This is a genomic window from uncultured Parasphingopyxis sp., assembly GCF_937129435.1.
Classification (GTDB): domain Bacteria; phylum Pseudomonadota; class Alphaproteobacteria; order Sphingomonadales; family Sphingomonadaceae; genus Parasphingopyxis.
Genome location: NZ_CAKZNF010000037.1, coordinates 1 through 87,255 on the forward strand (window position 1 = coordinate 1; position 87,255 = coordinate 87,255).

85 protein-coding genes and 1 other RNA gene are annotated in these 87,255 nt (G+C 65.1%); 35 read left to right on the forward strand and 51 right to left on the reverse strand.

Features of this window, described 5'->3' with window-relative positions:
• Positions 1-1,623 (reverse strand): TonB-dependent siderophore receptor (locus Q0139_RS07260; RefSeq protein ID WP_298019601.1); only part of this gene is annotated, 1,623 nt, incomplete at its 3' end.
• Positions 1,624-1,878: 255 nt separating this feature from the next.
• Between Q0139_RS07260 and Q0139_RS07265 the strand changes: the two genes are divergently transcribed.
• On the forward strand, positions 1,879-2,412 hold the full coding sequence (locus Q0139_RS07265) for a hypothetical protein (RefSeq protein ID WP_298019603.1): 534 nt from the start codon (positions 1,879-1,881) through the stop codon (positions 2,410-2,412).
• Positions 2,413-2,595: 183 nt separating this feature from the next.
• Here Q0139_RS07265 and Q0139_RS07270 read toward each other — a convergent pair whose 3' ends face one another.
• Genes Q0139_RS07270 through xseA form a run of 3 tightly spaced genes read right to left on the reverse strand, consistent with a single transcriptional unit; the run spans position 2,596 to position 5,115 of the window.
• Positions 2,596-3,489, reverse strand: coding sequence for a M23 family metallopeptidase (locus Q0139_RS07270; protein WP_298019605.1), 894 nt, complete (start codon positions 3,487-3,489; stop codon positions 2,596-2,598).
• The gene (locus Q0139_RS07275) at positions 3,486-3,686 is read right to left on the reverse strand and encodes a DUF2093 domain-containing protein (protein ID WP_298019607.1); all 201 of its coding nucleotides are present in this window, start codon (positions 3,684-3,686) and stop codon (positions 3,486-3,488) included. Before Q0139_RS07275 ends, Q0139_RS07270 begins: the two co-directional genes overlap by 4 nt.
• Before the next feature lie 13 nt (positions 3,687-3,699).
• Positions 3,700-5,115: an exodeoxyribonuclease VII large subunit gene (gene xseA / locus Q0139_RS07280; protein WP_298019609.1), complete on the reverse strand. Its 1,416-nt coding sequence runs from the start codon at positions 5,113-5,115 to the stop codon at positions 3,700-3,702.
• Between xseA and purD the strand changes: the two genes are divergently transcribed.
• The 6 genes from purD to Q0139_RS07310 all read left to right on the forward strand — a co-directional run bounded on the left by purD (position 5,114) and on the right by Q0139_RS07310 (position 11,356).
• Entirely contained in the window at positions 5,114-6,385 is a 1,272-nt protein-coding gene (gene purD / locus Q0139_RS07285; RefSeq protein ID WP_298019611.1) for a phosphoribosylamine--glycine ligase, read from the forward strand. The two genes, xseA and purD, sit on opposite strands and share 2 nt — an antisense overlap.
• Positions 6,386-6,453: 68 nt before the next feature.
• Positions 6,454-7,158, forward strand: a complete 705-nt coding sequence (locus Q0139_RS07290) for an OmpA family protein (protein WP_298019613.1) — start codon at positions 6,454-6,456, stop codon at positions 7,156-7,158.
• Positions 7,159-7,256: 98 nt separating this feature from the next.
• Positions 7,257-7,835 (forward strand): hypothetical protein, encoded by a 579-nt coding sequence (locus tag Q0139_RS07295; protein WP_298019615.1) that lies wholly within the window; start codon positions 7,257-7,259, stop codon positions 7,833-7,835.
• Between the two features lie 112 nt (positions 7,836-7,947).
• The gene (locus Q0139_RS07300) at positions 7,948-9,726 is read left to right on the forward strand and encodes a VWA domain-containing protein (protein WP_298019617.1); all 1,779 of its coding nucleotides are present in this window, start codon (positions 7,948-7,950) and stop codon (positions 9,724-9,726) included.
• Between the two features lie 225 nt (positions 9,727-9,951).
• Positions 9,952-10,518 (forward strand): hypothetical protein, encoded by a 567-nt coding sequence (locus Q0139_RS07305; protein WP_298019618.1) that lies wholly within the window; start codon positions 9,952-9,954, stop codon positions 10,516-10,518.
• Between the two features lie 4 nt (positions 10,519-10,522).
• Positions 10,523-11,356 carry a class I SAM-dependent methyltransferase gene (locus Q0139_RS07310; protein WP_298019620.1) on the forward strand — a complete coding sequence of 278 codons (834 nt, stop codon included), beginning with the start codon at positions 10,523-10,525 and terminating at the stop codon, positions 11,354-11,356.
• Between the two features lie 3 nt (positions 11,357-11,359).
• On the opposite strand, the gene Q0139_RS07315 is transcribed toward Q0139_RS07310, so the two are convergent.
• From Q0139_RS07315 to Q0139_RS07335, 5 genes are all read right to left on the reverse strand, one after another.
• On the reverse strand, positions 11,360-11,779 hold the full coding sequence (locus Q0139_RS07315; protein ID WP_298019622.1) for a secondary thiamine-phosphate synthase enzyme YjbQ: 420 nt from the start codon (positions 11,777-11,779) through the stop codon (positions 11,360-11,362).
• Positions 11,779-14,262: a DNA topoisomerase (ATP-hydrolyzing) subunit B gene (gene gyrB, locus Q0139_RS07320; protein ID WP_298019625.1), complete on the reverse strand. Its 2,484-nt coding sequence runs from the start codon at positions 14,260-14,262 to the stop codon at positions 11,779-11,781. The genes Q0139_RS07315 and gyrB overlap by 1 nt, the downstream gene beginning before the upstream one ends.
• A 180-nt stretch (positions 14,263-14,442) precedes the next feature.
• Positions 14,443-15,618, reverse strand: coding sequence for a DNA replication/repair protein RecF (recF, locus tag Q0139_RS07325; RefSeq protein WP_298019627.1), 1,176 nt, complete (start codon positions 15,616-15,618; stop codon positions 14,443-14,445).
• Positions 15,619-15,648: 30 nt separating this feature from the next.
• Positions 15,649-16,761, reverse strand: coding sequence for a DNA polymerase III subunit beta (dnaN, locus tag Q0139_RS07330; protein ID WP_298019629.1), 1,113 nt, complete (start codon positions 16,759-16,761; stop codon positions 15,649-15,651).
• Between the two features lie 130 nt (positions 16,762-16,891).
• Positions 16,892-17,560 (reverse strand): outer membrane beta-barrel protein, encoded by a 669-nt coding sequence (locus Q0139_RS07335; protein ID WP_298019631.1) that lies wholly within the window; start codon positions 17,558-17,560, stop codon positions 16,892-16,894.
• Between the two features lie 164 nt (positions 17,561-17,724).
• Here Q0139_RS07335 and Q0139_RS07340 point away from each other — a divergent pair, with 164 nt between their 5' ends.
• A complete protein-coding gene (locus Q0139_RS07340) occupies positions 17,725-18,357 on the forward strand; it encodes a histidine phosphatase family protein (protein ID WP_298019633.1) in 633 nt (210 codons plus the stop codon).
• On the forward strand, positions 18,354-18,830 hold the full coding sequence (locus Q0139_RS07345; protein ID WP_298019636.1) for a hypothetical protein: 477 nt from the start codon (positions 18,354-18,356) through the stop codon (positions 18,828-18,830). Before Q0139_RS07340 ends, Q0139_RS07345 begins: the two co-directional genes overlap by 4 nt.
• Before the next feature lie 224 nt (positions 18,831-19,054).
• Here Q0139_RS07345 and ssrA read toward each other — a convergent pair.
• The 4 genes from ssrA to mscL form a co-directional block, all read right to left on the reverse strand.
• Positions 19,055-19,422, reverse strand: a transfer-messenger RNA (tmRNA) gene (gene ssrA / locus Q0139_RS07350).
• 42 nt (positions 19,423-19,464) lie between these two features.
• Entirely contained in the window at positions 19,465-19,755 is a 291-nt protein-coding gene (locus tag Q0139_RS07355) for a hypothetical protein (RefSeq protein WP_298019638.1), read from the reverse strand.
• 191 nt (positions 19,756-19,946) lie between these two features.
• Positions 19,947-20,231 (reverse strand): hypothetical protein, encoded by a 285-nt coding sequence (locus tag Q0139_RS07360; RefSeq protein ID WP_298019639.1) that lies wholly within the window; start codon positions 20,229-20,231, stop codon positions 19,947-19,949.
• Between the two features lie 113 nt (positions 20,232-20,344).
• Positions 20,345-20,767 (reverse strand): large conductance mechanosensitive channel protein MscL, encoded by a 423-nt coding sequence (gene mscL / locus Q0139_RS07365; protein ID WP_298019642.1) that lies wholly within the window; start codon positions 20,765-20,767, stop codon positions 20,345-20,347.
• Positions 20,768-20,884: 117 nt separating this feature from the next.
• Here mscL and Q0139_RS07370 point away from each other — a divergent pair, with 117 nt between their 5' ends.
• On the forward strand, positions 20,885-21,415 hold the full coding sequence (locus Q0139_RS07370) for an NUDIX hydrolase (RefSeq protein ID WP_298019644.1): 531 nt from the start codon (positions 20,885-20,887) through the stop codon (positions 21,413-21,415).
• A gap of 3 nt (positions 21,416-21,418) precedes the next feature.
• Here Q0139_RS07370 and Q0139_RS07375 read toward each other — a convergent pair whose 3' ends face one another.
• On the reverse strand, positions 21,419-22,372 hold the full coding sequence (locus tag Q0139_RS07375) for a LysR family transcriptional regulator (RefSeq protein ID WP_298019646.1): 954 nt from the start codon (positions 22,370-22,372) through the stop codon (positions 21,419-21,421).
• Positions 22,373-22,455: 83 nt separating this feature from the next.
• Here Q0139_RS07375 and Q0139_RS07380 point away from each other — a divergent pair, with 83 nt between their 5' ends.
• On the forward strand, positions 22,456-22,755 hold the full coding sequence (locus tag Q0139_RS07380; RefSeq protein WP_298019648.1) for a UrcA family protein: 300 nt from the start codon (positions 22,456-22,458) through the stop codon (positions 22,753-22,755).
• 84 nt (positions 22,756-22,839) lie between these two features.
• Here the strand turns inward: Q0139_RS07380 and Q0139_RS07385 are convergent, their stop codons facing one another.
• From Q0139_RS07385 to Q0139_RS07395, 3 genes are all read right to left on the reverse strand, one after another.
• Positions 22,840-23,118 (reverse strand): ETC complex I subunit, encoded by a 279-nt coding sequence (locus tag Q0139_RS07385; protein ID WP_298019650.1) that lies wholly within the window; start codon positions 23,116-23,118, stop codon positions 22,840-22,842.
• Between the two features lie 201 nt (positions 23,119-23,319).
• Positions 23,320-24,702, reverse strand: a complete 1,383-nt coding sequence (locus Q0139_RS07390) for an MATE family efflux transporter (protein ID WP_298019652.1) — start codon at positions 24,700-24,702, stop codon at positions 23,320-23,322.
• A 203-nt stretch (positions 24,703-24,905) separates the two neighbouring features.
• Positions 24,906-25,919, reverse strand: coding sequence for a polyprenyl synthetase family protein (locus Q0139_RS07395; RefSeq protein WP_298019654.1), 1,014 nt, complete (start codon positions 25,917-25,919; stop codon positions 24,906-24,908).
• 101 nt (positions 25,920-26,020) lie between these two features.
• Here Q0139_RS07395 and Q0139_RS07400 point away from each other — a divergent pair, with 101 nt between their 5' ends.
• The 5 genes from Q0139_RS07400 to Q0139_RS07420 are packed head-to-tail and all read left to right on the forward strand — an operon-like array spanning position 26,021 to position 29,958.
• Positions 26,021-26,341: a chorismate mutase gene (locus tag Q0139_RS07400; RefSeq protein WP_298019656.1), complete on the forward strand. Its 321-nt coding sequence runs from the start codon at positions 26,021-26,023 to the stop codon at positions 26,339-26,341.
• 51 nt (positions 26,342-26,392) lie between these two features.
• Positions 26,393-27,034 carry a glutathione S-transferase family protein gene (locus tag Q0139_RS07405; RefSeq protein ID WP_298019658.1) on the forward strand — a complete coding sequence of 214 codons (642 nt, stop codon included), beginning with the start codon at positions 26,393-26,395 and terminating at the stop codon, positions 27,032-27,034.
• Positions 27,031-27,834: an SDR family NAD(P)-dependent oxidoreductase gene (locus Q0139_RS07410; protein ID WP_298019660.1), complete on the forward strand. Its 804-nt coding sequence runs from the start codon at positions 27,031-27,033 to the stop codon at positions 27,832-27,834. Before Q0139_RS07405 ends, Q0139_RS07410 begins: the two co-directional genes overlap by 4 nt.
• Positions 27,827-28,297 carry a thiol-disulfide oxidoreductase DCC family protein gene (locus Q0139_RS07415; protein WP_298019662.1) on the forward strand — a complete coding sequence of 157 codons (471 nt, stop codon included), beginning with the start codon at positions 27,827-27,829 and terminating at the stop codon, positions 28,295-28,297. Before Q0139_RS07410 ends, Q0139_RS07415 begins: the two co-directional genes overlap by 8 nt.
• A complete protein-coding gene (locus Q0139_RS07420) occupies positions 28,294-29,958 on the forward strand; it encodes an SDR family oxidoreductase (RefSeq protein WP_298019664.1) in 1,665 nt (554 codons plus the stop codon). The genes Q0139_RS07415 and Q0139_RS07420 overlap by 4 nt, the downstream gene beginning before the upstream one ends.
• Before the next feature lie 23 nt (positions 29,959-29,981).
• On the opposite strand, the gene Q0139_RS07425 is transcribed toward Q0139_RS07420, so the two are convergent.
• The 5 genes from Q0139_RS07425 to Q0139_RS07445 form a co-directional block, all read right to left on the reverse strand.
• Positions 29,982-31,355 carry an ATP-binding protein gene (locus Q0139_RS07425; protein ID WP_298019763.1) on the reverse strand — a complete coding sequence of 458 codons (1,374 nt, stop codon included), beginning with the start codon at positions 31,353-31,355 and terminating at the stop codon, positions 29,982-29,984.
• Positions 31,356-31,471: 116 nt separating this feature from the next.
• Complete coding sequence (locus Q0139_RS07430; RefSeq protein WP_298019666.1) at positions 31,472-32,149, reverse strand: response regulator transcription factor; 678 nt, start codon at positions 32,147-32,149, stop codon at positions 31,472-31,474.
• A gap of 6 nt (positions 32,150-32,155) precedes the next feature.
• On the reverse strand, positions 32,156-32,524 hold the full coding sequence (locus tag Q0139_RS07435; protein WP_298019668.1) for a hypothetical protein: 369 nt from the start codon (positions 32,522-32,524) through the stop codon (positions 32,156-32,158).
• A 75-nt stretch (positions 32,525-32,599) separates the two neighbouring features.
• The gene (locus Q0139_RS07440; RefSeq protein ID WP_298019670.1) at positions 32,600-33,577 is read right to left on the reverse strand and encodes a DUF6607 family protein; all 978 of its coding nucleotides are present in this window, start codon (positions 33,575-33,577) and stop codon (positions 32,600-32,602) included.
• Positions 33,578-33,600: 23 nt separating this feature from the next.
• Positions 33,601-35,790, reverse strand: coding sequence for a TonB-dependent hemoglobin/transferrin/lactoferrin family receptor (locus Q0139_RS07445; RefSeq protein WP_298019672.1), 2,190 nt, complete (start codon positions 35,788-35,790; stop codon positions 33,601-33,603).
• A gap of 134 nt (positions 35,791-35,924) precedes the next feature.
• Between Q0139_RS07445 and Q0139_RS07450 the strand changes: the two genes are divergently transcribed.
• Positions 35,925-37,724, forward strand: coding sequence for an ABC-F family ATP-binding cassette domain-containing protein (locus Q0139_RS07450; protein ID WP_298019674.1), 1,800 nt, complete (start codon positions 35,925-35,927; stop codon positions 37,722-37,724).
• Between the two features lie 21 nt (positions 37,725-37,745).
• Here Q0139_RS07450 and Q0139_RS07455 read toward each other — a convergent pair whose 3' ends face one another.
• The 8 genes from Q0139_RS07455 to Q0139_RS07490 all read right to left on the reverse strand — a co-directional run bounded on the left by Q0139_RS07455 (position 37,746) and on the right by Q0139_RS07490 (position 48,124).
• On the reverse strand, positions 37,746-38,327 hold the full coding sequence (locus Q0139_RS07455; protein ID WP_298019676.1) for a glutathione binding-like protein: 582 nt from the start codon (positions 38,325-38,327) through the stop codon (positions 37,746-37,748).
• Between the two features lie 21 nt (positions 38,328-38,348).
• Positions 38,349-39,170, reverse strand: a complete 822-nt coding sequence (locus Q0139_RS07460; protein ID WP_298019678.1) for an ATP-binding protein — start codon at positions 39,168-39,170, stop codon at positions 38,349-38,351.
• Between the two features lie 178 nt (positions 39,171-39,348).
• The gene (locus Q0139_RS07465) at positions 39,349-41,424 is read right to left on the reverse strand and encodes a tetratricopeptide repeat protein (protein ID WP_298019680.1); all 2,076 of its coding nucleotides are present in this window, start codon (positions 41,422-41,424) and stop codon (positions 39,349-39,351) included.
• A complete protein-coding gene (gene prsR / locus Q0139_RS07470; RefSeq protein WP_298019682.1) occupies positions 41,424-42,782 on the reverse strand; it encodes a PEP-CTERM-box response regulator transcription factor in 1,359 nt (452 codons plus the stop codon). The genes Q0139_RS07465 and prsR overlap by 1 nt, the downstream gene beginning before the upstream one ends.
• Positions 42,782-44,866: an XrtA/PEP-CTERM system histidine kinase PrsK gene (gene prsK / locus Q0139_RS07475; RefSeq protein WP_298019684.1), complete on the reverse strand. Its 2,085-nt coding sequence runs from the start codon at positions 44,864-44,866 to the stop codon at positions 42,782-42,784. The genes prsR and prsK overlap by 1 nt, the downstream gene beginning before the upstream one ends.
• Complete coding sequence (locus Q0139_RS07480; RefSeq protein ID WP_298019686.1) at positions 44,863-46,251, reverse strand: TIGR03013 family XrtA/PEP-CTERM system glycosyltransferase; 1,389 nt, start codon at positions 46,249-46,251, stop codon at positions 44,863-44,865. The genes prsK and Q0139_RS07480 overlap by 4 nt, the downstream gene beginning before the upstream one ends.
• Before the next feature lie 241 nt (positions 46,252-46,492).
• Entirely contained in the window at positions 46,493-47,443 is a 951-nt protein-coding gene (locus Q0139_RS07485) for a cation diffusion facilitator family transporter (protein WP_298019688.1), read from the reverse strand.
• A 261-nt stretch (positions 47,444-47,704) separates the two neighbouring features.
• Positions 47,705-48,124 carry a DUF1801 domain-containing protein gene (locus tag Q0139_RS07490; protein ID WP_298019690.1) on the reverse strand — a complete coding sequence of 140 codons (420 nt, stop codon included), beginning with the start codon at positions 48,122-48,124 and terminating at the stop codon, positions 47,705-47,707.
• Between the two features lie 73 nt (positions 48,125-48,197).
• Here Q0139_RS07490 and Q0139_RS07495 point away from each other — a divergent pair, with 73 nt between their 5' ends.
• The 6 genes from Q0139_RS07495 (at position 48,198) to Q0139_RS07520 (ending at position 52,897) form a co-directional block, all read left to right on the forward strand.
• Positions 48,198-49,433 (forward strand): argininosuccinate synthase, encoded by a 1,236-nt coding sequence (locus Q0139_RS07495; RefSeq protein ID WP_298019692.1) that lies wholly within the window; start codon positions 48,198-48,200, stop codon positions 49,431-49,433.
• Positions 49,434-49,593: 160 nt separating this feature from the next.
• Positions 49,594-49,935 carry a helix-turn-helix transcriptional regulator gene (locus Q0139_RS07500; protein WP_298019693.1) on the forward strand — a complete coding sequence of 114 codons (342 nt, stop codon included), beginning with the start codon at positions 49,594-49,596 and terminating at the stop codon, positions 49,933-49,935.
• Positions 49,932-50,393, forward strand: a complete 462-nt coding sequence (locus Q0139_RS07505; RefSeq protein WP_298019695.1) for a VOC family protein — start codon at positions 49,932-49,934, stop codon at positions 50,391-50,393. Before Q0139_RS07500 ends, Q0139_RS07505 begins: the two co-directional genes overlap by 4 nt.
• A gap of 3 nt (positions 50,394-50,396) precedes the next feature.
• The gene (locus Q0139_RS07510; protein WP_298019765.1) at positions 50,397-50,903 is read left to right on the forward strand and encodes an arsenate reductase ArsC; all 507 of its coding nucleotides are present in this window, start codon (positions 50,397-50,399) and stop codon (positions 50,901-50,903) included.
• Complete coding sequence (locus tag Q0139_RS07515) at positions 50,900-51,610, forward strand: MIP/aquaporin family protein (protein ID WP_298019697.1); 711 nt, start codon at positions 50,900-50,902, stop codon at positions 51,608-51,610. Before Q0139_RS07510 ends, Q0139_RS07515 begins: the two co-directional genes overlap by 4 nt.
• 210 nt (positions 51,611-51,820) lie before the next feature.
• Positions 51,821-52,897 carry a phosphatase PAP2 family protein gene (locus tag Q0139_RS07520; RefSeq protein WP_298019699.1) on the forward strand — a complete coding sequence of 359 codons (1,077 nt, stop codon included), beginning with the start codon at positions 51,821-51,823 and terminating at the stop codon, positions 52,895-52,897.
• A 44-nt stretch (positions 52,898-52,941) separates the two neighbouring features.
• On the opposite strand, the gene Q0139_RS07525 is transcribed toward Q0139_RS07520, so the two are convergent.
• The gene (locus tag Q0139_RS07525; RefSeq protein WP_298019701.1) at positions 52,942-53,337 is read right to left on the reverse strand and encodes a GtrA family protein; all 396 of its coding nucleotides are present in this window, start codon (positions 53,335-53,337) and stop codon (positions 52,942-52,944) included.
• A 65-nt stretch (positions 53,338-53,402) separates the two neighbouring features.
• On the opposite strand from Q0139_RS07525, the gene Q0139_RS07530 reads away from it, so the two are divergent.
• The gene (locus Q0139_RS07530; protein WP_298019703.1) at positions 53,403-55,205 is read left to right on the forward strand and encodes an AcrB/AcrD/AcrF family protein; all 1,803 of its coding nucleotides are present in this window, start codon (positions 53,403-53,405) and stop codon (positions 55,203-55,205) included.
• A 16-nt stretch (positions 55,206-55,221) separates the two neighbouring features.
• Here the strand turns inward: Q0139_RS07530 and Q0139_RS07535 are convergent, their stop codons facing one another.
• The 10 genes from Q0139_RS07535 to Q0139_RS07580 all read right to left on the reverse strand — a co-directional run bounded on the left by Q0139_RS07535 (position 55,222) and on the right by Q0139_RS07580 (position 63,169).
• Positions 55,222-55,851 (reverse strand): MarC family protein, encoded by a 630-nt coding sequence (locus Q0139_RS07535; RefSeq protein ID WP_298019704.1) that lies wholly within the window; start codon positions 55,849-55,851, stop codon positions 55,222-55,224.
• Positions 55,848-56,477 (reverse strand): hypothetical protein, encoded by a 630-nt coding sequence (locus Q0139_RS07540; protein WP_298019706.1) that lies wholly within the window; start codon positions 56,475-56,477, stop codon positions 55,848-55,850. Before Q0139_RS07540 ends, Q0139_RS07535 begins: the two co-directional genes overlap by 4 nt.
• On the reverse strand, positions 56,474-57,367 hold the full coding sequence (gene folD, locus Q0139_RS07545; RefSeq protein WP_298019708.1) for a bifunctional methylenetetrahydrofolate dehydrogenase/methenyltetrahydrofolate cyclohydrolase FolD: 894 nt from the start codon (positions 57,365-57,367) through the stop codon (positions 56,474-56,476). Before folD ends, Q0139_RS07540 begins: the two co-directional genes overlap by 4 nt.
• A gap of 4 nt (positions 57,368-57,371) precedes the next feature.
• A complete protein-coding gene (locus tag Q0139_RS07550) occupies positions 57,372-57,668 on the reverse strand; it encodes a YggT family protein (protein WP_298019710.1) in 297 nt (98 codons plus the stop codon).
• Positions 57,669-57,769: 101 nt separating this feature from the next.
• A complete protein-coding gene (argB, locus tag Q0139_RS07555; protein WP_298019712.1) occupies positions 57,770-58,675 on the reverse strand; it encodes an acetylglutamate kinase in 906 nt (301 codons plus the stop codon).
• Between the two features lie 58 nt (positions 58,676-58,733).
• Entirely contained in the window at positions 58,734-59,363 is a 630-nt protein-coding gene (locus Q0139_RS07560) for an exopolysaccharide biosynthesis protein (protein WP_298019714.1), read from the reverse strand.
• A gap of 73 nt (positions 59,364-59,436) precedes the next feature.
• Complete coding sequence (locus tag Q0139_RS07565; RefSeq protein ID WP_298019716.1) at positions 59,437-60,600, reverse strand: epoxide hydrolase family protein; 1,164 nt, start codon at positions 60,598-60,600, stop codon at positions 59,437-59,439.
• A gap of 94 nt (positions 60,601-60,694) precedes the next feature.
• The gene (locus tag Q0139_RS07570) at positions 60,695-61,648 is read right to left on the reverse strand and encodes a carboxymuconolactone decarboxylase family protein (RefSeq protein ID WP_298019718.1); all 954 of its coding nucleotides are present in this window, start codon (positions 61,646-61,648) and stop codon (positions 60,695-60,697) included.
• A 34-nt stretch (positions 61,649-61,682) separates the two neighbouring features.
• Positions 61,683-62,303 (reverse strand): class I SAM-dependent methyltransferase, encoded by a 621-nt coding sequence (locus Q0139_RS07575; protein WP_298019720.1) that lies wholly within the window; start codon positions 62,301-62,303, stop codon positions 61,683-61,685.
• Positions 62,300-63,169, reverse strand: a complete 870-nt coding sequence (locus Q0139_RS07580; protein ID WP_298019721.1) for a 3-hydroxyacyl-CoA dehydrogenase NAD-binding domain-containing protein — start codon at positions 63,167-63,169, stop codon at positions 62,300-62,302. The genes Q0139_RS07575 and Q0139_RS07580 overlap by 4 nt, the downstream gene beginning before the upstream one ends.
• Positions 63,170-63,236: 67 nt before the next feature.
• Between Q0139_RS07580 and Q0139_RS07585 the strand changes: the two genes are divergently transcribed.
• Positions 63,237-64,274: a DUF1176 domain-containing protein gene (locus Q0139_RS07585; protein ID WP_298019723.1), complete on the forward strand. Its 1,038-nt coding sequence runs from the start codon at positions 63,237-63,239 to the stop codon at positions 64,272-64,274.
• 113 nt (positions 64,275-64,387) lie between these two features.
• Here Q0139_RS07585 and Q0139_RS07590 read toward each other — a convergent pair whose 3' ends face one another.
• The 9 genes from Q0139_RS07590 to hemC form a co-directional block, all read right to left on the reverse strand.
• Positions 64,388-65,908, reverse strand: coding sequence for a lipopolysaccharide biosynthesis protein (locus Q0139_RS07590; protein ID WP_298019725.1), 1,521 nt, complete (start codon positions 65,906-65,908; stop codon positions 64,388-64,390).
• Between the two features lies 1 nt (position 65,909).
• On the reverse strand, positions 65,910-67,175 hold the full coding sequence (locus Q0139_RS07595; RefSeq protein WP_298019726.1) for a cation:proton antiporter: 1,266 nt from the start codon (positions 67,173-67,175) through the stop codon (positions 65,910-65,912).
• On the reverse strand, positions 67,172-69,946 hold the full coding sequence (polA, locus tag Q0139_RS07600) for a DNA polymerase I (protein WP_298019728.1): 2,775 nt from the start codon (positions 69,944-69,946) through the stop codon (positions 67,172-67,174). Before polA ends, Q0139_RS07595 begins: the two co-directional genes overlap by 4 nt.
• Positions 69,947-70,046: 100 nt before the next feature.
• Complete coding sequence (locus tag Q0139_RS07605) at positions 70,047-71,219, reverse strand: MFS transporter (protein WP_298019730.1); 1,173 nt, start codon at positions 71,217-71,219, stop codon at positions 70,047-70,049.
• Positions 71,220-71,275: 56 nt separating this feature from the next.
• Positions 71,276-72,865, reverse strand: a complete 1,590-nt coding sequence (nadB, locus tag Q0139_RS07610) for an L-aspartate oxidase (RefSeq protein ID WP_298019732.1) — start codon at positions 72,863-72,865, stop codon at positions 71,276-71,278.
• An 8-nt stretch (positions 72,866-72,873) separates the two neighbouring features.
• Complete coding sequence (locus Q0139_RS07615; RefSeq protein WP_298019733.1) at positions 72,874-73,293, reverse strand: endonuclease domain-containing protein; 420 nt, start codon at positions 73,291-73,293, stop codon at positions 72,874-72,876.
• 52 nt (positions 73,294-73,345) lie between these two features.
• Positions 73,346-74,266: an ABC transporter ATP-binding protein gene (locus Q0139_RS07620; protein WP_298019735.1), complete on the reverse strand. Its 921-nt coding sequence runs from the start codon at positions 74,264-74,266 to the stop codon at positions 73,346-73,348.
• A 65-nt stretch (positions 74,267-74,331) separates the two neighbouring features.
• Entirely contained in the window at positions 74,332-75,006 is a 675-nt protein-coding gene (locus Q0139_RS07625) for a uroporphyrinogen-III synthase (protein ID WP_298019737.1), read from the reverse strand.
• A complete protein-coding gene (hemC, locus tag Q0139_RS07630; RefSeq protein WP_298019739.1) occupies positions 75,003-75,932 on the reverse strand; it encodes a hydroxymethylbilane synthase in 930 nt (309 codons plus the stop codon). Before hemC ends, Q0139_RS07625 begins: the two co-directional genes overlap by 4 nt.
• Positions 75,933-76,007: 75 nt before the next feature.
• Between hemC and tsaD the strand changes: the two genes are divergently transcribed.
• Both tsaD and Q0139_RS07640 read left to right on the forward strand, forming a co-directional pair.
• Positions 76,008-77,042 (forward strand): tRNA (adenosine(37)-N6)-threonylcarbamoyltransferase complex transferase subunit TsaD, encoded by a 1,035-nt coding sequence (gene tsaD / locus Q0139_RS07635; RefSeq protein WP_298019741.1) that lies wholly within the window; start codon positions 76,008-76,010, stop codon positions 77,040-77,042.
• A 22-nt stretch (positions 77,043-77,064) separates the two neighbouring features.
• Positions 77,065-78,057 carry an NAD(P)H-dependent glycerol-3-phosphate dehydrogenase gene (locus Q0139_RS07640; RefSeq protein ID WP_298019743.1) on the forward strand — a complete coding sequence of 331 codons (993 nt, stop codon included), beginning with the start codon at positions 77,065-77,067 and terminating at the stop codon, positions 78,055-78,057.
• Positions 78,058-78,200: 143 nt separating this feature from the next.
• On the opposite strand, the gene Q0139_RS07645 is transcribed toward Q0139_RS07640, so the two are convergent.
• Positions 78,201-78,371 (reverse strand): DUF1674 domain-containing protein, encoded by a 171-nt coding sequence (locus Q0139_RS07645; protein WP_298019745.1) that lies wholly within the window; start codon positions 78,369-78,371, stop codon positions 78,201-78,203.
• Positions 78,372-78,440: 69 nt separating this feature from the next.
• Between Q0139_RS07645 and htpX the strand changes: the two genes are divergently transcribed.
• From htpX to Q0139_RS07685, 8 genes are all read left to right on the forward strand, one after another.
• Complete coding sequence (htpX, locus tag Q0139_RS07650) at positions 78,441-79,349, forward strand: zinc metalloprotease HtpX (RefSeq protein ID WP_298019747.1); 909 nt, start codon at positions 78,441-78,443, stop codon at positions 79,347-79,349.
• A 159-nt stretch (positions 79,350-79,508) separates the two neighbouring features.
• Positions 79,509-80,786: an RsmB/NOP family class I SAM-dependent RNA methyltransferase gene (locus tag Q0139_RS07655; protein WP_298019749.1), complete on the forward strand. Its 1,278-nt coding sequence runs from the start codon at positions 79,509-79,511 to the stop codon at positions 80,784-80,786.
• 106 nt (positions 80,787-80,892) lie between these two features.
• Entirely contained in the window at positions 80,893-81,555 is a 663-nt protein-coding gene (gene rpe / locus Q0139_RS07660) for a ribulose-phosphate 3-epimerase (protein ID WP_298019751.1), read from the forward strand.
• Positions 81,552-83,276 (forward strand): heparinase II/III family protein, encoded by a 1,725-nt coding sequence (locus tag Q0139_RS07665; RefSeq protein WP_298019753.1) that lies wholly within the window; start codon positions 81,552-81,554, stop codon positions 83,274-83,276. Before rpe ends, Q0139_RS07665 begins: the two co-directional genes overlap by 4 nt.
• Positions 83,277-83,457: 181 nt before the next feature.
• Positions 83,458-85,062: a bifunctional phosphoribosylaminoimidazolecarboxamide formyltransferase/IMP cyclohydrolase gene (gene purH, locus Q0139_RS07670; protein WP_298019755.1), complete on the forward strand. Its 1,605-nt coding sequence runs from the start codon at positions 83,458-83,460 to the stop codon at positions 85,060-85,062.
• Between the two features lie 105 nt (positions 85,063-85,167).
• Complete coding sequence (locus Q0139_RS07675) at positions 85,168-86,046, forward strand: hypothetical protein (protein WP_298019757.1); 879 nt, start codon at positions 85,168-85,170, stop codon at positions 86,044-86,046.
• Between the two features lie 2 nt (positions 86,047-86,048).
• On the forward strand, positions 86,049-86,666 hold the full coding sequence (locus Q0139_RS07680; RefSeq protein ID WP_298019759.1) for an alpha-ketoglutarate-dependent dioxygenase AlkB: 618 nt from the start codon (positions 86,049-86,051) through the stop codon (positions 86,664-86,666).
• 191 nt (positions 86,667-86,857) lie between these two features.
• Positions 86,858-87,064 carry a cold-shock protein gene (locus Q0139_RS07685; RefSeq protein ID WP_298019761.1) on the forward strand — a complete coding sequence of 69 codons (207 nt, stop codon included), beginning with the start codon at positions 86,858-86,860 and terminating at the stop codon, positions 87,062-87,064.
• The last annotated feature ends 191 nt before the right edge of the window (positions 87,065-87,255 follow it).

Sequence of the window (87,255 nt, forward strand, 5' to 3'; positions counted from 1 at the left end):
GTTGTCCATGTTGCCCGAGACATAGCCCGAAGCGACATAGGTTTCGAGATTGGCGTCCTGCAGACCCGGAACCGTGATGAAGTCGAACTGCTGACGCGTCACGCCACCGACCTGGAAGACGTTGAGCGGGATACAGCCATTGGCCGGGTTGCGGCACTGCGGCCCGTTCGGACCCTGGACAACGTCGAGCGCCTGATCGATCCGCGACGTCGAGAGATCGTTCAGATACTGCTGATTGAAGATCGTCTCGCCACGCAGCAAATGAACGTCATAGCTCCAGTCGCTGCTGATCGAGCCACGCGCACCGACAACGGCACGGAAGGAGGTGTGCCGCAGATCGCTCTGACGCGGAAGACCTTCGACCATACGCTTACCGATATAGACATAGTCGGTCTGCTGGGCGAGTTCGGCCGCCGAGAGCATGCCGTTGCTATCGCGATCGCAACCGAAGGCAGCAGCCTGCTGGAAGCTGAACAGCGGGTTGCTACAATTCAGGAACGGATTGTTCGCGAAGAACGTACCCGAGAAGGCGATCTGCGCAACCGAGCGGTCATCCATGAACTGGAACTCGGCATAAGGAACGATCGACTCGCTGATTTCGTACTCGGCGAAGAAGCCGGCCGTGTAGCGCTTGTCGGGACGCTGGAAGTAGTTGGTTGGCGCATAGTTGTACGCATCGGCTCCGGTGAACGGACGGAACGCACCAGGCGTACCATCGACATTGGTGAAGTCACCACCGCCCAAGCCATCGCCGTCGGAATCAAACAGCAGGAAGCGACCGGCCGGCGTCGTCGACGAACCCGTGCAGTTGTAACCCGAGGGCTGCGTTGCCGAGAAGTCGAGGGCGCAAGCGCTGTAGTCGCGATTGGCCTGGAGGATCGGGTCGATCTGACGATAGCCGAGATAGGCGGTGACGTGGCCGCGGCCATCGTCGAAGCCGGCGCCCATGGCGAGGTTCACGTCATAGGTGAAACCATCGACGGGGTTGCCGCCCGGCGAGGCGAAACCACGGCTGTCGAGCAGATCCTGGATCGGCTCGTTGTCGTTGTTGTGCTGATAGAAGGCGACCTGAGCATCCATCTGGATGCCTTCGAAGTCGCGATTCATGATGAAGTTGACAACACCGGCGACAGCGTCGGCACCATAGGTCGACGATGCACCACCGGTGATGACTTCGATACGCTCGACGAGAGCGGCCGGGATCTGGTTGATGTCCGGCGCCGTCGCGAACGGGTCACCGCCGGGAAGGCGACGACCGTCGATCAGGACGAGGGTGCGGACCGAGCCGAGACCGCGAAGGTTGATCGTTGCCGTGCCCGATGCGCCGTTCGAGATGAACGCCGTCTGGCCGGCCACAACCTGCGGCAGCGAGTTGATGAGGTCTTCCGCGCGGGTCGTACCCGTGGCGGCGATTTCCTCGGCACCGACAACGGTCAGCGGCGAAACGCTCTCGAGGTCGGGACGCGAAATACGCGTACCGGTCACGACGATCGGGGCCGAGCCCTGCGTTGCGCCTTCCTGGGCAAGGGCGGTCGAAGGCGTCGCGAGCATGGCGACACCGAGCGCGATCGGCGCCGCGCCGGCGGCAAACTTCGCGCGATTTGAAGTGGTTTGGTTGGTCACTGTGTAAGTCCCTCTTTGTGGGTTGGCGCACGGCAAGCCGCGAACCGGATCTCATCTGCCTGTCGACAAGGCCCCTAATAAAAAGCCCATTCTCCCTTCAGGCCTAGGCTGCTACTGCCCCAAGCCGCTGCGAACTGTAAAGCGAAGGTTCAGGCCGCGAAGGCTGTTCGTTCCTAGCTGTCGCACAAATGCAACAGTGCCGCTATGAGCCGTTTCCGGCTCATCGTCCGGCCGGAAACACGATGGAGTTGATACATGCGCATCGCCGCCCTTCTGCCGATTCCCCTTGCCGCCGCCCTCTGGGCCGGGCCCGGCCTGGCCCAGGATGACGACGAGGAGTTCTCTCTCCCGCAGGTCTATACCGATATGGTGGCCTGCCGCGAGATCGCGGACGACGCACAACGCCTGGCTTGTTACGACCAGCAGGTTGCTGCACTGCAGCAGGCCGAAGCCAACGAATCGATCGTCGTCGTCGACCGCGAGGAAGTTCGCCAGGCCGAGCGCGGCCTGTTCGGCCTGCGATTGCCGAGCATCAGGCTTTTCGGCGGCAGCGACGAGAATCGCGTCAACGAGATCGAATCGACGATCGCCGCCGTCGATGGAAGCCGTTCGGTTGGCTGGCGTTTCCGGCTCGCGGACGAATCGGTCTGGATTCAGACGGATATGAGCGACCAGCTTTCGCGCAGCCCGCGCGCAGGAATGCCGATCATCATCCGCCGCGCCGCGCTCGGCAGCTTCCGGGCGGAAGTCGATGGAATGCGGCTGATCCGTGTCCGGCGGGTGGAGTAAGGCAGGAACGTTCCTTTGTCAGACTCGACCTTTCGGTCGAGCGCGGCACCGGCCCGCGCTTTGGCGCTAGCCAAAGTCTGACAAAAGAACCCCGGTGCGGCGATTTTCCGCCAGGAAAATTCTGATAAAATAATCCGGTACCGCGCGCGAGCTTCGGGCCAAAGCCCGACAATCAAATCGCCGCTACATTTCCCCCGCAAGCATTTGCGGATCGATGCGGGCGTCCATCCACTTCATGCCCCAATGGAGATGCGGTCCCGAAGCGCGGCCGCTCGAGCCGATGGCGCCGATCGTCTGGCCCTGCCGCACCCGGTCGCCCTCCGCCACGTCGATCCGTGACAGGTGCAGGAAGGCGCTGTTCAGCCCCATGCCATGATCGAGCATCAGCAGATGCCCTTCCAGCGTGAACGGCGCTTGCGCGGCGAGGATTACCGTGCCGTCCGCCGGCGCGACGATCGGCGTGCCCGTCGGCTGCGCGATATCGACGCCAGTATGATAGGAGCCCGGCTCGCCGCGATAGATGCGCTGCGATCCGAAAACGCCGCTGATCCTGCCGGTGACCGGCCAGCGGAAATCCTGCCGCCAGCCTACGCTGCCTGTCCGCATTGCGCGGGCGGCATAGATGCGCTCGAGTTCCGGCGCACGGCGACGGCGGAACGATTCCGAGGAGACTCCGCCCGTCGGCGAAGCATTGACGTGCTCGAGCCGCCAGGAATGCGGAGCGACCGCAATGTTCTCCGTCACCGACTGTCCGTTCGCCAGCGTGGCCGACAGAATCGCCGATCCATCGTGATCGCGATCGAAGGCGATCAGGAACGACCCGTCCGGCGCGACCTCGACGGGCGCGCCGTCAAACGTCAATTGTACCGTATTGCTCGGCGCGAGCCCGCGGACGACGGCGCCCTGTTCGTAGCTACCATCAAGCCGGAAGCCGGTGCGGGCGGGCGGAGCCGGAGGAGCGGGCGGCGGTGCGGGAACGGCAGCCGGCACCGGCTGCGGCGGCAGCTCGGCCGCCTCTTCGGCCGAACATCCGGCCATGGCGAGCGCCCCAACCGCGCAAAGTGCGATCCGTTTCACGCCGACAGCTCCGCCTGGACCGCAATCTCGGCCGTGGCATAGGGCTCCTGCCGCTCGACGCTCCAATAACGCAATTCGTCGAGCGGGATCGCCGTGCCGGTCACGGCGCAAAACACGTGGTCGCCGGGCGACAGCATCCGGAAATTGTTGGCCATATAATGGAGCCGGGCGGTCTTGCCGCCGGGGGAAGTGAGCATCGGTCTTTCGTCCTCAATCGAACAGGTTGCGCTGGCCGGCGGGGGGACGCGCCGGCTTTTTCGCTTTGCGCGCAGGATAGGGTTTGGCGCCGCCTTCCTCAACCCGCGCATCGACCGTCCCGTCGGCGAAACGCAGCGTCAGCGCGCTGGCCGCCCTGGCGGCATCCGCACTGACCAAAGTTTTTGCCTCGCGGTCTGTTACCCGCGCATAGCCCTTTTCGAGCGGCCGGTCCGGATGCAGCTGGCCCAGCAGGCGGGCAAGGCCGGCGAGACGCTGTGCCGCCGATGCCGAACGCTGCTCGAGCATCCGGGGATGCAGCCGGTCGCGCTGGCGTTCGAAAGCATGCCCGGCCCGCTGCAGCCGATTGTCGAGCGCGCGCGTTCCGCGATCGGCGAGATCGTCGAGCCGCTGACCATGCGGCGCGAAAAGATTGTCGAGCCGCGGCATCAGGCGCGCCAGCGACTGCAGCCGGTCCGCCGCCCGTTCGCGCCAGCGGTGGATCGCCCGATCGGCCCGCATGCCGATCTGCGCGATCGTCGCCAGCAGATCGGCGCGGACCGGCACCGCCATCTCGGCAGCGGCCGTCGGCGTCGGTGCGCGGCGGTCGGCCACGAAGTCGCAGAGCGTCGTGTCGGTCTCGTGCCCGACGGCGGAGATGACGGGAATCGAACAATCGGCGATCGCCCGAACCACGGCCTCTTCGTTGAACGCCCACAGATCTTCGATCGACCCGCCGCCCCGCGCCACGATCAGCAGGTCGGGCCGCACGACCGGACCGCCTTGCTCCATCGCATCGAAGCCGCGCACCGCTGCGGCGACCTGCTCGGCCGCGCCCTCGCCCTGCACGATGACCGGCCACAGCACGACGTGCGTCGGCATCCGGTCTTCGAGCCGGTGCAGGATATCGCGGATCACCGCCCCGGTCGGCGAAGTCACGACACCGATCGTCCGGGGTAGATGGGGCAACCGCTTCTTTCGCTCTTCGGCGAACAGTCCCTCGGCAGCGAGGGCCTGGCGCCGCTTTTCGAGCAGCTGCATCAGGGCGCCCTGCCCGGCCAGCTCGAGATGCTCGATCACGATCTGATATTTGGACCGCCCCGGATAGGTGGTGAGCCGCCCGGTCGCGACGACATCGAGCCCGTCTTCCGCCTGAAACGCGATGCGCCCGCCCTGGCCGCGCCAGATCACGCCGTCGATCACGGCACGATCGTCTTTCAGCGTCAGATAGCAATGCCCCGACGCGGCGCGTTTGAAGCCCGATATCTCGCCCCGGATCCGGACATGGCCGAACCTGCCTTCCACCTCGCGCTTCAGCGCGGCCGAGATTTCGGAGACGGTGAGCGGCGCTGCATTGTCGCCGGGCGGGCTGTCGGCTAACAGTTCGTCCGGGGAGGCGGAAGCGTCTCGATCTGAAGGGGAATCCGGCATGAATGTCCTGTTGCTTGGCGCGGGCGGGCGCGAACATGCGCTGGCGTGGAAGCTGGCGCAATCCCCCCGCCTGACCAAGCTGTACGCATCGCCCGGCAATCCCGGCATCGCAAAGCATGCCGAGCTGGTCGAGATCAAGGATGGCGATCATCGCGGCACCATCGACTTCTGTCTTAAAAACTCGATCGAGCTGGTGGTCATCGGCCCCGAAGCACCGCTGGTCGACGGGCTGGCCGACAATCTCCGCACAATGGGTTTCCTCGTCTTCGGTCCCGACAAGGAGCCGGCGCGGCTCGAAGGGTCGAAGGGTTTCACCAAGGATCTGTGCACCGAGGCAAAGATCCCGACCGCAGCCTATTCCCGCTTCACCTCCGCCGACGCCGCGCATTACGCGCTGAAGGAATTCGGACTGCCCGTCGTCATCAAGGCAGACGGGCTGGCGGCGGGCAAGGGCGTGATCATCGCCGAAACAGAAGAAGAGGCGAAAGCGGCGGTCGACGGCATGTTCGCCGGCGATTTCGGCAAGGCCGGCGCGGAAATTGTGATCGAGGAATTTCTCGAAGGCGAGGAAGCGAGCTTCTTTGCCCTGGTCGACGGCAAGACCGCCCTTCCCTTCGGCACGGCGCAGGACCACAAGCGCGTCGGCGAGGGCGATACCGGCCCCAATACCGGCGGCATGGGCGCCTACAGCCCCGCCCCGATCCTCAAGGGCAAGATGGCCAAGCGCGTGATGAAGGAGATCGTCGAGCCGACGATCAAGACGCTCGCCAAGCGCGGCACGCCGTTCAGCGGCGTTCTCTATGCGGGCCTGATGCTGACCAATGACGGGCCGAAGCTGATCGAGTATAATGTCCGTTTCGGCGATCCCGAATGCCAGGTGCTGATGATGCGCCTCGAATCGGACCTGCTCGAGCTGATGACCGCGGTCGCCGAGGGCAAGCTCAAAAAGGCGAAAAAGCCGGAATTCGCCAAGGACAGCGCGATGACCGTCGTGATGGCGGCAGAAGGCTATCCGGGCGAGGCGAAAAAAGGCGGCCGGATCGAAGGCATCGACAAGGCCGCCGGCAAGAATGTCGAGGTCTTCCAGGCCGGTACGGCGGAGGAGAAGGGCACGCTGATCGCATCGGGCGGCCGCGTCCTCAACGTGACGGCCAGGGGCAAGACGCTGAAGGCGGCGCGCAAGGCGGCCTATGACGCGGTCGGGAAGATCGACTTTCCCGACGGCTTCTACCGCGAGGATATCGGCTGGCGCGAACTCGAACGCGCATAGAAAAAGCCGAATATTTGCAAAAATCCCCGTTCCGGCACAAAATGCCGCCAGGGGAGGACATCGCGACCATGTCACCGGCGATCAAATTGCTGGTCGGTATCGCTGCCACGGGTATCGTCACCTGGGCCAGCCTGATGCCGTTCGGCGGCGCGCGGGCGATTGCGGACGATCTGGAAACGCGCACGGCGAACGCACTGGAAAGCGAAGGCGCAGTCGGCATCGATGTCCGCGTGCCGCGCAGCCCGGTGCGGCGGACCATCCATCTTTCCGGCGACGTCCCGGACGACCTGAAATTGCGGATGCGGCAGATCGCCCTCGATCAATCGGGTGTGAGCGGAGCGGTGTGGGATAGCGAATCGGAGGCCGACCCCGAAACCGTGCTGGCCGAGGCGGCGAACCGCTGTCAGGCCGAGCTCGAAGCGCTGATGGCCGAGCAGCAGATCACCTTCCGCAGTGGATCGCCCTATATCAATCCCGAATCGGCCCGGCTGCTCGACCGGATCGCCGAGACGGCGCGCGGCTGCGAAGGACTGCAGATCGAGATCGCCGGCCATAGCGACGCCAGCGGCAACGACAATGTGAACCGCGAAATGTCGGCCTATCGCGCCACGGCCGTGCGCGATTCGCTCGTCGAACGCGGGTTGCCGCAAGCCATGCTCACGACCATTGGCAAGGGGTCGGACGAACCTCTGGACGGCGTGAGCCCGGGCGATCCGGCGAATCGCCGCATCGAGTTCACGGTGCGTCCGGCCAGCGGAGGCGAACCGTCATGATCGACCTGTGGATCGAAGCGCTGCTGCTCTATCTCGTCGTCTTCCTGATCGGCATCGGCATCGCCTGGCTCGTCTGGGGCCGGCGGAGCGTCTGAACCATGGGCTATGTCATCGCGCAACTATGGCCGTGGATGCTTTTTTCGGGCGCGATCGGGATCGCCACGGGATGGTGGATGTGGCGTTCGCCCGCCAAGGCGGACGAACCGATCGCCGCGCCCTATATCCCGCCGGCGCCACCGCAAGATGAGCCTTTGCCCGAAATCGATCCGGTGCCCGATGCGGCTCCCGTGCCCGAGCCGGCCGCTGCATTCGACCGGCTGGCCGGCGTGGCGGAAGAAGCGGAAACGGAAGAAATCGAAAATGCGGGCCCTGTCGTCGAAGAAGAGGCGCCGACCCCCTCCCCCTTCCTCGACGCGCCCGATGGCGAGCCCGACGATCTAACCCGGATCAAGGGTATCGGCCCCAAGCTGAACGACGTGCTGCACGCCATGGGCGTCTATCACTTCGACCAGATCGCGCGTTGGTCGGCATCCGATATCGCCGAGGTCGATGCGCGACTCGACACCTTCCAGGGCCGCATCGAGCGTGATCGCTGGGTCGAGCAGGCCGGCTATCTGTCTTCGAACGACATGGTCTCCTTCCGGCGCGAATTCGGCAAGCCGCGCGGCGAACTGTGACCTGCCGCACAGCATAAGCCGCTCTACCGGCTAGGCTTTTGCAACATTAAGCGAGGGTTCAGACGCCGATGTGATTATGTCACATCGGGTCGAGGATTACGGGAGGTTCTCAATGCGTTTTTCCGCCATGCCGCCGGTTGCGGCTATCGTCCTGTCCGGCCTGATCTACGTCGCACAGCCCAGCCAGGCACAGGAGCGGGCGATGACGCCCGAAACCGCCGACGAAATCTGCGCGCCGTTCCTCGTCGACAGCGACGACGAATATGAGCGACGCCGCTATCGGCCGACGGCCAACAGCCCGATCCTGGCGCCGCAGCCCATGGCGCCGCCCCCGCCTCCGCCGCCACCCCCTCCTCCGCCTTACCCCGTCGCAGCCGAACAGGCTTCCGACGCAGCAACTGTCGGGCGCGGGCGGGTCGCGGGCGGCGTTACATCGGGATATGTGCAGCCCCGCCCCGAACCCAATCGCGAACAGTATGCGGGCGAAGAAGTCGCCTCCATCCTCGCCGTCGCCGACGAGCCGGTCTCGACCTTCTCGGTCGATGTCGACACGGGGAGCTATTCCAATGTCCGCCGTTTCCTGAGCGAAGGGCGTTTCCCGCCCGAAGCCGCCGTGCGGACCGAGGAGATGATCAACTATTTCCGCTACGACTATGATCGTCCGCGCGATCGATCGCAGCCCTTCTCGGTCAACACCGACATGTCGACGACGCCGTGGAACCCGAACACCCGCCTGCTGCGGATCGGCCTTCGCGGTTATGACGTCGAACGCTCCGAGCGGCCGGCGGCAAATATCGTCTTCCTCGTCGACGTTTCGGGATCGATGCACAGCCGCAACAAGCTGCCGCTGGTCCAGTGTTCGATGGCGATGATGGCGGAACAGATGCGGTCCGACGACCGGATCTCGATCGTGACCTATGCCGGATCGACAAAGACGATCATCTCCGGATCGAACAATCGCCGCGAGATCATCGAAGCGCTGGGCCGGCTCGAATCGGGCGGATCGACCGCGGGCGCCGCGGGCATCCAGCTCGCCTATGACGCCGCGCGCGAGAACTTCATCGACGGCGGCATCAACCGGATCATGCTGGCGACCGATGGCGACTTCAACGTCGGCACGACCAATCGCGAGCAGCTGATCGAGATGGTCGAACGGCAGCGCCGCGACGGCATTGCAATGACGACGCTCGGCTATGGCACCGGCAATTTCAACGAAGCGATGATGGAGCAGATCGCCGACCATGGTAACGGCAACTATGCCTATATCGACAGCGCAATGGAGGCGCATCGCGCGCTCGTCACCGAGCTTTCGTCGACATTGTTTACGATCGCATCCGACGTGAAGATCCAGGTCGAGTTCAACCCGGCCTATGTCCGCGAATACCGGCTGATCGGTTACGAGAATCGGGCGCTGGCGGAAGAAGACTTCAACAACGATGCCGTCGATGCCGGGGAGATTGGCGCCGGGCACCAGGTCACGGCGATCTACGAGATCGTGCCGACCGGCGCGTCCGGCTGGCTGCCCGAACGTCATTTCTCCGCCAACCGTAACGAAGCGGCGGGCGAACAGAATGGCGAGATCGCGCATCTTCGACTGCGCTACAAGCTACCGGGCGAAGACAGCTCGCGGCTGATCGAGCGGCCCGTCTCGCGCGCAATGATGGCGAGTGCCGGCGCACCACGCGGCGACATGGCCTTCGCCACGGCAATCGCGGCCTTCGGGCAGCGGCTGCGCGGCGACACCTATCTCGGCGAATTCGACTTTGCCGATATCCGCAACCTGGCCCGGTCGAGCGGCCGGACCGGAGACTTCTGGCGGCAGCAGTTCGTCGAACTGACCGAGCAGGCCGAACGCCAGATGCCGGATCGGCGGGCCGAAGCCAGGCGTTAGGATGAACCGTTAGTCGTGAGCCTGTCGAAGGACGTTTCCCGGTTCGAGAAGCGGACTTCGACAAGCTCAGTCCCAACGGCCTGGAATGTACTCGGTCCGAAATTCTCGGCCCGCCCGCTCCCACCGGAGCGGGCGGGCCGATGGCGTCGAAACCCTCCAACGGGTTGCGCAAAACCCGTCCGACCGGCATAGGCAGCCCCGACCATTTTCGATGCCGGAGCCACCATGCCAGACGCGTTGCTTTACGTTCTTATCGCCATTGCCGTACTGATCGTATTGATCGTCGTTCTGCGTACGATCAGCGGGCGCAGCAGCGGGACGGTCGCCGATGACACGCCGCCCGTCGAGACGGCGCCCGAACCCGTCGCCGTTCCGGCGGCACCGGATGAAGGCGATAACGTCACAGACGGCTTTGCCGCTGCCGTGGAAGATGTCGCTGGCGAGTTCATCGGCGTCGAAGCCCATCCCGATACGCCGGGCGACGACGAAGTCCGCCGCGCCGACGATGACGGATCCGGCGCGAAGGCGAGCACCTCTGCCGGGGGGCATGGCGACACGCTCGTCCAGATCAAGGGGCTCGGCCCCAAGGCCGCCAAGGGCCTCAAGGAAATGGGCATCGTCCGCTTCGAGCAGATCGCGGGCTGGACCGAAGGCGATATCGAGACGGTAGGCGAAAAACTGGGCGGGACCTTCGCCCAGCGCATCGAACGCGACCGCTGGGTCGAGCAGGCCGGCCTGCTGGCGCGCGGCGAGACCGAGGAATTCGAGAAGGAATTCGGCAAGCTGGGATAAGGCGATGGGCGAAACGCAGGGCCAGCCCTATGACTGGAACGGCGCGACGGGCGAGACCTGGGTCGAGAACCAGGCGCTGCTCGACGCCATGTTCGCGCCGGTGCGAGACCGGCTGATCGCCTGCGTGCCCGAGGGGGCCGACGAGGCGGTGCTCGATATCGGCTGCGGCACCGGGGCGACGAGCCTCGCGCTGGCCGAGCGGATGGGCGATGGCGGCCATGTGACCGGGCTCGACATTTCCGAACCGATGATCGCCCGTGCCCGGGAACGGGCCGAGGGGCGGGCGAACCTCACCTTCCTCGCCGACGATGCTGCGACGCATGATTTCGGTGACGCGCGATTCGATCGGCTCGTCTCGCGCTTCGGCGTCATGTTCTTCGACGATCCCGTCGCCGCCTTCGCGCATCTTCGCGACTCGACCAAGCCCGGCGGCACGATGCATTTCATCACCTGGCGCGAGCCGAAGGACAATCCGTTCATGACCGCCTCGGGCCGCGCGGCGCGCGAATTCTTTCCCGATATGCCCGGCTATGACCCCGACGCGCCCGGCCAGTTCGGCCTTGCCGATCCGGCACGGATCGAGCCGGTGTTCGCCAATGCCGGCTGGCAGGGCGTGACGGTCACCCCGCTCGACATCGCATGCGCCTTCCCGCGCGCCGATCTCGACATCTTCATCCGCCGCGTCGGCCCCGTCGCGCGGCTGATGGGCGACATGGAAGACGCCCAGCGCGAACAGATTGTCGAATCGATCCGCCCGGCTTTTGATCCGTTCATCGACGGCGATGAAGTGCGCTATATGGCGGGCTGTTGGATGATCGAGGGGCGAAACTCGGGCTAGCGGCTATGCCCCCGCCAAGTGCATCGCGACTTCGCGGTGATGCGGCCGCCGTCGATGCTCGAAGAGGTAAATGCCCTGCCAGGTGCCCAGCGCAAGCTGGCCCTCGATCACGGGAATGGCGAGATGCGTCTGCGTCATCGCGGCCTTGAGGTGCGCGGGCATGTCGTCCGGCCCCTCGCTGTCATGGGCATAATGCGGCCCCTCGGGAGCGAGCCTGTCGAAATGGTCGAGCAAATCGTCCTGCACTTCGGGCGCGGCATTTTCCTGAATCAGCAGCGAGGCCGAGGTGTGGCGGATGAAGAGGGTCAGCAGCCCCGTCGAAACCCCGCTATCGGCAACCCAAGCGACGGCCTTGCCGGTAAACTCGTTAAGCGAAGGGCCTTGCGTCTCGATCCGAAGAATCGTCGTGCGATGCGTGGACATCAAACGTCGAGATTGGCCACGTTCAGCGCGTTGTCCTGGATGAATTCCTTACGCGGCTGGACGATGTCGCCCATCAATTGTGTGAAGATCTCGTCGGCGACGTCGGCCTGTTCGACTTCGACGCGCAAGAGCGAGCGGACGTCGGGGTCGAGCGTCGTTTCCCAGAGCTGTTCGGCGTTCATCTCGCCCAGCCCCTTGTAGCGCTGCACCGACAGGCCCTTGCGCCCGGCGGCGAGGATTGCGTCCAAAAGCTCGGACGGGCGGGTGATGGCGGTGCCCTGCGGCGAGACGTCTTCCTCTTCCTCGTCGTCGGCGTTCTCCGCCTTTTCCGCCGCCTTGATCGAAACGAGCTTCGACTGGACGGCATAATGTTCGGCCTGTTCGGCGGCGAGCGCTTGCAGCTTGCGCGCCTCGGCCGAGCGGACGAAGCCGCGATCGATGCGGTAGACGTCGGTCACGCCGCGCCAGGCCCGGTACAGCTCGAAATCGCCCTGCTCGCCAACCGCGCCCGTCCAGCGTGCCTCGGGATCGTGGCCCGAGAGCCAGTCGGCGACAAGGCCGACCGCCTGTTCGCGCTGCTCGTCGGTCAGCGTCTCGTCGAGCGCGCCCATCAGCGCGAACGGTTCGATGATCGCCGGGTCGTAGCGCTTGGGCACATAGTTCATCAGCGCCCGCATCCGCCGCGCATGATTGACGAGGACGCGCAGATCCTCGCCCATCCGCACCGACCCGTCGCCCATTTCGAGCCGCATCGATTCGAGCCCGCCATCGATCAGATAGGCGTCGAGCGCTGCCTCGTTCTTGAGATACACTTCGGACCGGTTCTTCGCGACCTTGTAGAGCGGCGGCTGGGCGATGAAGAGATGCCCGCGCTCGATGATCTCGGGCATCTGGCGGTAGAAGAAGGTCAGCAGCAGCGTCCGGATATGCGCGCCGTCGACATCGGCGTCGGTCATGATGACGATCTTGTGATAGCGCAGCTTCTCGATGTTGAAATCGTCGCGGCCGATGCCCGTACCCATCGCCTGGATAAGCGTACCGACCTCCTTCGAGGACAGCATCCGATCGAAGCGCGCGCGCTCGACATTGAGGATCTTGCCCTTGAGCGGCAGGATCGCCTGATAGTGGCGATCACGGCCCTGTTTAGCCGAGCCGCCGGCGCTGTCGCCCTCGACCAGAAACAGCTCGGACTTGGTCGGATCCTTTTCCTGGCAATCGGCGAGCTTGCCGGGGAGCGACGCGACCGACATCGCGCCCTTGCGCGTCATCTCGCGCGCTTTCTTCGCGGCCTCGCGCGCGGCGGCGGCATCGATCACCTTCTGGATCACCGAGCCGGCATGGCCCGGATTTTCCTCGAGCCATTCGGCGAGCTTGTCGGCGATCAGGCTTTCGAGCGGCTGGCGGACCTCGGACGAGACCAGCTTGTCCTTGGTCTGCGAGGAGAATTTCGGATCGGGCAGCTTGACCGAAACGATCGCGGTCAGCCCTTCGCGCATATCGTCGCCGGTCAGCTTGACCTTGCTTCGCTTCAGCGCGCCCGAGCTTTCGGCATAGTTGTTGAGCGTCCGTGTCAGCGCCGATCGGAAGGCGGCGATATGCGTGCCGCCGTCGCGCTGCGGTATGTTGTTGGTGAAGGCGAGGACATTCTCGTGATAGCTGTCGTTCCACTGCAGCGCGACATCGATGCCGATATCGTCGCGCTCGCCCGTGATCGCGACGGGGGTATCGATCAGGGCCGCCTTGTGCCGGTCGAGATAGTTGACGAACGCAGCGGTGCCGCCCTCGTAATAGAGCTCGACCTCTTTCTCGTCGGCATGACGCGCATCGCGGATCACCAGGCGGACGCCCGAATTGAGGAAGGCGAGTTCGCGATAGCGATGCTCAAGCTTGTCGAAATCGAATTCGGTGATCTTGAACGTCTCGGCGGACGGCATGAAGGTGACCTGCGTCCCCTTTCGGCCTTCCGCATCGCCGAGCACTTCGAGCGGCTTTACCGTCTCGCCGCGCTCGAAGCGGACGAAATGCTCCTTGCCGTCGCGCCAGACGCGCAGTTCGAGCCAGTCGCTGAGCGCGTTGACGACGCTGACGCCGACGCCATGAAGGCCGCCCGATACCTTATAGGCATTGTCGTCCGACGTGTTCTCGAACTTCCCGCCGGCGTGGAGCTGGGTCATGATGACCTCGGCCGCCGAAACGCCTTCTTCCTTGTGGATATCCACAGGGATACCCCGGCCGTTATCCTCAACCGTCACCGATCCATCCGCGTTGAGCTGGATCAGGATAAGATCGCAATGCCCGGCGAGCGATTCATCGATCGCATTGTCCGACACTTCGAACACCATGTGGTGGAGGCCCGATCCGTCATCGGTATCGCCGATATACATGCCGGGCCGCTTGCGCACCGCATCGAGGCCCTTGAGGACCTTGATCGAATCCGCGCCATATTCGCCCTTGCGAGGCTGGTTTTCAGGGGTTTCTGCCATCTAGAGAATATAGGCGCTCGGGCGCCGAAAACCAAATGAATCGGGCCGATTTCTGGGGATGCGCGGGGCTAGACCTGCCGTTGTCAGCGGCCGTCCCGGGAGAGCTGCGATACAATTGCTTTACACCGTCGCACTGGCCATCATATTCAGCTTCATCACTAATTTCCTGAACAAGGCAGCCTAGCGCTGCATGACGGCCCCGTCGGCGACATCGAAGCGCGTCGCCGCCCCGGCCTCCTCGAAAAGCGCGATTTCGGTCCCCGTCATCCAGACCTGACCACCGCCTTCATGCAGCCGCTCGAACAGCGCGGCACGGCGGACGGGATCGAGATGCGCGGCAACCTCGTCGAGGAGCAGGATCGGCCGCCGTCCCGTGCGTGCGGCGACGAGATCGGCATGGGCGAGCACGATGGAGAGGAGCAGCGCCTTCTGCTCACCGGTCGAACAGGACGCCGCCGGCCGGCCTTTTTCAGCATGGGTGACGAGCAGGTCGCTGCGGTGCGGCCCCGCCAGCGAGCGCCCCGCAGCGCGGTCGCGCGGGCGCGATTTGGCGAGTTCGGAAGCAAGATCGCCGCCGCTCCAGCCATCGAGCGCAAGACGCGGCCGGGCGAATGTCCCGTCGGTCACCGAGGATGCTGCCTCGTTCAGCGCATCGATCGTCTCGGCCCGCGCGATGGCGAGCGGCAGGCCGTGTTCGGCCATCTGTGCTTCGAGCGCCGCGCACCAGCGCTCGTCGAGCGGTCGTTCGTCGGCGAGCAGGCGATTGCGCGCGCGCATCGCCGCCTCGTAGCGCGCGGCATGGCGTGCATGGCCGGGATGCAGCGCCAGCACCAGCCGGTCGAGAAAGCGGCGTCGTGCGCCCGGCGTATCGGCGAAGAGCCGGTCCATCGCCGGGGTCAGCCAGAGCACCGAGAGCCATTCTGACAGCGCCGTCGCCGAAGCATTGGCACCGTTGATCCGCACCTGCCGCCGTTCGGGCGCCGCCGAGGTGGTGCCGGTGCCGATCGACACCTCCCCCTCCTCTTCAGGGGAGGGGTTAGGGGTGGTGGAGTCTCGTTCCTCGCCTACGCTCGCATCCGCTCGCTCTGGCACCACCCCAACCCCTCCTCTGAAGAGGAGGGGCTTTTCACGCAGCCGCGCCGCAACGGCCCATCCGCCGCCGCCATTGTCGCGCGCCATTTCGGACAGCTTCGCCCCGCGCAGCCCGCGCCCCGGCGTCAGCATCGATATCGCTTCGAGGATGTTCGTCTTACCCGCGCCGTTCGGCCCGGTCAGCACGATCAGGCCCACACCCGGCGCGATCGTCGCCTGGGAATAGGATCGGAAATCGGTCAGCGAGAGGCGGGCGATCGTCATCGCCTACGCCCTAACAGCGAAACGCTCGCCTCATACCCGCATCGGCATCAGCACATAGAGCGCCGGCGATTTGTCGCTCTCGCGGATCAGCGTCGGCGCGGCTGCATCGGCGAGGTGGACCTCGATCATGTCGCCGCCGACCTCGCCCAGGATATCGAGCAGATAGCGGGCGTTGAAGCCGATCTCGAATCCGTCCGAGCTATAGTCGCCCGGCACCTCTTCCGCCGCCGTGCCGTTTTCGGGCGAGGTGACCGACAGCGTGATCTTGTCGTGATCGAGCGTCATCTTCACGGCGCGTGTCTTTTCGGTCGCGATCGTCGCGACGCGGTCGACGCCCTCTTCCAGGCTGCGCGGATCGATCTTGAGCAGCTTGTCGTTCCCGGTCGGGATGACGCGATTGTAATCGGGGAAGGTGCCGTCGATCAGCTTCGAGGTCATCACCGCATTGCCGAGGCCGAAGCGGATCTTGCTGTCGGACAGCGACAGCTCGACCGACCCGTCGAGCTCGTCGAGCATCTTGCGAAGCTCGGCGACGCATTTGCGCGGGATGATGACGTCGGGCATTCCCTCGGCCCCGTCGGGCCGCGGCAGCGTGTAGCGCGCGAGCCGATGGCCGTCGGTCGCCGCCGCCTTCAGGAGCGGCTGATCGTCGTCGGTGACGTGGAGGAAGATGCCGTTGAGATAATAGCGCGTTTCCTCGGTCGAGATGGCGAAGCGCGTCTTGTCGATGATCTCGCGCAGCTTGGCCGCCTCGATATCGAACCGCGTAGGCAGGTCGCCCTCGGCGATCACGGGAAAGTCGTCGCGCGGCAGCGTCTGCAGGCTGAAACGCGCGCGGCCGGCATTGACCGCCATCTTGCCCTCGGCCGCCTCAAGCGAAACCTGGCTCCCCTCGGGCAGCTTGCGGACGATGTCGAACAGCGTGTGCGCGGGGATCGTCGTCGCGCCGGGCGTTTCCACCTGCGCCTCGACGCTCTCGTCGATCTGCAGGTCGAGATCGGTCGCCATCAGGCGGATGCCGCCGCCCTCGCGCGCCTCGATCAGGACGTTGGAGAGGATCGGGATGGTGTTCCGGCGCTCGACCACCGATTGCACATGGCCCAGGCTCTTCAGCAACACCGCCCGCTCGATTGTGGCCTTCATGATATTCCCCGTGTGCAGTGTTTGGTCAGGCGGCAATGTCCTGCCGTTTCTGTCCGCTTACCGCAAATGAAAAGGGGGCGAAAGGCAAGCCCTCGCCCCCTTGTCAGGGAATTATCTGTGGATAGCGAAATCAGAAGCGGATACCGACGCCCGCAACGACCTGATGGCGGTCGGTATTGACGTCGAAATCGTCAAAATTGATGTTCGTATCGGCGACGTCCACCTCGAGATCGCTATAGTTGGAATAGCGATATTCGACCTTGCCGTAGACATTGTCGCTCAGCAGATATTCGAAGCCCGCGCCGACACGGAAGCCATCGAGCGTTGCGTCGTAACTGTCGCTAAAGCCTGCGCCGTCATCGGCATCGAGACCGAAACGGGCGTTGGTGTAGCCGCCCTTCGCATAGAGCAGCCCGCGCGGGCTCACGAGAACGCCGGCACGGGCGCCGACATAGATGTCGCGCTCGGCCTCGAACGCGGCACGGCTGCCGGGCCCGAAGGCTCCGTCATTGTCTTCGCCGGCCGTCGAATCGGTCAGTTCGCCTTCGACACCGATGACGAAATTGTCCATCTGATAGTCGTAGCCGGCACCGACGCCGTAGAGCACGCCATCGAGGCCCTGGCCGCTGCCATCGTCGAACATGTCCTGCGTGCCGGGCGAGAAATCGCCATCGGCATCGGCCGTGGTGTTATCATAACCGGCAATCGCTTCGAGGCGGAAGCCGGAAAAATTGCCGTCCTGCGCCATGGCCGGGGCGGCGACGCTGGTGGCGAGAAGAATGAAAAGGGGGGTACGCATATGGTAAACTCCTACTCTGAACTCGGTGTCCCCGGACGCGGAAACGCCGCGCCCGATGACGGGACACGGGCACAAGCGTGCTGCGACGCAAAAGGTTGCATGAACGCCAGATAAACGGCGGAAAACTGTTGCTTTGGGGGCACGGATTGGCGATCAGCCGTGCCATGACTTCGACCGGCCGTCTCTATCTCGCCCGTCATGGCGAAACCGTGTTCAATGCCGCCGCTCGGCTGCAGGGCGACCATGCCCATACACCGCTGACCCGCGCCGGGTTCGAGCAGGCCGACGAGATGGGCGCGGTGCTGGCGCATCGGCTGGGCAAGAAGCCCGACCTCGACCTCTGGGCGTCGGACACCGGACGGGCGCTGCAGACGCTGGCGGTGATCGCCGAACATCTGGAACTCGACTGGCACGAGGCCCAGCGCGACGCGCGGCTGACCGAAATCGGCATGGGAAGCTGGGGCGGGCGATATTACGCGGACGTGACCGACGAATTCGGGCCGATCGTCGATCTGGAGACGCGGTTGCTCAAGCCTGCGCCCGATGGCGAACTCTATCCGGCGATCGCCGAGCGCGTGAAGGCCTGGTATGACGAGCATGCGAGCGACGGACGCGACAAGCTCGTTATCGCCCATGGCATTTCGAGCCGCGTGCTGCGCGGCGTATTGCTGGAGCTGGATCCGGTGCCCGGCTATGACGCGCCGGTCGCGCCGGGCCTGCCGCAGGGGTCGATCGTGATGATTCAAGACGGCAAGGAAGAACTTGTGGTGGAAGGAACGGGCGGAGAGCGGGCGTGAGGCGCACCGCCATCCTGCTCGCCACGTGCCTGCTAGCGATGCCCGCAGCCGCCCGCGATTCGCTCGGCGTCTACGAGCGCTGGGGCGCCTTTCGCGATCCCGATACGCCGCGCTGCTATGCCATTGCCCGGCCCGAACGTGCGGGGCGCGGCGAATGGCAGCCCTTTGCCTCGATCGGCAGCTGGCCGCGCCGCGGCGTCTTCAACCAGGTCCATATCCGGCTGCGGCGGCCGATGCGCGATGGCGAGGGCGCGACCCTCATCGTCGGAGATCGCGAATTCGAACTGGTCGGCCGCGGCCCCGACGCCTGGGCCCGCGATCGCACGGAAGACGCCGCGATCGTCGCCGCAATCCGGGCAGGACAGGCCATGCGCGTGCAGGCGCTGACGAGCGCGGGCAGACTGACCGACCGGTACGATCTCGACGGTGCGGCCAGCGCCATCGACGCCGCCGCGCTGGGATGTGCGCGTTAAATTGTCAGAATTTCTCTAACAGGAAATCGCCGCAATTTGTTTTTCAGACTCGACCTGACGGCCGAGCGCCGCACCGGCCCTCTCCCCCACCCGGCCTCCCATTCAGGATACACTCGTTGGGAGGCCGGGTGGGGGAGAGGGCCGGTGCGGCGCCTGAGGCGAAGCCGAAGGTCTGACAAAAAATGAAAGTGGGGGCTTCTGTTGCTCGGGGCCCCCGGCCCGCCGGTTTCCGCTTCTGTTGCCCGGGGCGGTCCGCCCGCGCTTTTGTCTTAGTAACTTAGTCCGTGAGGACGTCTGTTACGCAGCAATCGCAAGTGCTTCGTTATCGTTGGCACTTATGAGTTTTGAACGGTTTTACGGCGCATTCAGGCCGGGCGAAAGTATCCGCTTTTCAGCACACGTCGATCCTGGTTCGGCCCCGTCAGATGGGGCGGACGGGCGCGAAAACCGCCCTTTCTGTCCGCCTGATCTGGTGGAGCCGCCGGGTACTGCCCCCGGGTCCGCTGCACCTATTGCACGGCACAATTTATCGCCATAGCCGGACAAGTCCGGCACGCTCCTATATAGGGGTTCGAGGCTTAATGGGAAGTGAGCGCGCGGCGACGCGCTCGAACGCGCCCTGCCGGCGCGATGATCAGCCTTCGCCGCCCTGGGGTTCCTCGACCGGCGGTGTCATCGGTTCCACGCCGTCGATATCGTCCATCGCGCCTTCCGTATCTTCGGCCGGTTCCTGCCCCATCATCGTCTCGGCGGACATGCCGTCCTCTTCCATCGCATCTTCCGAAAGCGGGTCTTCGGCCATGATGTCTTCGGTCACGACCTCGCCTTCTTCGGGCATATCCCCGGTATCGGTCTCGGCGCCGCCGCACGCGGCCAGCGAGAGGAAGCCTGCGGCGAGCGCGGTGCTGGCGAAAATCTTCTTCATCGTCATTCTCCCGTCTTGTTGGTGGTGCGCGGCCGATGGTGGCCCTGATTATCCCAACCAATGGCCGGAAACTGTGATTGTTCCGGCCCTATCGGATCGCAAGAGCGCTGGCACGAAAAAACGGCGCCCCGGCCGAAGCCGGAACGCCGTCTTATGCCATGGGGCATTTCGTTCAAATCGGCAGGGCCAAATTACATACCCGTACCCTGGGTATCGCCAACGCCGGTTTCGCTCGGGGCGATCTCGCCATCGTCATCCATGGCGTTGGCGGCTTCCTCGCCCTGCTCCTCGACCATATCGGCCTGCATTTCGAGCTCGTCTTCGACCGCTTCATTGGTGGCTTCATCAGCCATTTCGTCGATCGCTTCGGCCTGCTCTTCGGCCGCATCTTCGACGGCATCGGCTTCCTCGCTCTGGCAGGCGGCGAGGGTCAGCGCAGCGGCAGCGGCCGTCGAGGCGAAAATAAGCTTTTTCATCAATTCAGTCCCTGTGTTGCGCGGCACAAACGGGGCCGCATTCCAACGCCGTCAATGGGCGGCCCCGTATTTTGTTCCGGAAAATACGACGAAGCGAGAAAGTTATTCTCAAATCACCGTTTTTTGAGCTCGTCCCGGATTTCGGCGAGCAGATCGACCTCGCTCGGGCCCGCCGGCGCCTCCTCTTCCTTGAGCATCAGCTTGTTCGCCTGACGCACCATGATGAAGATGATGAAGGCGAGGATGAGGAAGTTGATCAGCACGGTGATGAACTGGCCGAGCCCGATCATTGCCACGCCTGCCTCTTTCAGTTCGGCATAGTTGGTGAGCGATCCTTCATAACCGGGCGGCACATCGCCGAGCATGACGAAGTAGCTCGAAAAATCGACCCCGCCGAACAGCCAGCCGACGACCGGCATGATGACATCGTCGGTCAGCGAGGTGGTAATGGTGGCGAAAGCGGCGCCGATGATCACGGCGACGGCAAGATCGATGACGTTGCCGCGTGCGATGAACGCCTTGAATTCGGAAATCATCTACAGACCCTCCTGTTGTGCGTTGCGTTAGTGGGCAACGGTCCGGAATTACGCAAGCCCCGGAACTGTTCACGCGCGCGTGCCGGCGTGCAACAAGCGGTGCGAAAGGAGGGTCGATTGACCGAACAACGCGAGACGCACTGGAGCGGGCGGTTCATTGCCGTGCACCAGCAAGGGCGCTGGGAATATGTCAGCCGCGTGCGGGGAATCGGCGCTGCGGTGATCCTGGCCATCGAGGATGCGCCAGACGGAAGGCATGTCATCCTTGTCGAGCAGTATCGGGTTCCGCTGGGCGCGAACAGCCTCGAACTTCCGGCCGGGCTCGTCGGCGATTTGCAAGAGGGGGAAACGCCCGAGCAAGCGGCGGCAAAGGAACTGGAGGAGGAAACCGGCTACCGTGCGGACACACTCCGCGATTGCGGGCGGTTCTGCTCGTCGCCCGGCCTGACCAGCGAAACCTTCACGCTCTTTCGCGCCACCGGCCTCAAAAAAATGGGCGCGGGGGGCGGGACTGAGCATGAAAACATCTCCGTGCACCGCGTCGCGCTCGACAAGATCGAGGATTTCGTCGAGGCCAAGCGCAGCGAGAACTGCATCATCGACGTACGCATCCTGATCCTGCTCGCCGCCGGATTGCTGAAGCGATAGATTCTACGCTGAGCCAGCCTCGCGCACCACTCGATCGGCCCGGACCATGCCCGTGATCTGATCGGCGAAAAAATCCATGACCGCGCGAACGCGCGGCGTGTGGCGGAGCCGTTCATGCGTCACGATCCAGAGGCCGGTCGTATCGCTCGGACGCGGCGGCAGGCAGCGGACCAGGCCCGGTTCGCGATCCGCGACGAAACTCGGCAGGACGGCAATTCCCAGGCCCGCGCGCACGGCGGCCAGCAGTCCGGTCTCCGAACTGTGGTGCATCGCAACGGCCGATTCGAGATCATATTCCTGCAGCCATTCGCGATAGCCGGGCCATAGCCGGCTGCCGCCGCCGCCGATGAACACATGATCGAGCAGCTCGCGCCGCGAATGCGGGATGCCATGCTCGCTTGCATATTCGCGGCTGGCATACAGCGTCCAGAAATCGTCGGCGAGACGGCGTGCGACGAGGCCGCTGCCCTCGATCCGCTTGGCGCTGCGCAGCGCCACATCGGCCTCGCCTGCGGAGAGGTCGCGCAATTCCTGCGTCGTATCGATCTCGATGCGGAGATCGGGATAGGCGGTGTGGAAGGCGCGGAAGACCGGCGCCAGAACCGTGCTTGCATAGATATCGGCCGCCGACAGGCAAACCTCGCCCGTGAGTTCGCGCGATTGCGAGGCAGCGGCATCGCCGAAGCCCTCGACCGCGCTTTCGACCGCCTGTCCTTGCTGCAGGAGCGCCTCGCCGGCGGGCGTCATGACATAGCCGTCCTGCCGCCGCTCGAAGAGAACCAGGCCGAGCGACTCTTCGAGCGCCGTGATCCGTCGTGCCACCGTGGTCTGGCTGGTGCCGAGCGCCTTGGCCGCAGCCAGCGTGCTCCCCTTGGTCGCGACGGCGACGAAATATTTGAGGTCGTTCCAGCTGAACATGGCGCCATTCTGCAATTTTGCAGAATGGCTGTGCAACATCGTTTATCGTTGCACCGCACAATCTTTGCTATCCGACCATCAGCGCCGGCGCTCTCTCCTCCCCGGATGAAAAGGACAGAGCCATGAAGACCTTTATTGCCATCGCCATCGCGACGCTCGCGATGGTGCCCGCCCTCTCGCAACCCGTTGCCGCCGAACAGCGCAGCGTTTCGGTCGGCTATGCCGATCTCGACCTGTCGCAGCGGGCGGACAGGGCCGCGCTGGACCAGCGGATCGCGCGTGCTGCCAATAGCGTGTGCGGCGACGTGTCCGCATTCGATCTGGCCGGCGGCAATGCCGTGCGCCGGTGCCGTGTCGACGCGATCGCAGCTGCCAGAGAGCAGATTCCCGAAGCCGTGCAAAGCTTCGCCGCTACCGAATAGACGCCGCCTCTCCAGGGTGTCGCTTGCGGCGGTCGTCGGTCCAACCGCCGGCCGCCGCCTTTTTATGGCGCCGCGGTGCTGAGCTTATTTGAAATTGTCGGCATAGGCCTGGATCTTGAGTGTACGCTCATGCCCCGGCGTCACGCGGAAGGCGATCCCCTGCTTCTCGGCATAGGCCTTGGCCGCGTCGAGATCGGGAAAGCTGAGCCGCACCTGCCGTTTCGTGTCGCCCGAACCGGCCCAGCCCATCAACGGATCGGCGCGCTGCGCCTCGGTCGGCTCGAACTCCAGCGTCCACTGGCCGACGCGGTGGCGGCCGGACTGCATGGCGTTTTTGGGGCGTTGATAGATGCGCGCGGTCATGGGCGAGGCTTTTGCGCAAAGCGGGCGGCGGGGTCAATATTTGTCAGACTCGCCCTATCGGTCGAGCGCCGCACCGGCCCTCTCCCCCACCCGGCCTCCCACGAGTGTATCCTGAATGGGAGGCCGGGTGGGGGAGAGGGCCGGTGCGGCGCTTAGCGCTGGCCAAAGTCTGACAAACAATCATCCGACGAAACAAACACTTCACACCAACCCGATCCGCTCGCGCAGCAGCCAGCGTCCGGTGAGCAGCACCGCCGCCACGCCCAGGCCCGCAGCCAGTCCGATCCAGATGCCAATGCCCTCCCATCCCGCATAGAAACCGAGGCCGATCGCAATGCCGAAACCGACGATCCAATAGCCGAATGCGGCGAAGATCATCGGCACGCGCGTGTCCTGCACGCCGCGCAGTACCCCGGCGCCCACGGCCTGGGTGCCGTCGACCAGCTGGAACATCGCGGCGATGAACAGGAAGGAGACGGCGAGATCGAAGACGCGGTCGCCCCGGCCGACCCCTTCTTCCATGAACAGCCCGACGAGCTGCGCCGGGAAGACGACCATCGTCGTCGCCAGCAAGAGCGCCGCGCCGACGCCGAGACCATAGGCCACCTGCCCGGCCAGCCGGATGCCGTCGCGATCTTCTCGCCCATAGTAAAAGCCGACACGCACGGTGGCGGCCTGGCTGATGCCGAGCGGGATCATGAAGGCCACCGCGGCGACCTGCAGCGCCACGGCATGGGCGGCGACCGAATCCTGGTCGATCAGACCCATCAGGAAAATCGCCGCGCTGAAGATCGTCACCTCGAGCACCAGCATCACCGCGATTGGCAGGCCGAGCCGCGCGATATGGGCGAAACGCTGCCAGTCGGGCCGCCAGAAATTGGCGAACAGCCGATAGCGGCGGAACGGCTTGAGGCCGGTGGTGACAAGGATCATGCCGAGCATCAACAAGATGTTCGACAGCAGGCTGGCGATCGCCGCGCCTTCGAGGCCGAGTTCGGGAAACGGTCCGACACCGAAGATCAGCAGCCAATCGACGATCGCGTTGAAGCCGACACCGATCACGGTGACGATCACGCCCCAGATCGGCCGCTCGAGCGCGGACACGTACAGCCGCAGCACGACGAACAGTAAGTAAGGGAGCAGGCCCCACATCGCGATCCGGTTGTAGATCGCCGCATCGCGTCCGAGCGCCGCCGGCTGGCGAAGCAGGTCCAGCACCGGTTCGGTGTTCCACAGGATCGCCCAGATCGGCACGCAGACCAGCGCCGACAGCCAGATCGCCTGCCGCACCGTTCGCCGCGAATCGCGCACCGGATGCGGCCGCTTTCCCCGCGCCGCCGCGATCAGCGGCGAAGCAGCCATCACGAGCCCGATCGCGAACATGGCCAGCGCGAAATACAGGTTCACCGCAAGTGCCGACGCCGCGAGTGCATCGACATCGTAACGGCCGAGCATGATGACGTCGGTCGTGTTGATCGCGTTGGACGCGAAATTTCCGAGTATTAAAGGAAGGGCGAGCGCAAAGGTGGCGCGAATCTCCGAGCGCAGCGGCGTCGTGCCTTCGGGGGCGTGGATGCGTGGCATCGGCCCGGCACGGCTAGAGGCGAATCGCTTTGGTCATGGCCAAGCGCTATGCGCCCCTCGCCGCGCGACCGGAAGGGTCGTGGTAAAGATGTCGCGGCTGTGGCCGATGGGTTACATTCGATTGTCAGAATCTCGCTATCGCGAGGTCGCCGCACCAGCCCGCATTTATGGTCAGAATTTTCCCGAAGGAAAATTCTGACAAACTAATACGCCCGCGCCACCGCAAAGCGGACCGCTTCCACCAGCGCGCTCTTCGCCTGGCCGGCAGGGAAGCCGCCGATCGCGTCGATGGCGCGCTGGCCGTAATGGCGCGCGCGGGCCATGGTGTCGGACACGGCCTCGTGATGGATGAGGAGGTCCTTCGCATGCGCAAGATCGGCGTCGGAAACGCGTCGCCCCTCCATTGCGTCGCGCCAGAAGGTCTTCTCTTCCGCCGTTCCGCGGGCATAAGCGAGGATGACCGGCAGCGTCACCTTGCCATCGCGGAAATCGTCGCCGCTATTCTTGCCCATCGTCTCCTCGTCGGAAACATAATCGATCGCGTCGTCAACGAGCTGGAAGGCGATGCCGAGATTGCGGCCATAGGCGTCGAGCGCCTCCTCGACCTCCTCGTCGCGTTCGGCGACGACGGCGGCGATCCGGCAGGCCGCGGCGAAGAGCGCGGCCGTCTTGGCGCCGATGATCTCGAGATAATGATCCTCGCTCGTGTCGACCCGGCGCTGGGCGGTCAGCTGGCTGACCTCGCCCTCGGCGATCACCGCGCTGGCGTTCGAGAGGATCTTGAGCACTTTGAGGCTGCCGTCCTCGACCATCAGCTCGAACGAGCGGCTGAAGAGGAAATCGCCGACGAGCACGCTCGCCGGATTGCCCCAGATCACGTTCGCCGTCTTCTTGCCCCGCCGCTGGTCGGACACGTCAACGACATCGTCATGCAGCAACGTCGCGGTATGGATGAACTCGACACAGGCGGCGAGCTTGCACTGCCGGTCGCCCGGATAATCGAGCAGCTTGGCGCAGGCCAGCGTCAGCATCGGCCGCATCCGCTTGCCGCCGCCCGCGATTAGATGGCCCGCCAGTTCCGGGATCAACGGCACCTGGCTCTGCATCCGGCCGAGGATCACCGAATTGACCTTGTTCATGTCGGCGGCGACGAGCGCGATCATCGGATCGAGCGAGGGCGGCGCATCGCCGCGGATCGGGGTGACGGTGGCGCTCATGGTCGCCGCGCGATGTGGGCGGATTCGCCGCGAAAGGCAAGCGCCGAGCGCCGCCTTCGCAATGCTTGCATAATGCGGTTGCGACGGCGAAAAGGCGCCTGATGACAGACGAGCCGGACCCCGAAGACGCGCTTGCCCGATGGCGCGACGAGATCGACACGATTGACGCGCAGATGATCCGGCTGCTCGCCGAACGCTTCAAGATCACGACCAAGGTCGGCTACTGGAAGGCGGCGAACGACGTACCGCCCGTCGACCCCGGCCGCGAGCGGCGCCAGGTCGAGCGGCTGGAGGCACTCGCCGAGGAAACGGGTCTCAGCCATGAATTCCTCACGCGCTTTCTTCGCATCATCATCGACGAGGTCGTGCGCCATCACCGGATTGTCCGCGGCGAGGAATTCGACGCCCCCGACCCGCTATGACCGCCGGGCCGAAGAATCCCGCCCGCGCCCCCGATTAAGGAGAGAAACGCCATGAAGCTCTACCAGTCCGTCGGACCCAATCCTCGCGTCGTGCTGATGTATATCGCCGAAAAGGGACTCACCATCGATCGGGAATGGATCGACCTGATGGGCGGGGCGAACCGGCGCGCGCCCTATACCGACATCGCCCCCTTCGGACAGCTGCCGCTGCTCGAAACCGATGACGGGACGCACATCTTCGAAAGCGTCGCCATCTGCGAATATCTGGAGGAGCTGGAAGGCGAACCGCCGCTCATCGGAACGACACCGGAAGAACGCGCCGAGACGCGCATGCTCATCCGGCGGCTCGATTTCGATATCATCATGCCGATGACGACCGCCTTCCGCGCGGCGGAGGGAAAGGCGCTTTTCGAATCGCGCATGCGCCTCGTGCCGGAAGGCGCCGACGGGCTGAAAGCCTGCGCGCGGGATGGCCTCGAAAGCTTCGACGCGTGGATGGCCGATCGCGAATGGCTGGCCGGTGACCGCTTCACCCTCGCCGATATCGTGCTGTTCTGCTTCGTCGAATTCGGAGCCATGGTTGGCCAGCCGCTGCCCGACGGGCTGGCGAACCTCGCCGCCTGGAAGGACCGCATCGCGACACGGCCCAGCGCCGCGGCCAGCGCGGACGACAAGGTCGGCGTTGCGACATGACGGCACCCTCCGATTCTCTGCCCCCCTACCGGCCGCTCAGCCGATCGATCGCGGGCAAGACCGCCATCGTCACCGGTGCGGCGAGCGGCATGGGCCGCGCCACCGCGCATCTCTTCGCCAGCGAGGGCGCCCATGTCGCCGTCACCGATCTGGAGCAGGACGCGTCCGACGCGGTCGCCGCCGAAATTGCCGATGATGACTATGCGGGATCGGCCAGGGCGTGGGCACTCGATGTTTCGGACAAGGACGCGATCATCCGCGTCACCGGCGAGGTGGCGGAGGCGTTCGGCGGCATCGACATCCTCGTCAACAATGCGGGCTTCGCGATCCCTGGCGATTGGGACGGCGACTACGACGCCGCCTGGGAGCCGACGCTCGCCGTCATGCTGACCGCGCACCAGCGTATGGTCCGCGCCGCCCTGCCATGGCTGCGCAAGGCCGAACATCCGCGTATCGTCAACATCGCGTCGACCGAAGGGCTGGGCGCGACGCCGGGCAACAGCCCCTATGTCGCGGCCAAGCACGGCGTGATCGGATTGACGCGGGGCATGGCGGTGGATCTGGGGCGCGAAGGCATCACGGTAAATTGCATCTGCCCGGGCCCCATCGACACGCCGCTCGTCGCGGCGATCCCGGACGAGCACAAGGAAATCTACGCCAAGCGCCGCGTGCCGCTCCGCCGCTACGCCATCCCCGAAGAGGTCGCGCATATGACATTGTCGTGCGTGCTTCCTGCGGCGAGCTTCCTGACCGGCGCGGCAATCCCCGTCGATGGCGGGCTGACGATCAAGAATGCGTGATCGGGCGGGCGCCACGGTGCGGGAACAGCCCGGCTATCGCGACGACCCATCCGTTCCCGATTTCGACGACAGCCAGCCGGTGATCATCTTCGACGGCGATTGCGTGCTGTGCTCGCGTTCGATGCGTCTGATCGCGCGGCTGGACACCGGCGGGCGCTTCCGCATGACGCCGGCCCAGGGCGAGATCGGCCAGGCGCTCTACCGCCATCTCGGCCTGCCGACCGACCGGTTCGATACCTATCTGCTCGTCGCCGACGGCCGGATCGCGCAGCGATCGACCGCGGTCATCGGCATCGCGCGGCGGCTTCGCTGGCCATGGAAGCTCGGCGCGGCGCTGTGGATCGTGCCGCGACCGTTGCGCGACGCGCTCTATAATTTCATCGCGCGGCGCCGCTATCGCTGGTTCGGCCATCAAACGGCCTGCGTGATAGGCCAGCCGGGTCTTCGCGACCGGCTGCTGTGAAGCGCGTGATCGTTGTCGGCGGCTATGGCGGTTTCGGCGCGCGCATTTCCGAATTGCTCTCCGAACGCGGTTTTGCCGTCGTCGTCGCAGGCCGCAGCGAGGAACGCGCCGCCGCCTTCTGCCGGGCGAGAGAGGGCGAGCTGACGCCCGCGGCGATCGACCGGAGCGAAGTGGACGCGGACGCGCTGCAGTCGTTCGGCGCCTGGGCGCTGGTCGATGCGGCGGGACCGTTTCAGGGCAATGATTATCGGTTGCCCCGCGCATGTATCGCCGCCGGGCTGCACTATTGCGACATCGCCGATGCGCGCGAATTCGTCGCCGGGATCGGTGCGCTCGACGCCGAGGCGCGCAAGGCGGGGCTGGCCGTCGTTTCCGGTGCGAGCACATGCCCGGCGCTGACCGCCGCCGTCTGCGATCGCCTCGCCGCCGGGCTCGATCGGGTCGCGACGATCGACATCGTCCTCAGCGCCAGCAACCGCGCCGCCGCCTCGCCTGCGATCACCCGGGCCGTGCTCTCTTATGCCGGCAAGCCGATGCCGCTATGGCGCAGCGGGATGTGGGAGACGGCGACCGGCGGCAGCGAATGGCGGCGCGTCACTTTCGACAGCGACGGCAGGCCCTATCGGCGGCTGGCGGGGCTGTGCGACATACCCGATCATGTGCTGCTCCCCGGACGCTATCCGGGGGCACCGGCTATCGGTTTCCGTGCGGGCACCGAGATCGGCCTGCAGAACCGCGCCGTGCAGTGGACAGCCTGGCTCGTCCGGCGAGGGATCATCGCGGATGGCAGGCGGCTGACCGTCCCCGCCCATCTGGTCCAGCGGCTGATGCGCGGCATTGGCGGCGAGCGATCGGCGATGCGGGTCGAGCTTACCGGATGGCTTGGCGGCTCGGCGGTCCGCCGCAAATGGGAGCTGCTTGCCCGAAACGGCGACGGCCCCTGGGTACCGTGCCTTGCGGTTCCCGCGTTGCTCGCGCGGCTGCGCGACGGCGAAATTGGGCCGGGCGCGCGGCCTGCCGCCGGGCTGATCGATCTCGCCGATTATGAGCTGGGCTTTGCCCCGCTGGCGATCCGCACCACGCAGACCGAAATGCCTTGTGTTCCGCTCTACCGCCGCGTGATGGGTGAAGATTTCGACCGGCTTCCGGCGGCAATTCGGGCGATGCACGAGGTGGCCGGCGAACTGAACGCGACGGGCGAGGCGCGGATCGCACGCGGGCGAAATCCGATCGGTCGTTTGATCGCTTGGCTGTTCCGCTTTCCGCCAGCCGGTACGCGAATCCCGTTGCATGTCCGGATGAGCGAACGTGACGGCGTCGAGACCTGGACGCGCACCTTCGACGGACATCGCATGCGCAGCGAACTTTCGGCGCGCGGCGACCGGCTCGTCGAACGCTTCGGGCCGTTTCGCTTCGGCTTCGCCTTGCGCGCCGCGCCGGATAGCCTGGAGATGGATCTCGATCGCTGGTGGTGCGGCCCTCTGCCGCTGCCGCGCGCGCTGGCGCCGAAAAGCCCGGCACGCGAATATGTGGAGGGAAAGCGATTCCATTTCGACGTGCCGATCGCGCTGCCGCTGATCGGGACGGTGGTTCGCTATCGCGGTTGGCTCGATCCCGTCACGAACGAGAAGGCCGATGCAGCGCCGCCCGGCCTGGCATGATCCCATGCGGCAGGCCGTGATGATCAGGCGGCCGCCGGTAGCCTCAATCGCACGAGCAGACCGCCCAGATCCTCGCTTTCGAGCAGCGCGACATCGCCACCGTAAATGTCGGCCACGTCCCGCACGATCGCGAGGCCGAGGCCGGTACCGGGCTTGTTGGTGTCAAGCCGCGCCCCGCGTTCGAAGATCGTCTCGCGCTCGGCTTCGGGGATGCCGGGCCCGTCATCCTCGATCGCGATCTCGACGAAAACGCCGACCGTCTCGACCGTCACGAACACGCGCCCGCCGCCATATTTGGCCGCATTCTCGATCAGATTGCCGAGCAGTTCGTCGAGATCCTGGCGTTCGACATGGACGGCGGCGTCCTTCTGCCCGGCGATATCGATGGTGACGCTGTCGTAGAGCCGGGACACCGCCCGCTCGACCGAGACCAGCGACGGCCACACATCGGCGCGCGACTGGCCGGCGCCGCGGCGGCCGATGGCACGCGCCCGGGCGAGATGATGATCGACCTGCCGCCGCATGGCACGCACCTCGCGCGTCACGGTCGCCGGTAGCGTCTCCGCCTCTACCGCCGCCTCGTTCTGCAGCACGGTCAACGGCGTCTTCAGCGCATGGGCCAGATTGCCGGCATGGCGCCGCGCCTCCTCGGCCTGCGTCTCGTTATGGTCGAGCAGGTCGTTCAGTTCGTCGACCAGTGGCTCGATTTCGCGCGGCAACGTCTCGTCGACGCGCGATTTTCGTCCCGAACGGATATCGGAAATCGACTCGCGGACGCGCCGCAGGGGCCAGAGCCCGAAATAGGCCTGCAGCGCCGCCATCACGACAAGGCCGATGCCGAGCAACGCGAAGGACCGCACCATCGTCTGCCGCAACACCCGAATCTGCGCGTCGAGCGCCTCCCGCGACGAGGCGACCTGGAAGCGGAAGGTCTGGTCGCTTTCGGGCAGCCGCGCATCGCGCTCGAGAATCCGCAGAGGCTCCCCGGCAAAGGCAGTGCTGTCATAGCTGTGGATGACATTATCGTCATGCTCCTCGCCGAGCGGCAACGCCCGGTCCCAGAGCGAGCGCGAGCGGAACTGTTCCTGGCCCGGGGCCGAAACCTGCCAGTAAAAGCCGGAATAGGGTTCGAGGAAACGCTGGTCGCCGAGCGGCCGGATGAAGCGGACCTCGCCATCGGGGCCGAGTTCGGACGAAGCGATCATGGCCGTGAGCGCATATTCGAGCTGGGCATCGAAATTGCGGGTGATCGCCTGGGTGAGTACCCGATCGAGCGCCAGCCCGCCCGTCACCAGCAGCACGCCGATCCAGATCGCGGCAACACCGATCATGCGCCGCGTCAGCGACATCCGGCCGCGGCGGCGCTGGAGTTGCGTCAGTTGCTCTTCGGGCTTCATCTCGACCGGTTGGTCCATGGATTCACCTTAGACCCTATCGTTGCAGCGACAAAGCCGGGCGCGACGGTGATGATTGTCGGGCTCCCCCCATCGGTCGAGCTGACAAAACCCTTCCGCTATTCCGCCCGTCGCTCGTTCGGGTCTTCGAGCGCATAGCCGAGACCGCGGATCGTCGTGATCACATCGGCGCCCAGCTTCTTGCGGATGCGCGTGACGAACACTTCGATCGTGTTCGAATCGCGGTCGAAATCCTGGTCGTAAATATGCTCGATCAGCTCGGTCCGGCTGACGACCTTGCCCTTGTGATGCATGAGATAGCTGAGCAGCTTGTATTCCTGCGCCGTCAGCTTTACCGGCTCGCCATCAAGGCTGACCTTGCCCGAGCGCGTGTCGAGCCGTACCGGCCCGGCCACGAGCTCGCTCGACGCATTACCACTGGCGCGGCGGATCAGCGCGCGCAGCCGGGCGATCAGTTCTTCGGTCTGGAAGGGCTTGGCGAGATAATCGTCGGCCCCGGCATCGAGGCCCGCCACCTTGTCCGACCAGCTGTCGCGCGCGGTGAGCACGAGCACCGGCACCGTGATGTCTTCCTTGCGCCACCGGTCGAGCACCGTCAGCCCGTCGACCTCCGGCAGGCCGAGATCGAGGACGATCGCGTCATAGCTTTCGGTCTGGCCGAGAAAATGCCCGTCTTCGCCATCGGTGGCGAGATCGACGGCATAGCCCGCGCCCTCCAGCGTCGCCTGGAGCTGGCGGCCGAGCGTCGGTTCGTCTTCGACTATCAATACGCGCATATGGGTCTACCTGTCGCTGCGGTCCCGGATGCGGCCCGAAGAGGCGTCGACTTCGACACGGATCACCTCGCCGTCCCGCATGAACGTCATGCGATAGGTGTTGCTGCGCTCAAAATAAATAGGGTTGCCGAGATAGTCGGCGCCGCGCATCTGCTGCACGACGCGCCGCTCGATCATGCGCAGCGACATCGCCCGCCCCTGAACCCGATTGTCGAGCACCGCGTCCTGCTCGCTGCGCAGCTGCGCAGGCGCAGGCGTCATCGCGATTCCGGCGATGGCGAAGGCTAGGGCAAGGCGTGCGACCATGGTCATGACGGCTGGCATAGCCATGCCGCATTGAACAAGTGGTGAATGTGTCGGCACGGCTTTGTTCAAGCGACACTGTTGCAGCAATGCCGCGACTCATGCGCCACGGGCGGTCGCGCGGCCATGCCGAAACATTCCGCCGGATCAGCCTCCGGTCCCCGTGCGGATCGCTTCGCGCGCTTCGGCAATGGCCGATTCGACGTCGCGTTCACCCGCCGCGATTGCCGAGCCGAGGCCGTAGAGCGTCGCCGAGATCGTGTTGCCCATATTGGGTTCCTCGGTCAGCGTGACGCCGCCATCGGCTTCGATCGCCTCGTCCCAGGCCTCGCGCACGGCGGCCCAATAACCTTGCGTCGCGGCCCAATATTCCTCTGCCGGTGCCGGATCATACTCGTCCGACTGGGCATAGGTGTTGAGGACGATTTCCTGGACGAAGGGTTCGACCTCGCCCTCGACGAGCCCCATTTTGAGATTGTCCTGCCAGTGGATCCAGCCTGTCGGCGAGGGCGAATGGCGGTTGATCGCGAGATAGCGGTCGTAGCGCGGATTGCGCGTCGCATCGCGGCGGGCGAGCGGACGCCAGGTCCAGCTCGACCGCCAGCGGTGCACGCCGCCCTGATCGGTCCAGTTGCCATAGGCACCGTAACGCGGCGAATCATCGACCTGCCACACCGTCTGCGACCAGGCGCCCTCGCGCCGGTCCTCGGGAACCTCCTCCACGTCCCAGCGCCCCTCGCCAACATAGGCGAGATAGGTTTCCGGCTCATAGACCCAGTCCTGCCGCCAGTGCTTGACGACATGCGGATCTTCCTCGGTACCGACGACGAGGAGATGCTGGAGCACGATCCGTTCGCCCGTATCCTCGATCACCCGCACGCTTTCGAAACCGCCCGACATCTTCGGTTCGAGCGGCGTGTAATCTTCGCGCCAGCTCGTCGTCTCGCGCATGTCGAAGGTGACCCGATAGTCGCCGGCCATGGCGAGGATGGCGGCGCGGTCCGCCTCGAAGGCGGCCTGTTCTTCGGCGGCGCTGCGTTCGGGCACCGGATCGGTGGCGAAACCCGTCGTCGCCGGCGCCAGCAGCGCTGCAGCCAATGCCCACTTAATGCAATTGCGAGTCATTATATTTCTCCCTGAAAATCGGATCAGAACCGGGCAGACAGCGAAACACGGAAATTGCGTCCCGGCTGCGTATAGGCGTCGGTATCGGGGGCGCTGGCGGGCAGGCCGTTGACGTCGGCCCACCAGGCGTATTTTTCGTCGAAGACGTTGAACAGGCCCGCGCGCAGCGTGAAATTCTCGTTGAAGCGGACGAAACCCGTCAGGTCGAACACGGTAAAACTGTCGGGCCGGAAGCATTCGCCCGTGCAAAGCCCGGTGGTATCCTCGAAATCCTTGCGCGCCGCGCTCGTCATGAACGCGCGGATCCCGAACCGGTCGCGCGGGGCCGTCCAGCCGGCGCCGAGCACGATCTCCAGCGGATTGATCGTCGACAGCGGCGATTCCATACCGTTGACGCCGATCACCTCGCCGGTCGCCCAGGCGATGCTGCCGTCGATCGAGAAGCCGCCGGGAAAGTCGAACCCGACACGGCCCTCGATCCCCTCGATCTCCACCTCGTCGAGATTGATGAACTGGAACAGCAGCGGATCGCCCGGTGCGCCGGTGCCGCCGACGACCTGCTGACTGATGAAATCGTCATAACGGCCGATAAAGCCGGTTAACGAGGCCGAGAAGATCTCGCCGCCGTGCCGCACGCCAGCTTCGTATGTCTCGCTGGTTTCCGGGCCGAGATCGGGATTGGGCAGCGAGGTATAGCCGAAGATTAAGTTCTCGAAGAACTGGTTCACCTGGGTCGGCGACGGCGCCTTGAAGCCCTGCGCGTAATTTCCGTAGACGCTGAAGCCGCTGCCGAGATCGAGCACGGCGCCGAAGCGCGGCGTGACGCGCGACCCGTCCAGCCCCGTGGGGTTGAAGTTGGGCAGCAGGGGATCGGCCTTGGGGTCGAGATCGAAAAAGTCGAAGCGCAGCGCCGGATACAGCGACATAGCACCAATCTCGATCACGTCGCCGACGACCAGTCCGCCGAGCGTAAAATCGGTGGTGGGGAAGGCGCGCGCCGGAAACGGCTCGCCCGTCGGCGGGACGGTGCCGTCGCGCAACCCTTCCTGCCGCGTCCATGAAATGTCGCCGCCGATCACCAGATTGTGGCGGAAGCTTTCGGGGCCGAAGCTGGTACGGACCTCGCCGCTCGCGCCGAAGACGCGGTTCTCGAAGGTGTTGAGGCGGGTGCGGTCGGGCTGCGGCGTGCGCAGTTCCTCGGCGAACTGGCGGTTCTCGCCATCCTGCCAATAGACACCGAGCGAGGCATAATCGATCGCGCCCGTTCCCTCGTAACGCCAGTCGAAACTGACGCGCGCACGTTCGGTGCTGTCGTCCGCGATCAGGCTGTCGGTCGTCGCGCCGGTAAAGGCGGACGTGACCTGCCCGCTCAGCACATCGGTGTAGACATTGCTGTCGAGATATTCGCCGGTAAGGCGGAAACGATGCTGCGCGTTCGGCGCGAAGACGATCTTGCCGAGAAACGCGTTCGACTCGGTGTCCTGCGGATTGGGCAGCGTCCGCGTCTGACCGGTGCCGCCGACATCGCCTTCATTGTCGAGTTCCTGGCCGTCGCGGCGCGTATAGGCGGCGAGCGCCGACCAGCGGCCCGCCCGGCCCGCGACGATCGCGGTTTCGGAGAATTCGTCGCTCGCCGAATCGAAGCTGACGCGCGCCAGCGCGGTAAAGTCGCCGCCCTCGCCGAGCAGGTCTTCCGGATCGGAGGTGGTGAAGCTGACCGCGCCGGAAAGTCCGTCCGAACCGTAGAGCGCCGATGCCGGACCGCGCAGGAATTCGACCGATTTGACGAGGCCGATATCGACATAGTCGCCGCGCCCCGCCGCCTGCGCGCCGAAGGTGAAGCCGTCGGGCTGCCGGATGCCATCGACCTGGATCAGCACGCGGTTGCCGCCGATGCCGCGAATGTTGAAATCGGCATTGCCGTCCCGCCCGGTGGTTCCGAGCGCGGCGCCGAAGCGGGCGGGCGCGCGACGGACGGTGATTCCCGCCTCGAAACGAACCAGATCGCGCACATCGGTAGCGAGCTGGTCGGCAATGTCTTCCTCGGTCAGCACGGTGACGGTCGCCGGTACTTCGTCGGTCAGCTGCGGCAGCCGCGTCGCGGTCACCGTGATCTGCGGATTGCCGGCGCCGTCGACGGCCATCTCGGCCCAGGCGGGCTGGCTGGAAAAGGCCATCAGGGCGATGGCCGCGCTATATGTCCTGCTATGCATATTGCCCCCATATATCGCATGCTACTGCGACTCACTCGCATTATCAGTCTTGAGGCCCTCTACGCATCCTGGCTTGGGCGGTCAAGCGGGCATGCTTGCGGGTCGTCGCTGCGCGGCCTAAGTCGCCGCTCATCATGGCCGCACCGATCCTCACGCTCGAAGACCTGGGCCTCAACATGGGCACCCATTGGCTGTTCCGCGGCCTCGACCTGCATGTCGGCGCGCGCGACCGGCTGGCGCTGATCGGCCGCAACGGGGCGGGCAAGACGACGCTGTTCCGGCTGCTGATGGATGAGATCGAACCCGATGAGGGGCGGCGGACGATCCAGCCGGGAAAGAAAGTCGTGCTGCTGGAGCAGGATCCGGACATGGGCGGCCATGCGAGCCTGCTCGACTGGGCGACATCGGGCGAGGACGGGCCGCCGCATTTCGCTGTCGAAGCCATTGCCGATCAGCTCGACATCGATCTGGGTCGCGAGGCGAAGACGGCATCGGGGGGCGAGCGGCGCCGCGCCGCGATCTGCCGCGCGCTGGCGCAGGAGCCCGACCTGTTGCTGCTCGACGAGCCAACCAACCATCTCGATCTCGGCGCGATCGAATGGCTCGAGGACTGGCTCGGCCGATATAACGGCGCCTTCGTCGTCATCAGCCACGACCGGACGTTTCTGAAGCGCCTGACGCGGTCGACGCTGTGGCTGGATCGGGGAAAGCTCCGCCGCAACGAGGTCGGCTTCGGCGGCTACGATGCCTGGGTCGAGAAGGTGTACGAGGAAGAGGCCAAGGCGGCCGACCGGCTCGACGCCAAGCTCAAGATCGAGATGCACTGGCTGCATCGCGGCGTCACCGCGCGGCGCAAGCGCAATATGGGGCGGCTGGAAAAGCTGAACCAGATGCGCGCGCAGAGAGCGGCGATGCTCGGCCCTGCGGGAACGGCGAAGCTCGGGCTGGAAAGCGACGAGGTGAAGACGAAGAGCGTCATCACCGCCGAAAATGTTTCCAAAGGGTATGACGGCCGCACCATCATCCGCGATTTCTCGCTACGCATCCAGCGCGGCGACCGGATCGGCATCGTCGGCGCCAATGGGGCGGGCAAGACGACGCTGCTCAAGCTGCTGACCGGCGAGATCGAGCCCGACGAGGGCAAGGTGGTGCGCGCCAAGACGCTGTCGGGCGTCGTGATCGACCAGCAGCGCAAATTGCTGCGGCCCGAAAAGCGGGTGCGCGATATCCTCGCCGAAGGCGGCGACTGGATCGATGTGCGCGGAACCCGGAAGCGCATCGAGGGCTATCTCAAGGACTTCCTGTTCGATCCGACGCTGGCGGACGCGAAGATCGGCACGCTGTCGGGCGGCGAGCGGTCGCGCATCCTGCTGGCGCGAGAATTCGCGCGGACATCGAACCTGCTTGTGCTCGACGAGCCGACCAACGATCTCGACATGGAAACGCTCGACCTGCTGCAGGAGGTGATCGCCGATTATGAGGGCACGGTGCTGCTCGTCAGCCATGACCGCGATTTTCTCGACCGGACGGTGACGCTGACGCTGGGCCTCGATGGCTCGGGCCATGTCGATATCGTCGCCGGCGGCTATGAGGATTGGGAGAAGAAGCGACGGCCGCGCCGGGATACTCCCAAATCGCCGGGCGGTTCAGGCTCGAAGGATGAGGCCCCGTCGCTCCCGCCGCAAACCAAGGCTGCCAAGCTCAGTTACAAGGACCAGCGCGATCTCGACCGGCTGCCGGGCGAGATCGAGAAAATCGAAGCGGCGATCGCGAAGGCGGAAGAAGAATTGTCCGACGCCGATCTCTACGCCCGGGACCCGGAACGCTTCCACGCGCTGACCAAAGAGATCGAGGACGCCCGTGCGACCCGCGAGGCGCATGAGGAGCGCTGGCTCGAAGTAGCAGAAATGGCGGAGGAGTTGGAAAAGAGCTGAGGCCGCTTGCTCGAAGGCTGGCTAGCGCAATCCCTCGGCCGCCATCGCACGCCGCACGCTTTCACGCTCGAGGTTGCGGGCGCGATAGGATTTCACGGCTTCGGGCAGATCGACCTTCATCTTGCCGGCCCAGAGCGTGGTCACGAAAAGATAATTGTCGGCCACCGTCGGGCCATCGCCGACCAGCCAGTCGCCACCTTCGTGCAGCTGCGTCGCCAGCTCGTATTTCTTGGTCAGCTTCTCTCGCGCTGCGTCCTTTTCCGCATCGCTCGCATCGCCGAATAGCGGGTGATAAGCCCCGTGAATCTCGGATCCGACGAAGCCGATCCATTCGAGCATCTTGTAATAATCCGCGCCCTTCGGAGACATGTCGAACCGGTCGGAGATATAGGTGAGCACGGCCGGGATTTCGGTCAGCAGCCCGGTTTCTTCGGTGTCGATGGCAGGCACGTATCCGCGCGGGCTGATGGCGTAGAAATCCTCGCCATCTTCGGTCTCGTGTTTCGACAGGTCGACCTTGATGGCATCGAAATCCGCGCCGGCCTCTTCGAGCGCAATGTGGCTGGCGAGGCTGCAGGCACCGGGCGAATAGTAGAATTTCATTTTCAGGCTCCTCGAGAGATATCAGTCCTCCAGTGAACGGCCCGCCCGGCCCGCCAGTTCCACGGCATATTGCCAGGCGACCCGACCCGACCGCGCGCCGCGCTTCGTCGCCCATTGCACGGCGTCCGCGGCGTCGAAATCGAGAGCGAAATGATCGGCATAGGCGCGGACCATGGCGAGATAGTCGTCCTGGCTTGCGGCGTGGAATCCGATGCTGAGACCGAAGCGATCGGCGAGCGCGAGACTGTCGTCGCGCGCGTCGCGCGGATTGATGGGATCGTCCTGCTCGGCCATGCCGCGCGGCACGATATGGCGCCGGTTGGACGTCACGGTAAGGCGGACATTTGCGGGCCGCGCCTCGGCCCCGCCCTCGAGCAGCGAGCGCAGGATCCGCACCGCGGACGAATGTTCGTCGAAGCCGATATCGTCGATAAAGAGGAGGAAAGCGCGCGGCACGCCGGCCAAAGCTTCGAACAGCGCCGGCAGCGTTTCGAGCCGGTCCGGGGCGACCTCGACGAGCGCGATATTCTCGCCCGCGCCCTGCAGGTCGGCAACGACGCTTTTCGCCAGCATCGATTTGCCCGTTCCGCGCGCACCCCAGAGCAGCACGTCATGCGCCGCCGCACCCTGCGCCAAGCGGCGGCTGTTCTCGCGCACCGTCTCTTTCTGCCGTTCGATCCCCGTGAGGAGCGCGAGCGGCAGTGGCGCAAAGTCACGCGCCACGGCAAGCGCCGTTCCACGCCAGATATAGGCCGGATGCGCCATCGGGTCGGCAGCCTCGGCGGGCGGCGGCGATAGCCGTTCGAGCGCGGCGGCGATACGGGCGAGGGCGTCCTCGGTCATGCGCCCGCTGTAGCGGGAATGGAGGGTTGCGGGGAAGAGGGCGCAATTCCTTCCCGCCACGGGGAGGTGGCAGCCTGAAAGGCTGACGGAGGGGGCTCAACTCCCTGGCGCAGTGCTTGTGGATAGCCCCTTCCACCGGCTTCGCCGGTCCCCCTCCCCGTGCCGGGGAGGAATGGGGTTACAAAGACCCGGCCAGCGCCCGCGCCTCCTCACGCTGGCGAAAGTTCGGATCGGCGAGCGCGATCCGCGCGGCGCGGCCAGCAGCCGCCCTCCGCCCCGTCGCCGCATAGGCGCGGGCGAGGCGCCATTGCGTGGCGCTATTGTTCGGCATCATGTCGCGCGCCTTTTCCATCATTTCGATGCCGCGCGCCTGATCGATATCGCCATCGAACAGCGTCCAGCCATATACTTCCGACACTGCTGGGTTCATCGGCACCAGCAGATAGGCGCGGCGGGCGAGCGCGGCGGCGCGGCCCTCATTGCCGCTTTCGTGCCAGGCGAGCGCCAGCCCGGCGAGCACCGAGGCGTCGCGATCGCCGATCATCGCACGGACGAGTTGATATTGCGCGATCGCTGCGCGCCAGCGGCCGAGCGACAGGTTGATATCGCCGGCGAACCGCGCCGCCGCAATGCTGCGCGGATTCTGCTGGCGGTAGAGCGACAGCGCGTCGAGCGCGCCTTGCGGCTGTCCCGCGCGCATCAGCGCCTCGACCATGCGCAAGGCCGTCGGTTCGTCGAAACGAATATTGGCGGCATCGGCATAGGCGGCGGCCGCAGCCGTAAAGTCTCCCGCCGCCGCCAGCGTGTCGCCCAGGACGATATGGGCGTCGGGCGCCTGCGGGTTGGCATTTCGCAAGGCTTCGGCGCGGCCCAGCGCATCGCCGATCCGGCCGGTCACGAGATAGCCGCGGATAAGCGCGATCTGTTCGCCCGCGCCTCCCTCGGCCGCCGCTTGCTCAAGCGCGCCGAGATTGACGCCGTCCGGACCCGTCCCGACCGGCGCGACGGCGCCGCGCGCGGCCATGGCGGCGCGCTGAAGATAGGGCAGTGCGGCCGTCCGATCGCCCCGCCCTTCCAGCGCCCGGCCGATCAACGTCAGCACATAGCTGTCGGCATCGGCGCGGCGGGCGAGCGGCGCCAGCGTGTCGATCGCGGCGTCCATATCGCCCGAGCGGAAGAAGGTCGCGCCGAGCAGCCGCTGCGCGGTCCGGTTGCCGGGCTGTTCCTCGATCAGCGTTTCGAGGCGCCGGATCGCGGACTCGTAATTCTGCTGGCGATAATCGATCGACGCCTGCAGCAGCTGCATCGCCGGCATGCCGTCCAAGCGCTCGTTCGTCAGTTCCACGAGCCGCTGCGCCAGAGTGAAGTTGCGCGCGCGGGCGGCGAGCACGGCCTGAAGATACAGCGCCTGCGGATTGCCGGCATCGCGGCCCAGTATCTCGCGCGTCGCGGCGAGCATCTCGGTATAGCGCCCCGCCTCGCCCAGCGTCTTGGCGCGTTCGATCATCGCGGGCAGATAATCGTCGTCGACCGCCAGGGCGCGATCGAACCAGCCCAGGCTTTCGACCAGGCCATATTGCGTGCGCGCAAGCACGCCCTTGAGCACCAATGCTTCGGCATTTTCCGGTGCCAGCTCGATCGCACGGTCGGCAGCCTCAATGGCGCCCGAAAGCTCGCCGGTGTCGATGCGGAAGCGCGCAATGTCGATCCAGAGCGCCGGGTCTTCCGGCGCGGTTTCGATCGCGAAGTTGAACGCATCGGCCGCTGCACCGATCTCGCCGGCCTGGGCGAATGCGCGGCCACGCACACGGGCGGTGGCGGCATGGAATTCGGGATCGATATCGCCGGTCTCGGTCTCGGCCAGCGCGGCCGCCTCATCGCCATTGAGCAGCAACGCTTCGGCCATCAGGTGACGGGTTCGGCCTGCCGGAACGCCTGCCGCCCGGGCGCGCTCGACGGTTCCTGTCGCCGACTGCCCGTCGCCCAGCGACAATTGCGTCCGCGCGAGCAGCCGCCAGGCCGCCTCATTGCCCGGCTCCTGCTCGACCGCATTCATCGCTTCGACGCGCGCGGCGCCGAGATCGCCGGCCTCGGCGAATTGCTGCGCGCGCTCGAAAGCATTGGCTGACGCGCCCATGCGCGAAACGGCCAGCATTGCCAGCAGCATCAGCGCGAGCCCCGCCGCGGCGATCGCCGCGACGCGCAGCGGCACGCGGCGCTGCGGCCGGGCCTTGCTGCGGCGACGGCGGCTCATCAGGCGCTCATCTCATATTGCTTGAGCAGGTCGTAAAGCGTCGGGCGGCTGATGCCGAGCAGCTTGGCGCCCTGCGAGATATTGCCCTGCGAGCGGGCGAGCGCGCTCGTAATCGCCTTGCGGTCGGCGATCTCGCGGGCGGCCTTCAGGTTGATCGGCTGGGAGTCCTCGTCCGCCACGTCGAAATCGAGATCGGCGGCGGTGACGAGCTTGGCGTCGGCCATGATCGCGGCGCGCTTCACCCGGTTTTCCAGTTCGCGGACATTGCCCGGCCAGTTCCAGCTGTCGATCGCCGCCAGCGCATCGGGCGCGAAGCCGGTCACCGCTGTCTTCATCTCCGCGGCATATTTGCGCAGGAAATGCTTGGCGAGCAGGACGGCATCGCCCGGCCGTTCGGCGAGCGAGGGGATGGTCACGACGATCTCCGCAAGGCGGTAATACAGGTCGTCGCGGAAGCTCTTTTCCGCGATCATCGCGTCGAGGTCCTGGTGCGTGGCGCACACGATCCGGACATCGACCGGGATCGGCTTGCGTCCACCGATCCGTTCGACGACGCGCTCCTGCAGGAAGCGCAGCAGTTTGACCTGCAGCGGCAAGGGAATGTCGCCGACCTCGTCGAGGAACAGCGTCCCGCCCTCGGCCAGTTCGATCTTGCCCTCGGTCGTCTTGGCGGCACCGGTAAACGCGCCCTTTTCGTAGCCGAACAGCTCGGCCTCCAGCAGGTTTTCGGGAATCGCCGCGCAGTTGATCGCGACGAAGGGCTTGTCGCGGCGCGGGCTTTCGTCATGGACGCCGCGCGCGAGCAGTTCCTTGCCCGTGCCGCTGGCACCGAGCAGCATGACCGAGACATCGGCGGCGGCGACCCGCTCGATCGTGCGCGCCACTTTCAGCATTTCGGGCGACCCCGTGATCATTCCGCCGAGCACGGTATGGTCGTCGTTCGCCGCGGCGAGGCGGGCATTCTCCCGCTCGATATCATGGAGCTGGAAGGCGCGGCTGACGATCAGGCCGAGCGCGTCGATATCGACCGGCTTCTGGTAGAAATCATAGGCGCCGCTGGCGATGGCGCGGAGCGCGCTCTCCCGCGCGCCATGGCCCGAGGCGACGACGATCTTGGTGTCGGGCTTGAGACTCAGCATCTCTTCCAGCGTCGCGAAGCCTTCGGTCACGCCATCGGGATCGGGCGGCAGGCCGAGATCGAGCGTCACGACATCGGGCTCATGCTGGCGCAGCATGTCGATCGCCGTCTCGCGGTCGCCGGCGACGACCACCTCGTAATCCTCATAGGCCCAGCGCAACTGCCGCTGCAGACCCTCGTCGTCCTCGACGATCAGCAAGGTCTTCTTTTGCTCGGCCATCAGGCAATCATCCGTTCGGTTTCCGGCGCTGCATCGGTGGGCGCGTCGGGCAATGTGATGGAGAAGCGGCTGCCCTTCCCGGGCGCGCTTTCGACCGTGAGCGTCCCGCCCATTTCCGCGACCAGCGACCGCGCCTCATAGGCGCCGATGCCGAAGCCGTCGGGCTTGGAGGAGGAGAAGGGGCGGAACAGCCTGTCGCGCACGAACGCCTCGTCCATCCCCGCGCCGCCGTCGATCACGGAGATGCGCCCCGCTTGGTCGCCGTCGACCAGAATCCGCACCGGCACATTGGCCGGACTCGCATCGATGGCGTTCTGGACGAGATGGAGCAGCGCGGTTTCAAGCCGGGCCGGCGCGGCGAGCACATGCCGGTCGCCCTCACCTTCGACCGCAATCGGGTGGGCGGCCTCCTTTTGCGCGGCGACGCTCCGCGCCAGTTGCAGCAGACAGACGGACCGCAATGCTTCCGCCTTGCCGCGCTCCTGCGGCGCGAGGCGGGCGAGCATGTCGTTCATCTTGCCGACCGAATCCTGGATCGTCGCGATCATGTCGGCGCGGAATTCGGGATTGTCGGCATGGCGCTCGGCATTGCGAGCGACCAAGCTCAGCTGGCTGACGAGATTTTTGAGGTCGTGCATGATGAAGGCGAAACGGCGGTTGAATTCGTCGAAGCGCCGCGCCTCGGCGAGCTGCTCCTGCCCGCGCGCCTCGGCGAGATAGCTGGCCGCCTGCCGCCCGGCGATGCGGAGCAGGTCGAGATCCTCCCAGTCGAGCTCACGGTCGACGCGCGGCCGTTCCAGCAGCACGGCCCCCGTCAACGCGCCGCGATGGATCAGCGGGACCAGTGCCCAGCTTTTCGGCGCTTCGACGATCCAGTCGGGCAGCAGCGTCGCGACGCGCGCGGCGCCGGTATCTCCCTCGCGGCGCAGCGCGTCGATCTCTACGATATGCGCGCTCGCCCGCATCCAATCGGACAGGGGTAGGGGCGCCGGCTCATGCGCTGTTTCAAGCGAATGCCAGTTCCATTGCGCGCCGGCGAGGAGCCGACCATCGCCATCGGGCTCGAACAGCAGGCCGCCCGGCGAATCGGTAATTTCCGCCAGAGCGCGGACCACACGAATATCCAACGGATCGGAATTCTCGCCCGGGCGGGCCAAGGTCTCGTTGAACCGGATCCATTCGGCGCGATAATCGTAGCGATGCTCGAACAGATGCTTGGCCAGCTTCACCTTGAACCAGGAGCGCACCCGGGCCGAAGGAATGAGGATGACCGCCGCGGCCGACATCAGCAGCACGATCCCGATCTGCACGGAAATGGCGTGCCGCCCGGCAAACATGTCGATCGCCTGGGTGGCGAAGTACATGGCGAGGAAATAGCCTCCGATGGCGAGCATCGAGAGCGACCGGAATGTCACTTTGCGCGACAGATGCACCTTCCATTCGGACCCGCGCCGCATCGACAGCACGAAATAGGGAATCAGGGCAGCCATCAGCACGCCGCGCACGGCGAGCAGCTCGAACGGCGTCCGCTCCGTCAGCCAGGCGATGGTGTAGAGGTTGAGGTCGTACGCCCACATCGCGGCCAGCGCGGCCATGGTGAGCCGGAGGCCCCAGCGCGTTTCGGGCGCCGAGGAGGTGTAGATCGCCTGCGCGACGACGAGCGCGCCGATCGCGAACAGCAGGTGAAAGATCGACGTGGATCCATACGTCACACCGGCGAGCAGGTCTCGCTCGAGCTCGACGATGAAGAAGATGTCGGTCGTCAGCTGCATCAGTGCGACGGCGAACAGCGCAACATTGAGGAGGCCGAGGAACGGCCGCTGCTCCCTGTCGAGCCCGCGCTGCATCAGAAACCAGAAGAATCCGAGATAGCTGATATTGCGGACCGTTTCGCCGGCTCGCGCCAGCGGCGCCTGCGGTCCGTAGATCGCGGCCAGCGCCGCCCAGGCGGCGGTCAGCAGGAAGGCCAAGGCGAGCACGCGCATCGCCTTGCGGCGCTCGGGCAAGGAGAATTGCCACAGGCCGAGCAGCGCAAACAGGATCGCCGCGGCGGCGTGGCCGTAGGTGGCGACACCCTCGATCATCGTGCGCCCTCGGGCCAGATGATGACGCGAACCGTCTGCAGCAGGATCAGCAGGTCGAGAAAAGGCGTGTAGTTCTTGGCGTAGTAAAGATCGTATTCGAGCTTGTGCCGCGCATCCTCAAGGCTCGCGCCATAGGGGTAATTGACCTGCGCCCAGCCGGTGATGCCCGGCTTCACCATATGGCGTTCCGAATAATAGCGCATCTTCTGCGCCAGATCGTCGACGAACTGCTTGCGCTCGGGCCGCGGCCCGACAAAGCTCATCTCGCCCTTCAGCACCGTCCAGGCCTGGGGCAGCTCGTCGATGCGCAACTTTCGGATGACCTTGCCGACGCGGGTGACGCGCGGGTCGTTCTCCTGCGCCCATTGCGCCTCCCCGTCCTTTTCGGCGTCGGTCCGCATCGAGCGTAGCTTGATCATCTCGAATTCCTGGCCGTACAGGCCGACGCGCTTCTGGCGGAAAAAGGCAGGGCCCTTGCTGTCGAGCTTCACCAGGATCGCGGCGATCGCGATCAGCGGCAACGTCAGGACGAGCAGCACGGCGCTGGCAAGGATATCGAACAGCCGCTTGAGCGCGCTCGAAATGCGGCGGCTGGCAGAGAATCCGTCGGAGAAGATCAGCCAGCTCGGATTGACGCTGTCGAGATCGACGCGCCCCGTCTCGCGCTCGATGAAGCTCGACAGGTCGTTGACATGGACGCCCGTCGTCTTGATCCGCAGCAGGTCTTCGAGCGGCAGTGCGTTGCGCCGTTCCTCGAGCGCCAGCACCACCTCGCTCGCATTGAGCAGCACGACATGATCGGCTAGATTGTAAATCGCGTCGCGATTGATCGCCTCGGGAATTTCCTGCGGCCCGTCGTTCATCGCGATATAGCCGACGACGACGAAACCCGATCCGGGCTGTTTCGACAGGTCCTTGATCCGCTGCGCGCGCGGACCGGCGCCCAGCACGACGAGGCGCCGTTTGAACGCCGCGCCGCCCAGCGTCTTGCCGAGCAGGATCCGCAAGGAAAATAACAAGCCCAGCGAGATGAACATCGAATAGAAGAGGTTCGAGCGCCACAGCGACAGATCGGGCACGAGGAAGAAGATCGACGACAGGGCGAGGATGCCGAGCGACACGGCAACCAGCAGCCGCGCAAAGGCGAAGCGCAGCGAGGTCAGCGCCTCGGCGCCGTAGACGCCGACCGCAACCATCGAAATTTCGATGGCGGCGGCAAAGGCAAGCAACTGCGGGATCCGCGTCGTGATCGGTTCGGGAATCGAACCGATCTCGCTCAATCGGTAAATCCATCCCAGCTCCGCCGCCGCCATCAGCAGCAGGAAGTCGATGATCCCGAGCAGCAGCACCGCGTGCGGCACATAATGTTTGAACAGCCTGATCAACGCATTTCGTCCATAGTCCCTTGTTCACCGGGCCTTAGGACATAATCGTAAAGAAATCCGACACATTTCCCTCGTCGGGAAATTTTACGGGCTGGATGTCAGACCTCGCCTTCGGCTCGGCGCCGTACCAGCCCTCACCCCCACCCGACCTCCCACTCAGTGTATGCAAATGGGAGGTCGGGTGGGGGTGAGGGCTGGTGCGGCGATTTTCCGCTAGGAAAATTCTGACAATCAAGAACCCCTAACCACACTCCCCGTCATCACACCCGCCACCATCTCCGCGCTCGATCTGGATCGTCGAATGGCCGATCTGGTATTTCTCCTCCAGCCGGTGCTGGGCGGCGTGGAGGAAATCGTCGCCCGGATGGCCGGCGGGCATGACGAGGTGGACGGTCATCGCCGTCTCGGTCGTGCTCATGTTCCAGATATGGAGATGATGGACGTGCGCGACGCCATCGAGCGCGGCGAGATCGGCCTCGACCTCGTCGGTGTCGATATGTTCGGGCACGGCGGCGAGCGACATTTTCACCGCGCCGATCAAGAGCTCCCAGGTCGACAGCAGGATGACGAGGCCGATGACGAGACTCGTCACCGGATCGATCCATGTCGCGCCCGTCCACAGGATCAACGCCCCGGCGATGACCACGCCTGCCGAAACCGCCGCGTCCGCCGCCATGTGGAGATAGGCGCCGCGAATATTGATGTCGCCCTTTCGCCCGCGCGCGAACAGCATCGCGGTGGCGCCGTTGACGACGATGCCGATGGCGGCGACGATGATGATCGTCCCGCCCGCCACCGGCGCGGGATAGAAGATCCGCTGGATCGCCTCCGACGCGATCAGCCCGACCGCGACGAGCAGCAGGATCGCATTGGCGAGCGCGGCGAGGATCGAGGAACCGCGCAGCCCGAAGGTGAACCGCTTGGACGGCGCGCGCTTCGCCAGCGTCGCCCCCGTCCAGGCGATGATCAGCCCGAGAATGTCCGAAAGATTGTGCCCCGCATCGGCGAGCAGCGCCATCGAACCGATGGCAAGCCCGTAGCCCGCTTCGACGATGACATAGACGGTGTTGAGCGCGATCCCGATCGCAAAGGCGCGGCCGAAGCTCGTCGGAGCATGGTGGTGATGGCCGTGGTCGTGCGAATGACCGTGTCCGTGACCATGGTGGTGATCGTGCGAATGTCCGCCAGCCATGGATCAGCGCATAAGCGCAAAGCCGCCGGTAATACTAGGACATATGGGCGAAAATGGCCGAACCGTCCGCTAGGCGATCATCGGCGCGGCGAGCACCGAAACGGTGGCGAGGAAAGATGCGAGGCCGATAATGATCGAGCGGTCCATATCAAAACTCCTGCGAGGCGTTTGGGGGATCGGACGCCTCTTGATCTTGGGACCAATTTAGGGACGGCGCTCTTTCGCGCTGTTGAATGGATCACACCTTTCGTCGACGGAATCTCACGTCGTGTCGTAGTTTGCCCGCATATAGGCGATATCGGCGGCGATCAGCTGTTCGAGCACGTCCATTTCGATATCGGCGAGCTTGTTGACGTAGAGGCACGACGCACCCGTCTTGTGCTTGCCGAGCTTCTTCATCAGTTCCGGATCGGCCCGCCCCGCACCCACATAGAGCGCCAGGTTCGATTTGCGCGGGCTGAATCCGGTCAGCAGCATGTCGCCCTCGCGCCCGCTCTCATATTTGTAGTGATAGCTGCCGAAGCCGATCATCGACGGGCCCCACATTTTCGGTTCCCGTCCCGACAGGCGGCGGAACAGTGGGATCAGCGTTTCGGCATCCTTGCGCCGCTGGTCGTTTTCGACCGAGGCGATGAAATCCGCAACGCTCGCTTCGGTTTCCTTCGTCTTGTTTTCCGCCATCGCCCTGCCCTTTCCTGTTGCGCCGCTTCGCATCCCGCCTTAGCCCGCCCGTTCGATCTAGCGGAGCACCGGCATGAGCGACAAGAGCATCAAAAAGGTCGTCCTCGCCTATTCGGGCGGGCTCGACACCAGCGTCATCCTGAAATGGCTGCAGAATGAATATGCGTGCGAAGTCGTGACCTTCACCGCCGATCTCGGCCAGGGCGAGGAGCTCGAACCCGTGCGCGGCAAGGCGCAGGCGGCGGGCGTCAGGGACGAGCATATCTTTATCGACGACCTGCGCGAAGAATTCGTTCGCGACTACGTCTTTCCGATGTTCCGCGCCAATGCCGTCTATGAAGGCCAGTATCTGCTCGGAACCTCGATCGCGCGGCCGCTCATTTCCAAGCGTCAGATCGAGATCGCACACGAGGTTGGGGCCGATGCCGTGGCGCACGGCGCGACGGGCAAGGGCAACGACCAGGTCCGCTTCGAGCTCGGCTATTATGCGCTCGACCCCGACATCAAGGTGATCGCCCCGTGGCGCGAATGGGACCTGACGAGCCGCACCAGGCTGATCGAATTCGCCGAGGCGCACCAGATCTCGGTGCCCAGGGACAAGCGCGGCGAGGCGCCCTTCTCGACCGATGCGAACCTCCTCCACACGTCGAGCGAGGGCAAGGTGCTGGAGGATCCGTGGGAAGAGACGCCCGATTACGTCTATTCGCGCACCGACCATCCCGAGGACGCGCCCGACACGCCCGAATATATCGAGATCGATTTCGAACGCGGCGACGCGGTCGCGATCGACGGCGAGGCAATGAGCCCCGCAACGCTGCTCGCGGCGCTCAACGACTATGGCAAGCGGCACGGCATCGGCCGGCTCGACCTCGTCGAGAATCGCTTCGTCGGCATGAAATCGCGCGGCATGTACGAAACGCCGGGCGGCACCATCCTGCTGACCGCGCATCGCGGCATCGAACAGATCACGCTCGACCGCGGCGCGATGCACCTAAAGGACGAGCTGATGCCGAAATATGCCGAGCTCATCTATAACGGTCTCTGGTTCAGCCCCGAGCGCGAGATGCTGCAGGCGGCGATCGACCACAGCCAGCAGCAGGTGACCGGCACGGTACGGCTGAAGCTCTACAAGGGCGGCGTGCATCTGGTCGGGCGCAAGGCCGACGTCCGCTTCAACCTCTACAGCCAGGACGTCGTCACCTTCGAGGACGATGCCGGCAAATACGATCAGCGCGATGCCGAGGGCTTCATCAAGCTGAACGCGCTACGGCTGAGGCTGCTGGGGCAGCGGCTCCGGCTGAAGAAATAAGCGCAAACAGCGTCGTTCCGGCGCAGGCCGGAATCTGATCCAGCCTGCGAGGCCGCGCTCCGGTTGGAATTCGGAAAACCCCTGCCTTCTCCGGGCGAGGGAGGGTTGACTTCGATTCTTTATTTCGATATTTCTGGAATTATCGAATCGGAGATCGCAATTGGCCGACCTATCATCCACCCAAGCAATCGAAGCGCTCGGATCACTGGCGCAGGAACACCGGCTCGCCATCTTCCGGCTGCTCGTGCAGGCGGGGAGCGGGGGTCTTGCCGCCGGCGATATCGCCGAACGGCTCGCCATGCCCAAATCCTCTCTCTCCTTCCATCTCGCCCATCTCGAACGCGCCGGGCTCATCGTCCGCCGCCGCGACGGGCGCTCGCTGATCTACAGCGCCGATTATGCGGCGATGAACCGGCTCGTCGCCTACCTTATGGAAAATTGCTGCGGCGGAGCGGGATGCGTCGACGCCCTTTCCGGCAGCCTCGAAAGGATTGCCTCATGAAACGCCTGCATGTCAGCCTCGCCGTCAGCGATATCGAACGCTCGCGCGCCTTCTACAGCGCGTTGTTCGGCAGCGAACCGACCTTCGAGCGTGGGCGCTATGTCCAGTGGCTGCTCGACGATCCGCGCGTCAATTTCGTGATCGAACAGGGCGCCGGAACCGCCGGCCTGTCGCATCTCGGCGTGCAGGTCGCCGAAGAGGACGAGCTCGAAGCGCAATTCGGCCGGGTCGCGGAAGCGGGCGGCGCCGTATTCGACGAGGGCGAGACGACCTGCTGCCATGCCCGATCGACGAAGAACTGGACCGCCGATCCGGACGGTGTGCGCTGGGAGACGTTCCTGACCCACGAACGCACCGGCGAATATGGCACGCCCGCGGCCTTTGTGATGGACAATGCGAATGAAGATGAAGATCTCCGGCCGGCCGAAAAGGCGTCCGGAGCGCGCTGCTGCGGATAGCGAATCATGACCGATCGAACCTATAATGTGCTGTTCCTGTGCACCGGGAATTCGGCGCGCTCGATCCTTGCCGAGGCACTGCTCAACCGCGAAGGCCAAGGGCGTTACCAGGCCTTTTCCGCAGGCAGCCAGCCACGCGGTGAAGTGCATCCGATGGCGCTCGACCTGCTCGCGCGAAATGGCTTCAAGACCGATGACCTGCGTTCGAAGAGCTGGGACGAATTTGCCGAACCGGGTGCACCGCAGCTCGATTTCGTCTTCACCGTTTGCGACAATGCGGCGGGCGAAACCTGCCCCGTCTGGCCCGGCCAGCCGATGAGCGCGCATTGGGGGATCGAGGATCCGGCCACGGTCGAAGGTGAGGGACAGCGCGCGGCGTTCGAGCGTGCGATGATGTTTCTGCGCAATCGCATCTCGCTGTTCACCGCGCTGCCGCTCGACGCGATCGATGCGATGAGCCTGAAGGACGAGCTCGACACCATCGGGCGGAGCGAAGGCGCGACCCGATGACCGAGGAAATGATCCGCGACGAGGTGCCGCGCACGGCGCCGCATCCGGGGCTGGCGCGACGGCTGGGCGCCGAAGCGATCGGCAGCTTCTTCCTGTTCTGCGTCGTGATCGGATCGGGGATCATGGGCGAGACGCTGTCGGGCGGGAATGTCGCCATCGCGCTGCTCGGCAACACGCTGGCGACCGGGGCGATCCTGTTCGTACTGATCGCGATGCTGGCGCCGATCTCGGGCGCGCATTTCAACCCGGCCGTGACGCTCGTGGCCGCGATCCGGCGCGAGATCGGAATGGGCGAGGGATTGCTTTATCTCGGGGCACAGCTCGCCGGCGGCATCCTCGGCGTCTGGGCCGCGCATTACATGTTCGACCTCGACATCCTGCAATGGTCGGAGAAGACGCGCACCGGCGGCGGGCAATGGCTTGGCGAGGGAATCGCGACATTCGGCCTGATCTTCACCATCCTCGGCGCCGTCCGCTACCGCCCCGAATGGGTGGCCCCAGCCGTCGCGCTGTTCATCACCGCCGGCTACTGGTTCACCAGCTCGACGAGCTTCGCCAACCCGGCGATCGCGATTGCGCGCTCGCTGTCGGATACGTTCGCCGGGATCGCACCCGCCGATGTGCCGGGCTTCGTATTGGCTCAGATTGCAGGTGCGCTTTTTGCGGCGGCGTTGGGCGGGTGGCTGTTCGCGAAAGAACTTCCCTAGAAAGCGAGTTCCTCGTCATTGCGAGGAGCCGAAGGCGACGAAGCAATCCAGGGCCACGAGCGCTGCGGTTTGTTGCCCTGGATTGCTTCGCTTCGCTCGCAATGACGTAAGGCCGGGTTCAAGGGTCACCCTTCAACCCTTCCTTAACCAAAATTTCAGCCCTTTTCGCGATAAGCGACCGCAATTCAGGCGGCCAGCAAAGGCGGGGCGATGACCGATTTTCGCGAAGCGCGCGCGGCGCTCTGGGGCTTTCTGGTCCTCGGCTTCTTTTTCTGCGCCGTACTCGGATCGGGCTATGTGAACCCGTCCGATTTCTGGCTGCTCTTCCGCACCTATCTCGGCATGGGCTTCGCGCTCTGGTTCGCCGTGGGCATCTTCGCGACGGCCGGCATGCTCTGGAAGAACCGTCCGGCAAAAGACGGCACGGCGCCCTCGCCCTTCGTCCTGATCCGCGGCTGGTTCGAAACGCAATGGGACGAGAACCGTCTTGCGCGCACCCTATGGCCGCCGATTCTCTTCGCGATGCTGCTGACGAGCTTCAACGCATTCAAGCAGAAGATCCTCGCAACGCAGGGTTTCGCCTTTGACCCGGTTTTCGCCGAGGCCGACCGCTGGCTGTTCTTCGGCCAGGACGGCTGGCGTTTCTTCCACGATTGGTTCGGATCGCCGACGGCGACCGGCCTGATCGATGCATCCTATCACGCCTGGTTCGTGCCGATGTCGGTCGGCGTCATGGTCTGCGCCTTTCTCGGCGCCTCGCATTACCGGCTGCGCACGCAATATCTGCTGACCTATCTGTTCGTCTGGATCGGTCTCGGCAGCGTGATGGCCTTCCTGATGCCGTCGGCGGGGCCGTGCTTCTACAACCTGCTCGTCGCCCCGCAGCAAAGCTATGCCGAGATGATGGCGGTGCTGAACGCGCACAATGCCGCGCTCGAGGCAAGCGGCGGCCATGTCCAGGCGTTGTCGAACATGCAGGGCCTGCTGAACGCCCGCGAAGCCGACGGGCTCGTCATCGGCGGCGGCATTTCCGCCATGCCGAGCGTCCATAACGGCCTGTCGGTGCTCTTCGCCATCGCCGCCTTCCGCTTCAGCCGAGTCGCCGGCTATGCGCTCAGCGCCTATGCCGTGCTGATCTGGGTCGGCTCGGTCTATCTCGGCTGGCACTACGGGCTGGACGGAATCGTCTCGGCGGTGCTGGTGATCGGGTTTTGGAAGCTGTCGGGAAGATTGGCGGACGCCATCGCGAGACCGGTGCATCCTTGGAGCAAGCTGGCGGCGGCTTGATTTGTCAGAACCTCGCTAACGCGAGGTCGCCGCTCTACGTCTGACTATCGAAACGTCCAACGCCGGTTCAGGTAGAAACTCAGCCACGGCGTCACGAGGACGATCGGCACGAGCGGCCAACTCGGCGACGCGCCCATTCGCACCGCAATCAACCACACCCAAAAGCTGTTGAGCGCAAAGCCTGCGAGGTTCACGGCGAGGAACAGCACACCGCTCCGCACGGGGCGGTCGCGCCTACCATGGCCTTCGAAGCTCCAGCGCGAATGGACGAGATAGCCGATCACCACCGTCGCACCGAAGGCGATGACGTTGGCGATCATCGGGTCGATCCGCACGGGGACGGCCGAAACCCAGTACACACCCGCGTAAAAGGCCGTCAGCGCGCCGCCGCTGATCGCATAGCGGACGATCTGCCGCCGAAGCTCGGGCGAAAAAGGCATGGCGCGCTCCATCGCAGGCAGGATTAGGCAAAGATAGTTAACGTTTCTTTCCTATGGATGCCCGCATGACGGAGGCAGGAACCGGCGCGGACGCGCGGGACATGGCGGATCACCGCTTCTGGCGCGCCCATTGGCTCATCGGCACACTCGTCGCATGGGCGCTGGTCTCGTGCGTCACGCTGCTCGCCAAATGGCAAAGCGTGATGGCGCTCGGCCTTGGGGATACCGACGATAATTTGCGGCTGGCGCAGGTTCGCGCGTGGCTCGACGGGCAGGGCTGGTACGACCTTCGCCAATATCACCTCGCCCCGCCCGAGGGCGCCGATATCCACTGGTCGCGCCTGCCGGACCTGCCCATCGCCGCGATCGACCTGCTGCTGACGCCAGTGGTCGGCGCAGAGATGGCCGAGCGCTGGGCCGTCGCGCTGGCGCCGCTGATCCCCTTCGCCATCGGCCTCATCGCGCTGGCGCTGATCGCGCGGCGGCTGGTTGCACCACATGCTTGGCCGCTGGCGCTGCTCGCCGCCTGCTGCGCCGGGATCCTGATGCCGATGTGGATGCCGCTGCGGATCGACCATCATGGCTGGCAGCTCGCACTGCTGGCCGTGGCGTTGGCGGGGCTTGCCGATCCACGTCCGGCACGCGGCGGTGTGACGAGCGGAATCGCGTCCGCGCTGTCGCTCGCCATCGGGCTCGAAATGCTGATCTTCCTCGCGCTGATCGGCGGCGCGACGGCGCTGTTCTGGGTGCGCTCGCAGGAGCACGCCAGACGCATCGCCGCCTATGGCGCGAGCCTTGCCGGCGGATCGGGCATCGCCTTCCTGATCTTCGCGTCGGAAGCAAATCGCGCGCCCGTCTGCGACGCGCTCTCGCCCGTTTGGCTATCGGCCGTTGCGGCGGCGGGCGCGGCGCTGGCGCTGCTCTCGCTCACGCGCAATGAACGCTGGGTCGTCCGGCTGATGCTCGCAGGGATCGCCGGAGCGCTGATCGCCATCGGCTTTGCGCTGCTCTGGCCCGATTGCCTCGGCCGCCCCGAAGGCGTGAGCCCCGAACTGCAAGCGCTCTGGCTCGACAATGTGCAGGAGGCCCGGCCGATCTGGCGGCAGGACTGGCAGAAGGCGCTGATCGTCATCGCGCTGCCGCTCTCCGGCCTTGCGGGTTACGCCATCGGCCTGTGGCGCGCGCGGACGGACATGGCCCGCTTCGCACCGCTGCTCGCGCTGGCCGCGATGGCGGTGATGAGTATCCTGCTCCTTTTCTGGCAGGTCCGTACGGCGCCCGCCGCGCAGCTCCTCGCCGTGCCCGGCGCCGCGCTGCTCGGGATGGCGATCATCCCGCCGATGCGGCGCTCGGGCCAAATGCTCGTTCGCGTCTTCGGCACCGTCGCTGCCATCGGCGTGATGACCGGGCTCTGGGCCGTTGTCCCGATCGCCATGGTGCCCGACGCCGACGCGGCGGAGAGCGAAGCCAGCGACACCGCCGAAGCCGATTGCGGTTCGCTCGAGGCCATGGCGGCGCTCGACCGCCTGCCGCCCGCGACGATCGTCGCGCCCGTCGATCTGTCGCCGCGCCTGATCGTCGGCACCCATCACAATGCGATCGCGGGTCCCTATCATCGCAATGGCGAGGCCATGATGGACGTTTTCGAAGGTCTGGGCGGGAACGAGGCGCGGCTGCGCGAAACCGTGGAGCGTTACAGCGCGAGCTATGTGCTCATCTGTCCCGGCATGAAGGGCGACTGGCTCTACGGCGTCGAGGACGAGGGGCGCACGTTCAACCGGCTTGTTTCGGACGATGCGCCATCCTGGCTGGTATCGGTCGCGCTGCCCGAAGGCTCGCCCTACAGGTTATGGCGCGTCGTCGAGTAAAATTGAAACGCACGGCTCAGCCGCCGATCCCGAACGTCCCGCCGATTCCATCGACCACGAACTGCGTCGCGAGCGCCGCCAGCAGCACACCGAGCAACCGGGTGATCACCGCCTCGATCCGCGCGCCGAGAAGCCGCATGATCGGGCTGGCGCCGAGCAGCGCCAGCAGCGTCAGCAGCAAAACCGTTGCCATCGCGCCGAGAACGACGAGCGATTCGGTCAGCCCCGTGCTGCGCGCCTCCATCAGCATCACCGCCGCGATCGTGCCGGGGCCCGCGATCATCGGCATCGCCATCGGAAAGACCGAGACGTCCTCGACCTCGGGCGTGTCGATGATCTTCTGCGCCCGGTCCTCGCGCCGCTGCGTGCGCTTCTCGAACACCATTTCGAGCGCGATCAGGAACAACATGATGCCCCCCGCGATGCGGAAGGAATCGAGGCTGATATGGAGCGCGCCCAACAATTGCTCTCCGAGCAGCGCGAAGAACAGCAGGATGAGCGAGGATACGATGATCGCGCGGATCGCCATCGATCGGCGCTGCGTATCGCTCGCCTCCGTCGTCAGGCTCGCGAAAATCGGCGCGTTGCCCGGCGGATCGATGATGACGAAAAAGGTCGTCAGCGCGGAGAGATAGAGCTCGATCATCGCGCGGGTGCCGGTGTCCGGTGTTCGATCACCGTTTCGAATTCGTCGCCGTTGAACATCGTGACCGTCAGAACAGAACCGCCACCCCGTTCGCGTTCCCATCTCCAGCGCAAGGTCTGGTCGGCGGAGCTTCCGTGCGTCGGAATATAGGCGCCTGCGGGCGCGCCGGTCCGAAACCGGCGAAATTCGCCGTCGCACGCGGCGCGGCGCACCGTCGGCTGCTCCCCTGCCGCCACCGGCATATCGAGGTCGGCGCCGTCGTCCAGCGTCCAGCGCCAGCTGCCGTCTGCCTGCCGCGCCCAGACCGTCACGAAATAACCAACGCGATTGCCTGGCCGAACCCAGGGTCCAGTATTGACCGCCATCGTGCCGTCGCACGAAATAAAGGTTCGCGCCGGCCACCAGCGCACCGAGATCGGCGGATCGGAAAGGCCATCGAGAATCTCGGAAGCAAAGCCGACGTTCGGCGCAAACATCACCGCGTCGCCACGGGCAAACCGCCGGAACGCCGTCCACTGGCCGTCGGTCTGCGCCGCTTCGGCAAACGCGCGCTCGGCCGCGATCACTTCGGCCGCCGCATCATGCTCGGCCGACCCCGCCAGCAGTAGCGCCGCGAGCGCGATCACAGCCCCTCCGGATCGGGCAGCCCCGCGCGGCGGTGGGCGGCGACGAGAGTGTTGCGCAGCAATACGGCGATCGTCATCGGCCCGACGCCGCCCGGCACCGGCGTGATCGCCTTGACATGATCGGCCTCCTCATAGGCGACGTCGCCGACGAGCCGCCCGCGCTCCTGACCCGGTTCGGGGTCGAGCCGGTTGATGCCGACATCGACGACGACCGCGCCGTCCTTGAGCCAGCTTCCGCGCACCATCTCCGGGCGACCGACGGCGGCGACGACGATATCGGCACGGCGCACGATCTCTTCGAGGTTCCGTGTGCGGCTGTGCGCGATGGTGACCGTGCAATTGGCGTTGACGAGAAGCTGTGCCATCGGGCGTCCGACGAGCTGCGAGCGGCCCATGATCACGGCATCGAGGCCCGACAGGTCGTCCCCGAGCCGGTCGTGCAGCAGCATCATGCAGCCCCAGGGCGTGCAGGGCCGCAAGCCGGGTTCGTTGTTCGCGAGCCGCGCGACATTCTCCGCCGTCAGCCCGTCGACATCCTTGGCCGGATCGATCGCGGCGACGACTTCGCCCTCATCATAACCGTCCGGCAACGGCAGCTGGACGAGGATACCATCGACGCCCTCGTCTTCGTTGAGTTGGTGAATGAGCGCGATGAGGCTCTCTTGTCCGATATCGGCGTCGAGCTTGTGTTCGAAACTCTTCATCCCCGCCGCGACCGTGGCCTTGCCCTTGGAACGGACATAGACCTCGCTCGCCGGATCGTTGCCGACGAGCACAACGGCAAGCCCCGGCTTCCGGCCGGCCTCGCGCGAAAAGGCGGGGACGGCGGCGGCGATGCGCTCGCGCAGGGCGGCGGCGAAAGCCTTTCCGTCGATGCGTTCGGCAGCCATGGCGCTACACCGTCATCAGCTGCGGCTGCAGATCGACGAGGAATCGCGTCAACAGGTGCAGCAACAGGATCACGACGATCGGCGAGAAATCGATGCCGCCGAAATCGGGCATGAAGGCGCGGATCGGCCGGTAGAGCGGGTCGGTCACGCGTTCCAGCAGGTAGAGAAACTGCCGGACGCCCGCATTATAGGTGTTGATCACATTGAACGCGACGAGCCAGCTCAGCACGGCCTGGATGATGATCACCCAGATCATGATCTGGATCAGCAGGATGACAACGCCGAGCAGGGCGTAAAGCATGGACTGGCTCCTCGTGCGGAGCCCCGCATCTAGCGACTGGGCGGGCGGGGTTCAATGCGGGGAGGCGGAAGTATGTGGTTCCTCCCCGGCACGGGGAGGACCTAGACCTTCCTTACCATCGTGCCCACGCCCGCACGCGTGAAGAACTCCAGCAGCAGCCCGTGCGGCACGCGGCCGTCGAGGATCACCGCCGCCTCCACGCCCGCCTCGACCGCGTCGATGCACGTGTCGAGCTTGGGGATCATGCCCCCGGAGATCGTGCCGTCCGACTTCAGCACGCCGATGGCGTCGGGCGTGAGGTCGGTCAGCAGCGCGCCCTGCTTGTCGAGCACCCCGGCAACATCGGTCAGCAGGAAGAGCCGCTTCGCGCCCATCGCCCCGGCGACCGCGCCCGCCATGGTATCGGCATTGATATTGTAGGTCTGCCCTTCGCCATCGACGCCGACCGGCGCGACGACCGGAATCATGCCCGCTTCGGAAATCGTGTCGATGATGCTGCGATCCACGGCCACCGGTTCGCCGACAAAGCCGAGATCGACGGCGCGTTCGATATTCGATTCGGGATCGCGCACCGTCCGCTCTATCTTTCGCGCACGGAGGAAACCGCCATCCTTGCCCGAAATGCCGACTGCGCGGCCGCCCGCCTGCCCGATCCAGCTGACGAGCTCCTTGTTGATCGCACCGGACAGCACCATCTCGGCAACCTTCGCCGTCTCGGCATCGGTGACGCGCAATCCGTCGACGAATTCGCTCTCAACGCCCAATTTCTCCAGCATCGCGCCGATCTGCGGCCCGCCGCCATGGACGACCACCGGGTTGATGCCCACCGCCTTGAGCAAAACGATGTCCTGCGCGAAATCGTGCGCAGCCTGCGCGTCGCCCATCGCATGGCCGCCATATTTGACGACGAAGGTCGCGCCGGCGAAGCGCTGCAGATAGGGCAGCGCCTCGACAAGCGTCTCCGCCTTTGCAAGCTGCTGCGGATCGGGGGCGTGATCGTCGGTCATGGCGCGCTTCTTTGCAGGTCGCGCCGCCGGTTTCCAGTACGAACTGGCGCCGTGCCGCCTAGCCGTTGACCCAGCCGCCCGGCATGCCGAAGGGCCACCAGTACCAGGTCAGCCAAATGCTGGGGATGGTCGTCGCGAAGCCGAGTAGCGTCATGACGCCGTCGCGCGCCGTCAGGCCAATGCCGAAGAACAGCATCGCAATGGCGGGCACGGTGGCGGCGAATGGCACGAGTTCCATCGGCACCATCATCGCCGATAGGAAGATAAGACATAGCGCAATCAGCCAGGACGTGCCGTTGCCTGCTACCCATTCGAGCCGCGGCTGGATGAATCGGTCGCCACGCTCAAGCCATTTGGCCTCCTTCTCGCGGAAGTTGATCATCTTCTGCTTGTCGAAACCAATCTTGCGCATCGATTGCGGCATCCAAGGGTGTTTGGCACCGAACGCAAGCTGGACCGAGAGTAAGGAGACGATCGCACCCAAAACGACCGGGAGCAACGGAATGCCGCCGACCGGCGAAATGATGATCAGCGCAACGATGACAAGGATCGGACCGAAACTGCGCGTGCCATATTCGTCGAGCAGGTCGGTCAGGCACACCTTCTCGCCATGCGCGGCATGAATCGCATCGTCGAGCACATCTTCGAGCGGATGTTCGGCATGGGAAGGGAGGGTGTGTTCGGCCATGGCGTGAATTCTATAACGCACTGAAATGGCGAAAGGGTTCCGGCAGGCCGCGAAAAACCCGATGAAATAATGTTCAGCCGGTCGCAGCCCGCTGCCAGGCGCGCAATTCCTCTACGAACAGCTCGGCCCGCTCCATCGCCGCGAAATGGCCGCCCTGTTCGAGCCGGTTCCAATAGACGATGTTGCGGAACGTCTTCTCCGCCCAGCGGCGCGAGGGGGTCAGGATATCTTTCGGAAAGATGCTGCCGCCCATCGGCATGTGGATTTGCGGCATCTCGCCCGAATTGAAGCTCTCCCAATAGAGCCGCGCCGAGGAGGCGGCGGAGTTGGTCAGCCAGTAGAGCATGACATTGTCGAGCAGCCGGTCGCGCGAATAGACGTTTTCGGGGTGGCCGCCACAGTCCGACCAGCCGTGAAACTTCTCGACGATCCACGCCATCTGCCCGACCGGCGAATCGGCCAGCGCATAGCCCAGCGTCTGCGGGCGGGTACTTTGCTGCGTCGAATAGCCGTGATCCTTGGTCCGATACCACGCGATGCGGTCGAGCCCGGCCTGCTCCTCCTCGGTCGGGTTCGCCATCACCTCGTCGGGCGGCGTCACCCACACCATGTTGGAATGGATGCCGCGGCACGGATCGCCGTCGATATTCTCGCCGGCCAGCGCGCCGATGGCGATCGTCACCGCAGAGCCCCAGTCGCCGCCCTGCGCGCAGAAACGCTCATAGCCCAGCGCCGCCATCAGCGCGCGCCACGCCATCGCAATTTTGAGCACCGACCAGCCCGGTGCTTCGGGCTTCCCCGAAAACCCGTATCCGGGGAGGGAGGGCAGGACGAGATGAAAGGCGTCCTCCGCCTTGCCGCCATGGGCAACCGGATCGGTCAGTGGCCCGATGACATCGGCGAATTCGAGCACCGAGCCCGGCCAGCCATGCGTCATGACCAGCGGTGTCGCATCGGCCTCGGGCGAGCGAATATGGAGGAAATGGATGTCGAGCCCGTCGATGGCGATGAGATGGTTCGGCCACTGGCTGAGCACCGTCCCGACGCGCCGCATGTCATATTCGTCGCGCCAATAGGCGGTCAGTTCCTCGACATAGGCGAGCGGGATGCCCTGATCCCAATCCTCGACCGTTTCCTTTTCGGGTAGCCGTGCGTGGGCAAGCCGCCGCCGAAGATCCTCGATCGCCGAATCTTCGATCCCGACAGCAAAATCCCGAACCTGACCCGTTTCCATCATCCATCTCCCTCTATGCACAATGTCACGACATGCCGTTCGCGCCAGACCCTCTCATAGCCGCTTGAAAGCCTGCCGCCATCGCGCCAAATAGCTTTCAATGCTCTGCGTAGAGCGCCGCAACCCGCGGGTCGGGCGCGATGCCCGGGCAGGCGGTTAGCCGGTCGAGCTGGTGCGTCAGCGCGCAGACCGAAATGGCATGGAACAGCGCCTCCTCGCTCCAGCCCGCCGCGAACACGGCGTCGACATCGGCTTGGGCAACGGCGCCGCCCGGTTGCGACAGGACACGCACGTAGCGGAGCAGGGGCTGCATTGCTTCCGGCGCGGCGTCGGGATCGGCGATGACGGCATCGAGCCTTTCGGCCGTCAGGTCATCGCGAAGGGCGGCGGCGCGATGCGCGGCGACCCCCGCCTCGCAGCCGTTCAGCACCGAAACATAAGCCGCGATCGTCGCGCGCTCGCCGATCGACAGCGGCGAGGGGCCGAGCATCAGACCGTCATGGTAGCGCAGCAGCGCGGCGGTCGCGTCGGCCGGCACGGCGCCCCGGTTGGCACTTTGCTGCGCGGCATGGGCGGCGCTGCGCGGTTCGCGCTCCAGACCCAGCCCTTCGGCGATGCGATTCATGCCATTGAAAAACGCGCAGACCTGCACCGCATGGGCGATCTCGTCGTCGCTCCGCCCGGTCGCTCGAACCGCCTCGACATCGGCGGGGCGCACCGATGAGGGCGTGTGGGTCAGCGTGCCGAGCAGGGCGAAAAGCGCCGCTTCCTCCGCGTCGCGCGCAGCGGCGGGGTCGGCGACGATGTCGTCGAGCAACAGGGGCGTAATACCCTGCGCCTCGGCCGCGCCGCGATGCGAGCCGACGCAATAGTCGCAGCCGTTGAGTGCCGAGACATAGGTCGCGATCAGCTCGCATTCGCCCTCGCTCAGCGGCGCACCGGCGAACAACAGTGCCGACCGCAAATGCAGCAGCGCGTTGCCCGCGACCGGAAACAGGCGCAACGCCGGGCCGAGCGCCATCTGGCCGGAGATCGAGGGGAGATGCGGCATCAGCGTGCCGCTCGCCACAAGCGCCGCGAACCGGTCACGACCGGCGCATCTTGAAAGCGAATCCCGGCGCCATTCCGGTCTCGCCGCCGAAATCGGCCCTGCCCGTTTCCACGATATCGAACGCCGGTGCAAAGCTGGCCGCGATCCGGTCCGGCAATGTCCCCGCCGGATCGATACCGCCCGCACTTTTCTTGCCCGGCTTGTGCAGCAGCAGAAAGGCTCCGCCGGGAACCAGCACCTCGGCAAGGTTCTCGACATAGGCCGGTATCGACGATTCCGGCAGGGAATGGAAACAGCCGCGATCCAGCGCGGCCTCGAACGGGCCGGAGACGCTGCCGCCGACGCAGAAATCGGCGACCGAAAATTGCGGATTGCCGGACGCCCCATGACGCGCGATCGCCTGTTCGATCGCCGGCTCGGCAAAATCGATGCCCGTCACCCGATAGCCGCGCCCGGCAAGGGCGGCGGCGATGTGGCCGCCGCCGCACCCGATATCCAGCAACCGCGCGCCGGCCGGGAAGAAACGGCTATCGGCCGCCGCCGCGACAGTCGGATCGATCTCCTCGGACAGCCAGTCCCGGGAAAACTCGGCCTGGGACCAGCGCTCGCGCCATTTGCGCCGCCTGCGATCGGCGTCGGGTGGACCTTCGTTCACCGCGTCGGCACGGGCTCGTCGCCCGAATAGTCGTAGAAACCCTTGCCCGTCTTGCGGCCGAGCCAGCCGGCTTCGACATATTTGACGAGCAGCGGCGCCGGACGGAATTTCGGGTCGCCCGTGCCCGAATAGAGCACGCCGCAGATATGCAGGCAGGTGTCGAGGCCGATGAAATCGGCGAGCGTCAGCGGCCCCATCGGGTGGTTGAGGCCGAGCTGGCAGGCGGCATCGATATCGGGGATCGTCGCGACGCCCTCGCCGAGCGCGAAGCAGGCCTCGTTGAGCATCGGCAGCAGCACGCGATTCACGATGAAGCCGGGCGCATCGTTCGCATGGACGGTCCGCTTGCCGAGCGCGTTGGCATAGGTCTCGACCGTCTTCACCGTCTCGCCGGACGTGGCGAGCCCGCGGATCACCTCGATCAATCCCATCAACGGCACGGGGTTGAAGAAGTGAACGCCGATAAAGCGTTCGGGATCGGGCGCGGACCGTGCAAGGCCGGTGATCGAGATAGAGGAGGTATTGGAAGCGAGGATCGCCTTGTGGCCGAGCACCTTGCCGACCTCCTCGAAGATTTTGCGCTTGATGTCCTCGCGCTCGGTTGCCGCCTCGATCACCATGCCCGCGCTCGCCATCGGCTCGAGACTGCCCACCGGTTCGATCCGGTCGAGCAACGTCTCGCGCGCCTGGGCTTCCATTTTTTCGCGTTCGACGAGCTTGCCGAGTTGCGCGGCGATATGCTCCTTGGCGCGCTCGGCCGTTTCCAGATCGATGTCGGAGAGCCAGACCCTGTAGCCCGCACCTGCCGAAACCTGCGCGATCCCCGCACCCATCTGCCCTGCGCCGATCACTCCGATACCGTTCATGACGTTCCTTTCGATCCTGTGTCGCGCGTCACTATCGCGCATGGCGGCATCGGGCTAGGGGTGGGCGATGTTTGGATGGGCTATCATTATCGCCGCGATGACGGCGCCATGGGTCGACGAGGCCGGGCCGGGACAGGTGTCGCTCTACGGCGACTGGGCCGTCGGCTGCGACAATGGCTGGGCATGCGAGGCGCAGGCGCTCGAGCCGGAAGGCGAAGCCGGCAGCGCACCGCTTTCGCTGTTCGTGCAGCGGCTCGGCGGCCCGAACCAGCCCTATCGCGTCGGCTTCCGCAACTATGAGGACGATCAGCCGGATCGGATCGGGCTGATCGTCGACGACCGCCATATGGGATGGGCCGAAAGCGGCGGCGGCGAAGAGTTCCATTTCGATCCGGCACGGACGCAGGCCATCGTTTCAGCGCTGGCGCGGGGCGATGCCGCGCGGCTCGAAGGGCCGAACGGCGAATGGCTCGGCGATGCTTCGCTCGCCGGTTCCTATGCCGCGCTCCTGTTCATCGAGGACCGGCAGCACCGGGCCGGCACGGTGACGGCGGGCGTGGCCGTCGGCGAAGAGCCCGCGAGCAATGTCCCCGAACCGCCTGCCGTTCCGCGGGTCCGATCGATGCCGATCGCCGCGCGCAACGGCGAAACCGCGACACCGCTATCGATGGAAGAAACCGAGGCCCTCCACGAGGCGCGCGAATGCGACGGGTTCGGCGAACGCCGCACGCGCAACGATGCCTTTATATTGTCCGACGCGGCCGACCTGATCCTGATCTCCTGCTCGGACGGCGCCTATAATTTCAGCGACATCGCCTATGTCCGGCGGGACGGCCAAGTGGCGCCCGCCCGTTTCGACCATGTCTTCGCCTGGGGCGACGACATGGAAGTTCCGCTGCTGGTCAATGTCAACTGGGACGAGGATAGCGGCGTCCTCTCCACCTATGCCAAGGGCCGCGGGATCGGCGACTGCGGAACGGCCGAGCGCTTCGTCTGGGACGGCGAGATGTTCCGCCTGATCGAACGGCGCGAAATGAACCAGTGCCGGGGCAGCCCCTATTGGATTCCGGTCTGGCGGGCGAATGTCGAGGCGGTGGAGCCGTAATATTGTCAGACTTTGGCTAATGCCAAAGCGCCGCGTGTTGTTTGTTAGAAAATTCCTTGCGGAAGTTCGCCGCACCAGCCAAAGGCGAAGTCTGACAAAACCGATCCTACAATCTATCTCCCCTCGGGCAAGCTCACCCCTTCCGCCTTTTTCGCGCTCCGGAACAGCATCCGGTCTTCCTCGCCGAAGCCGCGCAGCCAGATGATCGCGCAATAGACGGCAAGGACCGCGGGGACGCCGATCGCGAGTTCCATCCATTCGGGCACCTGCGTCGCGATGAAGCCGACCACGGTCGCCGCGCCCGTTGCCCAGACCAGCGCCCAGCGCCACGGGCTGACCGGTGCCGCGAGCAGCCGCGAGAGCAGCCGCGCCTTCATGATCGAAGCCATGCCGAGCGCCAGCATCAGCGCGATCGCCGGGCCTGTCGCCTGGTAGAGTTCGGACCATTCGAGGTGCTGGAACAGCAGGATCAGCGCCACGCTGAGCGCCGCCTGCACCACGATCATGAAGGTCGAGATCATCAGGTTGCGGTGGCGCGCGACATAGATCAGCGCGCTTTCCGACACCGCCGCCGTCGCCGCGACGACTTCGGCGGCGAGCAGGAAGGCGAGCACGCCGGTGCCGCCGACGAACGCCGCGCCGACGAGCCCCATCACCGCCTCTCCCGGAATGCCGAGCGCGAGCGCGACACCGGCCTGCGCCGCGATGATCCAGAAACCCGCCTGTTTCACCTGGTGCGCGACGGCCGCCTTGTTGCCCTCTTTGAGGTTTTTCGTGATCACCGGGCCGAGGATGGGATCGAAGCTGGTCTTCAGTTTTTGCGGCAGCGACGCGACTTGCTGCGCAACATAATAGATGCCGACGATGACTGGGCCGAAGAACAGGCCGAGAATTGCGATATCGATGCGGCGCGAAATCCACTCGATCGCATCGGCGGCGGCGAGCGGCAGGTTGTACCAGGCGAGCTGGATCACCCGCCCCGGATGCGGCCGCCATCCATAGGGCAGGCCGTAGGTGCGGATGAGCGGCCAGAGCGAGGCGAGCAGCGCGGCGATCATCGAGAGAACGTAAGCGATGATGAGCCCGTCGCGCGACGAGACGAAGGCCAGCGCAAAGGCGGCGATGCTGATCGTCCAGGGTTCGATGATCGCCCGGGCGCGAACGGTGGATGCGATATCGTGGCGATAGGCGAGCGCGGCGAGCGCAATGTCGCTGGCCACCAGCGCGAAGATCGTCAGCGGCAGCAGTCGTTCGATCCCCTGAATCTCGCTGTTCGGAAACATCGCCCAGGGAAAGGCGATGAGCAGCATCACACCGATCGCCGATGCGGCAAATCCGGCGAGCATGGCGTCCCAGATCTCGTGCACATGCGGGCGATCGGTGTTCGAGAGCCGCTCGGCCAGGCCGCGCTTCAGCCCAAGCGTCGCGAGCTGCGCGACGAATTCGACGACGATCACCGCATAGGCGAAGATGCCGAGTGCCTCGGCGCCGTACCAGCGGCCGGCGATGAACAGGAAGGGGATGCGGGCGGCCAGCCGCAGCACGAAGCCGAAAAGATTGGTTCGTCCACCTTTGGCCAGCGCCTGCAGGTCGGCCTTGGGCGTTTCGGGCTCGCGGGGCGGGGCGGACGCCATATCAGTCCGCCTTCTGCCGATCGAGAAAGTTCATCGCCGGCGTCACGGTGATGCCGTGGAGCAGGATCGAGATCAGGATCACAAGGCCGATCGTCCCCCACATCCGCGTCGGCTCGTCGAACAGGCCGTGATTGATGCCATAGGCGAAATAGAAGACCGAGCCGAGACCGCGAATGCCGAAAAAGGAAATGATCGCGCGTTCGGCGCGCGGCACGGGCGATCCGATCATCGATATCCAGCCGGCGACCGGCCGGACAAGGAAGATCGCGATCAGCGCGAAGGCGACCGTGTTCCAGTCGACCAGCGCGAACAGCCCGCCCGCCGTCATCATCCCGCCGAACACGACGAGCAGCGCCATCATCAGCAGCCGCTCGGTCTCATCGGCGAAATCGTGCAGCCGTTCGTTGAAATCGTCGTCGGGTGCCGCACGGCGCAGCATCAGACCGGTCACGAAGACGGCGAGGAAGCCATAGCCGTAAAGCATCTCTGTCCCGGCATAGATGACGAGCGTCGCCGCCAGCGCGACGAAACCGTCGCCCGAGCGCGACAGGCGCCCGGCCTGGGGCAGGCGGTAGATGATCCAGCCGAGCGCCTTGCCGCCGGCCCAGCCGACGACCCCGCCGATGGCGAGCTTCAACAGCACCGCATCGAGCATCCATTCGCCGAAACTGCCGATTGTGAACGTACTCGCGGCAGCGACGGCGATCGCCAGATGGACGAAGGGAAAGGCGAGCGCATCGTTGAGCCCCGCTTCCGAGGTCAGCGCGAAGCGCGCCTCGTCGTCCTGCGGGCTATGCGGCTTTTCGATCTGGACATCGGCGGCGAGCACCGGGTCCGTCGGTGCGAGCGCGGCGCCGAGCAGCAGCGCCGTCGCGATGCCGACGCCGAGGATCGAATGCGCGGCAATCGCCAGCGCGGCGATCGTCAGCGGCATGGCGATCACGAGCAGGCGCCCGGTCAGATGCCAGTTGGGCCAGGTGAAGTCGCGGTTGATCTTCAGCCCCGCACCCATGAGCGAGATGATGACGATGAACTCGGCCGCCTTTTCGACGAGCACCGGCTGGTCGATCGGATGGACGGCATAGGTGGCCAAGCGCTCGACCGAATAGACGGCCATGCCGATGCCGACGCAGATGATCGGCAGCGACAGCGGCATCTTCCTGAGGACCAGCGGCAGCCACGCGACGAGGAAAATGAGCAGCCCGCTTCCCATCAGGAACGGAATGTAGAGTTCCTGAAAGTCCTGGGTCAGCGTCGGCAGTGTCAATGCGCGGCACCCCAGCTCTTGCCGGTTCCGATATCGACGCCGAGCGGCACGCTGATGGTCACTAGCGGCTCCGCGGCCGACGCCATGACGTCGCGGATCACGTCCGTGGCGCCTTCGACGTCGCCTTCGGGCAGCTCGAAGACGAGTTCGTCATGCACCTGCAGCAGCATTTGGACGTCAGGCAATCCCGCCTCTTCCAGCGCAGGCATCATCCGCGCCATCGCCCGCTTGATGATATCGGCGCTCGTCCCCTGGATCGGCGCGTTGATCGCCGCGCGCTCGGCCCCTTGGCGCTCATGCTGCTTCGAGCTTCGGATATAGGGAAAGTGCGTCTTGCGGCCGAACAAAGTCGTCGTGAAACCCTTCTCCTTCGCCGCGGTGAGCGTATCGGTGATGTAGCGGTTGATGCCGGGGAAGCGCTCGAAATAGCGGTCGATCATCGCCTGCGCCTCGTCGGGCTCGATCTCGAGCCGTCCGGCCAGCCCCCAGCGCGAGATGCCGTAGAGGATGGCGAAGTTTATCGTCTTGGCGCGCCCGCGCGTGTCGCGGTTGACCTCGCCGAATAGCTCCTTCGCCGTCATGTCGTGAATGTCGTCGCCGCGCTCGAACGCCTCTTTCAGCGCCGGGACATCGGCCATGTGCGCGGCGAGGCGCAGTTCGATCTGGCTATAGTCGGCGGCGAGGATGACATTGCCTTCCTCGGCGACGAAGGCATGGCGAATCTGCCGCCCGATCTCGGTGCGGATCGGGATGTTCTGCAGGTTCGGCTCGGTCGAGGCGAGCCGGCCCGTCTGCGCGCCGGTGAGGCTGTAGCTCGTGTGGACGCGCCCGGTCTTCGCGTTGATCTGCGCCTGCAAGGCATCGGTATAGGTCGATTTGAGTTTGCTGAGCTGCCGCCAGTCGAGCACCTTGCGCGCAATCGGCTCTCCGCTCCGCGCGAGCCGCTCCATCTCGTTGACATCGGTCGACCAGACGCCCGATTTGCCCTTGCGCCCGCCCTTGAGACCCATCTTGTCGAACAGGATCTCGCCCAATTGCTTGGGGCTGCCGATGGCGAATTTCTCGCCCGCGATGTCGTGGATTTCGGCCTCGGTCGCTTCCATCTGTTCGGCGAATTCGGCCGAGAGACGCGACAGTTCCTCGCGGTCGACCTTGATGCCCGCGCACTCCATCGCCGCGATCACGGGGACCAGCGGCTTGTCGACCAGCTCGTAGACGCGCGTCACGCCTTCGGCCGGGATGCGGTTCTTCAGCTGCCGCCAGAGCCGGAGCGTGATGTCCGCATCCTCGCCGGCATATTCGGTCGCGCGCTCGACGGGCACCTCGGCGAAGGAGATCGCCTTCTTCCCGGTGCCGACAACGTCCTTGTACGCGATGCAGCTATGATCGAGATGGAGGCGCGCCAGTTCGTCCATGCCGTGCCCGTGCAGGCCCGCATCGCAATCGAAGCTCATCACGATCGTGTCGTCGATCGGAGACAGCGTGACGTCATGCTGCCGCAAAACGCCCAGATCGTATTTGAGATTGTGCCCGATTTTGAGCACCGCCGGATCCTCGAACAGCGGCTTCAGCTTCGCCAGCGCGACATCGAAATCGATCTGTTCGGGTTTTTCGTCGAGCAGCCCGGTGCCGCCATGGCCGAGCGGGATATAGCAGGCCCGGTTCGGTGCGAGCGCCATGCTGACGCCGATCAGCCGTGCCGTCACGGATTCAAGGCTGTCGGTTTCGGTATCGACCGCGACGAAACCCTGCGCCGTCGCCTCGGCGATCCAGCGATCGAGTTCGGCCTCGTCGGTAATGGCCACGAACTGGCTGTGATCGCAGGGCGGGTCCTCGGGCACCGGAGCTGCCTCGGCCTCGCTATGCTGTGCCATCTCGGCATTGGCCCTATCGCCGCCGATCCGGCTCAGCAGCGATTTGAAGCCATGGTGCGACAGGAATTCGCGCAGCGGCTCTTCCGGAATCCCCTTCAGCGCAAAATCCTCGAGCGGCTCGGGCAGCTCGCAATCGCGCTTCAGCTCGACGAGCACGCGCGAGAGCCGCGCCATCTCCGCCTGCTCGATCAAATTCTCCTTCATCTTGGATTTTTTCATGTCGGGCGCGGCTTCGAGCACCGCCTCCACCGTGCCGAATTCGTTGATGAGGTCCGACGCGCGCTTGGGCCCGATGCCCGTGACGCCGGGGATATTGTCGACGCTGTCTCCCATCAGCGCCAGCACCTCGCCCAGCTTGTCGGGCATGACGCCGAATTTCTCCATGACGTGATCGGCGCCGAGCTTGCGGTCGTTCATCGTGTCGTAGAGATCGAGGCCGGGCACGATCAGTTGCATCAGATCCTTGTCGGAGCTGACGATCGTGACTTTCCAGCCCTCTTCGAGCGCCTTCACCGCATAGCTTGCGATGATGTCGTCGGCCTCGACGCCCTGCTCCTCGATACAGGGCAGCGAGAAGGCGCGCGTCGCATCGCGGATCATCGGGAACTGGGGGACGAGATCCTCTGGCGGCGGAGGCCGGTTCGCCTTGTATTCGTCGTAGAGATCGTTGCGGAAACTCGTCGAATCCTTGTCGAGGATCACGGCAAGATGCGTCGGCCCGTCCTCGGCATTCAGCTGGTCGACGAGCTTCCAGAGCATCGTCGTATAGCCGTAGACCGCGCCGACCGGTTCGCCGTGCTGGTTGGTGAGCGGCGGGAGCCGGTGATAGGCGCGGAAGATGTAGCTCGACCCGTCGACGAGATAGAGATGATTTTCCGTTTGTTTTTCTTCTGGCATCGCGCCGGTCTAGCGCATGCGGGGCGGCTGACAAACCGTGTTTGAAAGCGCCGTGCCGCGGCGCCGAAATCTGGATGGAAAACCGGGAACGCCGCGCCGCCTAGATCGCGCTCTGGCCCCTGGCATGACGCCAGGCGGCCCAGAGCGCGACGGCGATCAGGTAAACTCCGCACCAGCCATAGGCGGCCAGCACGCCGAACGCATCGGCGGCGAGACCGAATGCGATGCACATGAAGATGCTCGCCACGCAATGGAAGAAGACCATGGCCGAGGTCGTCGTCGCCCGGCTCGCACCGCTCATGACGCGCTGGAACTTCGCTTCGGCGAGGATCAGGGGCGGCGCCGAGAGGATCCGCGAGGCCATCAGCGGCACCAGCAGCCAGATCGAGTGGCCGATTCCGGCCAGCACAAGGCACAGGCCCGATAGCAGCGGAAACAGCCAGCCGACCACGGGGTAGCTGTCGAGCCGGTGCGCCATGACGCTCGCCCCGGCATAGGCGGCGATGGCCAGCGCGCCGACCAATCCGAACGCCCAGATCGGTACACCGACCGCGAGATAATAGAGCGGGTCGAATTCCTCGAGCACGTAGAAGAGCATCACGCCGAAGACGAGATAGACGGTCAGGAAGCGCAGGTCCGCCCGCGCTCCGAATTCGCGCGCCGCCTCGCCGAAATGGGAGAAATAGCCGGGCCTGTCGCCGCCGGATTCGGGGCGCAGGCGGATGTCGGTGAGCCAGAAGGCGGCGATCGCGGCGCCGATCAGCGGCGGCACGGCGAGCCAGAGCGAGGCGATCATCGAATAATGGCCGACTAGGCCGCCGAAGATCATCGCGGTGCCCGCGCCGATCTCCTGCAACGCGCGGTCGCGGCCGAGCACACGGTCATAATCGTCCGCCGCTCCCGCCGCCTCCATATGCTCGAATAACAGCGCCTCTTTCGATCCCGATATCAGCGAGCCGGAGAAGCTCCAGATCAGGAAGCCCAGCGCGATCAGCCAGAAATCGCCGCCGCCAATCGCCCAGATGACGAAGGTGACCGCCTTGATCAGCGGCGCCGCGACGAGGAGCCAGCGCCGGTCGAAATGGTCCGACAGCGCGCCCGACGGAATCTCGAAGACCGCCGCGACCGTTGCCCAGATGATGAAGAGCAGCGCGATATCCCAGATATCGAGCCCCGACAGCGTGAAATAGGCGGTGTAGATCGCATCGCCGAAGATGAAATCGACGAGAAACGCATAGACATAATAGGCGCGAAGGAAGCGGCGGAGGGACATGGCCGAACGGCCATATGCGGTTACATGCAAAAAATCCTCCCCGGCACGGGAAGGATTTAGGGTCGGAGCACCGTATCCACGGCCTCGTCCGCCAGCCCCGGATAATCGGTCGTATAGTGCAACCCCCGGCTTTCCTTGCGCGACAGTGCCGAGCGGACGATCAGCGCGGCGACCTCGATCAGGTTGCGAAGCTCGATCAGGTCGGGCGTGACGCGGAAATTGCCGTAATAATCATCGACTTCGCTGCGCAACAATTCGACGCGATGCTGGGCGCGTTCGAGGCGCTTGGTCGTCCGCACGATGCCGACATAGTCCCACATGAAACGGCGGATTTCGCGCCAGTTATGCTGCACCACCACCTCTTCGTCCGAATCGGTGACGCGGCTCTCGTCCCAGTCGTTGATCGCCGGGGCCTCGGGCAGGTCGTCCCAATGCGCGAGAATATGGTTCGCGGCCGCCTCGCCGAAGACGAAGCATTCGAGCAGCGAATTCGACGCCAGCCGGTTCGCGCCGTGGAGACCGCTTTCGCTGACCTCGCCGGCCGCATAGAGCCCAGGCAGGTCGGTGCGCCCGTCGAGATCGATCCTGACGCCGCCGCAGGTATAATGCTGCGCCGGTACGACGGGGATCGGCTGTTTGGTCATGTCGATGCCGAGCGGAAGCAGCCGTTCATAGATCGTCGGGAAATGCCCCTTCACGAACTCCGCCTCGCGATGCGTGATGTCGAGATGGACATAGTCGAGGCCGAGCCGCTTGATTTCATGGTCTATGGCGCGGGCGACGATATCGCGCGGCGCCAGTTCGGCGCGCTCGTCGAAATCGGGCATGAAGCGATAGCCCGGATCGGGCGCATCGCCGGGAAGCCTGAGTTGCCCGCCCTCACCACGCACCGCCTCGGTAATCAGGAAGTTCTTGACCTCCAGATTATAGAGGCAGGTCGGATGGAACTGCATGAATTCCATGTTCGACACGCTCGCCCCGGCGCGCCAGGCCATAGCAATCCCGTCGCCCGTTGCGCCACGCGGCGCGGTGCTGAACAGATAGGTGCGGCCCGCCCCGCCCGTCGCCAGCATCGTCGCGCGCGCTGCAAAAGTCTCGACATGGCCGCTCGCCTTGTTGAAGGCGTAGGCGCCCCAGACATGGTTGTCGCCCGACGGATCGGCGCGGTGCCGATCGGTGATCAGGTCGATCGCGACCATGTCGGGCATCAGGGTGATGTTCGGATTGTCGTTGGCGGCGCGTTCGAGCGCCTCCTGCACGGCCCAGCCTGTCGCATCGTCGGCATGGACGATGCGGCGGTGCGAATGCCCGCCCTCGCGCGTCAGGTGCAAATCACCGTCATCGGCCAGCGTGAAATTGGCGCCGAGATCGATGAGCCGCCGGATCGCGCGCGGCGCGTTTTCCACCACGAACTCGACCGTCTCCCGCCGATTGAGCCCGGCGCCCGCGATCATCGTATCCTCGATATGGCTTTCAAAGGTATCGCCGGGTTCTAGCACCGCCGCGATCCCGCCCTGCGCCCAGGCCGTCGACCCGCCCGAAATCGCCCCCTTGGCGAGCACCAGCACCTTGAACCGCTCGGCCAGCGCCAGCGCTGCGGTGAGGCCTGCAGCGCCTGACCCTATAATGAGGATGTCGTGATTCATGCCGACCCCTAACGCCTCCCGCAAGCGGGACGGGAACCGTGTTGCGCTTCTTTCTCCCCTCCCGCTTGCGGGAGGGGCCGGGGGTGGGCCAGCGCCGTTTCAATCGACCGCACCACGCCGTCAATATTATCGAGAACGTCGTCATTGGTGAAGCGCATGACCATGTAACCTTGCGATTCCAATTCCCGCGTACGCCTTCGGTCACTTGGCTGCCGGCCGTCGTGCGAAAAGCCGTCGATCTCGATCACAAGCTTTTCGGCACGACACAGAAAATCGGCAAAATACGGACCGATCGGCATCTGCCGGCTGAACTTGTGTCCGCCAAGCCGGCTCCGGTTCAGATATTTCCAGAGCGTGCGCTCCGCCGGCGTGGCGGCGTTGCGCAAAGAGCGGGCGCGCTCAGTGTTGCGAGGTTTGAACTGGCCCACCCCTAGCCCCTCCCGCAAGCGGGAGGGGGATCGAATACTCGACCTCGCCCAATCACGCCGCTTCCCGCGTCAGGTTCAGGAACACGTCTTCGAGGTCGGGCTCGCGCGTCGAAACGTCGATGATGTTGTGCCCGGCCTCATTAAGCGCGGTCAGCACCTCGCCGGCATTCACCTTGTCCTTGCGATAGGTGATCGAGAGCGTGTGTTCGTCGATCTGCTCGACCTTTTCGAAGCAGCTTTGGTCGGGCAGCGTTTCGATGGCGCGTTCCACCGTGACGACAACCGCCTTTTCCTGCGCCATGTCGACAAGCTCGCGCGTCGGCTTGTCGGCGATCACCTGGCCCTTGTTGATGATCGCGATGCGGTCGCACAGCTCCTCGGCCTCTTCGAGATAATGCGTCGTCAGGACCACGGTCACGCCGCCCGCGTGCAGATCACGCACATATTCCCAAAGCTGCTGGCGCAGGCTGATATCGACGCCGGCCGTCGGCTCGTCGAGCACGAGAACGGGCGGCGAATGGACCATCGCCTTGGCGACCATCAGGCGTCTTTTCATTCCGCCCGACAGCGTCCGCGAATAGGCGTCGGCCTTATCCTCGAGATGCACGGCGCGGAGGAGGTCCATCGTTTGCCGCTGCGCCTTCGGCACCCCGAACAGCCCGGCCTGGATGTCCAGCGTTTCGGCAGGGGTGAAGAAGGGATCGAAGGTGATTTCCTGGTTGACGATGCCGATCGACGCCTTGGCGTTGCGGTGATCGGTATCGATGTCGAAGCCCCAGATCGAGGCTTTGCCGCTCGTCTTGTTAACCAGTCCGGCGAGGATATTTATGAGCGTCGACTTGCCCGCGCCATTGGGGCCGAGCAATCCGAAGATCGAACCCGCAGGCACATCGAGGCTGACATCATCGAGCGCCTTCACCCCGCCGGCGTAGATCTTGGTCACATGGTCGATGGCGATCGCGGCTTCGGTCATGGCGAAGCGCATAGCCGCTGGTTGCGTTAGTGCAAGGGTTGGGGGTTGGCTTTATGAGGCTTTGGCTAGCACCGAAGCGCCGCATCGAGCAACGGGGCATCGCCGGGGCTTTCGGCGATGGCAATCTCGCGCCAGCCCGATCCGGCCGCGTCGGCGGTATTGCCGCTGATCGCGACAAGCGCGACATGATCGCGAACCACGCCGCTGCTCCTGCACCAGCCATCGAAAGTTTCCGCCGCGTGTGGCGAGTGCAGCATGACGATCGCCGGGGATTGCAGCGCATCGGCCAGTCCTTCGGGTTCGATCTCGAGCGCGCGATAGGTCGTCACGCGCGTGATCTCCAGACCGGTCTCGTCAAAGGCACGAACGCGTTCTCCGGCGAGATGAAGGACGCGCTTTTTGCCATCCTCGCGCAGTCGATCGGCCAGTGCCTGCGCATTGCCGTCGCCGATCTCGATATCGAAAAATCCCGCTGCCCGCGCTTCGAGCGCCGTCCGCCGCCCGACGGCGTAGCAGGGAAGCTGGGTCAGCTGCGTCAGCACGTTGCCGCTGTACATCAGCGCGTTGGCGCTGGTTGCCATCACCGCGTCGAATTCATCCGCATCGGGCGCAATCCAGGCTTGCGGAATGATCTCGAACAGCGGCGCGACAACGGTCTGCCATCCTGCCTTTTCCGCGCGTTCGCGCGTCTGTTCGGCGCCGGGCTGCGGCCGCAGGATGACGAGCGGCGGGCGAGTCATGCTTCGGCTCCCGCGAACAGCGCGCGGATCGGCGCGGAAGCATCGGCGAGCAACGCCTTTGCCAGTTCGCGCGCCGTCCATTCGCCTGCATCGGCGGGGCAGTCGCGCGATCCGGCAACGCTCTCGCGCCCCTCGTTGGTGAGCAGCTGGGCCCCGATCGTCATCCTCTCGCCGTCGATCCGCGCCAACGCCGCAACCGGGCTGTGACAATCGGCGCCCAACATATCGAGCAGGACGCGCTCGGCGGCGACGCAGCGATGGGTCTCGATATCGTCGATAGCCGCGAATACCGGCAAGAGATCGGCGCGCTCGGCCAGAATCTCGATGCCGATGGCACCCTGTTGCGGGGCAGGCAGCAGCGTTTCGAGTTCGATCGCATGGCCGACATCGCCATGGCCGAGCCGATCGAGCCCCGCCGCCGCCAGAAGCGTCGCGTCGAAGCGGCCCTCCTCCACCGCCGCCAGCCGTGTCGCGACATTGCCGCGCAGCGTATCGATATCGAGATCGGGCCGCAGGTTGAGAAGCTGCGCCGCGCGTCGCGGCGACGAGGTCCCGACGCGCGCGCCTCTCGGCAGCGCCTCGATGCTTTCCGCGCCGATCAGCCTGTCGCGCACATCGGCGCGCGGCAACAGCGCGGCGAGCCGGATCGCGGCCGGGCGGATCGTTTCGACATCCTTCATCGAATGGACGCAGCAATCGACCTCGTCCCCGGCAAGTGCACGATCGAGCTCCTTCGTCCAGAGCGCCTTGCCGCCGATCTCGGCCAGCGGCCGGTCCTGCACCTTGTCTCCGGTGGTCTTTACCGGGACGATCGCGACATCGTCTCTCGCCAGCCCGTGCGCGTCGCGCAGCGCCGCTGCGACCATGTTCGCCTGGACGAGCGCCAAAGGCGAACCGCGCGTGCCGATGCGGATGGGAGTCTGCATGGTGCGCCTGCTAGCCGATTTGCCGCACCGGCGAAACCTATCGCCGAACCGGCACTTGCGCCTATATTGGCCTTCATGACGATCATCCTCGGCCTTGAATCGAGCTGCGACGAAACCGCGGCGGCGCTTGTCACGGGCGAGCGCGAAATCCTGTCGCACAAGCTGGCCGGGCAGGAAGAGGCGCACCGGCCCTATGGCGGCGTGGTGCCGGAAATCGCCGCGCGCGCGCATGTCGAGGTGATGACGCCGCTCGTCGCCGCCGCGCTCGACGAGGCGAAGATCGAACTCGATCGGGTCGATGCGATCGCCGCCACGGCCGGGCCCGGCCTGATCGGCGGGGTCATGGTCGGGCTGATGACGGGCAAGGCGCTGGCGCTGGCGGCGGACAAGCCGCTGATCGCGGTCAACCATCTCGAAGGCCATGCCCTCTCCCCGCGCCTGACCGATCCGGATCTGGAGTTTCCCTATCTGCTGCTGCTCGTTTCGGGCGGTCATTGCCAGATCCTGCGCGTCGAGGGGGTCGGCACCTATCGCCGGCTCGCGACAACCATCGACGATGCGGCGGGCGAGGCGTTCGACAAGACGGCCAAGGCGCTGGGCCTGGGTTTTCCCGGCGGCCCGGCGGTCGAGCGCGCTGCCAAGGACGGCGATCCGAAAGCCGTCCCGCTCCCCCGCCCGCTGACCGGTTCGCGCGAGCCGCATTTCTCCTTCTCGGGCCTCAAGGCCGCGGTCCTGCGCGCGCAGCAGAGCGGCGACTATGCGGCCGAAGACATCGCCGCAAGCCTGCAGGCGGCGGTCATCGACTGCCTGATCGACCGGCTCGAAATGCAGCTCGAGGCGCATCCCGATATCGAAACGCTCGTCATTGCGGGCGGCGTGGCGGCGAATAACGCGCTGCGCGAAAGGCTGGCAGCCCTTGGCGAGCAAGCGGGCGTCCGGCTCGTTGCGCCGCCGCCCTGGCTTTGCACCGACAATGCGGCGATGATCGCCTGGGCCGGGGCCGAGCGTTTCGCGGCCGGCCTCACCGACCCGCTCGACACACCGGCGCGGGCCCGCTGGCCGCTCGATCCCGACGGCGAAAAGGTCCGCGGCGCAGGCGTGAAGGCATGACCGAAAAGAAGAGGAGCGCAGCATGACGATGGAGAGGATCGGCGTGATCGGCGGCGGTGCCTGGGGAACGGCGCTGGCACAGGCGGCGGCCGCGGACGGCGAACCGGTGCTGCTCTGGGCGCGCGAGGGCGATGTCGTCAACGCGATCAACGACCGCAGCGAAAACCCGCTCTTTCTCCCCAATATCGCGCTTTCCAACAAGATCCGCGCAACCAGCCGGATCGACGATCTTGCCGATTGCGACGCGATCCTTGTCGTGGCTCCCGCGCAGCATCTGCGCAAGACGCTGTCGTCCGCCTCGATCGGCTTCGCCCCGCTGGTGCTCTGCGCCAAGGGCATCGAAGCGGGTACCAAGAAACTGATGAACGAGGTCGCGGCCGAGGCCTATCCGGGCGCGCCGATCGCTGTGCTCTCCGGCCCGACCTTCGCGCATGAAGTGGCGGCAGGATTGCCCGCCGCCGTGACATTGGCATGCGAGGACAAGACGCTTGGCGCCGAACTGGCCAGGCGCCTCGCCCGGCCCGCCTTCCGGCCCTACTATTCGAACGACGTGGTCGGCGCTGAGATCGGCGGCGCTGTGAAGAACGTGCTCGCCATCGCCTGCGGCGTCGTCGACGGACGGGGGCTGGGCCAGAATGCGCGCGCCGCGCTGATCTCGCGCGGCTTTGCGGAGATGACGCGCTTCGGCCTGGCGCGCGGCGCGAGGGCGGAAACGCTGGCCGGACTGTCGGGCCTGGGCGATCTCGTACTGACCTGCTCCTCGACCAGTTCGCGCAATTTCTCGCTCGGGCGGGGCCTGGGCGAAGGCAAGAGCGCCAAGGTGCTGATGTCGGATCGCACCACGGTCGCCGAGGGCGCGCATACCGCCCCGGTGCTGCGCGAGGCGGCGAAGGACGCCGGGGTCGAGATGCCGATTACCGAAGCGGTGTGCGATCTGCTCGACGGGACTGCGACCGTCGAGCAGGCGATCGAGGCGCTGCTGTCGCGGCCGTTGAAGAGCGAAGGTTTGGGCTAGAGTTTTTTGTCAGACCTCGCCTTCGGTTCGGCGCCGCACCCGCCCGCACCCCCTCCCGGCCTCCCACGAGAGTACCCTGAATGGGAGGCCGGGAGGGGGTGCGGGCTGGTGCGGCGATTTTCCGCTAGGAAAATTCTGACAAACTAGAAGTCCCAGCAGATTCCTTCGCGTTCCCAGTCGCCATAGCGCGTGCGTTCGGGCCCATCGCCGCCGCCATGTTCGGCCGCCTGTTTCGGTTCTTCGGGTTCCGGAACCGGCGGGCTCTTGCTCAGATGATCGGGAGCCTTGACCCAGTCGGGGCGTTTTGCGGTCATGACGGCGCTCCTTCGATTGCCAAAATCGGACGCGATCCCCATTTCGGGACGAGTATGGGAGTTGGCAAGATGAACTATGTGAAGACCGCGATGCTGCTCGCCGCGATGACGGCGATCTTCATGGCCGTCGGCCTCGCCATCGGCGGGCGTGCGGGCATGCTGCTGGCGCTGGTGTTCGCCGCCGGCATGAACCTGTTCACCTATTGGAACGCCGACAAGATCGTCCTGCGCATGCACAATGCCCGGCAAGTGGATGCGCGGAGCGCGCCCGAATTCTATCGGATCGTCGAGGAACTGGCCCACAATGCCGGCATGCCGATGCCGAAAGTCTATGTTGTCGACACGCCGCATCCGAACGCCTTCGCGACCGGCCGCAATCCGGAGAACGCAGCCGTCGCGGCGACGGCGGGATTGTTGCAGATTCTGGATCGCGACGAGATCGCCGGGGTGATGGCGCACGAACTCGCCCATGTGAAGAATCGCGACACGCTGATCATGACGATGACGGCGACGATCGCGGGCGCAATCTCGATGCTCGCGACCTTCGGCTATTTCTTTCGGGGCGACGGGCGCGGCGCGGGACTGGCCGGGCTCGCCGCGATCATCATTGCGCCCTTCGCGGCGATGATCGTGCAGATGGCGATCAGCCGGACGCGCGAATATAGCGCCGACCGGGGCGGGGCGGAGATCAGCGGCAAGCCGCGCGCGCTGGCCTCGGCACTGGCAAAGCTCGCTCGGGGAGCGCAACAGGTTCCGAACGAAACCGTGCAGCGCAACCCGGCCGCCGCGCAGCTCTACATCGTCCCGGCAATTTTCGGCCGCGGCGACAGCCTGTTCTCGACCCATCCCGACACCGGCAACCGCATCGCCGAACTGGAAAAGATGGCAAGCGTGCTCGATCCGGGCGGCGGATATGAAGCCGTCGCCAGACCGGCGCGTGGTGGCAGTGCGCTCGATCCGTTCGGGCGCAAACGCTGAATATGGAATTTCGTGTCAGGCCTCGCCTTCGGCTCGGCGCCGTACCGGCCCGCACCCCCTCCCGGCCTCCCATTCAGGATACGCTCGTGGGAGGCCGGGAGGGGGTGCGGGCCGGTACGGCGATTTCGCGCTAGCGAAATTCTGACGATAAACAACGCCATGAACAACCGCCCACCCAAACCCGCCAAAGGCACCGCGACCCGCCGCGCGGCGCTGCGCCTGCTCGATGCCGTGCTGCGACAGGGGCTGCCGCTCGATACCGCCGCGCCGAAAATCCTCGCACCGCTCGACCGTGCCGACGATCGCGGGCTGGCTCTGGCGATCGCGGGCGAGGTGCTGCGCCGGATGCCAGATTACGACGCGCTGATCGACAGCGCGACGAAGAAGCGCCTGCCCGACGATGCCAAGACGCGCACGGTGCTGCGCATGGCGCTCGCCCAGGCGCTCGTACTCGAAACGCCGCCGCATGCCGCGATCTCGACGGCACTGCCGCTGCTCGACGGCGGGCCACGGCGGCTGGCGCATGGCGTATTCGGGACGCTGATGCGGCAGGAGGCGAAGCTGCCGGAGGTTCCCACTCTACCGTACGAATCCGCCGAACGCTGGCGAGGTCAATGGGGTGAAACCGTGGCCGAGGCCGCCGCCCGTGCCATCGCGACCCCGCCGCCGCTCGACCTGAGCTTCGCCGATCCTGCCGAGGCCGAGCATTTCGCCGCAGAGCACAATGGCAAGGCGCTCGCTCCCGGCCATGTCCGCCTGCCACGCCAACCGATCGACACGCTCGAAGGCTTCGAAGCCGGCAATTGGTGGGTGCAGGATATCGCCGCTTCGCGGCCCGCCCGGCTTCTCGGAAACGGCGACGGCCGGGCGGCGCTCGACCTGTGCGCGGCGCCGGGCGGCAAGACGATGCAGATGGCGGCGGCGGGCTGGCAGGTGACCGCGCTCGACCGGTCGGAGAGCCGGCTTGAACGGCTGGCCGACAATCTGGCGCGCACCGGGCTGCAGGCCGAAACGATCGCCGCCGACGCCCTTGCCTGGAAGCCGGAGCGCGCGTTCGATGCCATCCTGCTCGACGCACCCTGTTCGGCCACCGGCGTCTTTCGTCGGCATCCCGAAGTGCTTTATCGCGCCCGGCCCAAAGTCATCGTCGAGAGCGCGAAACTGCAGGCAAAGCTGCTCCGCCGGGCCGCCGATTGGCTCAATCCTGGCGGCGATCTCGTCTACGCCGTCTGCTCGCTCGAACGCGCCGAGGGCGAGGAAATCATCGACGCCTTCCTGACCGAACACGACGGCTTCTCCATCGTTCCACCCGATCGGGCCATGCTCCCCGATGGTCTCGCCGCCGGCGAGCGAGGCTGGCTGCGCATCCTGCCGGGCCAGATCGACGATCCCGGCGGGTGCGACGGCTTCTTCATGGCAAAGCTGCGTCGTGAATAGTCCCCCTCCCGCTTGCGGGAGGGGAGGTGTTTTATCCCCATTCCCGCCCGCAAAGCCGCGCTTCCCGCTTGCCCCTGTGCCGCTCCGACCCTAAGCCGTCGCCATTGTGCCGCAGCCCGTTCGCATTGCACCCTCCATCCTCTCGGCCGACTTCGCGAAGCTGGGTGAGGAGGTGCGCGCAATCGACAAGGCCGGGGCCGACTGGATCCATATCGACGTGATGGACGGGCATTTCGTGCCCAACATCACCATCGGCCCGGCGGTCGTGAAGGCGCTGCGCCCGCATACCGAAAAGCCGTTCGACGTCCATCTGATGATCTCGCCGATCGACCAGTATCTCGACGCCTTTGCCGAATCCGGTGCCGACACCATCACCGTCCATCCCGAGGCCGGGCCGCATCTGCACCGCACGCTCCAGCACATCACGTCGCTCGGCAAGCGCGCGGGCGTCGTCCTCAACCCGGCGACGAGCGAGGACGTGCTCGATTACGTCATCGACGATGTCGACCTCGTCCTTGTCATGAGCGTCAATCCGGGGTTCGGCGGGCAGAGCTTCATCGACAGCCAGCTTCGCAAGATCGAGGCGATCCGCGCGAAGATCGACGCGACCGGCAAGCCCATCGATCTCGAAGTCGATGGCGGCATCGATGCGAGCACCGCGCCGCGCGCCATCGCCGCGGGTGCCGACGCGCTGGTCGCCGGCACCGCGACCTTCCGGGGCGGGCCGTCCGCCTATGCCGACAATATCCGCACCCTGCGAGGGGAATGAGCGCCATGGCGGGTGACGGCCAGAGCGCGGACGGAATCGATCCCGGGCGGCGGCTGATCCGGCTCGACGATGGCGGGCGCTCGCTCGGCGAGAAGCTTGCCGACCGGTTCCGCTATCTCGTCTGGCGCACGCCGCTCCATCGGCTCCGCCTGCGCGGCAAATTCCCGCTCAAGCTCGTCGCCGTGCCCGAGGACCCGATCCCCGGCGATCCGGTGCGCGGGACGGCGCTGCTCGAAGGGCGCGCGCTCTTTCACAACGAGCAGATCGCGCTCGCCGATCTCGATTTCGGCGCGCTGGAGGCTTCGGCGGGGTTCACCGACTATCTGCAAAGTTTCGAATGGCTGCGCGATCTCGACGCCGCCGGGACGCGCGAAGAGGCGACGCCGGTCGCCGAAAGGCTGATGCGCAACTGGCTTTCCAACTGGGCGGACCGGGTGTCCGAAAGCAGCTGGCGGGCGGATATGTGGGGGCAGCGCGTGCTGCTCTGGGCGAGCCATGCGCCGCTGATCCTCTCGTCCGGCGATCTCGTCTACCGATCGGACGTGCTCAACACGCTGGCACGCGGCGCGCGGCATCTCGATCGCGCCGCGATGAAGGCGCCCATCGGCATCCATCAGGTCCGCGCCTGGTCGGGCGTGGTGGCCGCCGGTCTGCTCGTCCAGGGCGGCGACGCGCGGACGGCGCGCGGCGAGGCGGGGCTGGCGCGCGCGCTCTCGCAGACGCTGACGGCGGACGGCGGGATGGTGTGCCGCAGCCCGGCGGCGCAGCTGGCGCTGGTCGAGACGCTGGCGATGCTCCGTTCCGCCTATGATGTGCGCCGCGTCGAGTTTCCCGCGCCCTTCGCCTCGGCGCTCTCCTATGCCGTGCCCGCGCTGATGGGGGCGACGCTGGGCGATGGCGGGCTATCGAGCTGGCAGGGCGGCGGGCCTTCCTATCCGCGCCGCGTCGCCGCCGCGATCGAGGCATCGGGGCAGCGCGCGCTGCCGCTGAAGAACGCGCGCGACTGGGGCTATCAACGGCTGCAGTCGGGGGACAGCATCGTGCTGATGGACGCCGCCCCGCCCCCGGCGCAGCGGCTCGAATCGGGCGGCTGCGCCTCGACGCTGGCGTTCGAGCTGTCGCACGGACCGCACCGGATCGTCGTCAATTGCGGCGGGGCGGTGGGGAGTGCGATCCCGCAGGATTTCGCCCAGCGGCTGCGCACAACGGCCGCGCATTCGACGCTGGTCGTTGGAGACAGCAATTCGACCGCGCTCAACCCGGACGGGTCGCTGGGCAAGGGCGTCGTCGAGGTCGAGATGGAGCGCAGCGACCGGGACGGCATCGCGCGGATCGCGGCGAGCCATGACGGCTATGTCCGCCGCTACGGCTTCATCCACCGCCGCCGCATCGCGCTGAGCGCCGAAGGCGACGAGCTGCAGGGCGAGGACATCCTCGAACCCGAAGGCAAGAAACAGGCCGACGACACCGGCTTCGCCGTCCGGTTCCACCTCTCGCCCGATATCGAGGTGACGCCGGCGGGCGAGGGGACGGGCGCGCTGCTCCGCATCCCCGGCGGCCCGGCCTGGCACTTCCGCTGCCGCGGCGCGAGCGTCCAGATCGACGCCAGCGTGTGGATCGACGAAAAGGTCCGCGCCTGCCCGTCGAAACAGCTCGTGCTGGGCGGCGTCGCTCCGCCCGGCGGCGCGACGCTCGGCTGGTCTTTCAAGCGGGCGGGGTAGTGGATATGGGACGCGTCTTTTCTCCTCTCCCCTCGATGGGGAGGGGCCGGGGGTGGGGTGAGCCATCCGCAAATGCTATCGCTTGTAGTGAAGTCACCCCCACCCAAACCCTCCCCCATCAAGGGGGAGGGCTTCGATAGCCATTCCGAACCACAACCGTCAGACACAACAGGACCACCCCATGCCCACCCCCACCGACAGCCCCGTCAAAATCACCCGCGCGCTTCTCTCGGTCTCCGACAAGACCGGGCTCGCCGATCTTGGCACCGCGCTTGCGAAGCATGGCGTCGAGCTCGTCTCGACCGGCGGCACGGCGAAGGCGCTGCGCGAGGCGGGGCTCGAGGTGCGCGACGTCTCCGATCTCACCGGCTTTCCCGAGATGATGGACGGGCGGGTCAAGACGCTGCACCCCAAGGTCCATGGCGGCCTGCTCGCGATGCGCGACAATGAAGAGCACAAAGCCGCGATGGAGGCACACGATATCGGCGCGATCGATCTCGTCGTGGTCAACCTCTACCCCTTTGCCGAGACGGTTGCGAGCGGAGCAGGGCGCGCGGACATTATCGAGAATATCGATATCGGCGGGCCTTCGATGGTCCGTTCGGCGGCGAAGAACCACGCGCATGTCGCCATCGTCACCGACCCCGCCGATTACGACACGCTGACGAACCAGATGGACGAGACGGACGGCGCCACCACCCTCGCCTTCCGCCGCAAATGCGCGGAAAAGGCCTTCTCGCTCACCGCGACTTACGATGCCATGATCTCGACCTGGTTCTCCTTCGGCGACCAGAACGAGGCCTTCCCCGAAATCTTCCAGGTCCCCGTCCGCCGCGTCTCGACGCTGCGCTATGGCGAAAACCCGCACCAGATGGGCGCGCTCTACGTCCCCGTCGGCCCGGGCGCGCAGGGTGTGGGCCAGGCCGAACAGGTGCAGGGCAAGGAGCTATCCTACAACAACCTCAACGATGCCGATGCGGCGCTGGAGCTGGTCAGCGAGTTCGAGGATGCGACCCCCGCCTGCGTCATCGTCAAGCACGCCAATCCGTGCGGCGTTGCCGTCGCGGACGACATGATGACCGCGTACAAGGAGGCGCTCGCCTGCGACAACGTGTCGGCCTTTGGCGGCATCGTCGCGTTGAACGCACCGCTGACCGGCGAACTGGCCGAGGCGATCACGGAAATCTTCACCGAGGTCGTCCTCGCCCCCGATGCCGATGCCGACGCGCGCACGATCTTCGCGAAAAAGAAGAACCTGCGGCTATTGCTGACGGGCGAGCTGCCCAATCCGGGCCGCGCGGGGATGACGATGAAGACGATCGCCGGCGGCGTCCTGTTCCAGACGCGCGATTACGGCCTGATCGGCGAGAAGGACCTGAAGGTCGTCACCCAGCGCGAACCCACGGCGCAGGAACTGGCCGACAGCCTGTTCGCGTGGAAGGTCGCCAAGCACGTCAAATCGAACGCCATCGTCTATGCGAAGGACGGGACCACGGTCGGCATCGGCGCGGGGCAGATGAATCGCTTGGAGTCGGCCCGCATCGCCGCATGGAAGGCGAAGGATGCGGCGGAGAAAGCAGGCTGGCCGACCCCTCGCACCCAGGGCTGCGCCGTCGCCTCCGACGCCTTCTTCCCCTTCGCCGACGGCATGCTCGCCGCCGTCGAAGCCGGCGCCACCTGCGTCATCCAGCCTGGCGGATCGATCCGCGACGACGAAGTCATCGCGGCGGCGGACGAAGCGGGGATTGCGATGGTCTTCACCGGGATGCGGCATTTCCGGCATTGAGGTCTAAATTTTGCGATGTTCGAGCTAGCTGCCATCATAAGCAGTCTGGTTCTAGACGGAATTTGAACTCGTGATTAAAGTTGTCGTTTGTCATCGGAGAGGCGAATGGCAACTAATTTTGAAAGAGTTCGTTCGGTCATTGAGGCTTTGCTGCCCGCAGCACAGAACAACATACAAAACGGCGGCGACGTAGATACGTTCGTCCAGCAGCGATTGGCGATGCTTTCATCCGCCTACGGCGGCGGAATGCTTAATTCAGATCGTCCAGCAATCGATTACAGCAAATTGACGACCCACATCGCTTACGCATACCGGTCGCTGGCGGCCCATGGGGATTGGCTGCACAAAATGCTTTGCCAGCAAACGTCCGCGGTGAAACGCACGTTGGATGTACCCTCGCCACATGTTGCATGCATTGGCGGAGGACCAGGTAGCGACATTTTAGGAGTCATCAAATTTGCTCGCCAATGGGGGCTAGGCGATCGAACATTTCGGTTTACAATTTTAGATCATCACCCGCAGTGGTGGCGATGCCGTGATGAACTTGTATCGACCTTCGATGATCAGCCACCGATTACGCATACCCACCAAGACCTTGATCTATCTGCCGGTTCGCCATGGACAGACGATTGGCAATTTTGCTCTGCTGATCTGTTCACTCTTTCATTTTGCTTGTCCGAAGTTTGGTCCTTCAACGCGCAAGGCTCTGTGTCGGGGTTTTTGGATCAGGTTATCAGTGGCGCGAAGGCGGGGGCTCTATTTTGCTATCTCGATAACGGGGGATCGAATTTTTCGTCGCGGATCGATGCGGAAATGTGCAAAAGAAATGATCTGGTGACGCTGCTGGATGAAGAACATGGCCACATGGTTATGAGCTACAGCGAGCGGGCAGATGTCGTGAAGATACCATTCCAAGCTAGATTCGGCGGGCAATGGCCGAAGCTCAAAGGGGAAGTCGCGACGAAAATTTGGAAAAAGAAATAGCTATGGACGATTTATTTGCGTCAGATTTGCAGTTCCGCCATGTTCGGATGCCGGATTCTGACGTCTCTTACATCAGGCAATTTCCCTATCCTATGGAAAACGCAAAGATATTTAGGAAATTGTACGATGATACCATATGGCTTCATGAGGAGGTCATGGTCTGGGGAAAAAAACATAAACAGCCTAGACTGACTGCTTGGTACGGCGACCCCGGCAAAAGTTATACATATTCGAGCACCATCATGCATCCGTTGCCTTGGACAGACCTTCTTTTATCAATTCGCCAAAAGCTTGAGGAATTAATTGATGAAAGATTCAATAGCGTTCTGTTGAATTTATATAGAGATCATCGTGACAGTATGGGCTTCCATAGCGACAATGAAAAATCATTAGGCCCAGATCCTACAATTGCATCACTAAGCTACGGTGCGACCCGCACATTAATATTCAAACATAAAAAGAAAAAAGATCTTAAAATTAATCATCTTGAATTAAAATCTGGAAGTTTACTTTTGATGAAAGGCTGTACTCAAAAAAATTGGAACCACGGTATTAACAAGCAATCTCAACCTTGCGGTCCTCGAATTAACCTAACCTTTCGATATATCTACCCCGATTAGAGCAATTGCGCTCCGCCACAACCAGGCCTATATAGCGCGCACTGCCCAAGTCGCACGTGGCGACGGACTATGGCCGTGAAGGCCCGCTTTTCCCTTTCTACACGCTTCCTACCGCAGCCCGGCCGCGAATGATCGCGTCCGGCAACTACGCTCGCATTTGGCGGGCGACGACCCTTCGAAAGGGAAATGTTATGCCTATCGGCACCGTAAAATTCTTCAATGACGAAAAGGGCTTCGGTTTCATCCAGCCCGAAGACGGCAGCAAGGACGCCTTCGTCCACAAGACCGCCGTCCAGGCCGCGGGGATGCGCTCGCTCTCCGAAGGCCAGCGGATCGAATATGAGCTTCGCGAGGACCGCCCCGGCAAGATGGCCGCGGTCGAGCTGAAAGAAGCCTAAACGAGAAAGGGCCGGTATCGTGAAGATGCCGGCCCTTTTTTTGGTCAGGCTGTCATTGTCAGACTTTGGCTAGCGCCAAAGCGCCGCACCAGCCCTCTCCCCCACCCGGCCTCCCATCCAGGATACACTCAGTGGGAGGCCGGGTGGGGGAGAGGGCTGGTGCCGCGCCGAGCCGAAGGCGAGGCCTGACA

Coding starts and splice junctions, on each gene's coding strand:
- purH (WP_298019755.1), top strand. CDS start 83,458: ATGCCCACCCCCACCGACAGCCCCGTCAAAATCACCCGCGCGCTTCTC.
- Q0139_RS07355 (WP_298019638.1), bottom strand. CDS start 19,755: ATGAAGAAGATTTTCGCCAGCACCGCGCTCGCCGCAGGCTTCCTCTCG.
- argB (WP_298019712.1), bottom strand. CDS start 58,675: ATGACCGACGATCACGCCCCCGATCCGCAGCAGCTTGCAAAGGCGGAG.
- Q0139_RS07570 (WP_298019718.1), bottom strand. CDS start 61,648: ATGCCGCATCTCCCCTCGATCTCCGGCCAGATGGCGCTCGGCCCGGCG.
- Q0139_RS07340 (WP_298019633.1), top strand. CDS start 17,725: ATGACTTCGACCGGCCGTCTCTATCTCGCCCGTCATGGCGAAACCGTG.
- Q0139_RS07460 (WP_298019678.1), bottom strand. CDS start 39,170: ATGACCGAGGACGCCCTCGCCCGTATCGCCGCCGCGCTCGAACGGCTA.
- Q0139_RS07665 (WP_298019753.1), top strand. CDS start 81,552: ATGAGCGCCATGGCGGGTGACGGCCAGAGCGCGGACGGAATCGATCCC.
- Q0139_RS07620 (WP_298019735.1), bottom strand. CDS start 74,266: ATGACCGAAGCCGCGATCGCCATCGACCATGTGACCAAGATCTACGCC.
- polA (WP_298019728.1), bottom strand. CDS start 69,946: ATGCCAGAAGAAAAACAAACGGAAAATCATCTCTATCTCGTCGACGGG.
- Q0139_RS07640 (WP_298019743.1), top strand. CDS start 77,065: ATGACGATGGAGAGGATCGGCGTGATCGGCGGCGGTGCCTGGGGAACG.
- Q0139_RS07310 (WP_298019620.1), top strand. CDS start 10,523: ATGGGCGAAACGCAGGGCCAGCCCTATGACTGGAACGGCGCGACGGGC.
- Q0139_RS07395 (WP_298019654.1), bottom strand. CDS start 25,919: ATGAGCGCCACCGTCACCCCGATCCGCGGCGATGCGCCGCCCTCGCTC.
- Q0139_RS07625 (WP_298019737.1), bottom strand. CDS start 75,006: ATGACTCGCCCGCCGCTCGTCATCCTGCGGCCGCAGCCCGGCGCCGAA.
- Q0139_RS07385 (WP_298019650.1), bottom strand. CDS start 23,118: ATGACCGCGCGCATCTATCAACGCCCCAAAAACGCCATGCAGTCCGGC.
- Q0139_RS07605 (WP_298019730.1), bottom strand. CDS start 71,219: ATGTCCCTCCGCCGCTTCCTTCGCGCCTATTATGTCTATGCGTTTCTC.
- Q0139_RS07465 (WP_298019680.1), bottom strand. CDS start 41,424: ATGAGCCGCCGTCGCCGCAGCAAGGCCCGGCCGCAGCGCCGCGTGCCG.
- Q0139_RS07300 (WP_298019617.1), top strand. CDS start 7,948: ATGCGTTTTTCCGCCATGCCGCCGGTTGCGGCTATCGTCCTGTCCGGC.
- Q0139_RS07450 (WP_298019674.1), top strand. CDS start 35,925: ATGGCCGCACCGATCCTCACGCTCGAAGACCTGGGCCTCAACATGGGC.
- tsaD (WP_298019741.1), top strand. CDS start 76,008: ATGACGATCATCCTCGGCCTTGAATCGAGCTGCGACGAAACCGCGGCG.
- dnaN (WP_298019629.1), bottom strand. CDS start 16,761: ATGAAGGCCACAATCGAGCGGGCGGTGTTGCTGAAGAGCCTGGGCCAT.
- Q0139_RS07415 (WP_298019662.1), top strand. CDS start 27,827: ATGCGTGATCGGGCGGGCGCCACGGTGCGGGAACAGCCCGGCTATCGC.
- Q0139_RS07405 (WP_298019658.1), top strand. CDS start 26,393: ATGAAGCTCTACCAGTCCGTCGGACCCAATCCTCGCGTCGTGCTGATG.
- Q0139_RS07565 (WP_298019716.1), bottom strand. CDS start 60,600: ATGATGGAAACGGGTCAGGTTCGGGATTTTGCTGTCGGGATCGAAGAT.
- Q0139_RS07530 (WP_298019703.1), top strand. CDS start 53,403: ATGACGGAGGCAGGAACCGGCGCGGACGCGCGGGACATGGCGGATCAC.
- Q0139_RS07535 (WP_298019704.1), bottom strand. CDS start 55,851: ATGATCGAGCTCTATCTCTCCGCGCTGACGACCTTTTTCGTCATCATC.
- Q0139_RS07360 (WP_298019639.1), bottom strand. CDS start 20,231: ATGAAAAAGCTTATTTTCGCCTCGACGGCCGCTGCCGCTGCGCTGACC.
- hemC (WP_298019739.1), bottom strand. CDS start 75,932: ATGCAGACTCCCATCCGCATCGGCACGCGCGGTTCGCCTTTGGCGCTC.
- Q0139_RS07380 (WP_298019648.1), top strand. CDS start 22,456: ATGAAGACCTTTATTGCCATCGCCATCGCGACGCTCGCGATGGTGCCC.
- Q0139_RS07505 (WP_298019695.1), top strand. CDS start 49,932: ATGAAACGCCTGCATGTCAGCCTCGCCGTCAGCGATATCGAACGCTCG.
- Q0139_RS07290 (WP_298019613.1), top strand. CDS start 6,454: ATGTCACCGGCGATCAAATTGCTGGTCGGTATCGCTGCCACGGGTATC.
- Q0139_RS07375 (WP_298019646.1), bottom strand. CDS start 22,372: ATGTTGCACAGCCATTCTGCAAAATTGCAGAATGGCGCCATGTTCAGC.
- Q0139_RS07335 (WP_298019631.1), bottom strand. CDS start 17,560: ATGCGTACCCCCCTTTTCATTCTTCTCGCCACCAGCGTCGCCGCCCCG.
- xseA (WP_298019609.1), bottom strand. CDS start 5,115: ATGCCGGATTCCCCTTCAGATCGAGACGCTTCCGCCTCCCCGGACGAA.
- Q0139_RS07655 (WP_298019749.1), top strand. CDS start 79,509: ATGAACAACCGCCCACCCAAACCCGCCAAAGGCACCGCGACCCGCCGC.
- Q0139_RS07550 (WP_298019710.1), bottom strand. CDS start 57,668: ATGCTTTACGCCCTGCTCGGCGTTGTCATCCTGCTGATCCAGATCATG.
- Q0139_RS07490 (WP_298019690.1), bottom strand. CDS start 48,124: ATGGCGGAAAACAAGACGAAGGAAACCGAAGCGAGCGTTGCGGATTTC.
- Q0139_RS07430 (WP_298019666.1), bottom strand. CDS start 32,149: ATGCGCGTATTGATAGTCGAAGACGAACCGACGCTCGGCCGCCAGCTC.
- folD (WP_298019708.1), bottom strand. CDS start 57,367: ATGGCTGCCGAACGCATCGACGGAAAGGCTTTCGCCGCCGCCCTGCGC.
- Q0139_RS07675 (WP_298019757.1), top strand. CDS start 85,168: ATGGCAACTAATTTTGAAAGAGTTCGTTCGGTCATTGAGGCTTTGCTG.
- Q0139_RS07315 (WP_298019622.1), bottom strand. CDS start 11,779: ATGTCCACGCATCGCACGACGATTCTTCGGATCGAGACGCAAGGCCCT.
- Q0139_RS07685 (WP_298019761.1), top strand. CDS start 86,858: ATGCCTATCGGCACCGTAAAATTCTTCAATGACGAAAAGGGCTTCGGT.
- purD (WP_298019611.1), top strand. CDS start 5,114: ATGAATGTCCTGTTGCTTGGCGCGGGCGGGCGCGAACATGCGCTGGCG.
- Q0139_RS07520 (WP_298019699.1), top strand. CDS start 51,821: ATGACCGATTTTCGCGAAGCGCGCGCGGCGCTCTGGGGCTTTCTGGTC.
- nadB (WP_298019732.1), bottom strand. CDS start 72,865: ATGAATCACGACATCCTCATTATAGGGTCAGGCGCTGCAGGCCTCACC.
- mscL (WP_298019642.1), bottom strand. CDS start 20,767: ATGATTTCCGAATTCAAGGCGTTCATCGCACGCGGCAACGTCATCGAT.
- Q0139_RS07295 (WP_298019615.1), top strand. CDS start 7,257: ATGGGCTATGTCATCGCGCAACTATGGCCGTGGATGCTTTTTTCGGGC.
- htpX (WP_298019747.1), top strand. CDS start 78,441: ATGAACTATGTGAAGACCGCGATGCTGCTCGCCGCGATGACGGCGATC.
- Q0139_RS07410 (WP_298019660.1), top strand. CDS start 27,031: ATGACGGCACCCTCCGATTCTCTGCCCCCCTACCGGCCGCTCAGCCGA.
- Q0139_RS07495 (WP_298019692.1), top strand. CDS start 48,198: ATGAGCGACAAGAGCATCAAAAAGGTCGTCCTCGCCTATTCGGGCGGG.
- Q0139_RS07580 (WP_298019721.1), bottom strand. CDS start 63,169: ATGAACGGTATCGGAGTGATCGGCGCAGGGCAGATGGGTGCGGGGATC.
- recF (WP_298019627.1), bottom strand. CDS start 15,618: ATGACGATCGCCCGCCTCTCGCTGACCGATTTCCGATCCTATTCCCAG.
- Q0139_RS07560 (WP_298019714.1), bottom strand. CDS start 59,363: ATGGCCGAACACACCCTCCCTTCCCATGCCGAACATCCGCTCGAAGAT.
- Q0139_RS07440 (WP_298019670.1), bottom strand. CDS start 33,577: ATGACTCGCAATTGCATTAAGTGGGCATTGGCTGCAGCGCTGCTGGCG.
- Q0139_RS07425 (WP_298019763.1), bottom strand. CDS start 31,355: ATGAAGCCCGAAGAGCAACTGACGCAACTCCAGCGCCGCCGCGGCCGG.
- Q0139_RS07485 (WP_298019688.1), bottom strand. CDS start 47,443: ATGGCTGGCGGACATTCGCACGATCACCACCATGGTCACGGACACGGT.
- Q0139_RS07525 (WP_298019701.1), bottom strand. CDS start 53,337: ATGCCTTTTTCGCCCGAGCTTCGGCGGCAGATCGTCCGCTATGCGATC.
- Q0139_RS07445 (WP_298019672.1), bottom strand. CDS start 35,790: ATGCATAGCAGGACATATAGCGCGGCCATCGCCCTGATGGCCTTTTCC.
- Q0139_RS07680 (WP_298019759.1), top strand. CDS start 86,049: ATGGACGATTTATTTGCGTCAGATTTGCAGTTCCGCCATGTTCGGATG.
- Q0139_RS07265 (WP_298019603.1), top strand. CDS start 1,879: ATGCGCATCGCCGCCCTTCTGCCGATTCCCCTTGCCGCCGCCCTCTGG.
- gyrB (WP_298019625.1), bottom strand. CDS start 14,262: ATGGCAGAAACCCCTGAAAACCAGCCTCGCAAGGGCGAATATGGCGCG.
- Q0139_RS07275 (WP_298019607.1), bottom strand. CDS start 3,686: ATGCTCACTTCCCCCGGCGGCAAGACCGCCCGGCTCCATTATATGGCC.
- Q0139_RS07305 (WP_298019618.1), top strand. CDS start 9,952: ATGCCAGACGCGTTGCTTTACGTTCTTATCGCCATTGCCGTACTGATC.
- prsR (WP_298019682.1), bottom strand. CDS start 42,782: ATGGCCGAGCAAAAGAAGACCTTGCTGATCGTCGAGGACGACGAGGGT.
- Q0139_RS07585 (WP_298019723.1), top strand. CDS start 63,237: ATGTTTGGATGGGCTATCATTATCGCCGCGATGACGGCGCCATGGGTC.
- prsK (WP_298019684.1), bottom strand. CDS start 44,866: ATGATCGAGGGTGTCGCCACCTACGGCCACGCCGCCGCGGCGATCCTG.
- Q0139_RS07590 (WP_298019725.1), bottom strand. CDS start 65,908: ATGGCGTCCGCCCCGCCCCGCGAGCCCGAAACGCCCAAGGCCGACCTG.
- Q0139_RS07455 (WP_298019676.1), bottom strand. CDS start 38,327: ATGAAATTCTACTATTCGCCCGGTGCCTGCAGCCTCGCCAGCCACATT.
- Q0139_RS07645 (WP_298019745.1), bottom strand. CDS start 78,371: ATGACCGCAAAACGCCCCGACTGGGTCAAGGCTCCCGATCATCTGAGC.
- Q0139_RS07515 (WP_298019697.1), top strand. CDS start 50,900: ATGACCGAGGAAATGATCCGCGACGAGGTGCCGCGCACGGCGCCGCAT.
- Q0139_RS07400 (WP_298019656.1), top strand. CDS start 26,021: ATGACAGACGAGCCGGACCCCGAAGACGCGCTTGCCCGATGGCGCGAC.
- Q0139_RS07390 (WP_298019652.1), bottom strand. CDS start 24,702: ATGCCACGCATCCACGCCCCCGAAGGCACGACGCCGCTGCGCTCGGAG.